Genomic DNA, 113,151 nt, shown 5'->3' on the forward strand with positions numbered 1-113,151 from the left:
CGGCCGGGCTGACGTCAGCCGTGCGCGCCCCGCCCGAGTAAGCGTCAGCCGGGCCAGCGCCCGCCGGGCGGACGTCGGCGCTCGGCTGCGCCTGCGTGGCGCCCGGGCGGGTGCGCTGCTCGGTGATCCGCGGGTCGGACTTCACGATCCCCGTCGGCTCCGCTCGCTTTGTCTCCGCCTGCGTCGGCTCTGCCTGTCCGGCCTTTGCGTGCGTCGGCTCGGCCCGAGTCGCCTGTGCTGACGGTGACTCTGCACGAGGGCTCGGGCTGCTCGGCGCACTGCGCCTCGCGGCGGGCCAAGGCGGCGGGGTGCGACCGGCTGCCGCCTGCGGGTCCGTGGTCGCGCTGGCCGAGGTCGGCTGCGTGGCCGGCCCGGTCGAGGGACGGACCGTCGGGTTGCTGACGCCCGAACTGGACGGCACCGGCTCGCGGTCCGGGTCGGCCGGCCGTGACGGACCGGGAACCGACGGGCGCGGGGTCGTGGGGCTGGTCGGCGGGACCGGGTTGGGATCTGTCGGTGTCGGCCGGGTCGGGGTCGGCGCGGTGTCCCGGGGGCCCGGCTGCGTCTGCGCCTGCGCGGCGGCCGGCTGAGATCCCGGGCTCGTCCGCCCGGCCGGTCCGCCGGATGCGGCAGGGGCAACGTGGTGCGGCTGCGGCGTGGTGACCGACGACGCCCGAGCCGAGCCGGTCGGCTGCGTCGGGGTAGTCGTCGAACCGCCCGGCGTGGCCGGATTGGCACTCGAGGCCGCGGGCTGGGCCGGAGCCTGGGTTCCGGGCTGGGTGACCGGGCGCGCTGCCGGAGCCTGCGGCCGGATCGGCTTGGCTGCCGTAGCTGCGGACTCCGGTGGAGTGGCCTTCGCCGACGGCGCCGCACTCCGGAGCTGGCCCGGCTCGGCCTTGACCGATCCCGCCGTGCCGCCAGACTGCCCCTGCTCGGCCTTGCCCGCTGCCGCCGGGCTGCCAGCCTGGCCCTGCTCGGCCCTGGCCGATGCCGCCGGGCTACCGGCCTGGCCCGGCTGGACCTTGCCCGCTGCCGCCAGGCTTCCGGCCTGGCCCGGCTCGGCCTTGCCCGCTGCCGCCAGGTTGCCAGCCTGGCCCTGCTCGACCTCGGCCGATCTCGCCAGGACGCCTGGCTGGCCCTGTTCGGCGCTGCCCGGTGCTACCAGACCGCCCGCCGGGCCCTGCTCAGCCTTGCCCGGTGCCGCCAAGCCGCCAGTCAGCCCCGGCTGGGCCTGGGCCGATGCCGCAAGGCTGCCAGGCCGGCCGTGCTCAGGTTTGGCCGGTGCCGCCGGGCCGCCCGGCTGGCCGGGCCTGAGGCCCGAGGCCGCACGCTCGTTCTGCTTCGCCGTCGAGGCGGGGACAGCGGGACGCGGCGTCACCGGGGTCTGGGCCTGCCGGGCGGGGTTCGGCTGCGATGTGGGTGCCGCCGTGGCCGGGCGGACCTTGTCGGGAGCCGATCCCTTCGCGGCCGGGCTCGCCGGGTTGGTGGTGGAGCCCGGAGCTGTTGCCGCGGCTGAACCGCCGGCCGGGGTGGCCGATGGCGCTGCGGGCTGGGCCGGACGGTTCGTCGGCTGGCCGGGGGCCGGCTTGTCCTCGGGGCGGCGGGGAGTGGTGGCTGCCTGGTCGCCGCTCTTCGGCTGGTTCCTGGTCAGGCCGACCCGGCCGGAGTCCGCGCGGGTCAGGCCGGTCGCCGCCCATCCCGGCGACGACGACCCACCGAACAGGGCATTGCGGGGCGTGGCGTCCGCCGGTCGCATGGCCTTAGCCGGACCGACCGCATCGGGGCCGGCGCCCGTCCCCGCAGCACCGGACTCGCGAGACGCACCACCTTCGGCGGCAGCCGCGTTTGCGACGGCTCCCTTCGGGCCGGCAGCGGAGCCGGCGGCACCCGCTGCAGGTGAGCTCGCACCCGCAGGAGGGGCAGCCACTTCAGCAGAGCTAGCGGCCCTCTTGGACGCGGCCACGTCAGCGGCGCCGGCACCTGCCTTGGACACGACCGCCTCAGCGGAGTCGGCCGTCCTGCCCTCTGCTCTTCCAGTCGAACCGACAACTGGCTTGGCTGCCGAAACTGCGGACGAAGCGCCGGCCGCCTGAGACGCGGCAGCCGGGGCCGAACCACTACCCACTCCAGGCGCGACAACCGAGGAAGATCCGGCAGCCGCCGGGGACACGGCAGCCGAGGAAGATCCGGCAGCCCTCTGGGGCACGGCAGCCGAAGACGAAACGCCAACCACCTTGGACGCGGCGGTCGTGGCAGGACCGGCGGTCGCCTGGGACGCGGCAGCCGAGGAAGAACCCACGGCCGTTTGCGGTCCGGCAGCGGGAGAAGAACCCGCGGCCGTCTGCGGCCCGGCAGCGGAGGAGGACCCGCCAACCGTGCTGGACCCGGCGGCCGTGGCAGAACCGGCAGCCGCCTGGGACGCAGCGGCTTCGGATGAGCCGACGGCCGCCTTCGCCGCAGACCCTTCCGAACCGACCGCAGCCGGGCGGACAGCCGCAGCACCGGCAGCGGTAGCTCGCATCGCGGCGCTGCTGGCCGCAGCCGCCTGAGACGTCGCACCGCCCTTGGCGTCGGCCGCAGCCGTCGTCGGCGGGGACACCCGGGTGGCTTCGCCCTCGGACGAGGAGGACGGGGAGGCCGAGGACGAGGACGCGACGTCGCCCCCGTCAGGCGTGGCCGGGTTGGGACCAGCCTGCGGCGTGTTCAAGCTCTCCGACGTAGCCGTCGGCTTGCGAGCGGCGTTGATCGCCGCCGCCGCGCGGACCTCGGTTTCCCGGGCCCGGGCGGCTGCCGTTTCCGCCACCCAGGCGCCCACCGCCGACGCCTCGAAGATCGGGAGGTTGGTCGGTTGCGGCTGCGGCGGCGGCGGGCGGCGGCGGCCCTGGCGGTCGGCTCCCTTGCCGAACAGCGGGTCGTTCAGCGGTGACGGGTCCGTCACCGAACCCGGCGCCGGACGGTTCGGGATGAGGTCCAGGGGCTCGCCGGGGGCCGGCTCGGCCTCGAGCGTCGCACCGGTCCGGGAACCGGGGACCGGGGAGCCGCCGGCAGAGGCGCCCACCTGGGCCGGGGCTGGTGAGGTCATTGTCGTGGCGCCCGACACCGGGGTGGCCGGCATCGGGATCGCCGAGCCGCGGCCGGACGGCGGCGTCGAGGACGAGGACGACGGTGGCCAGGACAGCGGCGGGCGGGACCGGGGCTGGGAGTCCGCCAGGGTTCGGGGGCGGTGGGTGCCCGCGTGCCGGCCTCCGCCCGTACGGCTCAGGGGCAGCGGGGCGCCGATCGCCTGCATCAGGTCCGGGACCTGGCTCGGTTCGACCACGTAGACGACCTCGCGGCGCCTCGACGGCCAGCCCAGGACGATCATGCCGATCATCACCAGCAGGCTGCCCAGGATCAGCAGGGCCCAGGTGGCCTGGTTGAGCCAGCCCGGCAGGATGCTCGCCGAGCTCTCCAGGCGTACGCCGGGCTGCGCCGCCGGGTTCATGATCACCAGGCTGTACCGGGTGTCGCGCAGTTCGTCCGGGTGCCAGTCGAGCGTGCCCGTGCCCGCCTTCAGCCAGAAGGCCTGCCGGCCCGGCAGCTGTTCCGGGGCGATGGTGCCCGGGCGCAGCTTGCCGGTCACCGGCAGCGCGCCGGTGCCCAGGTCGATCGAGGAGACCGCGATGTGCGGGACGTCGGCCAGGTAGCGGCTCACGTCCGCGGCCGGGGCGATGCCCAGGAACGCCGGTGCGCCGCTGGACTCCGCGGTGAGGCGCAGGCGGGTGTCGCCGAGGCGGACGAACGGGGCGTCCTCGCGGAGCAGCCCGTCGAAGTCGTCGACGACCAGGGCGTACCCGGATGTGGCCACTCGCTGCATGTCGCCGGTGAAGGCGCCGCCCGGGTCCCGGTGCTGCATGGCGGCCCAGAATGCGGACCCCACCAGCAGTGTCGGAAGTCCGGCTGTCAGCAACAGCATGCCGAGGATCGTGCGGAACACCCGCATCTCGATCTCCCCCTTCTCGGTGGTACTGCGCAGACCATACAGACCGAAATAACACCAAATTGGATAAACAGTTACTTAGGCCCCGAGACGTATGACAATGGCCCGGTCCGCGGGTGCGGACCGGGCCATCGGGAAGAGCGGGTATCAGGAGATCTTGGCGGTCATCGTCAGGGTGGACTGGTCGATGTCGCTGGTGCGTACGGTGAACTTGAACGTCCACTCCCCCGCCGCCGGCAGCGCGATGTCCCCGATCGCGTGGAAGTCGGTGATCCGCAGCAGCGGCACCTCGATCGGCTCGATCCCCTTGGCCGGCAGCGCCGCGGTGGCCGTCCACTCGACGACCGGCAGCGGCTTGTTGTCCGGCGTGTACGCGTACAAGTGCAGGGAATTGTTGCCCACGGTGGCCGGGAACACGTCCACCTGCAGCGACACCGACTTGTCGGTGATCGTCTGCGAGATGGTCGTCGACGTCGCGCCGCTCTCCGCCGCGCTGGCCGTCCGCGGCGGCGGGATCTGCACCAGCGCCGCTGTCACGCCCAGCACGACCGCGGTGACCGCCAGCTCGGCCAGCACGATCCGGCGCAGCGGACCCGGCCCGGTCTCGGCGGCCCGGCTGCGGACCAGCCGCCGGGAGACCGCCGCCATGGCGATCACCACCGCCGCCAGTCCGATCTTGACCAGGATCAGCTGCCCGTACGTGCTGGCGTAGAGGCCCTTGAACGAGGCGACCTCGATCAGCGCCTGCACCGAGCCCGCGATGATCAGCGCGGCCACCGCGGTCGCCGCCCAGCGGGACCAGATCGGCAGGATCGCGCCCAGCTCCCGCTCGTTGGCCCGGCGCAGCAGGAAGCCGACCAGCATGACCAGCCCGCCGAGCCAGACCGACACGGCGGCGAGGTGGATCGCGTCGACCACCACGGAGACGCCCGCCACCGGGGACGCCGCCGGGTGCCCGGTCAGCGGCCAGGTGGCCAGCGCGGCCACGCCCAGCACGCCGAGCAGGGCCAGGTCGGCCTTGGACTCGCCGCCCTCGCCGCGCAGCAGCGGGCGCAGCAGGAAACCGGCCGCCACGATGACTCCGAGCCGGACCAGCATCACCGCGCCGAACGTGCTGCCCAGCACGTCCTGCAGGTCGTCCCCGGAGACCCCGAACAGCCCGGTGCCCGTCGTGTACGGCGCTTGCAGCCACAGCGCCAGCACCGTGCTGCCGAGGACCAGGCCGACACCGGTCCACACCAGCCGGGACGCGCCGCGCCGGGACAGCCGGTGCGGCCAGAGCAGGGCGAGCACCAGCACCGGGCCGATGAGCAGCACCAGGCCGGCGTACCCCAGGTATTTCCCGACCGGGATCAGGGCCCGCACCACCGGGTCGACCGACTCCGTGCCGGCGGACTCGCTGGGCGGGGTGGAGGCCGCGCCGACCGAGAAGGTCAGGCTGCCCGCGACGGGGTGGCTGTCCGCCGAGACCACCCGGTAGCTCACCAGATACGTGCCCCGGCCGACGCCCGAACGCAGCGGCACGGTGACCGTGCCCGCCGCGGCCTGCGGCTCGCCCTGGTCGGCGCGGCTGCCGTCCGGGGCGATCACCTGGATCTTGCCGGAGACCAGCTGGACGGACTCGCTGAAGGTGAGCGTGACCTTGTTGGGCGCGTCCGGCACGATCGTGCCGTTCGACGGGTCGCTGGCCACCAGCGCGGCGTGCGCGCTGGCCGGCGTCACCGGTCCGAGCAGCACGCAGAACAGCCCGACCAGCAGCCCGGCCGCCGCCGCGAGCATTCGCCGACCCCGTCCGGCCCGGACCGCCGACCCCCGCCGGGCAGAAGAGCCGGCGGAAAAGGCAGCCGGAACGGCGGTCCGGCGCAGGGGCCCGCCGACAGCTGCGCAGGGTCGCCGGAGTGGGTCGGATGCGCCGGGTCGGTCAACGGTCATGCGGGCAATGCTCCCCGATGGCTCGGCGGCCCCCGCACCAAGGTCGCGGCACAGGCCCGCGGCGGGCGGAAACGTGAGGACAGGAGGTTGTCGTCGGCACGGTATCGATAGTTCCCGGAACCTCTGACATTTTTCTCCGGCGTACCATCTCCGGTTGTGACAGCGGCCGACCCCCTCACCGCCCTCGCCCTCGCCGCCGGGACGGGCGACGCGGACGCCCAGGCCGCGCTGGTGCGCGGCACCCAGGCGGAGGTGTGGCGGTTCACCGCCGCGCTGGTGGATCCCGGCGCCGCCGACGATCTCACCCAGGAGACCTACCTGCGCGCCTTCAAGGCGCTGCCGGCTTTCGAGGGCCGCGCCATGGTCCGCACCTGGCTGCTCGGCATCGCCCGGCGCACCTGCGCCGACCACCTGCGCGCCGTGGTGCGCCGGCGCCGGCTCGACGCCCGGCTCGCCGCGCAGGCGTGGACGGACGTGCCCCGCCAGAGCGATCCCGCGCACCGGCTCGGGGCCGCCGACCTGTTGAGCCGGCTGGGTGACGAGCGTCGCACGGCGTTCGTGCTGACCCAGGTGCTGGGCATGTCCTACGCCGAGGCCGCGGAGGTCGAGGAGGTCCCGGTGGGCACCATCCGGTCCCGGGTCGCCCGGGCCCGCGAGGAGCTGGTCGCGGCGGTCGCGGCCGCCCAGGCAAGCTGACCATTCAGGGACTTAAGACCCATCCCTCAGCAAACCCCCAGGCGGTAGAACGGAACCAGGCGGCGGCCCGCGCCGACTAAGGGGGCGTGAGCATGGAGACGGGGCAGTCCGCCCGCACGAGGATCGGCTGGCTGTGGGTCTCCACGGCGGCGCGTCTGGGGCTGGCCGCGGTGTGGCTGGTCGCCGGCGGGCTCAAGGTCGGTGACCTGGCCGCGTCCGGCCGGGCGGTGAACGCCTACCGGCTCTTCCCGTACGACGTGGCGAAGGTCATCGGGGCGGCCCAGCCGTTCCTGGAGATCGCCCTCGGCCTGCTGCTGCTGGCCGGGCTCGCGGTACGGCTCAGCGCCGGCATCTCCGCCGGCCTGCTGGTGATCTTCATCGCCGGCATCATCTCCGCCTGGGCGCGCGGCCTGCAGATCGACTGCGGCTGCTTCAGCACGGGCGGGGAACTGGGCGCGGGGCAGAGCCCGCAGTACGCGTGGGATCTCCTCCGCGACGCCGGCTTCCTCCTGCTCGCCGGGATCCTGCTGTGGCGACCGCGGACCCGCTACTCGATCGATGGTGTCCTGATGGGGGAACAGTGAGCGGCAACAACCGAGACCGGGCCAACCGAGACCGGGCCAGGGCCAAGCGGGTCGTGCAGGAGCAGTTGGCGAAGGAACGCCGACGCCGGGTCACCCTCTGGACCAGCCTCGGCGTCGTGGTCCTGCTGGTCGTGGTCGGCCTGATCGGCTGGGGCGTGGCGGCGAACCAGGAGAGCGACAAGACCGCGGGCCTGACCACGCCGAGCGTGGCGGTCGACGAGGGTACGGCCTTCGCGGTCGGCACCGGCCCGGTGAAGATCGACATCTACGAGGATTTCATCTGTCCCGCCTGCGGCCAGTTCGAGACCGGCGCGGCGAGCACCATCGACCAGCTCGTCGCCGCGAACAAGGTGACCGTGCAGTACCACCCGATCGCGATCCTGGACCGCGCCTCCAGCACCGAGTATTCGACCCGCTCGGCCGCCGCCGCAGCCGCCGCGGCGCAGGGCGGCAAGTTCGCCGAGTACCACAAGGCGCTCTTCGCCAACCAGCCCGAAGAGGGCGGCGCCGGCCTCGACGACGCCAAGCTCATCGAGCTGGGCAGGTCGGTCGGCCTCACCGACGCCGCGTTCGCCGACGCCGTCAACAACGGCACGTACAAGGCATGGGCGACCAAGGTGACCGACACCGCGGCCGCCCGCGGAGTCAACAGCACGCCGACCGTCCTGGTCGGCGGCAAGGCTCTGGAGTCGCCCACGCCGCAAGCCCTGATGGCCGCGGTGGGAGCGGCCGGCGCGTGAGGCGTACCACCCTGTTCCTCGCCGTGCTGGCCGGTGCGTTGCTCGTGCCGGCCGGCCCGGCCTCCGCGCACGGCGGTGAGGGCCCGGACGCGACCGCGTACCGCACGGAGGTCACCGGGCTCAGCTCCGCGCAGCCCGGGCTGACCGTCCGGGTCGTCGAGGCCGGCGCGCGGCTGGAGCTGGTCAACGGGACGGGCCGGACCATCGAGGTGCTCGGCTACCAGGGCGAGCCCTATCTGGAGGTGCGGCCCGACGGCACGTACGAGAACGTGAACTCGCCGGCCACGTACACGAACCAGACCCTCGACGGCGACACCCCGGTGCCCGCCGGCGCCTCCCCCACCGCGGCCCCGCAGTGGCGCCGCGTCTCCACCGGCACCACCGCGCGCTGGCACGACCAGCGCATCCGCTGGCTCGACGACGGGCTGCCGCCGCAGGCGCAGGCCGACCCCTCCCGCAGTCACCAGGTGCTCGAGTGGGTCGTCCCGCTGCGCGACGGTGTGCGCACGCTCGACGTCCGCGGCACCGTGACCTGGGAGCCGCCACCGCCCGCCTGGCTGTGGTGGGTGGGCGCGCTCGCGCTGGGTGCCGGGCTGACCGCCCTGGGCCGGCGGCGCGCCCGGCTGCTGGGACCGGTCGCGCTGGCCGCGGGCACGATCACCCTGGGGTACGCGGTGACGCGGATGAGCCTCGGCGCCGGCGGACAGTCCCCGGCGATCGTGGCGGCGGTGCTGGCGGTGGCCGCGGGCGTGCTGACCCTGCGCGGCCGTACGCCGTTCCTGCTCGCCCTGGCCGGCGCGCTCCTGACGGTCTTCGGCGGCCTCGCCGACGCGGGCGTCCTGGCCCAGGCGGTCGTCCCGTTCCCCGGCCCGTCGTGGCTCGCCCGGGCCGCCGTGCTGGTCGCGATCGGGGCCGGCGTGGCCATGGCGGCGACGGGTGTGCTGCGGCTGCGGGCAGCCCCGCTATCTTCGGTCCATGACTGAGCGCCTCGCCCCGGGAGACCCCGCCCCCGAGTTCACCCTGCCCACCGACAACGGCGACACCCTGACGCTGAAGGACCTCCGCGGCCGCAAGGTCATCCTGTACGTGTACCCGGCCGCGATGACCCCCGGCTGCACCAAGCAGGCCTGCGACTTCCGCGACTCGCTGGGCTCGTTGCAGGCGGCCGGCTACGAGGTCGTCGGCATCTCCCCCGACGTCCCGGCCAAGCTGGCCAAGTTCCGCGAGCGCGACGCGATCACGTTCCCGCTGGTCAGCGACCAGGACAAGAGCGTGCTGACCGCGTACGGCGCGTTCGGCGAGAAGCAGATGTACGGCAAGACGGTGACCGGCGTGATCCGCTCGACGTTCGTCATCGACCCCGACGGTGCCATCGAGCACGCCTTCTACAACGTCAAGGCCACCGGGCACGTCGCCAAGCTGCGCCGGGATCTCGGTATCGACTGACTGTTGCGGCAAACTTCGCGGATGCTGAGGGCCAGTGCCGATTAGAGCGGCACCTGTTGTCCATCCCCTCCGGAGACCGCTGATGCCGCTCGCCGCCAAGCCCCGCCGCCCCCGCACCCGGTCCTCCTCCGGCGAGAAGGGCCAGGGCGGCGGTCTGCTGCGGAACCTGCGGGTGTCGCAGAAACTGTTCGCCTCCTTCGGGGTGCTCAGCCTGCTCGTCATCGCGGTCGGGCTGACCGGCCTGGCCCAGCTGTACGCCTCGAACAACCGTCTCGAGACCATGTACCAGGAGAACGTGCAGGCCATCGCCCGGCTCGGCGAGGTCCGCGCCGACGTCCAGCAGGCCACGTCCCTGTCGGCCAAGCTGATCCTGCGCTCGCCGCTGGCCGACGTCAGCAACGTGCGGATGGCGATCGAACGGCTCGACAGCGACATCGACACGACCTGGGCGGCGTACACCGCGAACCCGGCCGAGAGCACCGAGGCCGACCGCGCCGCGTTCGCCGCCGGCCTGGCCGAGTACCGCAAGATCCGCGACCAGCAGCTGGTCCCGGCCGCGACGGCCAACAGCCTGGGCACCTACCTGGGCGTGCAGAACAACTACATCGACCCGCTCACCAGCAAGATCACCGTGGCGCTGAACAACCTGGCGGGTATCGAGGACAAAGCCGCCCAGCAGCAGATGGCGGACGCCCGCAGCACCGCCACCATGGCCCGCATCCTGATCCTGGCGCTCATCGCCGGCGCGATGGCCTTCGCCGCCGTCATCGCCGTCGTGGTCAGCCGGGCCATCGCCCGCCCGCTCGGCCAGACGGTCAAGGTCCTCGAAGCGCTCGCCGAGGGCCGGCTGGACCAGCGCCTCGAGGTCAGGGGCCGCGACGAGGTCGGCCGGATGGGCGAGGCGCTCAACACCGCCCTGGACCGGCTCACCGCGGCGCTGCGCGACATCGGCACCAACGTCACCACCCTGGCCTCCTCCTCCGAGGACCTCACCGGTGTGGCCAGCCGGATGAACGCCTCCGCGGCCCGTTCGGCCGGGCGCGCCCACGCGGTCTCCACGGCGTCCGAGGAGATCAGCGCCAACATCGCGACGGTCTCCGCCGGTGCCGACGAGATCGGCAGCTCGATCACCGAGATCGCCCGCAGCACCTCCAGCGCGGCCGACGTGGCCGGCCGGGCGGTCCGGATCTCCGGCGAGGCCGGCGCGATCCTGAACAAGCTGGGCGAGTCCTCGGCGGAGATCGTCTCGGTCATCAAGATCATCACCGGGATCGCGGCCCAGACCAACCTGCTGGCCCTGAACGCGACCATCGAGGCGGCCCGCGCCGGCGAGATGGGCAAGGGCTTCGCGGTCGTGGCCGGCGAGGTCAAGGAACTGGCCCAGGAGACCGCCCGGGCCACCGAGGACATCCGCACCCGCGTCGACGCGATCCAGACCGACTCCGCCGCGGCCGTCGCCGCGATCGCCGAGATCGGCGCGGTCATCGACCAGATCAACGCGACCCAGACCGCGATCGCGGCCGCGGTCGAGGAACAGACCGCGACGACCAACGAGATGGGCCGCAACGTGGGCGAGGTCGCCGCGGGCTCCACCGAGATCTCCTCGAACGTGGCCGAGGTCGCCGAAGCAGCGGCAGAAACGACGAGCGCGGCGGCGAACACGGCCGCAGCAGCGGACGAACTCGCCCGGGTGGCCCACGACCTGCAGCAGAGCCTGGCGATGTTCCGCTACTGATCCCTGCGGGGACCGCCATCCCACGGCGGCCGTCATGCGGCTCGATCCGCAAGGCGGCCGCCGTGCCGCGCGACGGGACGCGGCCCGGGGCCGCTTAACAGCTCGCCGGGGCGTCGGTCACAATGACCGTGGACGTCAACGCGTCCTGAGGGGCCGTAGCCCAATTGGCAGCAGGCGCATGGTTTAGGTCCATGACAGTGCGGGTTCGAGTCCCGTCGGCCCCACGTTGATCTCGACAGCGAACCACAGCACGGTGGTTCGCTGTCGTCGGTTGAGGCGGTCGTGGATTGCTACGACGAGCATGAGCAGCTCAGTGAGCTTTTCACCATGATCGAGAACAACCTGACGGTGCCGTTCGGCACCAAGGTTCTCGGTGCGCCGGTGGTGGTGGAGCCACTACGGCGAGGCGGTGACGCGCGAGGTCGAGCAGGGCTGTTCCGGCCGGCCGTCGCGCTCGCGAGTGAGGCCGCGAAGCAGGGGAGAAGGCCGTCTGCTGGCCGCCGGGAGATGGTTCACTCCTGGCCGGGACTCGCCGTGGGTAACCCTGCTGCCCTGGCGCTGTCGAGTAGTCGCCGGTCGTAGGTGACGAAGGCCAGCAACTCCGACCCGGACTCGTTGGTCAGGACGTGTGCGGTGGCGAGATGGATGGCGTCGAGGCTGCGCAGTGTCGGTTCGGTGAAGGCGGCCGCTGTCGCGCGGATCGTGTTGTCGATCTCCAGCCGGAACAGCCGCCCGACTGCGGCCGGCACGCCGACCAGTGCCTGTGGGGCTGACCGGCGCAACGCCCTGGGCACTTCGACCTCCACGAGAGCCGATGAGACGAGGGGTGCATCGCTGTGGGCGTTGAGCCAGGCGACGAGTTCGGCGCTGTGTGCCTCCTGGCGGACGAGTTTGACGACGGCGGCGGAGTCGAGATAGATCACCAGCGCTCCTCATCGCGCATCTCGGCGAGTGTCGCGGCGACGTCGATGTCATCGTCACCGAACTTCGGTGGCAGAGGAACCGGACCGCCACCGACAGGGGGAAGTGCCCGTCCTGCGGCTACCAGTTTTGCGAGGGCGGATCGGTCCTCGCCCACCGGCACGAGCCGGGCGACTGGATGCCCTCGGTCCGTGATTTCGAGGGTTTCACCGCCGCTGACTCGGGCCAGCACTTGACTGGTGTTCTGGTTCAACTCTCGGACACCGATGCGCTCCATGCGGCAATCGTAGAACACTATGTTCTACATCGCCAAGGCTTCGAGTGTCGGTGCGCGTGGCTCCTGACGGCCGCATCCGCCATGGCTTGGTTCACTGTCATCGGTGCAACCGTCAGAAAGGGCGCTGGGGTTGCTCCATACGGAGGCTCATTCGTAGTAGTACCGGCAGGAGACGATGGTGATCTCGTTGATCTCGACGGCGTAGACGTGGGCTGCCCGTAGCGCTCATGGGGCGCACGTCACTTCAGTCGTCGCGCGCGAGCTACGCCGGCGGCTGGTTCGGCACGATGAGCGGATGCCGCTGTCGTTCGTGCTTGATCCGCCGTTGACCGACGCCCTCCGCGCGGACATCGTCGCGCTCTGGACCGATGTCACCAATGCCGGCGGGGCCGTCGGTTTCGTTGCTCCCGTCATCCCGGATGACGTGCGGCCGGTTGCCGAGAAGGCCCTGGCCGGCGTGGCCGAGGGCGTCGACCGGCTGCTCATCGGCGTCGACGACGGCCGTCTCGTCGCCGTGCTCTTCATCGCCGACAACCGGTTCCCGCTCAAGGCGCACTGGCGCGTCCTCAAACGGGTCATGGTCCGGCCCGGCAGCCAGGGCCGCGGCTACGGCGCCGCCCTCATGCGGGAGGCCGCCGTCGTCGCGTCGGAGCTCGGCCTCGCCGGCCTTCAGGTCACCGTCCGGGACGGGCACGGGCTGGACGGTTTCTACCGCCGGCTCGGTTACCGCGAGGTCGGCCGTGTCCCGGGTGCGTTGCGTATCGCCCCCGGGGACGACCGGGACGAGCTGTTCATGTGGCTGGATCTGCGTCAGCCGCAGGATGCCGCTTTCACGGCCGGGTCCGCCGCGGCCAGCGCCACGTCGTCGCCGGCCTGATCGGGCGCGGCTTCCGTTGATTCCAGCACCGGGGCCGGCGCCGCGGACGACGTCGAGATGCTCGGGGACGGCGACGCCTTCTTCGGCTTCGGGGACGGCGACGCCTTCTTCTTGGCCGGCTTCGGGGCGGCTTCCGTGTTGGCGCTGGTGCCGTTGGCGAAGCGTACCGATGTGGTCTGCTTCTTCTGCGGGAGCAGTTTGATGTTCTTCGCCGTGATGGTCTTGCCGTAGACGTCGGTCATCTTGACCTGGAACGGGCCGTTGCCCATCCGGCCGTCGATGATCCAGACGTTGTAGTCCTCTTGCGCCGCGGCTTTGAAGCTGCCGCCCGGGCCCTTGGCCGACACGGACCTGATGGCGTTGGAGTGGTTGTCGATGCTGATCGCCCAGTAGTACTGCGAGGTGCCTTCGACGAAGGTGATGCTGAGCGGGCCGGGCGCCGGGGCGTTCGGCACGGTCTTGTAGGTGATCGGGATGATGCCGTCGATCTCCTTGCCGATCTTCTTGAACGCGGTGCGGCTCAGGTCGAGGTGGCCGACCGGGCATTCGGGGCACGAGTCGAAGACCTTGACGCGGACCTTGCCCTTGGGGCCGGTGACGTCGAGGTAGCTGCCGCACGCCGCGGCCCCCGAGTATTCGCCCTTGCCCAGCGCCACGTACAGGTCGTCGGCCGGGGTTCTGGTCGAGCAGTTGCCCTGGGTGCCGGCGAGGTCGTAGAACGTCGCCTTGCCGGAGTGTTCGGCACTGCTCGGCGGCGCCGCGCACGCGGGGTCGCTGTGCTGCAGCAGCAGGGCGACGCCGAGGACGCCGGCGAGCAGCACGGCGCCGCCGGTGGCGAGCCAGCGGGGGGCGAGGAGGCGGTGAGCAGTCACGTTGACGCATCCTTCGCGGCTGCGGCACCCGCGGGCAACTCTCCTAAGACAGAGCTAAGGAAGACTCCCCCACCCGGATGACTTCGGTCTCACCTGGTGCGATGTCCGGGATCAGGTTGATGCCGAAGAGCAGTCCGGCGTCGTAGCGGCGGTGCCGGCCGAGGGCGCGCAGCGGTTGCCGGCCCACCTCACCGGTCTCCTGATCGACGGTGGTGACTACGCAGCGGCTGCAGGACTTGGCGGCGCGGAAGGTGGTGCCGCCGAGCCGGATGCGGTGGCCGAGCCAGTCGTCCTCGGCCCAGGCCGGGGCGCCGGTGATGACGACGTTGGGCCGGAAGCGGGTCATCGGCACGGGTTCGTCGCCGGCTTCGAGCAGCCAGTCGTTGACGGCGTCGAGGGAGGCGGTGCTGGTGAGCAGCAGCGGGTAGCCGTCGGCGAAGCTGACCCGGTCGCCGGGCTGGGCGTGGGTGGCGATCGGGCGCACGCTGGTGTCGGCCAGCCAGGCGAGCCGGGCCGGGCGGCCGAGGAAGTCGGAGACGAAGGCGGTGGCGGCGGGCGCGAGCCGGGCGGTCAGCGGTGGCTTGGCGCTGAAGACGCGCAGGGTCTCCTTCGGGCCGTCCTCGGGTTCGGCGACGTCGAAGCCGTTGAGCACCAGGCCGCCGGGGCGCGGGACGGCGTGCAGCCCGGTGAGCACGGGGGCCTGGCGCTGGGTGATGCCGACCCCGTCGGGGTCGACGATCATCCAGCGGCGGTCGCCGGCGAGACCCCACGGTTCCACTCGCGCCGCGTCGTGGTCGAGGCGGTGACAACCCTTGACGGGGTACGTGTGCAGCGAGCTGATCCGCATCCGCCCAGCGTAGGCGTCGTCAGCGGCCACCGAGGCGGACGCGGACCGCACCCGCCGCGCAGAGCACCACGACGAGACCGCCGACGATCGTGGCCGCGGAGAGGTGTTCGCCCAGCAGCAGGCCGGCCCAGGCGATGCTCAGCACGGGCTGGACCAGCTGGACCTGGCTCACCTGGGCCATCGGTCCGACGGCCAGCCCGTGGTACCAGGCGAAGAACCCGAGGAACATGCTGACCACGGCCAGGTACGCGAACGCCGCCCACTGCACCGGTGCGGCCTGCGGGTCCTGCCGTGCGACGGAGATCAGGGCCAGGGCGAGCATCGGCGGTGCGCACACCACGAGGGCCCAGGACACGGTCTGCCAGGCGCCGAGTTCGCGGGCGAGCAGGCCGCCCTCGGCGTACCCGATGGCAGCGGAAACCACCGCGCCGAACAGCAGCAGGTCGCTCCAGTGCAGCCGGCCCAGGTCCCCGCCCTGCGCGGAGGCGAAGCCGAGCGCGGCGACCGCGCCGAGGCCGGCGGCGATCCAGAAGGCGCGCGGCGGACGTTCGTGGCCGCGGATGACGGCCAGCGCGGCGGTAGCGGCCGGCAGGAGGGCGATGACCACAGCGCCGTGGCCGGCCGGGGCGGTGGTCAGGGCGTACGAGCTCAGCAGGGGGAAGCCCACCACCACGCCGGCGCCGACCACGGCCAGCCGTCGCCACTGCGGGCCACGCGGCAGGCGCTGGCGGGTGACGATCAGCGCAACCGCCGCCAGGGCCGCCGCCACCACCGCGCGCCCGGCCCCGATGAACAGTGGGGACAGCCCACCGACGGCCACCCGGGTGAACGGGACGGTGAACGAGAAGGCCACCACGCCGAGCAGGCCCCAGCCGAGACCCGATAGCGGCAAGCGGAGAACTGCGGTAGCGCTACCATGCGGTGTCATGAATGACAGTAGCAGTGCGCGGATCGCCGACGACCTGCGGAAGTGGATCGCCACGGCGGCGCCCGGCGCCCGACTGCCCTCCACCCGGGCGCTGGTGGCCCGGCACCAGGCCGGGCCGGTGACGGTGCAGCGCGCCCTGCGCACCCTGCTCGACCAGGGGCTCATCGAGAGCCGGCCGGGCGCCGGCACGTTCGTCCGGGCGGTACGGACCGCCCGGCCGGCCGACTACGGCTGGCAGACCGCCGCGCTCGGCTCGCCCCGGGCCCGGATCCCGGCGATCCCCACCGCGCTGCGCAGCACCCCGCACGACGTCATCGCCCTGCACTCCGGCTACCCCGACCGCGAGCTGCTGCCGGAACGCCTGGTGCGGGCGGCGCTGACCCGGGCGGCACGATCCGACGCCGCCGTCTCCCGGCCTCCGGTCGCCGGCCGGCCGGAGCTGCAGTCGTGGTTCGCCCGGGAGCTCGCCGCGGCGACCCCGGCCGGTGTGACCCCGCCGGTGCCCAGCGACGTGATCGTGCTCCCCGGCAGCCAGGCGGGGCTCAGCTCGGTGTTCCGCGCCCTGGCGGGGACCGGGCAGCCGCTGCTGATGGAGTCGCCGACGTACTGGGGGGCCATCGTCGCGGCGCAGCAGGCCGGCGTACGGGTCGTGCCCGTGCCCAGCGGCCCGGCCGGGCCCGACCCCGGCGATCTCGCGCGGGCCTTCGCCGAGACCTCGGCCCGCCTCTTCTACGCGCAGCCCAACTACGCCAACCCCACCGGCGCGCAGTGGCCGGCGGCGCGGCACGACGAGGTGCTGGAGGTGGTACGCGGGCACGGCGCGTTCCTGGTCGAGGACGACTGGGCGCACGACTTCGCCATCACCGGCGACCCGGCCCCGGTGGCCGCCCGCGACGACGGCGGGCACGTGGTCTATCTGCGCTCGCTGACCAAGAGCGTGTCGCCGGCCGTACGGGTCGCCGCGGTCATCGCCCGGGGCCCGGCCCGCGACCGCATCCTGGCCGACCGGGGCGCCGAGTCGATGTACGTCAGCAGCCTGCTGCAGGCCGCGGCGCTCGACATCGTGGCGCAACCGGCCTGGCAGACCCACCTGCGGGGCCTGCGCCACCACCTGGGCGCCCGCCGTGACCAGCTGGTGGCGGCCGTCCGCGAGCACGTTCCCCAGGCGAATCTGGACCACGTGCCGGCCGGCGGGCTGAACCTGTGGTTACGCCTGCCCGACGGTACGGACCTCGCGCGGCTGGCGACCGACTGCGAGGCCGCCGGGCTGATCATCGCCCCCGGCACCGAGTGGTTCCCCGCGGAACCCACCGGCCCGTTCGTGCGGCTGAACTACGCGGGGCCCAACCCGGCCGCTTTCGACGAGGGGGCACGCATTCTCGGCCGGGCGCTGAACGTTCAGCTCTCCTGACCCGGGTCGGGAGTCCGAAGTCGACGGTCGGGAAAAGTGTCGGACCCGGTCGCTACGGTCTCTCGCATCGACGTACGGGGCGTGGCTCCGTACCCCCGCACCCGCACGCCGAGAGGTGGCCCTCATGCCTGCCGAGACGACGTATCTCGAGCTTTCCGAAGACAGCGGCAGCGCCCACAAGTTCTACGAGGTCACCGTCGACGACGCCGACCTGACGATCCGCTTCGGGCGCATCGGCGAGCGCGGCCAGGTGCGGCAGTCGTCGTTCACCAGCCGGGACAAGGCCAAGGCCGAGGCGGCCAAGAAGATCGGCGAGAAGGTCCGCAAGGGGTACGCCCCCGCGGTTCCCGGCGGTCGGGCCAAGCGGGCCGTCTCCCGGCGGCAGATCGTCAGCAGCCGGTCCACCGCCAGCCGGGCGCCGGTGCTGTGGCGCTACGCCTCGCACAGTCCGGCGTTCGGCATCTTCGTGGACGACGACGTGTGCATGGTCGGCAACGAGAGCGGCCTGATCACCACGCTCAGCCACGATGCCGAGGTCCTGAGCCAGTTCCGGCTGCCCGAGGGCGTGAAGTGCATCGTCGCCGACGACGGCTGGATCTACGCGGGCTGCGACGACGGCAACGTCTACGACCTGTCCGGCAAGGTGCCCCGCCTGGCGTACCGGATCGCCCCGGAGATCGACATCTACTGGCTGGACATCCACGACGGTGTCCTGGGTGTCTCCGACGCCGGCGGCGGCATCTCGGCGATCGACCACGAGGACGAGTTCCTCTGGCAGCGGCCCGGCCGCGGCTCGTCGGCCTGGATGGTGCGGTGCGATCCGATGGCGGTGCACCACGGCCATTCGGGCGGGGTGACCAGCTACGACTGGCGCACCGGCCGCGAGCTCTGGCACACCCCGACCGGCGCGGTGCTGTTCGGCTGGCAGGAGCGCGACACGCTCTATGCGGGCACCGCCACCCGGCAGGTGGTCGAGCTGGGCAAGGACGGGTCGGCCCGGCAGACGTACCGCTGTGACGCGGCGGTGTACTCGTGCGCCACGGCTGCCGACGGTCGTTACGTCTTCGCCGGTGACAGCGCTTCATCCATCTACTGCTTCGACGCCGCCGGGACCAGGCTGTGGAAGCTGGGCACGGGCTGCGGTTCGGCGTACTCGATGCAGTACCGCGACGAGCGCCTCTACATCGTGACCACCGACGGCTCCCTGGCCTGCATCGACGCCAGCGAGGAGGCGATCCGGTCGGCCGTCGGCGGCAGCGTCCCGCAGGTGGTCGACGTGAAGGCACCGCCACGCATGCCCGCTGTCGTCCCGTCGACGACGGTGGAGATCGTCCACGACGTGGCCGGTGGCGTGGTGGTCGAGTGTGTCGACGAGGGCGGCCGGCTGCGCATCCGCGTGGTGTCGTCGGGCTACCACCGTGACTGGCAGGTCCAGTTCCCCAAGGGCATCCGCGAGCACGGCAGCCGCTATGTGGTGACGGGGATCCGCGAGGCTAGCCGCGGCGGCTTCTACCGGGCGTACGGGGAGATCCGACGCCTGGTCTGAGGCTCAGCCGGCGGACGTGAGGCCGGACAGCATCGGGACGAGGCGAGCGGCTGCCGGGGTGTCCGTCCGCCGCAGTTCTTCGCCGGCCACGGTGATGGCGGCGATGAGCGCGCGTTGCAGTTCTCGCTTCGTCAGGTCCCGCACCAGGGTGGCTTGCAAGGGATCGGTCACTTCCGCGGGCAACAGGTGGGCGCCCTTGGCGTAGGCGGCCGGGTGGCCGAGGCGCAGGCAGATCCAGGCGTGATGCCAGACCAGACCGGTCAGCGTGTCGGGGTCGGGCCCGGGGAACGGCGCCAGGGTCACGGGCCGGCCGAAGACCGTGTGAAAGCGGCACCGACGACGGCGTCGTCCCGGTCCGCCTGTTCCAGCAGGCGGGCTAGCAGGTGGTCTCGTTCGGCAATGGTGAACATTCGAACCCTTCATGGATGTCAACCCTGACCATCGTCACGTTCGCAGGCTGCCGTTCGGCTCGGGTTTCCGGACGTCTCCACTTCTACGTTCCGTCCATGGAACGAAAACGGTTGTCGGCCGCAGTGGGGATCCTGAGTGTTGCGGCGGGGGTGATCGCCTGGCTTTCCCCGGGCGGGCTGGGCGAGGCCGGAGCGGTCGCGGTGACGAGCGGAATTTCGGCGTCCGGGTATCGGTCATCGACCGCAATGGTGGCGGACGCACCGTCGTGGCTGGGCCCGGTCCTGGAGGTGGCCGGCGAGAGCACTCTGGTCATGCTCGGGGTGCTGCTGGTGTGGAGGTGGTGGATCGCGATCCGTCGCCACGACGCCCGCGGAATAGCCGGAGCCGTACTGGTCGGGGTCGGCACCGTGGCGGCCTATGCCGTCAGTGAAGGGGTCAAGCTAGTGGTCGACGAGGAACGGCCGTGCCGGGCGCTGCGCGCGGCGGCCGGCGTGATCGCCGAATGCCCCGGCGCCGGGGACTGGTCGTTCCCGAGCAACCACGCCACCTTGGCTGCCGGATCGGCTGTCGGCCTGGCCGTGCTGTGGCCACGACTGGCTGTGGCCACGCTGCCGCTGGCCGGAGCGGCGGCGCTGTTGCGTGTCCTGGTAGGAGTGCATTACCCGCACGATGTGCTGGCCGGGGCCGTGCTCGGCGGCGCCATGGTGGTGGCGGTGCTGCTCGTCTTCATGCCGCTTGCCCGGCGTACGGTGTCACGCCTGGAGGGGCTCCGGCGGAGGAACGATTCCGGCCTCGTGCGCCATGACCGCGGCGGCCGCCCGGTTGTCCACGCCCAGGCGTCCCAGGATGGAACTCACGTGGGCCTTCACCGTTCCCTCCACCACATGCAGTCGCCGGGCGATCTGGCCGTTGGACAGCCCGCTGCCGAGGAGGGCCAGTACCTCGCGTTCCCGGGCGGTGAGCGCGTCGACCCGGTCCCGGGCGGCCGAGCGCCGGCCGGCCAGGACTCCCGCGCCCGTCGCGGCGAGGTGCGCGACGACTCTGGCGGCGACCTTCGGTGACAGGTACGCAGCGCCCTCGGCCACCGCACGAACCCCGGCGATGAGTTCCTCGGGCTCGCCCGACTTGATCAGGAAGCCGGTCGCACCACCGCCGAGGGCCTGCAGGATGTAGTCGTCCTCGCCGAAGGTCGTCAGGATGATGACGCTGGTGGCCGGCACTGCGCTGCGGATCTCCGCCGCCGCCTCGATGCCGCTGATCCCGGGCATCCGGATGTCGAGGACGGCCACTGCGGGACGGTGGCGACGAGCCAGTTCCACGGCGTCGTGCCCGTTGCCGGCCTCGGCGACGACGGCGATGTCCGGATCCGTGGCCAGCACGGCGCGCACCCCGGCGCGGATCATCGGCTCGTCGTCGGCGATCAGCACCCGGATCATCGAACGCTCACGGGGTGAGCGGGTCGAGGGACACCAGCGTGTCCTGCCGGAAACAGAGCCGGTAGGCGTCGCCGGACCGGTCGTCGAACCGGTCGGCCGTCATCGCGTAGTACTCGCAACGGATGTCGTCTCCTGTCGGCTCAGCGGTCAGCGGCCGGTGATTCGTCTGCCGGTCCGGCAGGAAGCGCGCCACCTCGGAACGATCCTGCCCCACGCGCAGGCGCGCATAATCGCCCGGATCCAGGACCGATCGCGACGCCGACAGCATCTCCCACTCCATGAGCGCCCCGCTCAGCAGTGCTCCGGTCACCAGGGGCACCATGACGGCGGCCGCCAGGACCCGGCCGACCCGGTGCCGAGCCTGCCGGTGTTCCGGCCGCAGTTCACCGCCCTGGGCCGGGGACGCGGCGGTGACGGGCGCGGGCAGCTGCGAGGGCGGGGCGTGGGGGATCGTGGCGACGACCTCGAAGCCCCCGTTGCCCGGGCCGTACCGGAAAGAGCCGCCGGCCAGCCGCACCCGTTCGGCGAGGCCGATGAGGCCCCGGCCTCCGCCCGGCGGGCGGACAGCCGTCGTGATCGACGGCGGGCCGTTCTCGACCACCACCGTGGTCGCTGACGGCGTATGTGTCACGCGGACGGTCGCTTTCGCGCCGGGCGCGTGCTTGGCCACGTTGGTCAGCGCCTCCTGCACCACACGCTGAGCAGCCCGTGCGGCCCTCGCGGAGAGACCGTCCGCCTCGCCGTCGATGTGCAGCTCGACCGCGAGCCCGGACGCGGACGCCTCAGCGGTCAGCTCGGCGATACCGGGCCCGGCCGGCCGGGTCGGTGCGTCTTCGCTCTCCTCACGCAGGACACCGATCACCTCGCCGAGACGCTCCACCGCAGCCGCCGCTCTGGCTCTGATGTCTCCCGCGGCCTGACGGTGCTGCTCTTCGAGCCCGGGCGCCAGCTTCAGAGCGCCGGCCGACAGCGCGATCAGGCTGAGGTCGTGACCGAGCACGTCATGCATGTCCATCGCGATGCGGGCCCGCTCGCGCAGCCGGGCCTGGTCGGCGACCAGCAGTTGCTCACGCTGCAACTGCGCGGCCCGTTCCCAGCCGGCCCGGGCGAGTTCCTGATACTGCCGCCAGAACCGGCCCGCGAACCAGGGAAGCATCGTGGCGAGCACCACGACCGCCACGAACCGGCTCCCCCAGGGCAGCCAGGCCGGCACCAGGGACAGCAGCAGCACACCGGCCGAGAGCAGGGCGACCAGAGCGAGCACCGTCGTACGGGTCCGTCCCGGTCGCCGTCCCGCCAGGAACGCGGCGACCGCGGCGGGGACGGCCCACCACAGGTTCGCCACGCTCAGCGCGGCCAGCAGTGCCGCGGCCACGGTGAGCAGGCTTCCCGGATCAGGAGCGCGCCGGGGCCCGGCCGGTCGTGGCTTCACGGAGGCGACGGTACGGACATCGCCGGCCGCTCGACACTGCCGAAAGACCAATATCGGCGACAGGACTAGCGCGCTGAAAGTTTTCATGCATAGTCTGCTGGGGTGAATGACGGAGCGGCCAGGACGGCTGAGCGGGTGGTGGATCTCTTCCAGGGCGCCCGGCTCACGCCGACGCAGCGGCGGATCGCGCACAGCCTCGTCCAGCATGCGCCGTCCGCGGCCTATCTTTCCGCCGCCGAGGTCGCCGAGCTCGCCGGGGTGAGCCAGCCGTCGGTCACCCGGTTCGCCATGGCGCTGGGCTACGCCGGCTATCCCGCCCTGCGGCGTGAGCTGCGCGCCCTGGTCGGGGTCGGCACCACGCCGGCCGACAGCGGGGACAACCCCGTGCAGCGCGCCCTGCGGGCCGAGACGCAGCATCTGGAACGCATGGCCGACCAGTTGAGCAGCCTCGACGCGGTCCGGCAGGGCGCGGGACTGCTGGCCGCCAGCCGTCCGCTGCCGGTGCTGGGGCTGCGCGCCGCGGGGCCGCTGGCGGCGTACTTCGGGTACTTCGCCGCCAAGGTGCATCCGGACGTCCGGGTGCTCGACGACGGCGGCACGCTGCTGCTGGATCGCCTCGATCAGGCCCGCGCGGCCGGCGCGACCGCGATGCTGGCAATTGTGCTGCCGCGCTATCCGCGGGAGACCCTGGAGGTGATCCGCGAGGCCGGTGCCGCCGGCCTGGCCGTCGTCGCGCTCACCGACTCGGCGGTGAGCCCGGCCGCCGCGCACGCCGACGTGGTGCTGCCCGCCCCGGTCGGCACCCAGCTGGTCTTCGACCTGCACACCGGGCCGATGGCGATGGCGATGGTGCTGCTGCAGGCGATGTGCGACGCCGCGCCCGAGCAGGCCCAGCGCCGCCTGGAGGAGTTCGAGGCGACCGCCTCCCGCCGCCACATCTTCGAAGCGTGAAGGAGTTCGGTATGTCAGTGCGAGCGCCGCGGGGCACCACCCGTACCGCCAAGGGGTGGCCGCAGGAGGCCGCCAAGCGGATGTTGCTGAACAACCTCGACCCCGACGTGGCCGAACGCCCCGACGACCTGGTCGTCTACGGCGGCACCGGGCGCGCCGCCCGGAACTGGCCGTCGTTGCACGCGATCGTCCGGGAGCTGGACGTGCTGGCCGACGACGAGACGCTGCTGGTGCAGTCGGGCAAGCCGGTCGGGGTGTTCCGCACCCACGAGTGGGCGCCGCGGGTGCTGCTGGCCAACTCCAACCTCGTCGGTGACTGGGCCACCTGGCCGGAGTTCCGCCGCCTGGAGCAGCTCGGCCTGACCATGTACGGCCAGATGACCGCCGGCTCCTGGATCTACATCGGCACCCAGGGCATCCTGCAGGGCACCTACGAGACGTTCGCGGCCGTGGCGGCGAAGCGGTTCGGCGGCGACCTCGCCGGCACCTTGACGTTGACCGCCGGGTGCGGCGGCATGGGTGGCGCCCAGCCGCTCGCGGTCACCATGAACGGCGGCGTCTGCCTGATCGTGGACGTCGACGAGTCGCGGCTGCGGCGCCGGGTCAAGGACCGCTACCTGGACACGGTGGCGGCCGACCTGGATGACGCCGTCCGGCAGGCCGAGGCGGCCAGACGGGACCGCCGGGCGGTCAGCATCGGGGTCGCCGGCAACGCCGCCGAGGTGTTCCCCGAGCTGCTGCGCCGGGGCCTGGCGATCGACATCGTCACCGATCAGACCAGCGCGCACGACCCGCTGAGCTACGTACCGGTCGGCACCGACCCCGGTGACGCCGCCGACTATGCGGCCGCCAAGCCGGAGGAGTTCACCGACCGGGCCCGGGAGAGCATGGCCCGGCACGTCGAGGCGATGGTCGGCTTCCTCGACGCCGGGGCCGAGGTGTTCGACTACGGCAACTCGATCCGCGGCGAGGCCCAGCTCGGCGGGTACGACCGGGCGTTCGCCTTCCCGGGGTTCGTGCCCGCGTACATCCGGCCGTTGTTCGCCGAGGGCAAGGGGCCGTTCCGCTGGGCCGCGCTGTCCGGTGACCCGGCCGACATCGCCGCCACCGACCGGGCCGTGCTGGAGCTGTTCCCGGAGAACGAACCGCTGGCCCGGTGGATCCGGCTGGCCGGCGAGCGGGTCGCCTTCCAGGGGCTGCCGGCGCGGATCTGCTGGCTCGGCTACGGCGAACGCGACCGGGCCGGGGTGCGGTTCAACGACATGGTGGCGCGCGGCGAGGTCTCCGCTCCGCTGGTGATCGGGCGCGACCATCTCGACGCGGGGTCGGTGGCGTCGCCGTACCGGGAGACCGAGGCCATGCTGGACGGCTCGGACGCGATCGCCGACTGGCCGCTGCTGAACGCGATGATCAACACGGCGAGCGGGGCGAGCTGGGTGTCCATCCACCACGGCGGTGGCGTCGGGATCGGCCGTTCGATCCACGCCGGGCAGGTCTGCGTGGCCGACGGCACCGCCCTGGCCGGGCAGAAGATCGAGCGGGTGCTGACCAACGACCCGGGCATGGGCGTGATCCGCCACGTCGACGCCGGCTACGAATCGGCGGCCGCGGCCTCCGTGCACATCCCCATGCGGAAAGAAGCAAAGGCATGACCGCCGCCTTCGCGCGGCTCTGGGCGGAGATCGCGCCGATCGGCCTCGACCCGGCCGGCGGTTACCGGCGGTACGCCCTGAGCGACCCCGAGCTGATCCTGCGCGACTGGTTCCGTAACCAGGCGGACCGCCGCGACATGACGGTCACCGACGACGGCAACGGCAACCTGTTCGCCTGGTGGGGCCGGCAGTGGGCGCCCGGGACCGTGCTGACCGGATCGCACTTCGACTCGGTGCCGCACGGCGGTGGCTACGACGGCCCGCTCGGCATCGTCAGCGCGTTCCTGGCCGTCGACCGGCTCCGGGCCGCGGGCGTGACCCCGGCGAAACCGATCGGCGTGGCCGCGTTCGTGGAGGAGGAGGGTGGCCGCTTCGGCGTGCCCTGTCTCGGTTCCCGGCTGCTGACCGGTGCGATCGACCCGGACACGGCCGCCGCGTTGTGCGACACCGACGGGGTGAGCTTCGGCGAGGCGCTGGGGGCCCGTCCGGCCGGCGCGCTGCCCGCGCTGGCGAGCCGGGTGGGTGCCGTCGTGGAGCTGCACATCGAGCAGGGCCGGGCGCTGGAGGTGCCGGTCGGTGTCGCGAGCGCGATCTGGCCGCACGGCCGCTGGCGGCTGGACTTCACCGGCCACGGTGACCACGCCGGCACCACCCGGATGGCCGACCGGCACGACCCGATGCTGACGTTCGCGTACACGGTGCTGGCCGCCGACGACGAGGCCCGGCAGGCCGGGGCGCTCGCCACGATCGCGCGGGTGTCGGTGCAGCCCAACGCCACCAACGCGATCCCGTCGCTGGTGCGGGCCTGGCTCGACGCCCGGGCCGCCGACCCGGCGACCATGGAACGGCTGGTGGAGGCCATCGTCAAGCGGGCGATGGACCGGGCGGCCCACGACCGTACGGAGCTCGTCGTCGAACCGGAGTCGGCCTCCCCGGAGGTCACCTTCGACACGGCGCTCGCCGACCGGCTGTCCACATTGCTGGGTGGCGTGCCGGTCCTGCCGACCGGGGCGGGCCACGACGCGGGCGTGCTGTCCGCGCACGTGCCGACCGCGATGCTGTTCGTCCGCAACCCGACCGGGGTCTCGCACTCCCCGGCCGAGCACGCCTCCGACGAGGACTGCGCGGCCGGTGTCGAGGCGCTGGCCACGGTGCTCGGGGAGCTGGCGGCATGACCTACTTCGCGCGGTACGCCTGGATCGGCGGGGCCGTCGTGCGCGATGTCCGCATCGAGATCGAGGACGGGCGCTTCACCGCCGTCACCCCGGGCGCCGCACCCACCGGGACCGTGCTGCCCGGGCTGGTGCTGCCCGGGCTGGCCAACGCGCACTCGCACGCGTTCCACCGGGCCCTGCGCGGACGCACCCACGGCGACCGCGGCAGCTTCTGGACCTGGCGCGAGCAGATGTACGCGGTGGCCGGCCGGCTCGACCCGGACAGCTACTTCACGCTGGCCCGGGCGGTCTACGGCGAGATGGCCCTGGCCGGGATCACCTGCGTGGGCGAGTTCCACTATCTGCACCACGGGCCGGACGGCACGCCCTACGCCGACCCGAACGCGATGGGTCACGCGCTGATCGGGGCAGCCCGCGAAGCCGGTATCCGGATCACCTTGCTGGACACGGTCTATCTGATGTCCGGTGTGGACGGCGAGCCGCTCGAAGGTGTGCAGCGCCGGTTCGGCGACGGCGACTACGACGGCTGGGCCGCGCGCTTCGACGGGCTGCGCGCGACCGCGGGCGCGAAGATCGGTGCGGCCCTGCACTCGGTACGCGCAGCGCCGGTCGACGGGATGGCCACCTTCGCCCACCGCACCGACGGCCTGCCGGTGCACGTCCACCTCTCGGAGCAGCGCGCCGAGAACGAGCAGTGCCAGGCTGTGCACGGCTGTTCGCCCACCGAACTGCTCGACAGCATGGGCGTCTGGCAGCCGCTGACCACCGCGGTGCACGCCACCCACCTGTCCCCCGCCGACCTGCGGATCCTCGGCGGGCAGCACGTCTGTCTGTGCCCGAGCACCGAACGTGATCTGGCCGACGGCATCGGGCCGGCCCGGTCGCTCGCCGACGCGGGTGCCCGGCTCAGCCTGGGCAGCGACAGCCAGGCGGTCATCGACCTGTTCGAGGAGGCCCGCGGGGTCGAGCTCGACGAGCGGCTCGCCACCGAGCAGCGCGGTCACTTCAGTGCCGCCGAGCTGCTGACCGCCGCGACGGACACCGGTCATGCGGCGCTGGGCTGGGACGACGCCGGCACGATCGCCGCCGGCCGGCGTGCCGACCTGGTCGCCGTGTCGCTGGAGAGCGTCCGCACGGCGGGCGTCGACCCGGCCGGCCTGGTCTTCGCGGCCACCGCGGCCGACGTCACGCACGTGGTCGCGGACGGCCGCCTCATCGTGGACGGCGGCCGGCACACCGCGTTCGACGTCCCGGCGGCGCTGCGGGAGGCCCTGACATGAGCCTGCTGGTCGGCGACATCGGTGAGCTGGTCACCAACGATCCCGAACTGGGCGTCCTGACCGACGCGGCGGTGGTCGTCGAGGGTGATCGGATCGCCTGGGTGGGTGCGATGCGCGACGCGCCCGCGGCGGACGAACGCCTGGACGCGGGCGGCGCCGCGGTGATCCCGGGCTTCGTGGACAGCCACGCCCATCTGGTCTTCGCCGGGGACCGGGCCGGTGAGTTCGCCGCCCGGATGAACGGCGAGCCGTACACCGGCGGCGGAATCCGCACCACGGTCGCCGCGACGCGCGCGGCGAACGACGACACGCTGCGGGCCGGGGCGCGCCGGCTGGTCGGTGAGGCCCGGCGGCAGGGCACGACGACCATCGAGATCAAGAGCGGGTACGGCCTGAGCGTCGAGGACGAGGCCCGTTGCCTGCGCATCGCCCGGGAGCTCTCGGACGAGACCACGTTCCTCGGCGCGCACGTCGTCCCGGCCGAGTTCGCCGGCGATCCGGACGGCTACGTGCGGCTGGTCTGCGGGCAGATGCTCGCGGCCGCCGCACCGTACGCGAAGTGGATCGACGTGTTCTGCGACCGCGGAGCCTTCGACGGTGACCAGGCCCGGGAGATCCTGACCGCCGGTGCCGCGGCCGGGCTGATCCCCCGGCTGCACGCCAATCAGCTCGGGCCCGGGCCGGGAGTGCGGCTGGCCGTCGAGCTCGGTGCGGCCAGCGCGGACCACTGCACCCACCTCAGCGACGCCGACGTGGACGCCCTGGCCGGCTCGCCGACGGTCGCGACGCTGCTGCCCGGGGCCGAGTTCTCGACCCGGTCGCCGTATCCGGACGCCCGCCGGCTGCTCGACGCCGGGGTGACCGTGGCGCTGGCGACCGACTGCAACCCCGGGTCGTCGTACACGTCGTCGATGGCCTTCTGCCTGGCGCTGGCCGTACGGGAAATGCGGATGACGCCGGCCGAGGCCCTCTGGGCCGCGACCGCGGGCGGCGCCCGGGCCCTGCGCCGCGACGACATCGGCGTGCTGCGCCCCGGCGCCCGCGCCGACCTGGCCGTCCTGGACGCGCCTTCGTATCTGCACCTGGCCTACCGGCCGGGTGTCCCCCTCGTCACCACAGTGCTGCACAACGGAGTGCCCCAATGACCGTCTCAGTCGAACCCACCGGCATCACCCCCGCCGACGTCCTCGCCGTCGCCCGGCACGACGCGCGGGTCGAGCTCTCCGAGGCCACCTACGCCGCCATGGCCCGCAGCCGGGCCATCGTCGACACCATCGAGGCCTCCGGCCGCCCGGTGTACGGCGTCTCGACCGGCTTCGGCGCGCTGGCCAACACCTCCATCGCCCCGGAGCGCCGGGCCGAGCTGCAGCACGCACTGATCCGCTCGCACGCCGCCGGCATCGGCGCGCCCATGCCCCGCGAGGTGGTGCGGGCGATGATGCTGCTGCGGGTGCGCTCGCTGGCCCTGGGCCTGTCCGGGGTACGGCCGGTGCTCGCCCAGGGACTCGTCGACCTGCTCAACAACGACATCACCCCCTGGGTCCCCGAACACGGCTCGCTGGGCGCCTCCGGTGACCTCGCGCCGCTGGCCCACTGCGCGCTGGTGCTGCTCGGGGAGGGCTGGGTGCTGGGCAAGGACGGCTCCCGGCTGGCCGCCGCCGACGCCCTGCACGGCTCCGGCCTCCAGCCGCTGGCGCTGGCCGCCAAGGAGGGCCTGGCGCTGATCAACGGCACCGACGGCATGCTCGGCATGCTGCTGCTGGCCATCGAGGACGCCCGGCACCTGTTCACCATGGCCGACGTGACCGCGGCGCTGGCCATCGAGGCGATGCTCGGCTCGGAGCGGCCGTTCCTGCCGGAGCTGCACGCGATCCGGCCGCACCCCGGGCAGTCCGACTCGGCGGCCAACATCCACCGGCTGCTGCAGGACTCGGCGATCATGGACTCGCACCGCGACGACCTGGCCCACGCCGTGCAGGACGCGTACTCGATGCGCTGCGCGCCGCAGGTCGCCGGGGCCGCCCGCGACACGCTGGAGTTCGTCCGGACCACCGCCGGCCGCGAGCTGCGGTCCGTGGTCGACAACCCGGTCGTGCTGCCGGACGGCCGGGTCGAGTCCACCGGCAACTTCCACGGCGCGCCGCTCGGCTTCGCCGCCGACTTCCTGGCCATCGCCGCCGCCGAGGTGGGGGCGATCGCCGAGCGCCGGGTCGACCGGCTGCTGGACGTGACCCGCAACCGCACGCTGCCGCCGTTCCTCGCCCCGGACGCCGGGGTCAACTCGGGCCTGATGATCGCCCAGTACACGGCGGCCGGCATCGTCGCCGAGAACCGCCGACTCGCGGCGCCCGCCTCGGTGGACTCGCTGCCCACCAGCGGGATGCAGGAGGACCACGTGTCGATGGGCTGGGCCGCGACGAAGAAGCTGCGCACGGTGCTGGACAACCTGACCAGCCTGCTCGCCGTCGAGCTGCTGGCCGCCACGCGCGGCCTGCAGCTGCGCGCGCCGCTGATTCCGTCACCGGCCGGGCGGGCGGCGGTCGCGGCGCTGGAGGGCTTCGCCGGGGAACCGGGCCCGGACGTCTTCCTGGCCCCGGTGATCGAGCAGACCCGCGCGGTCGTGGCCGGCCGGGCCCTGCGCGCCGGGATCGAGGACGCGATCGGGCCGCTGCTCTAGCTGTGACTTCCGGTGGTCTGCAGGCGTTCGTACAGGGCGCGTACCTCGGCGCCACCGGCCTGGCGGCGGGAACGGCCGAGCAGGACCCGGATGGTCTCCGCGGCCTCGGCCGACGTGCGCACGTGCTGCGGCGCGATCCGTTCCGCGGTGAGCAGCAGGCGGATCGCCTCGCGATCCTGCCCGCCGATGCGGGTCAGGGCCCGGGCGGTGTCGGCGTAGTAGAAGACCTGCCGCAGGCCGGCCGGGATCGCCGCCGGGTCGGTGCGCCGGGCGGTCTCCACCACCCGGAGCGGGTCGCCGGCGTCGTCGCCGATCTCGATGCTGATCCGCCAGATGTCCACGTTGGTGGGGCCGAAGAACATCCCCATCGTGTCGGTCTCGCCGGTGCGGCGGGCCAGCCGGGCCGCCTCGATCAGCCAGTCCCGGCTGTCGTCGGGGCGCTGCCGGCACCGGCTCGCCAGGGCGGCGACCAGATGCAGTGAGCCGAGCACCTCCGGGGCGCCGGGCCGGCCCAGGTGCCGGCTCAGCTCGTCCCCGGCCCGCTCGGCGAGCGTCTGGCCCCGCTGGTACGACCCGCAGGCGGTGGCCGCCCGGGCCAGCGCGTACGCCGCGTGCCCGCGCAGCACCGGGTCGCCGGTGGCGTCGGCCGCGTCCCGGCATCGTTCCGCGGCCAGCCAGGCGTCTGCCGGATAGCCGAGACCGCGCAGCACCGTGGAGGCGACGTGGGTCGCGTCGCAGAGCAGCCGCAGGGCGTCGAGCTGATCCGGGCCGGCCGTCTCGGTGTGCAGATCGCGCAGCAGATCCGGGAGCAGGCGGGTGGCACCGGCGTAGTCGCACGCCTGGTGCCGGGCGTCGGCCAGGGCGGCGCTGCGGCGGAGCTCCGGCACGGGCGGCGCGGGCCGGGCGGGCGGCTCGGTCAGGTCGATGTCGACCAGGGCCCGGCGCAGGTCGAGCACGCCGGCCCGGGCCGAGGCGGTCGCCCGGTCGCGGGCCGGTGCCCCGGTGCCGGCCAGATCGGCCGGTGCGCATTCCAGCGCGCCGGCGATGTCCGCCAGCATGAACCGGTTGTCGGCCGTCTGCCGCCCCCGTTCGATCCGGCTCCAGGTGGCGTGCGAGATGCCGGCCCGGCTGGCGGCGTACCGGACGCTCCAGCCCCGCAGCAGGCGGCGCGCGCGGATCTGCTCGCCGACCGCGGGGTCGGCGCTCCGTCGGAGGGTCATACGCCCGACCGTAGCCCCGCCGCTCCGCAGGGTGGTTCAGGGCTGTACCACCCGCGCCGGTTACCGCGGGATGGCCGTGCGGACCACCAGCACCCGATCGGTGTTCTCGTCGTCGGTGAACGCCCGGGCCAGGTACAGCCAGTCGCCGTGCACCGCGGCGGCGTCGGCGTGACCGGCCGCGGTGGCCAGCGACCCGTCCGGCCGGATCTGCAGCACCTCGGTCGTGTCGTTGCCGATGTCGCGCTGCTTGCGGGACTGCTGCAGCAGGTCACGCCGGCGGCCGGTGGCGTCGCCGGTCCAGTCGAACTCCTCGGGCAGCTCGTCGGCGCCGAGCCGCACGCTGGTCACGTACACGTTGCCGCGGTCGTCGGTCACCAGGCTCGCGTTGCTCTCGCCGCGCTTGCCGGTGCGGGTGCCCCGCAGCCAGACCGACGCCTGGGCCGCCCGGCCGCGGTCGGCGAACGGTTCCTCGGGATCGTCGACGGCACCGTCGAGACCGCCGCCGGCGACGTTGCCGATCAGCTCGTGCGCGGACCCGTCCGCGCGGACCGCGACGACGCTGCGCCGGCCGGGCCCGGCGTAGAGGGTGCCGTCGGCGCCGATCGCGATCGGGTCGTTCAGGCCGCCCTCCAGGGCGATCTGCGTGGCCGGGGTGCCGTCCGGGAAACCGCCCTCCCGGGTACGCGCCGAGCGGCATTCCCGTGCAGTGAGCCCGGCCAGGTCCCGCCCGAGCACCGTCCTGATCCGTCCGCCGTCGACCGTCCGGACGAGCTGGTGGGTCGTCGGGTCGTTGCGCTCCTCGGCGAAGTACATCCGGTTGTCCGGCCCCACCGCGACACCGTGCAGATGCCGCAGGTACGCGCCGTCCGCAACCGCACCGTCAGCCGGCGGCTTGCGGTCGCCCCGGTAGGTGTCCCGGTCGATGCCGAGGCGCCGGGTGGCCTGGCCCTGCGGGGTGATCTGCCAGACGCCGCCCTCGCCGTTCCACAGCGCGACGTAGACCGCGCCGTCCGGGCCCACGGTCATCTGGCTGACGTACTCCGCCTTCAGGCCCGGCACCGCGACGTGCGTGAGCTTGCCGTCCTGCACCGTCCACACGGTGGCGACCGCGTCGGTCTCGGTCAGCACCCGCAGCGTCCCGGCCCGGTCCACCGTCATGTCGACGAGCCGGCCGTCGATGAACGCGTCGGGCGCCGGACCGCCGTCGGCCTCGCCGCCCCCGGCCACCAGCTCGACCGTCTGCGCCGACGTGCTGCCCGGCGTGCACCCCGCGGCCGCCAGCACCAGCGCGGCCGCCACACCCCATCCCCGTTTGGTCACGGCGGCATAGTAGAACTAGCGGGGAAGCTCCTTGGCGATGACCTTGGCCAGTTCGCGGAGCGCCTTGCCGCGGTGGCTGATCGCGTCCTTCTCGGCCGGGCTCAGCTCCGCGTTGGTCAGGCTCTGGCCCTCACCCAGGAAGATCGGGTCGTAGCCGAAACCGCCGGTGCCGCGCCGCGCGCGCAGGATCTGGCCGCGCTGCTTGCCCTCGACCAGGTGCTCACGGCCGTTCGGCAGCACCAGCACGGCCGCGCAGACGAACGCGCCACCGCGATGCTCGTCCGGGACGTCGCCGATCTGGGCCAGTACCAGGTCCAGGTTGGCCTGGTCGTCGCCGTGGCCACCGGCCCAGCGGGCGCTGAACACACCCGGCATGCCGTTGAGCGCGTCCACGGCCAGTCCCGAGTCGTCCGCCACGGTCGGCAGGCCGGTGCGCGAGGCCCCCTCGCGGGCCTTGATCAACGCGTTCTCGCCGAAGGTCAGGCCGGTCTCGGGCACGTCCGGATAGTCCGGGAAGTCACCGAGCCCGACCAGGTCGACGCGGCCGGAGCCGAGCGCGTTGTCCAGGATGCGCTGCAGCTCAACCAGCTTCTTCGGATTCGCGGTGGCGAGCAGCAGGCGGGAGCTCACGACGCCAGCGCCTTCTGCTGGGCCGCAGCCAGCTCCGCGCAGCCGAGCACGCCGAGGTCCAGCAACGCGTCGAGCTGGTCGCGGCGGAACACGTTGGCCTCGCCGGTGCCCTGCACCTCCACGAAGTCGCCGTCACCGGTGCAGACCACGTTCATGTCCACCTCCGCGGCGACGTCCTCGAGATACATCAGGTCGAGGCGGGGCTCGCCGTCGATGACGCCGACGCTGACCGCCTGGATCGAGCGGTGCATCACCTTCTCGACCTTGCCGGCCAGCGACTTGCGGTCGGCCAGCCAGTTCACCGCGTCGTACAGCGCGACGTACGCGCCGGTGATGGCCGCCGTCCGGGTGCCGCCGTCGGCCTGCAGCACGTCACAGTCGAGCACGATGGAATTCTCGCCCAGGGCCTTGAGGTCGATGCAGGCCCGCAGGCTGCGCCCGATCAGCCGGGAGATCTCCTGGGTCCGGCCGCCCACCTTGCCCTTGACGCTCTCCCGGTCGCCCCGGGTGTTCGTCGCGCGGGGCAACATGGCGTACTCGGCCGTCACCCAGCCCAGGCCGGAGCCCTTGCGCCAGCGTGGCACGCCCTCGGTCACGCTGGCGGTGCAGAGCACTCGGGTGTCGCCGAATTCGACGAGCACCGATCCCTCCGGATGGATGCTCCACCGGCGGGTGAGGGTCACGGGTCGGAGTTGGCCGGGCTCTCGGCCGTCGGGTCGCGCCATGGCAAGAGCCTAGGCTGATCGCCGCTACAGCGCGTCGCCGGGTGCCGTCGCCCAGGCACTGGAGGCGACGGCGGCCACCGCCGGGACGGCCGGTCGCAGCGCCCGTTCCGGCACGGCCTGCCGGGCCACGACCGCTGAGCTGCGCGCCTGCGGCAGGGCGCCGTGGGCCCGCAGGAAGCCGTCGACGGCCTGGGGCCAGCCGAACAGCTCGGCGCGGGCCCGGGCAGCCGCCCGGCGTTCGTTCTCGGGACGGTCCATGAGGTTGCGCACACCCTCGGCGAAAGCCTCCGGCGTTCCCGGCACGGCCACCCCGGCGTCCCCGACGACCTCGGGCAGGGCGCTGGCGGCGTTGACCACCACGGGCGTGCCGCAGGCCAGCGCCTCCAGCGCGGCGAGCCCGAAGGTCTCCACCGGGCCGGGCGCCACGGCCACGTCCGCGCTGGCCAGCAGCGCGGCGACGTCATCGCGGTCGGAGATGTGCCCGGCGAAACGCACCGGCAGCCGGGCCGCCCGGTAGGCCAGCGCGGCCCGGCGGGAGCCGTCGCCGGCCAGGGCCAGCACGGCGGGGACCTTGGCGGCACGCAGCGCGGCGATGGTGTCGACGGCCAGCTCGGGGCGCTTGTCGGCGGAGAGCCGGCTGCAGTAGACGACCAGCAGCTCCTCCGGGCGGGCGTAGCGGGAGCGGACCGCGGCGTCGGCGCGGCTGGGGTGGAACTGGCGCAGGTTGACGCCCAGCGGCACCTCGACCAGGTTCGGCACGCCGAGGCGGCGGAACTCGGCCGCCGCGAAGGCCGTGGTGCAGACGATCTGGTCGAAGACCTCGGCGGTACGGCGGTTGAGCCGGTCGGCGAGCCGGTCGCGCTGCGGCATGCCCCAGACGCCCAGCAGGCCGGCCAGGGACTCGTGGGAGACCATCATCGAGCCGACCCCACGCTCGCGGGCCCAGCGGCCCGTCCAGCGCAGCGTGGCCCGGTCGGAGACCTCGATGCGGTCCGGCTGCAGCCCGTCCAGCAGCCCGGTCAGCTCGCGCCGGCCGGCCAGCACGCGGTAGCCGCCGGTGCGGGGCACCCGGTGGCCCGGCAGCGTGATGACCCGGCCCTGCGCGGTCATCTCGTCGGAGCGCTCACGCCCCGGCACGATCAGGATCGGCTCGTGGCCGGCCCGCAGGTAGCCCTCGCCGAGGTTGCGCAGCGCGGTGCGCAACCCGCCCGAACGAGGTGAGACGAAGTTCGCCAGTCGGACGATACGCAGCTTGCGTTCACCCACTGATCGACCGGTCATGCAAGGCACTCCAAGGTCACTTCGAGGTCGGTGGTCCGCTCGTGCCGTCCCCTCGGCAAGCTCAGAGATCGTAGCGGGAACCGGGTCGGACGACCTCCACCGGACCCACGAACGCGGCGGACGCGGCCTCCACAGTAGAGGCCTCACTCCCCCAGGCCGGAACGAGGTGCGTCAGCAGCAGTTTGCCGACGTCCGCCTTGGTGGCCGCCTCCCCCGCCTCACCGCCGGTCAGGTGCAGGTCAGGCGGGTTGGCGACACCGTCGAGGTAACTCGCCTCACACAGGAACAGGTCCGCGCCCTGGGCCAGGCGCAGCAGGGCGTCGCACGGCGCGGTGTCCGACGAGTACGCCAGCACCCGGCCGTTGTGCTCGACGCGGACCCCGTACGTCTCGATCGGATGGTTGACGCGGTCCGCGGTGACGGTGAACGGGCCGATCGGGAACGTGCCCGGCTGCAGACCGTAGAACGTGTACACGTCGTCGACCGGCTCGTTCTCGGCGCTGTAGGCAGCTGAGATGCGTTCCGCGGCGCCCATCGGGGCGTACACGGGCAGCGGGGGCAGCGGGCCGCCCGGCGCGTAGCGGCGCACCACGACGTAGGTGCACGCGTCCAGCATGTGGTCGCAGTGCAGGTGGGTCAGCATGATCGCGTCGACGGCGCCGATACCCGCGTACCGCTGCAGCGCCGACAACGATCCGGACCCGAAGTCGATCAGCAGCCGGAACCCCTCTGCCTCGACGAGGTAGGCGGAACACGCCGACTCGGGGCCGGGAAAACTGCCGGCGCAGCCGAGGACGGTCAGTCGCATACGGGTCCCTCTGGTTCACGCTCGGTCGTCCACTCGCCCAAGGCCCATGCTCCTCGAAAGTCCTTCGCCCCCAGGATCCGGCCCTTGGTCGAAACGGCAGACCAGTCAATCACGCTGCGCAGCCTACGCCGGGCCCAGCGGGTCGGCTAAACGTCTGATCGATTTGTCGCGAAATCGACAACGCAGGTCACACCGGTCGTGACCTGCACCATTATCCCATCCGTTACGCCACGTGAGTCGCATTCGTTGCACACCGTGAAGGGACCACCCGGGCTATCGGAGGAGTGCAGTGGCGACCACGGGCGTGCAAGAGCCGAGACGAACTCGTGTCCCGGTGCAGGACTCCCCCGCGCCGGACGTGGTCCCGTTCGGCTGGGAACCCGGCCCGGACGACGTGATGGACGACATCGACGGCGAGGTGTACTTCCGCTTCCCGGCCGCCGACGACCCGGCCCCGGGCACCCGGCGGCTGCTGGCCATGTCCCTCTACGCGTCGATGCTGGGCCTGGCCGGGGTCGGTATCGGCATCCGCGGCCTGGTCTCGCAGATCGGCGGCGGGGTGCCCGGCTGGTACGTGCCGGTGCTGGCCCTGCTCGGGATGGTCAGCGTGGCGCTGTCGGTCGGCGCGTTCCTGTCCATCCACCGGCGGGTGCTGCCGTGGATGCTGCTGCTGGGCGCGGCCGTACCGCTGATCGCGGACATCATGCTCGCCGTGGCCTACTGAGCCGGCGGGGCGGCAATGCCGCCCCGCCCCTTGCTCAAGCCCAGAGCTGGCCCTCGAGGGCGTCCTCGGCCTCGGCCAGCGTGCCGCCGTAGGCACCGGTGGAGAGGTATTTCCAGCCGCCGTCGCAGATCACGAAGGCCACGTCGGCGCGCTGACCGGCCTTGACCGCCTCGTGGGCCACGGCCAGCGCCGCGTGCAGGATCGCGCCGCTGGAGAAGCCGGCGAAGATGCCCTCGACCTCGACGAGCTGCCGGGTGCGCAGCACCGCGTCGCGGGTGCCGACCGAGAAACGCCGGCTCAGCACGGTGGCGTCGTACAGCTCGGGCACGTAGCCCTCGTCGATGTTGCGCAGGCCGTAGACGAGCTCGCCGTAGCGCGGCTCGGCGGCCACGATCTGGATGCCCTCGACCTTCTCCCGCAGATACCGCCCCGTGCCCATCAGCGTGCCCGTGGTGCCCAGGCCGGCCACGAAGTGCGTGATGGTCGGCAGGTCGTGCAGCAGCTCGGGCCCGGTCGTCTCGTAGTGGGCCCGGGCGTTGCCGGCGTTGCCGTACTGGAACAGCATCACCCAGTCGGGGTGCTCGGCCGCGATCTGCTTGGCCGTCGCGACCGCCTGGTTGGAGCCGCCGGCGGCCGGCGAGAAGATGATCTCGGCGCCGTACATCCGGAGCAGCTGGACCCGTTCGGAGGAGACGTTCTCCGGCATCACGCAGACCAGCCGGTAGCCCCGCAGCTTGGCCACCATGGCCAGGGAGATACCGGTGTTGCCGCTGGTCGGCTCGAGGATGGTGTCGCCGGGACGCAGGCGCCCGGACTCCTCCGCCTCGCGCACCATGTAGAGCGCCGGGCGGTCCTTGATGCTGCCGGTCGGGTTGCGGTCCTCGAGCTTGGCCCAGAGCCGCACCGGCGGCGCGCCCTCGGGCACCGTCGGCGACAGCCGGGGCAGGCCGACCAGCGGCGTGCCCCCGCAAGCATCCAGCAGGCTCTCGTAGCGAGCCATGAGCTTACTGGCCTTCAGTCCGATTAGGGGCGGCGGCGGGGCGGTTGGACGGGCGTCCGAGGAGGGCCGCTGCGGCGGCGAAGCCGAGCGCGCCGCCGGCCACGGCCGGCAGGATGGTGACGGAGTCGCCGTCGCTCAGCGGGGCGTCGAGCGCGCCGAGGAAGCGGACGTCCTCGTCGTTGACGTAGACGTTGACGAAGCGGTGCAGGCCACCCTCGGGCGTGAGCAGCCGGCCCTTGAGACCCGAGTGCTTGGTGTCCAGGTCGTCGATGAGGCCGGAGAGCGTCGCACCGGAGCCCTCGACGACCTTGGAGCCGCCGGTGTAGCTGCGCAGGATGGTGGGGACGCGAACTTCGATAGCCATGACTGTGATGCTCCTAGAAAAGAGAAGTCGAGAGAGTTCGGGGGCAGGGTCGTCTGAGGTCGCGTCAGCGACACTCGTAGTAGACCGACGCGGGGCTCTGCCCGAACATGTACGACTGGACGGCGTAGCCGTCCGCACTCCCACTCACGCGTCCACCGTCGCATCCACGATGTTGACCTCTTCTTCGGTCACCACACCGTCCACGATACGGAACGAGCGAATCTCCTCGGAATCCGGCTCGCGGGTCGAGACCAGCACGTAATGTGCGCCCGGCTCACCCGCCAAGGAGATGTCGGTGCGCGAGGGATACGCCTCGGTCGCAGTGTGCGAGTGGTAGATGACGACCGGTTCCTCGTCGTTGTCGTCCATCTCGCGCCACACCCGCAACTGCTCCATCGAGTCGAACTCGTAGAACGTCATGGACCGGGCCGCGTTGTCCATCGCGATGTGCCGCGTCGGCAGGTCGCTGCCGACGGGCCCGGCGACGACACCGCAGGCCTCGTCGGGGTGGTCCCGGCGGGCGTGGGCGACGATCGCGTCGACGATCGCGCTGTCGATGGTCAGCACGTCGTTCACATTACCGTGGCCCGGCGCCGGACCGGGCGTGGCAGTGCTCACGCGCGTACGGATCATCACGTGGGGTAGGGGTGGATGCATGAAGCAGCGTTCAATCGGAAACGTCCAGGTCGGCGCCATCGGGCTCGGCGGCATGCCGATGTCCATCGAGGGGCGACCCGACACCGACCGCTCGGTCCGCACCGTGCACGCCGCGCTCGAGGCCGGCGTGACCCTCATCGACACGGCCGACGCGTACCACCTGCACGCCGACGAGGTGGGCCACAACGAGAGCCTGATCGCCCAGGCGCTGGCCAGCTGGGGCGGCGACACCTCCGGCGTGCTGGTCGCCACCAAGGGCGGTCACCTGCGTCCCGGTGACGGCTCGTGGACCGTCGACGGCTCCCCCGCGCACCTGCGTGAGGCTGTCGAGGGTTCGCTCAAGCGCCTCGGCGTCGACGCCATCGGCCTCTACCAGTTCCACCGCCCCGACCCCGAGGTGCCGTACGCGGACTCCGTCGGCACCCTGCGCGAGCTGCTCGACGAGGGCAAGATCCGGCTGGCCGGCATCTCGAACGCGACCGTCGAGCAGATCCGGCAGGCCCAGGAGATCCTCGGCGGCCGGCTCGTCTCGGTGCAGAACCAGTTCTCGCCCGCGTTCCGCTCCTCGGAGGACGAGCTGCGTCTCTGCGACGAGTTGGGCATCGCCTTCCTGCCGTGGTCGCCGCTGGGCGGGATCGCCAAGGCCGGCGAGCTGGGCAGCCGGTTCGCCGAGTTCGCCCAGGTCGCCGAGGCGCACGGGGTCAGCCCGCAGCGGGTCACCCTGGCGTGGATGCTGGCCAAGAGCGAGCACGTGATCCCGATCCCCGGCGCCAGCCGCCCGGAATCGATCACCGACTCGGCCCAGGCCCCGGAACTGACCCTGACCGACGAGGAGTTCACCCGGCTGGACCGGGCGGCCTAGTGCCGTTCCTCGATCTCCGGTAGGGCGTTGAGCAGGGACTCCTGCAGGTAGCCCAGGTAGGCGTACACGGAGAGCTGGAAGACCCGGCTCGACGCGGGGTCGCGCACCACGGCCTCGTCCAGCTCGTCACCGAGGTCGGTGTCGCCCTGGATGTCGAGCCGGGTCCCCATCGCCAGCCGGGCGTCGTTGATCGCCCGCAGCCAGGCCTCGGCCTCCTCGCCGTCCAGGCGCACCTCACCGGGGCCGTCGTCGGGCAGCGCGGCGAGGATGGCCCCGGCCTGGTCGATCTTGCCCGTCTTGAGGTCACCCTCGGTGTAGAGGCGGAACTCGGCCGAGTCGTCGGGCCGGTCCGGGTAGATGTCCGGGAAGAGCCGGCCGACCACCGGATCGGTGTGGTCGAAACCGTCCATGAGCAGGCCGACGACCTCACCGGCGACCTTGCGCAGCACGCGCACCTCGTCGATGGCGAAGGTGGCCACGCACTGGTTCCCGTTGCGTCGGAACATCGTTCAGCTCACCCGCCCACTCAACCGCGGTCCACTGTCGCCCACAGACCGTAGCCGTGGAGTTGCGCAGCGTCCATTTCCATCCGTTCACGCGCGCCGCTGGACACGACCGCCTTGCCCTTGTTGTGCACGTCCATCATCAGCTGCTCGGCCTTGTCGTGGCTGTACCCGAAGATCTTCTGGAAGACCCAGGTCACGTACGACATGAGATTGACCGGATCGTCCCAGACGATGGTCACCCACGGCCGGTCATCAGCCGGTACCTCCTCGATCTGCGGCGTCTCTGCGGGAGCGACCTGAGGCAACGCCATGCCCCCCATCGTGCCACGCCGATTCCGGCGGAGGTCGAACCGAGCACGCCAGGCGCGCCGCCAGGGGTGGGATGGCGCAGCCCCGAGTCTGCGCCGCGCCCGCGGAGAACACCACTCACCGGCGGAAACAGCCGGACGGGCCGGCGGGGCGCCCGGACCCGCCCCGCCAGGCTGGGCCCGGGCAGTCACGCCGGCACCGCCGAACCGTATGGGACCGGACGGGGGCCGGACAGATGCCTGAATACTCACCGTTTCGTGCACTCTTACTCATTCTCGAACGTGGTACGTGCGGTGACGTGAATGTGACGGATCTCGATATGCTGACCCCGTGGAGCACTGGGGATTCGTCGGTCGCGCCGACGAGTTGACCCGGCTCATCACCGTCGCCACCCGGGACACCGACCGCGGCCTCATCCTCAGCGGCAGCGCCGGCATCGGCAAGAGCCGGCTGCTGCACGAGGCGGTCGCCGAGCTGCCGGCCGAGCACTACGCGGTCCACTGCGCCTCGGCGAACATAGCCAGCTCCGGGCTGCCGTTCGGCGGTCTGGCCCAGATCCTGCCCACCGACCCGCCCGCCGCGCTGTCCGCCGCCGGGCTGCTGCGCTGGGCGGTCGACGGGCTGCACGCGGAGTCCGGCAACCGGCCGATGGTGCTCGCCATCGACGACGCCCATCTGCTGGACCCGCCGTCCGCCGCGCTGGCCCACCTGCTCGTCCGGGAGGGCGCGACGCTGCTCGGCACGCTGCGTACGGCCGAGCCGGTGCCGCCGCCGATCAGCGCGCTGTGGACCGAGGGCCTGCTCAGCCACGCCGAGCTGGATCCGCTGACCGACGACGAGTCCCGCCGGCTGCTCACCGCGCTGGTGCGCGGGCCGGTCGAGCCGGGCTCCGCGCAGCGGCTCATCCGGCTGGGCGGTGGCAACCCGCTGCTGCTGCGCGAGCTGGTGCTCGCGGCGCTGAGCGGGGGCGAGCTGACGAAGACCTACGGTTTCTGGCGCTGGACCGGCCGGCTCACCCTGGCCCCCAGCCTGGCCGACCTGGTCGGGGCCCGGATCGGCGGGCTCACCCCGGGCGTGCGCGACGTGCTGGAGATGGTCGCGTTCGGCGAGCCGGTGGGGCTCACGCTGCTGATGCGGGCCGCCGCGGCCGCGGACGTGGAGGCCGCCGAGGAGCGCGGGCTGATCCGGATCGTCATCGACGAGCGCCGTCGCGACGTCCGGCTGGCCCACCCGCTCTACGGCGAGGTGGTCCGCCGCGGCTGCCCGGTGACCCGGTCCCGGCGGCTGCTCGCCACCCTGGCCGACCTGGTCGAGGGGGCCGGCGCCCGGCGCCGGGACGACCTGCTGCGGGTCGCGGTCTGGCGGCTCGACTCCGGTACGGCGCAGGACGGCGCGCTGTTGCTCGACGCGGCCCGGCAGGCTTTCAACCGGTTCGACATCGACCTCGCCCGGCGGCTCGCCGCGGCGGCCCGGGACGCCGGAGCCGGGTGGGCCGCCGCCGAGCTGCTGGCCACCGTACTGCTCTTCGCCGACTGCCCGGAGGAGGCGCTGAAGGTCCTGGGCGACGATCCCGACGACAGCGCCCGCCGGCTCACCGCGCGGGCCGCCGTGGAGTTCTTCGGGCTGGGCCGGGCCGAAGCGGCGGACACCCTGGCGGCGGCCCGGCTGCCGGACCCGGCGGAGATGGCCCGGGTCCGCGCGTTCGAGGCGTTCATCCGGCTCCAGCTCGACGAGTTGCCGACCGCCCGGCGCCTGGCCCGCAGCGTGCTGGACGAGCCGGCGGCCGGGGTCGCGACCCGGGCGCTGGCCCGCTGCATCCTGGCGTACCTGCTGGCGGCCGGCGGCGACCCGGACGGCAGCGCCGAGCTGGTCGCGGCGGTCGAGGCCGACACGGCGGCCTGGCGGCGCGACACCCCGACCCTGCAGTACGCCCTGCAGATGGCCGAGGGCACCCGGGTCAGCGTCGCCCTCGACCTGCCGGCCATCGACCGGATCCTGGCCGCCGAATTCGCCCACCTGGCCCAGGCCGGCGGCTTCGGCTTCGGCTCCGGCTGGGTATCGCTGCTACAGGCCCAGGCCAGCCTGCTGCGCGGGCAGACCGACGAGGCCCTGCACGCCACGGAGCAGGCCTGCGCGTCGCTGGCCCCGGCCCGGGTCTACGACGGGAGCGCCCACTTCGCCCGGGCCAACGTGGCCGCGCTGCGGGGCGAGAGCACGATCGCCACCGAGTCGCTGGCCACCGCCGAGGCCGCCGCGGGCACCGCCGTCAGCCTCTACTACCCGTGGCAGGAGCAGGCCCGGGCTTGGACGCTGGCGTGCCAGGGCGAGCCGGCCGCCGCCGTACGCGTCGTGCAACGCGCCGTGACCCGGCTGCGGGCCGACCACCTGTACGGCCACGAGCTGCTCGCCCTCTACGACCTGGTCCGGCTCGGGCAGCCGCAGCTCGCCGCGGCCCGGCTCGCGGAGCTGGCGCCGGTGGTGGGCGGCCCGGCCACGCCGCTGCTGATCCGGCACGCCGTGGCCGCCGCGGCCGAGGCCGGCGAGGACCTGTTCGCGGTGGCCCGGGAGTTCGCCGTGCTGGGCTATCAGCCCTTCGCCGCCGAGGCCGCGGCCGGAGCGGTACGGATCTTCCGCATCGCCCGGGACCCCCGCGCGCTGGCGGCGAGCACGCTGATGGCCGACGTGCTGAGCCGCTGCGGGCCGCTGCGGACGCCGGCGCTGCTGGCGGTCCAGCCGGCGCTGACGGTCCGCGAACGCCAGGTGGCCGAGCTGGCCGCCGAGGGGGTGCGGAGCCGGGAGATCGCCGACCGGCTCTATCTGTCGCCACGCACGGTGGAGAACCACCTCCAGCGCGTCTACACCAAGCTGGGTGTCAACGGCAGGTTGGAGCTCGCTCCGGCACTGCGCCTGCTCCCGCAATAAGGTAGGCCGGTGAATGACTTCGCGCCCGCGCTGCTGACCGACCAGTACGAGCTGACCATGGTCAGTGCCGCCCTCAAGGACGGGACGGCCAACCGCCGCAGCGTCTTCGAGGTGTTCGCCCGGCGGCTGCCGTCCGGGCGCCGCTACGGTGTCGCCGCCGGTCAGGGCCGCCTCATGGAGCTCATCCGCGACTTCTGCTTCACCGACGCGGACGTCGACTTCCTGCGCCGCTCCGGAGTCGTCGACGACGCCACCGCGGCGTGGCTGGCGGACTACCGCTTCACCGGCGACATCGACGGGTACGCCGAGGGCGAGCTGTTCTTCCCCGGCTCACCGATCCTGACCGTGTCCGGCACGTTCGCGGAATGCGTGGTGCTGGAGACGCTGATCCTGTCGGTGCTCAACCACGACTGCGCGATCGCGGCGGGAGCGGCCCGGATGGTCACCGCCGCCCGGGGCCGGCCGATCATCGAGATGGGCTCCCGCCGTACCCATGAGGAAGCCGCCGTGGCCGCGGCCCGGGCGGCCTATCTGGCCGGCTTCGCCTCGACCTCGAATCTCGCGGCCGGCGGCCGCTACGGCATCCCCACGACGGGTACGTCGGCCCACGCGTTCACCCTGCTGCACGACGACGAGCCGGCCGCCTTCGCCTCGCAGGTGGCGGCGCTGGGCAAGAACACGACGCTGCTGGTGGACACGTACGACATCGCCCAGGGCATCCGCAACGCGATCGCCGTGGCCGGTCCCGACCTGCGCGCGATCCGGATCGACTCGGGTGACCTGTCGGTGCTCGCCCAGCACTCCCGCGAGCTGCTCGACTCCCTCGGCGCCACGGAGACGAAGATCATCGTCTCCGGCGACATGGACGAATACTCGATCGCCACGCTCGCGGCCGAGCCGGTCGACATGTACGGCGCGGGCACGGCCGTGGTCACCGGCTCCGGCGCGCCGACGGCCGGCCTGGTCTACAAGCTGGTGGAGGTCGAAGGCCGGGCCGTGGTGAAACGCTCGGAGAACAAAGCGACGGTCGGCGGCCGCAAGACCGCCGTCCGGCGGCACAAGCCCACGGGTACGGCCACCGAGGAGATCATCGTGTCCCAGGGCGTGCCGGACCACAACACCAACGACCGGCTGCTGCAGCGCTCGTTCGTCGTGGGCGGCGAGGTGGCACCGCTGCCGAGCCTGGCCGAGTCCCGCGACCACCTGCGCCAGTGCCTGATCTCGATCCCGTGGGAGGGCCTGAAGCTCTCCGCCGGCGACCCGGCGATCCCGGTCACCGTCGTCCCCACCGCCTGAAAGGTGTGACCATGTCACGCGCACTGATCATCGTCGACGTCCAGAACGACTTCTGCGAGGGCGGCTCCCTGGCCGTACCGGGCGGAGCAGGCGTGGCCGCGGGCATCTCGGCGGCCCTCGCGTCGGGCACCTGGGACCACGTCGTGGCGACGAAGGACTACCACGTCGACCCGGGCGCCCACTTCAGCGACCACCCCGACTTCGTCGACTCCTGGCCGGCGCACTGCGTGGTCGGCACGGACGGCGCGTCCTTCCACCCGGCGCTGGAGACGGCGCGGGTGGAGGCGGTGTTCCACAAGGGCGAGCACGCGGCGGCGTACTCGGGCTTCGAGGGGCACACCCGCGAGGGCGAAGGGCTGGCGGACTGGCTGCGAGCCCGGTCGGTGACGGAGGTCGACGTGGTGGGCATCGCCACGGACCATTGCGTACGGGCGACCGCGCTCGACGCGCAGCAGGCCGGTTTCGCCACGACGGTGCTGCTGGACCTGACGGCCGGGGTGGCCGCGGCCACGACCACCGCGGCCTTGGCCCAGTTCGAGCAGGCTTCGGTCGCGACGACCGGAACGCCCGTGGTGACCTCCGTCTAATCGACTGGGAGTTGTCGTACCCCTGCTGTTGACTGTCCGGCGGAGGTTAGGACCGCCATGACACTCACGCCTTACCGGGAGACTCTCGCCCTGCGCGGGATCCGATCGCTGCTCATCGTGGCGACGCTGGCCCGCATCCCGATCACGGCCGGCACAGTCACGCTGACCCTGCACGTGACCCAGGACCTGCACCTGGGCTACGGCGCCGCCGGCCTGGTCGGAGCGGCCTTCACCGTCGGCAGCTCGGTGGGCGCGCCGGTGCTGGGCCGGGTCACCGACCGCAAGGGCCTGCGCCCGGTGCTGGTGCTGACCACGGTGGCCGAGGTGGCGTTCTGGACGACGGCGCAGGCGATGCCGTACTGGGCGCTCCTGATGGCGGCGCTGGTGGGCGGCTTCCTGACCCTGCCGGCGTTCGCGGTCGCCCGGCAGTCGATCGCCGCGCTGGCGCCGGAGTCCCACCGGCTGCCGGCCTTCGCCCTGGACTCGATCACGACGGAGCTGTCGTTCATGGCCGGCCCGGCGCTGGGCGTGCTGATCAGCACGACAGCGGGCGCCCGGGTGGCGATGCTGGCGGTCGGCGCCGGCATCCTGCTGTCCGGCATCGGGCTGTACGTGCTGAACCCACCGATCCGCGGCAAGGACGAAAAGCCGATCTCCGCCGGCGATCGGGTCCCCCGCAGCACCTGGCTGAAGCCCCGCCTGGTGGCGATCCTGGCCATCACGAGCGCGGCAACCATCGTCCTGAGCGGCACGGACGTGGCGGTGGTGGCGGTCCTGCAGAGCTCCGGCGAGGTGGAGTGGACCGGGGCGGTGCTGGGCCTGTGGGCGGCGTACTCGCTGGTGGGCGGGTTCGCGTACGGCACGGTGAAGCGGGGGCTGTCACCGCTGGCGCTGCTCGCGCCGATGGCCCTGCTGACGATCCCGGTCGGCCTCGCCGGTGGTCACTGGTGGCTGCTGGCGCTGCTGCTCCTGCCGGCGGGTGCACTGTGCGCCCCGACGATCACGGCGACGGCGGACGCGGTGAGCAGAATGACCCCGGCGTCGGCCCGGGGCGAGGCGATGGGTCTGCACAATTCGTCGCTGACGGTGGGGGTGGCGCTGGGGGCGCCGCTGGCTGGTGTGGTGATGGACACGTGGTCGCCGGCTTGGGGGTTCGCTGCGGTGGGTGGAGTTGGGGTGGTGGTGGCCGTGCTGGCGCTGCCGGCTGAGCTGCGCCGCCGTCGGGAGCTGCCGCCGGTGGTCGACGAGGGGGCGAACAGCTTGGACGGGCAGGCTGACTCTCTGGGGGCGGGTGGGGCTGGGCCGGCGGCTGAGTTCCCTGCTCCTGACGCGGCGGCGCCGAGTCGCTGAGGTCGGTTGTCGCTAGTCGTTCGGCGTCGGTTGTGATGCGGCTCGCTTGTCGGAGGTGGGTCCTCGGGGCCGGCTTGAACGAGGGAAGCCGGGTTGGGATTGACGTGGGTTCGGGGTGTGGGTTCGGGCCGGTAGGCCGACCGGGGCCTCAGGGGCGTGAGGTTCGGACCGCTGGGGCGGTCGGGCCGGTCGGGCCCGGGGCGGGTCGGTCGAGGCCGCGGGCCGTCAGGCCGGACAAGACCGCAGACCGTCAGGCCGGACAAGACCGCAGACCGTCAGGCCAGACAAGACCGCAGACCGTCAGGCCAGACAAGACCGCAGACCGTCAGGCCAGTCGAATCGGTGAGCCACAGGTCGGTCCGGGGCCGCTAGGCCGAGACGGTCAGGCCGGTCGGAGCCGTCAGTAGGAGCCGCCGGGGCGGTAAAGGCGCCAGGCCCAGCGGGTCGGTTGGGGGGTCGGGCCGCTGACGCGGCAGAGGCGGCAGGCCGGTAGAGGCTCGAGGCCGCCAGGCCGGGGCGCCAGGCCGAGACGCCAGGCCGAGACGCCAGGCCGGGATAGAGGTGCCAGGCCATCGGGCGGCGGGCCGGTCGAGGCGGCAGGCCGTCGGGCGGCGGACCGGTCGAGGCGGCAGGCCGTCGGGCCGATCGGGAGACCACGTCGGGGGACCAGGCCGGTCGGAGCCGCCGACAGAGGCCACCGAGGCGGTAGAGATGGGATGTCGGGGCGGAGCCGCCACGGGACCGCCCGGAGCGGTAGAGACCACCGGCCGGTCAAGCTGGTGGGAAGGTCAGGCCGCTGGCGCGATGAAGGTGACAGGACGGTCGAGGCGGTAGGCCGTCGGGCCAGTCAACAGGGATAGGCCGTCGGATGGATCGAGACGGGTAGGCCGCAGGCCCGGTCAGAGCGACCAGACAGGCCGCCAGGCCGGTCCGACCCGCCATGCCCGGGCGGCAGAGGTAGCAGGCCGGTCGAAGTCGCAGGCTGCAGGTAGGCCGTGCCGTAGACCGGTCCTGGACGACCGAGGCCGCGAACCGCACGACCGGCTGACGGGCCGGCGGGCCAGCGAACGCGCGGGCCAGCCAACGCGCGGGCCAGCCAACGCGCGGGCCAGCCAACGCGCGGGCCAGCCAACGCGCGGGCCAGCCAACGCGCGGTAAAGGGTAGGCCGATCAAGGCGGCAGATCATCGGGCCGGCAGCCCAGCCGCACCCCCGCGCATGAAACTCGAACTCTCGGCCAAGGCCGCCGGACCAAGCCAACCGTCCGAGCAAGGCCCCCGATGAAGAGCCAGGAAACGCAAACGGCCCGCCCCGGAAAGGGACGGGCCGCTTCATGCTCACAGGTCAGTGCTTACGGTCGCTGACGTCTTCCCGGTAGGTCGCGCCGCCGTCTGATTCGCTGGTCAGGGGGCGGGCGCCGCCTTCCGGCGGTCCGGCCACCGAGGTGCCGGCCGCCAGTTCCGGGAACTTCGCGTCGAAGGCCGGGCGCTCCGAGCGGATCCGGGGCATCTTGTCGAAGTTGCGCAGCGGCGGCGGGCTCGAGGTCGCCCATTCCAGGGAGTTGCCGGCGCCCCAGGGGTCGTCGACGGTTACCAGCTGGCCGACCTTGTACGACTTCCACACGTTGTAGATGAACGGGAGTGTGGAGGCGCCCAGGACGAAGGAGCCGACGGTGGAGAACGTGTTCAGGAAGGTGAAGCCGTCGCTCGGCAGGTAGTCCGCGTACCGGCGGGGCATGCCCTCCGCGCCCAGCCAGTGCTGGACCAGGAAGGTGGCGTGGAAGCCGAGGAACGTCAGCCAGAAGTGGATCTTGCCTAGCCGGTCGTCCAGCATGCGGCCGAACATCTTCGGGAACCAGAAGTAGATGCCCGAGAACACCGCGAACACGATCGTGCCGAACAGCACGTAGTGGAAGTGCGCGATGACGAAGTAGGAGTCCGAGACGTGGAAGTCGATCGGCGGGGCTGCCAGCAGCACACCGGACAGACCACCGAACAGGAACGTCACGAGGAAGCCGAGGGCGAACAGCATCGGCGTCTCGAAGCTGATCTGGCCGCGCCACATCGTGCCGATCCAGACGAAGAACTTCATGCCCGTCGGGACCGCGATGAGGAAGCTCAGGAAGCTGAAGAACGGCAGCAGCACCTGGCCGGTGACGAACATGTGGTGCGCCCACACGCTCATCGACAGCGCCGCGATCAGCAGGGTCGCGCCGACCAGGCCCTTGTAGCCGAAGACCGGCTTGCGGCTGAAGACCGGGATGACCTCGGTGATGATGCCGAAGAACGGCAGCGCCACGATGTACACCTCGGGGTGGCCGAAGAACCAGAAGAGGTGCTGCCAGAGCATCGGGCCGCCGGTGTCCACGTCGAAGACGTGCGCGCCGAGGATGCGGTCGGCGGCCAGGGCGAACAGCGCGGCGGCCAGAAACGGGAAGACCATGATCACCAGCAGGCTGGTGACCAGGATGTTCCACGTGAAGATCGGCATCCGGAACATCGTCATGCCGGGGGCGCGCAGCGTGATGATCGTCGTGATGATGTTGACGCCACCGAGGATCGTGCCGAGGCCGGAGAGCGCCAGGCCGACGACCCACATGTTGCCGCCGACGCCCGGCGAGTGCAGCGAGTCGCTGAGCGGGGTGTACGCGAACCAGCCGAAGTCGGCCGCCCCACCCGGGGTCAGGAAGCCGCTGATGGTGATCGTGCCGCCGAACAGGTAGAGCCAGTACGCGAAGGCGTTGAGCCGCGGGAACGACACGTCGGGCGCGCCGATCTGGATCGGCACCACGAAGTTCGCGAAGGCGAACACGATCGGCGTCGCGAAGAACAGCAGCATGATCGTGCCGTGCATCGTGAACAGCTGGTTGTACTGCTCCGGCGAGAGCACCTGCATGCCCGGGCGGGCCAGCTCGGTGCGCATGAGCAGAGCCATGAAGCCGCCGAGGATGTAGAACACGAAGGCGGTGATCATGTACATGATCCCGATCTGCTTCGCGTCCGTCGTCCGCAGGACCCGCGCGAGGGCTGAGCCCTTGACCTGCTGTCGCACCGGCCATGGCCGGGTCACGATCGGCTTAGGCGCAACGGTCGTCACGGATAGCCTCCGGTGTCTCGTTCGTCCCACTGCGTACACCCGAGTTCGAAGGCGTACCTCGCAGGCAGAATAGTCCCCCGCCGACCCCCGGCGGGCGCGGGGTGACCAAAGAGCATCCGGGTCTCAGAACGGCTCGACGAGTCCCCGGTACTGATCGGCGAAGATCCGTTGACCCCGCCTCCGCAGCATAGGGTCGCGCTCGGCCGGAGGAACGTCACGGGTCTGGTCACGCTCGCGGGTGTGCTCCCGGACCTGCGCGCAGCGGTCGCGTCTGCGCTGCTCGAAGGCCCGTAGCGCGGCCGGCACGTCGTGCGGGGTGGCCTTGAGCACTTCGCCGAGCACCACGGCGTCCTCGAGCGCCATCGCGGCGCCCTGGGCCAGGGTCGGGGCGGTCGCGTGGGCCGCGTCGCCGACCAGCAGCACCGGGCCCCTCGTCCAGCCGTCCAGCACGACCTCGTCGGTGCGGGCGACCTGGACCTTCTCCAGCGCGGCGAGGACAGCCGGGGCCGGCCCGCCGAAGTCGCCGAACAGCTCCCGGACGCGGGCGCGGGGGTCCTCGGGATTGGGCGTGCCCTCCGCGACGGTCTCGTCGGCGTGGACGTAGAGCCGCCGGCCGCCCATCGGCATCACGACGAACTGCGACTGCTCGCCGAGCAGGCAGGTCCAGTCGCTGAGCGACGGCCCGCCGCTGACCACGCTGCGGTAGACGATCTGGCCGGTCGGGACGGCGGCGCCGCCCAGCCCGGCCTTGGCCCGGATCATGGAGCGCCGCCCGTCGGCCGCGACGACCAGGTCGTACTCGGCGATGGCGCCGTTGCCGAATTCGACCTTGGCCGCGCCGTCGACGATCTCGAGGTCGCGGACGGCGGTCTCGTAGCGCACCTCGCCGCCGACGCTGGTGAGCAGCACCTGCTGCAGGTCGGCCCGGGAGAGCGCGCGGCTCTCCCCCACGCCGGCCCACAGCGCAGCCAGGTCGACCTCGAAGAGTTCGTCGCCGGCGGAGTCCTGGAACACCTGCCGGAAGATGAGGTCGCCGAGCGGGCGCAGCGGGGCGTCGAGGCCGAGCTGCCGCATCGCCCGGGACGCGTTACCGGGCAGGAAGATGCCGGCGCCGGGAACGGTGCTGGCCGGCAGTTCCTCGACCACGTCGGGCCGGAAGCCGGCGACCCTGAGCCCTCGGGCCGCCGCGAGGCCGCTGATGCCGGCGCCCACGACGAGGATGCGCAAGGTCATCGCTGCAACGCCTCCGAGGGGTGGTCGATACGCGTCGGAGCCAAGACACTACAGGCCGCCACTGGAGCGCGAAACCCACGATCATGCTTGTGTCCGTTTTGTGGGAGATGGCGGAGCGAGCCGGCCGGCACTTCAGACCACCAGCTCGCGCAGAGGGACACCCGCCAGCGCCTTGACGTCGCGCGAGAGGTGGGCCTGGTCGGCGTAGCCCGCAGTCGCGGAGACGTCGGCGAACGGACGGCCGGCGCGCGCCAGCGCCACCGCCGTCTGCAACCGCAGGATCCGGGCGAGCGTCTTGGGGCCGTACCCGAAGCTGCTCCGGCACCGTCGCTGCAGGTGGCGGGGGCTGAGGCCGCAGCGGTCGGCGATCGCGCCGACCGGGCGCCCGGCCCGGGCGCCGGCAGCCACGGCGACCATCGCCGGGTCCGGCTGCTGCCAACGCCGCAGCGCGAAGGCCTCCAGCGCGGCGATCGGGTCACCGGCCTCGGACAGCGCGCGCACCTCCGCGGCCGGGCACACCGCGTCGAGCGGCACCTGCTGGTCGGTGAACTCGTCGGCCGGGATGCCCAGCACGCCGGGCCCGGTGCCGGCGGCGAAGCGCAGGGCGAAGAACCGGCTGCCCGGCGTCGCCGTGCCGAGCTGGGCGGTGGTGTCCGGGCCCGCGATGAAGACGGCACCGTCGTGCCAGATCAGATCCATGCAGCCGTCCGGCAGGATCCGCGTCGGCGGACAGCCCGGCGGGACGGTGCTGCGCCAGGCGATCACATGCGGGAGGTTCGCGGCCCATTCCACGTACATGCCGGTGACCCTGGCACGGGGGTGCGACAAGTTCTCCGAATGACAACCGTGTAACTCCGGCGGACAATTGGGTGGTGACCGACCAGCTGGACGAATACCGGCGCAAGCGCGACGCCCGTCGTACGCCCGAGCCCGTGCCCCGCGGCCGGCCCCGGCCGACCAGCGGAAACCGGTTCGTGATCCAGCAGCACCACGCCCGCAGCCTGCACTGGGACGTGCGGCTGGAACGCGACGGCGTGCTGGTCTCCTTCGCCGTCCCGCGCGGCCTGCCGCGCGACCGCGGCCGCAACAACCTGGCCAAACACACCGAGGACCACCCGCTGGAATACCTCACCTTCGCCGGCGAGATCCCGGCCGGCGAGTACGGCGGCGGCCGGATGTCCATCCATGATCACGGCACCTACGAGACCGACAAGTGGCGCGCCGACGAGATAGGCGTCACTTTTCACGGCGAGCGCACCAGCGGCCGGTACGTCTTCTTCCAGACCGGCGGCCACGACTGGATGGTCCGGCGGATGGACCCGGCCGAGCCGGGCTGGCAGAGCATGCCCGAGGCCGTCGAGCCCATGCTCGCTGCCCGGGCCGCCGGGCTGCCACCCGACGACGAGGACTGGGGGTACGAGCTGAGCTGGGCCGGCCGCCGCACCCTGGTGTACGTCTCCGGTGGCCGGGTCCGGCTCGCCACCGCGGACGGCACGGACGTGACCTCGTGGTATCCCGAGTTGCGCCCGCTGGGCGAGGCGCTGGCCCCGCTGGAGGCCGTGCTCGACGGTGAGATCGTGGCCTTCGACGGCCCCCGGATCGCGCCGGAACTGCTGGAACGCCGCAAGGCACCGCGGGACTCGGCGGCCGCCCGCCGGGCCGCCGAGCGGACCCCGGTGCAGTTCCTGGCGTACGACCTGCTGTGGCTGGAAGGCCATTCCACGGTCGAACTGGTGCGGTACGCGGAGCGGCGCGAGTTGCTCGACGGGTTGACCGTGAGCGGCGACAACTGGCAGACCCCGCCGTTCTTCCCGGGTGGCGGCTCCTTCGCCCTCGACACCGCCCGGGCTCAGGGACTGGCCGGGGTCGTGGCGAAACGTCTCGACTCGCCGTACCTGCCGGGTCGCCGCAGCCGCCTGTGGCTGGCCATCGACGCGGACTGACGCGAAGCCGTTTTTCCTTGATCCGAGCCGGGCGGACCCGATGAGGGGTTTACCGGTCCCGGCGACGGAAAGGGCTATTACTGCAATGCGTCGCCCGAAGCACGAGCCGCCAACCGCTGTGAATTCGGATATGTCTGCAGATCTCTGGAACTCCGCCACGCACGTTCTCGACACCAATTGGTCGAACGACCACATGGTCCCGTCCCGGGGGCTCTATCCGCACCAGTGGAGCTGGGACGCCGCCTTCATCGCCGTGGGGCTCGCCTACGTCAACCCGACCCGCGCCTGGCGCGACCTGCGCAGCCTCTTCGAAGCGCAGTGGCCCGACGGCCGGGTGCCGCACATCGTCTTCGACCCGCGCACGGCGGAGGACGACTACTTCCCCGGACCCGGCTTCTGGGACGTTCCCGCGTACGGTGGCCGCCCCGCCCGCGGCAGCACCGGCATGGTGCAGCCTCCCCTGCACGCGCTCGCCGCGTGGGAGGTCTACCGCCGCGCCGCGTCGCACGGTGTGGCCTGCGCCCGCGCGGCCGGCGACCAGCTCGCCTGGCTCTATCCGCGGCTGGTCGCGCAGCAGGAGTACCTGACCGGGCGCCGCGACGCCGGCGGTGACGGGCTGGCCAGCATCGTGCACCCGTGGGAGTCGGGCCTGGACAACAGCCCGTCCTGGGACGCGGCCCTGGCGGCCGTGCCGGCCGACCCGGCGCTGCTGCAGCGCTTCCGGCGGCGCGACATCGACAAGGCGGACGCGGCGCACCGGCCGACCGACGTCGACTACGCCCGGTACGTCGGGCTGGCGGTCGACTACCGCGACGGCGAGTACGCGGACGTCGACCTGGCCCACCGGCACGCGTTCGTGGTCGAGTGCCCCTCGTTCAACACGATCCTGGCGGCGGCCGAGCTGGCCCTGGCCCACATCGCCGCGGTCGTCGGGGCGGACCCCGGGCAGCACCGGCAGCGCGCGAAGCGGATCACCCGGGCGATCTCCGAGCACCTGTTCGACCCGGCGACCCGCACGTTCTCCTCGCGCGACGTGCGTACCCGTACCCTCAGCCCGGCCCGGTGTGTCAACGGCCTGATGCCGCTGCTGCTGCCCGACCTGCCCACCGGGCAGGTCGAGGCCATCATGGCCGAGGCCGCCTCACCGCGCTTCGGCCTGCCGGCGCGGACCGGGCTGCCGCTGCCGAGCTACGACCGGACCGCGCCCGACTTCGACACGCTGCGCTACTGGCGCGGACCGGTCTGGATCAACGTCAACTGGCTGCTGCGGCGCGGCATGCTCGTGCACGGCTACCTCGACGAGGCCGAGGACCTGCGGCTGGCGCTGATCCGCCTGGTGCACACCGCCGGGCACTTCGAGTACTACCACCCGCGAACCGGGGCGGGGATCGGCGCCCCGACGTTCAGCTGGACCGCCGCCCTCGCCCTCGACCTGCTGGCCGACCGCAGCGTGCCCGCCTACGCCCGGGCCGCCTGAGCGCTCAGAACTCCTCCGCCCGCACGGTGGTGTCCCCGCCGTGGCCGGTGTGCACGACCGTGTCCGGCGGCAGGGTCAGCAGGCGCTCGCGGATCGAGCGCTCGATCGTCGGCCGGTCGCTGTGCGAGCGGCCGGTCGCGCCCGGGCCGCCCTGGAACAGGGTGTCGCCGGTGAAGACGCAGTCCAGTGCCGGGGCGTAGAGGCAGACGGCACCGGGGCTGTGGCCGGGCGTGTGCAGCACCCGCAGCACCTCGCCGGCGACGGCGATCTCGTCACCGTCGGCCAGCGGCGCCGGCATCGGCTCGCCCGGATGCACCAGCTTCCAGAGCACCTCGTCCGCCGGATGCAGCAGCAGCGGGGCGCCGGTCTGCCGGGCCAGCTCGGGCGCGACCCGGACGTGGTCGTCGTGCGCGTGGGTGAGCACGATCGCGACGATCCGCCGGCCCCCGGTCGTGTCGAGGATGGTCCGGACGTCGTGCGGGGCGTCGATCACCACGCACTCCTCGTCGTCGCCGACCACCCAGACGTTGTTGTCGACGTCGAACGTCTCGCCGTCCAGCGAGAACGTCCCGTGCGTCACCGCGTGGTCGACCCTCATGAGAAGAGCACCACCGAACGCAGCACGCCGCCCTGGTGCATCTTGGCGAACGCGTCCTCGACCTGGTCGAGGCGGATCTCCTCGGTCACGAAGGCGTCCAGGTCGAGCCGGCCCTGCAGGTAGAGCTCGGTCAGCATGGGGAAGTCGCGGGTCGGCAGGCAGTCGCCGTACCAGCTGCTCTTGAGCGCCCCACCCCGGCCGAAGATGTCCAGCAGCGGCAGCTCGACAGTCATGTCGGGGGTCGGCACGCCGACCAGGACCACGGTCCCGGCCAGGTCGCGGGCATAGAAGGCCTGCTTGTACGTCTCCGGCCGGCCCACCGCCTCGACCACGACGTCGGCCCCGTTGCCACCGGTCAGCTCCTGCACGGCGGTGACCACGTCCTGCTCCCGCGCGTTGACGGAGTGTGTCGCGCCGAACTTGCGGGCCCACTCCAGCTTCTGCGGGTCGGTGTCGACCGCGATGATCGTGGTCGCCCCGGCCAGCGCGGAACCGACGATCGCGCCGTCGCCCACTCCGCCGCAACCGATCACGGCCACCGAGTCGCCCCGGGTGACCCCGCCGGTGTTGATCGCCGCGCCGATGCCGGCCATCACGCCACACCCCAGCAGGCCGACGGCGGCGGGCCGGGCCCGCGGGTCGACCTTGGTGCACTGCCCGGCGTGCACCAGCGTCTTCTCCACGAACGCGCCGATACCCAGCGCCGGGGAGAGCTCGGTGCCGTCCTCGAGCGTCATCTTCTGCGTCGCGTTGTGGGTGTTGAAGCAGTACCACGGCTTGCCCTTGCGGCAGGCCCGGCAGTCACCGCAGACGGCACGCCAGTTCAGCACGACGAAGTCACCCGGGACGACGTCGGTGACCCCGGCGCCGACGGACTCCACGATCCCGGCGGCCTCGTGGCCGAGCAGGAACGGGAAGTCGTCGTTGATGCCGCCCTCGCGGTAGTGCAGGTCCGTGTGACAGACCCCGCAGGCCTGGATCTTGACCACGGCCTCACCGGGACCGGGATCCGGCACGATGATCATGGCCACCTCGACCGGCGCGCCCTTGGCCCGGGCGATGACTCCGTTGACTCGCTGACTCATGGTTCCCACCTTCTCACCTCCCGCTCGCCGCGCGGGTTGTCGGACCCAGGATCTAAGTTGAGGTGGTGACCTTCCTGCGTCGTACAGTGCTCGTCGTCCTGGCCCTGCTCCTGGTGCCCGCACCGGCCCGGGCGGACGCACCGATGCGGGTGCCCACCCAGGTGACCGACGAGGCCGGCGCGCTGGGCAGCCGCACGGCAGCGGTCGACACGGCGCTGGCCCGGCTGCAGTCCGACACCGGCATGCAGCTCTTCGTGGTGTTCGTGGAGTCGTTCGACGGCACCCCGGCCCAGACCTGGACCGACGAGACAGCCCGGCTGAGCGACCTGGGCGAGCGCGACGCGCTGCTCGCGGTGGCGACCCGCGACCGCTCGTACGCGTACTCGTTCCCGGACGACTCCCGCTTCTCGAACGCGGAACTCGCCGACGTGGCGACCGAAGACATCGAGCCGGCCCTGTCCCGCGGCGACTGGTCCGGCGCGGTGATCGCAGCCACCGAGGGCTACTCGCAGGCGGCCGCGGGATCGAGCGGCTCGCTGAGCTGGGTCCTGATCCTGCTGGCAGTGATCATCGGCGGCGCGCTGATCTGGGTGCTGCTGCGTCGCCGCCGCCGGGCCCAGCCGGCGCCGCCCGAGGTCACCGGCCCGCCGACCGAGGAACTGACGGCCACGGCCAACGCGCTGCTCATCGAGCTCGACGACGACCTGCGGGCCAGCGAGAGCGAGCTGGGCCTGGCGACCGCTCAGTACGGCCCGGAGGCAACGGCTCAGTTCCGGGCTGCGCTGGACGCGTCGCGCCAGGACGTGGCGGAGGCGTTCCGGCTGCGGATGACCCTGGAGGAGGAGCCCGCCCCGGACGAGGAGACCCGGCGGCGCACGCTCGGCGAGATCATCGCCAAGTGCCGGGCGGCCGACGAACGGCTGGACGCGGAGTCCGAGGCCTTCGACCGGCTGCGCGATCTGGAGGGCCGGGCGGAGCAGGTGGCGGACGAGGTGGACGGGCGCCGGGCGGCGGTCGAGGCCGCCCTGCCGGCGGCGACCGGGGCTCTGCAGGACCTGACCCAGCGGTACGCGGGCCCGACGGTCACCGGGATCTCGGCGAATCTGGATCAGGCGCGGGAGCGGGTTCGGTTTACTGCCGAGGCGGTCGGACGGGCTCGCGCAGCCCTGGCCGGCAATACGGCGTCGGCGGCTGGTGTCGGGCAAGGGGGATCGGGCGGAGTGCCCGGAGACGCCGGGTCGCCGGGCGGGGGTAGGGCTGAGGCGGCGCTGGCTCTGCGGGCCGCTGAGCAGGCTGTCGGGCAGGCCGAGCAGTTGGTCGCGGCTGTGCAGCGGGCCGGGGCCGACCTTGCCACCGCGCGTTCCGCCGCGGACGCTCTCATCACGGAGCTGGATGCGGAGATCGCGGCCGGGCGAGCGGCGCTGGCGGGAGGCAGTGCGGTGCCGGCCGGGCTCGGCGCGGCGGTGACCGGCGCCGAGCAGGCCGTGTCCGAGGTGCGCCGGCAGCTCTCCAGTGCGAAGACCGACCCCGTGACCGCGGTCGCGACGTTGCAGGCTGCCGACGCGGCGCTGGACCGGGCGCTTGCGGAGGCTCAGGACGCCGCCGAGCGTGCGGCGCGGGCGCGGAGCCTGCTGGCTCAGGCTTTGCCGGTAGCGCGGGCAGAGGTCGCAGCGGCGGGCGACTTCATCTCCACCCGGCGCGGAGCAATCGATGCGGGTGCGCGAGCGTCACTGTCGGAGGCTCAGCGGCACTTGGCGCTGGCCGAGGGCCTTGCCGGGTCCGATCCGGTGGCCGCTCTGGGCGAGGCTCAGCAGGCCCAGCAGCTGGCGGCGGGTGCCGGGCAGGCCGCGCGGGCGGACGTGCAGAGCTGGGGCGGCTACGGCGGCGGTGGGGGTTACGGCGGCCGGGGCGGCTTCGACGAGGCTTTCGCGGGCGCGGTGCTCGGCGGGATCCTGTCCGGCGGCGGAGGTGGCTTCGGCGGCGGGTTCGGCCGGGGTGGTGGGTTCGGTGGCAGCGCCAGCCGGGGACGGCGATCGGGCGGCGGTGGTGGCGGCGGGGGCCGCCGGGGCGGTGGCGGACGCTTCTGATCTGACTCACTGCACCGACATCGGCCCCGAGCTGGGCAGTGACCTGGACGACGGGTCACTCGGCGAGAGCGGGCCCTCCGCCGGGAGTCGGCCGCGCTCTCCGGGAGTGTCCCTGGCAGGACTACTCGGCGGGAGTGGGGTTTTCCAGGAGGGCGTCGCAGAGCTTGGCGAGCTGGCGGATCTGGGCCGGGCTCAGTCGGTCGAAGACCAGGTGCCGCACGGCGTCCACGTGGCCGGGCGCCGCCCCCGCGATCTTCGCGAAGCCCTGGTCGGTCAGCACCGCGATCTGGACGCGGCCGTCCTCGGGATCGCGTTCGCGGCGGACCAGGCCCTGGGCCTCCAGGCGGGCCACCACGTGCGACAGGCGGGACAGCGAAGCGCTGGCCTTACGGGCCAGGCGGCTCATCGCCAGGCGGCGGTCCTCACGCTCGGACAGGGTGGCCAGCACCAGATAGCCCATGTGGGTCAGGCCCGCGTCCCGCTGCAGCTGGCCTTCGAGCGCCGCCGGCAGCTTGACGAGCACCTCGATGAACCGGCGCCACGCCTGTTGTTCCTCGTCGCTCAACCACCGTGGCTCGTCCATGGCAGCAGATTAGTAACCCAGGTCCGCCGTGGGGTTGCCCGGGTGCCCGGGCTCGACCGCCCGGAACGCCTCAATCTTCGGGAAACGAAGCGAGAACATTCGGGCAGGTCGATCGACTTCATTGAAGCCTCAAGGGTAGAGTGCCCGAAGACTTTACCCTTCCGGCACAGCGCCGGGACCGGCTGGCTGGGGGGCCTCGGCCGGCCCCGGCGCTGTGTCGCTCCCACGACCGGGCCGCATGGCCCAACGCCGGGGACAGGCACCGCAGCCGGCATCCCACCGGCAGGCATGGCGAGAGACGGCACGCGCAGATAATCGGCGCGGCCGTCTCCCCCGAAGCGCGAAACGCAGGAAGCGCGAGGCTCAGGAAGCTAGCGGCTCAGGAAGCCGGCGGCTCGTCCTTGCCGGCCTCTTCCAGCGCATCCGCCTCTTCCTTGGTCTTGTGGACCGCGCCCTCAGCGTGCTCCGGCGGCCCGTAGACCGTGTAGAGCACGAGCGGGTTCGGGCCCGCGTTCGTGAAGTTGTGCTTCTTCCCGGCCGGCACCACCACCAGGTCGCCCTGGCTCACCTTGCGGGTCTGGCCGCTGATCTTGGCTTCGCCCACGCCGCTCACGAAGGTGAGGATCTGGTCCACCTCGTGGACCTCCTCACCGATCTCGCCGCCCGGCGGGATCGTCATGATCACGAGCTGGGTGTGCTTGCCCGTCCACAGCACGCGGCGGAAGTCCGGGTTTTCTTCGGCAACGGTGGCGATCGTGTAGTGCTCCATGCCACCCACGTACCCGGATCACTGCAAGTTTGAACGCCGCAGCCGGGTGGCCGGCCGTAGCTCCTCCACCGGCGCCGGCCGGCCGATCAGGTAACCCTGCACGAAGTCGACGCCCATCTCGCGCAGCATCCGCAGCGTCGCCTCGTCCTGCACGTACTCAGCCACCGTGTGGATGCCGTACGCCTGGCAGACCTGCACCAGCGCCCGGACCAGCACCTGGTCCTCCGGATTGCGCACCAGGTCGACCACGTACTCGCCGTCGATCTTGACCAGGTCGATCGGGAAGAGCCGCAGGTAGCGGAACGACGCGTAGCCCGAGCCGAAGTCGTCCAGCGCCAGCTGGCAGCCCAGGTCGCGGATCCGGTCGGCGAAGTGCCGCGCCTCGCTCAGGTTGCCGATCAGGGCGGTCTCGGTGATCTCGAACGTCAGCTGTTCCGGGTTCACCGCGTACCGCTCGATCAGGGTCTCCACCTCGGCGGTCAGCCGGGGATCGCCCACCGAACGACCGGAGAGGTTGATCTGCAGGCTGAGGTCGGCCCGCTCGGCCGCCAGCCGCATCGCCCGCTCGACCACCCACAGGTCGATGTCGTAGATCGTGTCGAGGCGCTCGGCGATCTGCAGCACCTGTTCGGGTGACTGCGGGTTGTCGCCCTCGTCGAGCACGCGCAGCAGCAGCTCGTGCCGGAGCACCCGGTTGGTCTGCAGTTCCAGGATCGGCTGGGCGAACAGTGTGAAACGGTCGGTGCCGAGCGCGTCGGCCACCTGGTCGCGGTAGGTGTCCTGCCGGTCGCGGGCCGGCACGGGGTCGGCGACCAGGGTCAGCGCCCGGTCGGCGTCGCGGGCCTGCCGCCAGGCCTGCTCGGCGTCGATCAGCAGGTCGTGACTGCCGGCCTCGCCCTCGGCGCGGAACCGCACCAGGCCGGCCCACACCCGGGCGCGCAGCCAGGCGTCCGGCAGCACGAACGGCTGCGAGCGCAGCGCTTCGACGAACAGGTCGGCCTGGCGGCGGGCCATCACCCAGGAGGCGCCGGGCAGCAGGACGGCGATCTCGTTCGGGCCGGCCCGGCCCAGCAGGTCGTCCGGGCGGGCCAGACCTTCGAGTACGCGCGCAGCCCGCTGCAGCAGATCGGCGTGCCGGTCGGCGCTGACCCCCTCGGCCCGGTCCGGCTCCACCCGGATGATCAGCACCGCCCCGCCACCGCGGCGCTGGGCCCGGTCCACCTCGTCGGCGAAACGGGCACGGGTCAGCAGCCCGGTGGCCGGGTCCTTCTCGATGACCGACGCCTGCACGGTCTCGCCGCGGCGGCTCAGCCGGGCCACTTCGCGGCGGGCGCGTTCGCGGGCGGAGACGTCACGCAGGGAGCCGTGCAGGCCCACCACGGCGTTGTCGGGTCCGATGATCGGTTCCAGCCGGCAGTCCACGTCGAACCAGCCGCCGTCGTCGCGCATCAGCCGTACCGTCGTGCGCACCGGCTCACGCGCCGTCCAGGCGCGGGTGATCGCGCCGAGGGCCTTGGCGTGGTCGTCGACGTGCACGTGCCGGGCGAGGATCTGCTGGCTGAGCTCCTTGTCGCCGGCCGGCCGGCCGAGCAGGCCGGCGAGCGCGTCCGACCAGACGATCTCCTCACCGGCGGCCAGGTACGTGAACCGGGCCTCGTCGTCGGGGGCCGTGCGGGGCTCGGGCAACGGCAGCTGGTGACCCTGGTTGGGGGCGAGCCGGGGGCGGCGGGAGAGGCGGTCGCGCAAAGCGCGGGGACGCGGAAAGCGTTCTTCGGGTGCCGTCATGCGCCGTCGCTACCTCCCTCCCAGGTGAACCGTTGCCCCTGACCTATTACGACCCGTCACGGGTCGATGTAACAGTGGGCACCCACGACAATGTTTTCGCAGCTGGCCCAACAAAACAACGAACTGCACGTTCTCCACCGTTCAGGGCCGTAATTTGGCCGATCGGTCGACCCTGCCGCCACGTCCGGCGCGAGCCCCGTGACCGGCGGATCCATGACAGACAGTTACTTGCTGTGCCGACTGTGGAACCTTGTGCGACCCCTACCCCCTCACCACGATCAACATGCACGCAAAGCCGCGACAGGCATGCGCCGCGTAACGAGATCCGGAGACGGTGGATATGGTGGCTGTTCGGACACGTGAGCGAGGACGACGACGCATGGGCATCATTCGGGACATGCAGCGGGCGCACGCGACCCAGACTGCCGCCGAGCACCGGGCACAGACGGCCGCCGAGCAGCAGCGCCAGCTGATCAGGCGCAACGCCGACCTGGCAGCCGCGGCCGCGCAGCGGGCCGCCACCGACGCGGAGCGGCAACGCGAGCACCGCCGGCTGTACGCGGAGGCCCGCACGGCCGAGGCGGCGGCGGCGAACGCCGACATCCGGGCCCGGCTGTCCGAGCTCGACTCCCTGCTGCTGTCCACCCTGGATGTCGACGACCACATCGACCTGGACATGTTCAAGAAGCCGGTGCGGGTGCCGCCGTTCGATCCGGGCAAGCTCGGGCGACCGCTGCCGGAGCCGGCCTGGGAGAGTTTCGCCCCGCCGGAGCCACGCGGCGTGGGCAAGATCCTCGGCGGGGAGCGCATCCACCAGCAGCAGGTGGAAGCCGCGAAACGGGCGTACCAGGACGCGCGGGGGCGCTGGATCGACGCGGAGACCCGGCGGCTGCGCCAGCTGGCCGCCCGGGAGCTGCAGTACGAGGAGAACCGCAGCCGGTACGAGGCCAAGCTGATCTCGTACAACGCCGAGGTGGACCGCTTCGCGGCGGCCGTGGCCGGGGCCGATCCGGCTTCCGTGGTCGAGTACTTCGCGATGGTGCTGGGCAACTCGGTGTATCCGGACGACTTCCCGCAGCACTTCCGGCTGGCGTACCAGGCCAAGCAGCGCCGGCTGCTGGTCGAGTACCACCTGCCGCCGGTCGAGGTGATCCCGGTGGTCAAGGAGTACCGCTACGACCGGGTCCGTGACGACCTGGTGGCGGCGCCGCGCGACGAGGGTGAGATCCGCCGCCGGTACACGGAGATCATCGCGATGGTGGCGCTGCGGACCATCCACGAGATCATCGAGGCCGACCGCGGTGCTCTGGTGGGTGAGGTGCTGTTCAACGGCATCGTCGACACGATCGACCGGCGCACCGGCCAGTTCGTACGGCCGTGCCTGGTGTCGGTGAGCGCCGAGCGGGAGACCTTCGCCGCCATCAAGCTGCGCCGGGTCGACCCGGTCGCCTGCGTCAAGCACCTGCCGGCCGGCCTGTCCGCGCAGCCGGACCAGCTCGACGGGGTCACCCCGATGATCGACTTCGACCGGGAAGCCGGCCAGGACTTCACCGGCGAGTTCAACGTGCTGGCCGACATCGACGAGCGGCCCAACCTCGTCACGCTGGCCGCCGCGGAGTACCAGCAGCTGCTCAGTGACCTGTTCGGCAACATGGGGCTGGAGATGGGCCCGGCGGCCGAGGGCCCGCGCTGGCTGGCCACCGATCCCCGGCCCCTGTTCGGGGGCGCGGTCGTGATCTATGCCGTACGCGGCAAGCCGGTCAGCGCGGCCACGGCCGCCGGCCTCGCCGAGGAGGTCGCGGCGGCCGGCGCGACCAAGGGGATCCTGGTCGCCATCGACGGGTACGAGGTCGAGGCGTACGAGGCGGTGGCGGGCCGCCCGGTCGAGCTGCTGGACGGCTCCGCCCTGCTCAACCTGCTCGCCGAGCACTCGGGGGTGAAGGCCCGGATCGAGCCGGTCTAACCGCCGAGCTGGTGGCCGGTGGTGGCGTCCACGTGGTCCGGGATCTCCTCGTGCCGGTCGCCGACGGTCGGCGTCCCGGTCGGTTCGAACATCAGGATCTGGGCGCCGCCGGGCGAGACCGGCTTGTGCTCGATGCCCCGCGGCACGGTGAAGACCTCACCCTTGCGCAGCACGACCGTGCGGTCCCGCAGGGTGATCTGGAGTTCGCCGTCCAGGACGAGGAAGAACTCGTCGGTGTGGTCGTGGGTGTGCCAGAGATGCTCGCCCTGGACCTTGGCCACGCGGACGTCGTAGTCGTTGACCCGGGTCACGATGCGCGGGCTCCACAGGGTGTCGAAGGAGGCCAGGGCCGCACTCAGGGAGATCGGTTCGTCGCTCATCAGCTCATCCTCGCCGCTGGCGGGCCGGGCCCGGGAGTGCTAGGAATCGCAGATGACGCAAGAATCCTCGCATCGGGTCGTGGTCGTCGTCGACGAGAACTCCAACCCGTTCGAGCTGGGCTGCGCGACCGAGATCTTCGGCCTGCGCCGCCCCGAGCTGGGCCGCGACCTGTACGACTTCCGCCTCTGCTCCCCCACCCCGCGCACGCTGATGCGCGACGGCTTCTACACGCTGACCGGCGTGGCCGGGCTGGAGGCGGCCGAGCAGGCGGACACCCTGATCGTCCCGAACCGCCCCGACGTCGAGGTGCCCCGGCGCCCGGCGGTCCTGGCCGCGATCCGCCGCGCCCATGAACGCGGCGCCCGCCTGATCGGCTTCTGCAGCGGGGCGTTCACGCTGGCGGAGGCGGGTGTGCTGGACGGGCGCCGGGCCACCGCGCACTGGCAGTGGGCGGACGACTTCCGCGCCCGCTTCCCGGCGGTGACCCTGGAGCCGGACGTGCTCTTCGTCGACGACGGCGACATCCTCACGGCCGCGGGCAGCGCAGCGGCGCTGGACCTGGGCCTGCACGTGGTCCGGCGCGACTTCGGCGCCGAGATAGCCAACGCGGTCAGCCGCCGCCTGGTCTTCGCCGCCCACCGCGACGGCGGCCAGCGCCAGTTCGTGGAACGCCCGGTGCCGGCGGTCCGCGACGAATCCCTGGCGCCGCTGCTGGCCTGGGTGCAGGAACACCTGGACCAGCCGCTGACCGTGGCCGACCTGGCGGAACACGCGGCCGTCAGTCAGGCGACGCTGCACCGCCGGTTCCGCGCCGAACTGGGCACGACGCCGCTGGCCTGGCTGACCGGCGAACGCGTCACCCTGGCCTGCCGGCTGATCGAACGCGGCGAATCCCGCCCGGAGGTGGTGGCCCGGCGCACGGGCCTGGGCACCGCGACTAACCTGCGGACTCTGCTGCGCCGGGAGACGGGCCTGACCCCGACCCAGTACCGCCGTCGCTTCGGAACGGCCCCTGGTCGAGGCTGATTCTCAGGTCGATCCGGACGCGGCTGTCGGCGGACCCGAGGCCGCATTTCTTGGGCGGTTGACACTGATCAGGACGTCTCTTTCGAGGTGCTGCTTGATCAGGAACGTCAGGTGCTGACCATCAACCAGTTGCATGCGGCCATGTTCGTGGGCCTTTTGCCATCCGCCCGCAGTGAACCAAGACGTTGTCACCAGAATCCCGCGACCTGCCCGCTTCTCCTCCATCGCGCCGGCGAGTTCGCGGATGTGGCTCACGCCCACGACGTTCTTGTAGTGCTTCGCCTGGACGATCGTCAGCCCACCGACAAACGGGTCGGGATTGACCACCACGGCGTCGACACCGTCATCGTTGCTCGACGTCGTCGTCCAGCCCTGCATACCCATCGCTTCAAAGATCTGCCGAACGAGGTGTTCGAACTCGCCGTGCCCCATCTCCATGAGATCTGGACGGTGGTCCAGCGTGGCGACGGCATCGAACCCCTTTATGAAGTTGAACTTCGAAAGGTCGAACCTCAGTACCGGTTGGATGGGGGTCAGGGCGAACGGATGCGGAGAGACGAGCGCATTGAGATGGCGCAGGCAGTCGGCCGGGCTGACCCGATCGAGAACCAGTTCCTCGAACCTGTCCCGCTCCACGTTCAGACTGACGAGGCAGGGATACTCTCGCTGCCCGGTCGCGCGGTTGATGGTGTCGACGTGACCGTTGAAGGCCACGGTACGGAGTAGCTCGTCCGCATCGAACAGATCTCTCACCGTCAGAAGTGCCACCTGCGCGATGACGTCTCGGTAGAGCTCCCTGAGCTCCTTCTCCGGCCGCCGAGTCTCTGGCATCGTGTCGGCGTTGGGACCGCTCTGGATGTACTTGACCGACTTGACTGCGGGTACGACATCCGTCCCGGGCAGCTGCAATTGCACCACAACTTGCTCGGCGTCAGGGTTGTACGCCACTTCAGCCCGCCGCGGGAAATCCTCGGGCAACGGCGTCCGAACCAGCACTTGGTCGAGATACCTCTCCACAGGCTCACGTCGCCGTTCCCTCAAACCAGTGATCTCCTGCTGGATCAATTGGTTTCGCTTGGCGCAGTCGGCAGTTTCGGTGGCGACGAGCCGATCATGTTCCGCCCGCGCAGCGGCGAGCCGCTCGAGGCGCTGGGTTTCTGACCGTTCCCACCTGGCCTGAGCTGAGTCGTATCGGCGGTGGGCGACTGTCATTGCTGTCTCGTATCGAGCCTTTCCACCGAACAGGCCACCTAATGCACCAGGCGGAGGCGGCTCGAAGTCACGCCACTCGGGATGTGGTTCAGGGTGCCTGAGCGGCCCTGGATCGAACTGCCGGGTTGGAGGATCGCGAAGGAATCCTTGAAGATCGATACGCGCTCGCCGGCGGAGCCCGACGATCAAGAGGTGGGTCAGCTCTTCGACGGCCTTCTCAAGCGACACGGTCCGCATCGTGGCTTCGTCCCGCCGGCTGGCCACGTATCGGTCCGCTTCAGCACGCCGTTGGAGTGCAGCCGCCTTCTCCGCAGCGCGCTGGTCGCGCTCCGCCTGCCGGATCTGCGCTTGCCGCCAGCGCGCCAGATCGCCGGCACTCGGTCGTTTGCTCGTCGCCATCAAGCCGCCAGTCTCGAGACGTCGCCGACGAATCGACGTATGGCTGTTCAGGCTAGCGAGAATCCCACCGCCGGTCGATACACAAGGCAATCATTCGAGCACGAGGAGTCACATCGATTCGGGTTCTGACTCGATGGTCGGCGGTCGCCACGGGCCGATGCCGACCTCCTCGATGCGCTGCCAGAGGGGGCGCAGGGCGGCTTCCGGCTCGCGGGCGAAGATGCTGCCGCGGATCCGGACGAAGACGCAGTTGCCCACCCGTTCCAGCACCGCCTGCCGGCGCATGTCGCTCTCCCACTGCTCCGGCCCGTGGTACGCGTCCCCGTCGCATTCGATGGCCAGGCGGCGCCCGTCCGGGGCGTTGAGCACGAAGTCGATGCGGTAGCCGCCGATCCGGAACTGCGGGGTCGGCCGGTAGCCGCGAACGACCAGCCGGCGCAGCACCTCCCGTTCGAAGTCGCTCTCGCAGACCACTTCGAGATCCGGTGCCGTCGTCTGCACCGGCAGGTTCAGCGCGTAGTTCAGCAGCAGCGCCCGTGCGTCGTCGGCCAGCAGGGACGACGGCCGGACCGAGTGGAAGATCCAGAGCTGGTCGCGGGCCCGGGAGGCGGCCACGTTGACCCGGCGGTGGTACTCGCGCTTGGTGAACGCCGCCGGCCGGCCGTCGTTGTCGGAGACCACCATCGACACCAGCACGACGTCGCGTTCGTCGCCCTGGAAGGTGTACGCGTCCCCGACCCGCAGCCGCCGGGCCTCCATCTCGTCCTCGCCGATCTCCTCGCGGATGCGCGACAGCAGGTAGGTGGCCTGCCCGCTGGTGCTGAGCAGGCTGATCACGCCGAGGGTCTTACCGGCGTAGGAGTCGTCCGCGACGATCCGCACGATCCGGGCGACGAGCGCGTCGGCCTCCGCCAGGTTCACGTCGCCGAATCCGGCGAGCGGCTGCCGTACGCCGTCGGGAATGAACACCGCCCGCACCGGCGACGACAGCGCCCGATCGGCGCGCAGCGGCTGGATCTTGCCGTCGTAGTAGTGCCGGGACGAGAACTCGATGATCTGCGGGACGCAGCGGAAGTGCTCGGTGAGCAGGATCCGTTCCGGCGAGCGCCGCACCGCGTGGTCGTAGAGGGAGGACTCCGGGTCGAAGTGCTCGGCCGACGGCACGTCGTCCAGGTGGCTGTGGATCAGCCCGGCGACCGAGCCGACGAAGCCGAGCTGCGGGCCGATCTGCTGGTCGTCGCCGACCACCACGGCCCGTTCGGCCAACGACAGCACCGGCAGCGCGAACAGGTCGGCCTGCGACGCCTCGTCCACGATGACCACGTCGAAGTGCGCGCCCCCGGCGAACTGCTCGATCGCCCGGTCCACCGACATCACCCAGACCGGCACGGCCTCCACCGCGGACTCCATGGCCCGCTGGGCGTGCGCCTGCCAGGCTGCGGCGCTGCGGCCCGTACCCTTGCCGATCTTGCGCAGGGCGGTGGTCCAGTCGGCCAGCGCGGCCCGCCGCCGGTCGTCGAGGGCGCGGGAGACCTCCAGCCACGCGGACGCGACGACGAGGTCCGCGGTGAGCCGCCGGATCTTGTCGCGGGCCAGCTCGACCCGGTGGTTCAGCACGGCCGGGTCGACGCTGCCGACGACCTGGTCGAACCACGTCTGCGCCTGCCGCCACTCCCAGGCCCGCAGGCAGAGCTGCCCGGACACGGCCGGCACCAGTCCGGCGTCGACCTGGGCGGCCCACTCCGGTGCCACCTCCGCCAGCCGGTCGCGCAGGTCCACGTACCGCTGCGCGTCAGGCCGCAGCGCGGTGAGCCGGCGCGCCTCGGCGACCAGGGCGTCCCATTCCTGCAGGCCGGGGTCGAACCAGGCCGCAGCCAGCGGCGGCCACGGCACCAGCGCGTCCGCAACCGCGCGGTCGGCGGCGTCCAGGTCGTCCAGCTCGAAGACGACCAGGAGGCCGCCTTCAGTCCGGTCAAGGGTGGTGGTGGGGTATTCGGACGGGGCGTCGAGCAGGGCCGAGATCTCGGCCAGCCGGGTCGCGTCGAGATCCAGCTCCTCCTGGGGTACGAGCACACGCAGCCGCGCGGACAGCTCGGGCCACTGCCGGGCGTCCCAGCCCAGCGACTGCGCGGCCTCGGCCAGCAGCGTCCCGGCCCACACCTCCGGGTCGCCCGGGCGTTGCGGGATGGCCAGCCGCTGGATCCACTCGCTCCAGTGCTCGCCGAGCCGCCGCCGGGCCTGCCCGCGCCGCACCCAGGCGGCGGCCAGGTCGGCGTCCTCCACCGTGCGCAGGGCCTCGCCGTCGACCCGGACCTCGTCGGCGACGCGCCACAGCCCGGCCTGCAGGATCCGGTTGACCCCGCGGCCCGCGGCGAACCGTTCGCGCAGCTCACCCAGGCCGGCCAGCAGCTTCTTCGGCTCCGCGGCCAGCGCGTCCGAGGCGGTGACCCGGTGACCGCCGAGGGCGCGGGCCAGCTCGGCCAGGGAACGCTGCAGCTCCTCGGTGGCGGTGACGTGGTCGGTCCACATGGTGGCCCAGTGCGGGTCGGACAGCAGCCGGCCGAGCCGGTCCGTCCAGGTGCCCTCGCGGCGGCGCAGCCACGCGACCGCGTCGCGCAGGCCGTCGAGCAGCTCCGCGACGGCGCTCGCGCCCTGGGTGCGTACCGCATCGGTGTCGACGCCCGCCGCCTCCAGGCGGGCCACGCGGTCGGCGGCCGACTCCCGGTCGGCTCGCGCCCGCCTCGCGGTCGGCGCGTCGGGCAGGTGGGTGAGCTCGGGCAGCGGGCGCAGCGCGGCCGCCCGGTCGGCGGGCGAGAGGCGTGCGGCCAGCTGCAGCAGGGCGGCGAACTCGTCCGCGGACAGCGGCGGCCGCTCGGCCGGCGAGACCGGGTCGGGGATGCCGCCGTGCGCGGCGGCCCGCTCCCGCAGCCAGGCGCCGACCTCGGCCGGCGAGAGCCGCACGTCGTCGATCCGGTACGTCGCAGCCTCGTTCTCCGCGATCGCCCGCAGCCCGCCCAGCGCAGCCGCCAGCTCCCGCTCGGCGTCCTCCAGCCGCCCGGTGAGCCGCTGCACCCGGCCCGCCTCGGCCTGCTGGTCCAGCGTGGCGGCCCGGTCGGACAGCTCGCGGGCGGCCAGCTGCAGCTGCACGAGCTGGTCCGTGGTGCGCCCGAGCACGGCCAGGCAGAGGGCCTGCACCTCGGCCGGCAGGCCGTCGCGCAGCACCCGCAGCGGGTCCTCCTTCTGCGCGACGACCAGCACGCGTTTGCCGTTGGCCATCAGGTGGCAGATCAGGTTGCGGATGGTGTGGGTCTTGCCGGTGCCGGGCGGTCCCTGCACGGCGACGTTGCGGTGCAGCGCGAGCCGGCGGGCGATCGACTCCTGGGCCTCGTTGGTCGGCAGCGGCATGAGCAGCCGCTCCCCCACCCGGTGCCAGTCCTCGGGCCGGTCGTCGGGCATCCGCAGCTTGCTGGGCTCGTGCGCGACGATCGCGGCCAGTGCGCCGATGCTGGTGGTGTCGCCGGCGAGCAGCCGGTCGCGCAGGCTCTCCAGGAAGCCGCGCAGCAGCCGCTGCCGCGGCCGCGCGAACAGGACGCCGGTGTCGACGATGTGCGGGCCGGACACGGCCTCGCCGGGCACGGCCACCCGCCGGTCGTAGCCCAGCCGGCCCAGGGCGCGCTCGAACAACTCCCGGCGTTCCAGGTCGTCCCAGAGGTCGACCTCGAGCGTGCCGGCCGGCCCGGCCAGGGCCAGGAGCTGGCCGAGATACCGCTCGTCCAGGCCGGCCAGCGCGTCGGTCTGCAGCCGGGACGGACCCTGCGGCGAGACGGTGATCATCGACCGGTCGGGGTCGTACTCGATCAGCACCGGCGTCGCGACCAGCGGATAGCGCACCCGGTTGCCGTTGACGACGGTGTCCAGGATGCCGTGGCCCCAGACCAGCTCGGTGGTGGCGGCGGCCATGTCGACCTGGTGCATGAGATCGAAGAGCTGCCGGTGCAGCACCCGGGCCCGCTCGGCCTCGGCGCTGGCGATCGACCAGGGCCGCCACACCTCGTCGCGCCAGGTCTCGAATCCCTCGCCGTCGGCCTTGGGCTCGTCGGTCGGGCTGATCTCGTTGAGCCGGCGGCGCAGCTCGGCGGGCACCGCGACCGGGGCCGGCGGGTCCGGCAGGCCGACCCGCAGCCAGCCGGTGCCGTCCGCGGCCGGCCCGAGCGAGCACGCCGGGTGCTCCGGCAGGGCCTCCATCCGGTACGCGTCAGCGGGCAGCGTCCGCGCGGGGCGTTCCATGTGCGCGCGGACGGCGAGCAGGTAATCCGCGACGGAGACGGCCCGGTCCCGGATGACGGTGGGCGACTCTGCGTGCGGCGCGGACATTCTTCGCAGGTTATCCGATGTGCGCAGCGGCAACGGGCGGCGCGGGAGGCGCCGGCACCGCTATGGTTTCGACGCCTGGAAGGGGGACACCATGTCGCAGGGTCAAGGACAGGACTGGAACGCCGCTCCACCGCCCCAGCCATACCCCTACCCCTACCCGCAGCAGCCCGGCTTCGACCCGGCCGACCCGCTGGTCAGCAACGACTTCAACGGGTGGTGGCACCGCAGCTTCCGGCTGGTGAAGGCGGCGTGGCGGCCGATGGCGGTGATCCAGCTGATCGTGGCTGTCCCGACGCTGGTGCTGCTGGTCCCGGCCATGCTCGCCTTCCAGGACGAGCAGCGGGTGGCTCAGGAGAGCGTGCAGGCCTCGATCGACGCCGGCACCCAGCCGGACTTCTCCCTGTTCTTCGCCGGGCTGACCGCCCTGGTGCCGGCTGCCCTCGTGGCGGGCCTGTTCTCCATGCTCGGGCAGCTGGCCTGCCAGCAGGTCGTGGTGTTCACCGCCACCGGCCGCACCGGCAGCCTGGTGGGCCCGGCGCTACTGGCCGCGGCGAAACGCCTCCCGGCCCTGATCGGCTGGTACCTGCTGGCCGTCCCGGTGCTGACCGTGGCGCTGGTGCTGTGCTTCTTCCCGGTGCTCTACGTGGGCGCGGCGCTGACCGTCCTGCCGGTGGTGGTCCTGCTGGAACGCGGCAACGGCATCGGCCGCTGCTTCAAGCTCTTCCACGCCAACGTGGGCGTCTCGGTGAGCCGCATCGCGACGATCATGGGCCTGAGCATCGGCGCGGGCCTGCTCCTGACCCTGCTGAACACCCTCGTCGACGTGACCATCGGCGGCAGCTACACCACCCCCAACAGCACCGCCACGGTGATCAACACAGTGGTCCAGGCCGGCTACTACGTGGTGTCCTACCTGGTGCTGGCGGCCCTGCTGGTGACCACGTACGCCGACATGCGCGCCCGCCGCGAGCCGTTCAGCACGGCGAGCCTGCAGCCCGGCCCGGCCTGATCCCGGCGCCCGGTCAGGCCTCTTCCGGGTCGCGCCCCTGAGCGGCCCGGCCCCCGTCGACCGGGAGTACCGCCCCGTTGACGAAGCTCGCCGCCGGGGACAGCAGGAACGCCACCGCGTCCGCGACCTCGCCGGCCCGGCCGAGCCGGCCGACCGGATGCAGCAGCCGGATCTCGCGCGCGAAGTGCTCGGCCCCGGCCGCGTCCAGCCCGGCCACGTGCTCGTCGGAGCGCTCGGTGGCGATCGACCCCAGCGCGACCGCGTTGACCCGGATGCCCCGCGGACCGTAGTCGACGGCCAGCGCCCGGGTCAGCCCCTCGATCGCCGCCTTGGCGGTGGCGTAGGCCAGCGCGCCGCGGACCGGGCGTTGGGCCTGGTGGGACGAGACGTTGACGATCGCGCCGGTGCCCCGCGGCAGGAAGTGCCGGACCGCGGCCGCGCTGCCGACCACCACCGGGTCGAGGTTGCGGCCGATCAGGCTGAGCAACTCGCCCGGTGGCACCTCGTGCAGCCACGCGTCGCGGAACACCGCCGCATTGTTGACCCAGCCGATCAGCGGTCCCGCCGCCCCGGCCACGGCCGCGGCCTGCTCGGCCACGGCCGGATCGGCGGCATCACCGATCACCGGCAGGATGCGTCCGGCGGCCGGGTGGTCACCGACCCAGTCCAGCGTCGCCGGATCGAACTCGAGCACGGCCACGGTGTCGTGCTCGCCGGCCAGCCGCTCGACCACGGCCCGGCCGACCCCGCGTCCACCGCCGGTCACCACGTAGGAAGCCATGCCCCTCAGCTTTCCAGCCGGGCGGCCGCCACGCCGCGCACACCGGCGTCCTCCATCGGGTCGTCGCGCAGGTAGCTCAGCCGCTCGCGGGTTTCGGCATCAAGCACCACGTGCTCGGCGGCCACGCGACGAACATCCTCTTCGCAGTCCCACAACCCTTCGACGAGCGAGCTTTCCGCCACCGCCGGGTCGGCGATCCGGTACGCCCGCAGATAGCTCGCGCGTTCGTAACTGTGCGGGGTCGGCCAGAGCCGGCGCAGGATCGCGGCGACCGGGCCACCGAGCCGCGCGAGACCCGTGACCAACTCGTCGTACCCGCAGAGCTGGTCCGGGGTGTCGTCGAGGCGGGCGACCTCGGCCAGCAGCACCGGCACGTCGGCCTCGTCACCGTGGGCAGCGAGCGTGGAGACGGCCGCTCCGCGCAACGGGCCGCCGGCCTCGGCCCAGCGCCGGGCCGCCGGCACCGCCGTAGCGCCGAGGGGAGCGGTCGCCCGGGCGACCGCGCCACCCAGCCCGGTGACGTCCATGGTGTCCAGTACGTCGAGCAGCTCCGGTTCGCCCGGACGCCGGGCCAGCTCGCGCAGCGCCGACCGGTGCAGTTGCTTGGGTGCGGGATCGCGCAGCACGGCCAGCAGTTCGCCGGTGGACACCGCCGGGAGCGGCGTTCTCCGCGGCGCCGGCGGCTGCCGGTCCGGACCCAGGTCCTCCCACCAGGGTCCGGGCCGGCAGGACACCACGTGCGCGAGCGCCTCCGAACCGCGCTGCCCATGCTTGATGTAGTCGCGGACACCGTCGACTGCTTCCTCGACACCGGCCGCGCCGAGACAGGCCAGCACGCCGAGAGCGACAGTGAACTCCGGCTCGGCGGCATGCAGGCGCGCGACGATCAGCCGGACCGGCATGCCGAGGTCGCGGACCAGCCGGGCCAGGTAGACGTCCCGCGAGTCGACCTGCCGGTCCCAGGCGTACTGCTGCCGCAGGCAGGTCTCCACCAGCACCGGGTCCCGGACCGCGCGGGCGCCCCGGCCGAGGCCCCGCTGCACCTGCCCGGCGACGATGTCCAGGGAGTCGTAGCCGATCACGGCGTCAGCCGCGCCGCCGCCGCGGCACGGACCTCGGGGGCCTCGATGGGATCGTCGCGCAGGTAGACCAGGCGCTCCCGGATCCACGAGGAGAGCTGCACCCGCTGGACGGCCAGCAGGCGAACGTCCCGCTCGCAGTCCCACAACCCTTCCCGCAGACCGCTCTCGGCGCCGTCCGGATCCAGCATGAGGTACGCCCGCAGATAGCTCGCGCGTTCGTAGCTGTGCGGGGTGAACCAGAGCCGGCGCAGCAACTTCGGGACGCCGGCCGTGCCCGGTCCACCGATGCGCGCCAGTCCGTCAACGAGGCGGTTGTAGCCGCAACGGTCGTCGCGGGCATCGAGCCACGCGATGCCGTCGAGGAGCAGCGGCACATCGGACTCATCGCCGTGGGCCGCGGCGAAGAGCAACCTGTTCCAGCGGTCCGGGCCGGCCGTCTCCCGCTCCTGATCGCCCGGTGGGACGGCCGGTTTCTGCGCGGCCGGGCCGTCCACCGGCGGCCGCCGCAGGTCCTCCCAGTGCTCGACGGGCCACTCCCGCGACACCACCTGCAGCACCTCCCGCCCGCGGGAGCCTTCGGCCACGTAGCGGCGCACCTCGTCCACCACGCCGTCCACACCGGCCCGGCCCAGAACTTCGAGAACCTCCAGCGTGTTGGTGAACTCGTTGTTCTCTTCGTCGGTATCCGCGGCGTGCAGCCGGTCGGTGAGAGGCTCGACGCCGAGCCCGAGGTCACGGATCAGCCGGGCCAGGTAGACAGCCCGCTCGTCGATGCTCCACCACCAGCGGAAGTCACTGCGGACGCAGGCGTACACGGTCCCGGCGTCGCGCACCTCGTGAGCGCCCCGGCCGAGGCCGCGCTGCACCTGCCCCGCGATGGTGCGGGACGGTTCATAGAAAGTCATCGCCAGGCAGTGTGCGGCCCGGCCCCGCCTGCCGTCCGCTCAATTTCAGACGATGGCGCTGTACGCGTTCAGCGCCGGCTGGCCGCCGAGGTGGGCGTACAGGACCGTCGCGTCCTTGCCGATCTCGCCGCGGGTGACCAGGTCGATCAGGCCGGCCATCGACTTGCCCTCGTACACCGGGTCGGTGATCATGCCCTCGGTCCGGGCCGCCAGCCGCATCGCTTCCAGGGTCGTCTCGTCCGGGATGCCGTAGATGCCGGCGTGGTAGCGGTCGTCCAGCAGGATCTCGTCGTCGCGCAGCTCGCGGCCCAGCCCGATCAGCTCGGCCGTGTTGCGGGCGATCCGGGCCACCTGGTCCCAGGTCTCGGCCGGCTTGGCCGAGCCGTCGATGCCCAGCACCCGCCGGGGCCGGTCGTCGCCGAGCGCCGCGAAGCCCGCGATCATCCCGGCCTGGGTGCTGCCGGTCACCGAGCAGACCACCACCGTGTCGAAGAAGACCCCGAGCTGGGCCTCCTGGTCGGCCACCTCACGCGCCCAGTTGGCGAAGCCGAGACCGCCGAGCCGGTGGTCCGAGGCGCCGGCCGGGATCGCGTACGGCTTCCCGCCGCGCGCCTCCACCTCCGCGATGGCCTGGTCCCAGCTCTCCTTGAAGCCGATCCCGAAGCCGGCCTTGACCAGCCGCACGTCGGCCCCGGCGAGCCGGCTGAGCAGGATGTTGCCGACCTTGTCGTAGACGCTGTCCGGCCAGTCGACCCAGCTCTCCTGGATCAGCACACACTTCAGCCCCGCGTACGCGGCCACGGCGGCCACCTGCCGGGTGTGGTTGGACTGCACGCCACCGATGGACACCAGCGTGTCGCAACCCTGGGCCAGCGCGTCGGCGACGAGGTATTCGAGCTTGCGGGTCTTGTTGCCGCCGTACGCGATGCCGGAGTTGCAGTCCTCGCGCTTGGCCCAGACGGCGGCGCCGCCGAGGTGCCGGGTGAGCCGGTCCAGGCGGTGCACGGGCGAGGGCCCGAACAGCAACGGGTACCGGTCGAAGTCGTCCAGCGGCATGGCAGCTCCTCAGTCGGGTCCTGCCGATCATCCTGCCAGGTCAGGACGGGTGAACCCGGCGAGTATGCCGGTGTAGTGCTTCGGCGGCGGCGACGCGTATTCGCCTGCCGGTCTCGCCGATCAGCGTGCGGATGGCCGATGTGGGCCCTGACCCTGTTCCGCCACGTTTATCGCCGTGTTGCGTCTGCTCCAGCAGGTACACAGACGTCCGCCGCCTGCGGGTCTGCAGGGCGGCGGACGGAGGGGGACGTGCTCTAGGGGAACTGCATCCGGCGCGGCCGGGGGATCACCGGGGGCGGCAGGGGCAGGTCCGCGAGGTGGCTCCAGTTGAGCGAGCCGTTGTCCGTCGACTTGATCTCACCGAGGCAGGCCCGCAGCAGGCCCAGATTCGGCGCACCGGCGAAGCCGGCGATGACCACCTCGGGGGTCGGGTCGAGCTGCGCGATCGCCGCGCAGATCTTCGACACCTCACGCTCGTCGACGGCGTCGAGCGGCAGGGGTGCCTCCGCCTGGGAGCGGCGCCACGGTGGCCCGAACCGGCGCAGCAGCTCGCGGGCCAGCCGGCCGAAGGAGCGGCCGACCTCGGCGTCCGCCATGGACATCCGCGCCGACTGGCCGTAGCACCACGGCACCACCACGTGGCCGTTGATGACCACGAGCTGGTAGACGGACCTGGGGACGCTGATGATTTCGGCCCCCGGCAGGGTGCCGAGGAAGAGGACCAGTTCCTCGTACGGCAGCGGCCACCGGGGGTTGGCGAGCACTCGTTCCGTGGTCGTCGTCATAGCGGGATGAGCATGGACCTCGCGGTCGATCGCCGTGCTCAAAGCTTCGGGAACTCGGGTCCACAGCTCTGCGGCAACCTTGTCGCCGAACTGCTCGACCACCCACTCACTGGGACCGACGAGAACGTCTGGGCGCATGCGGTACCACCACCGTCCGTGTCGCTGGCGCTACGTCTGGGTAGAACAGTTCCACTCACGGAGATCGACTGGAAGACCAATCATCGCCGATCTCAAAAACATCCATGAATGAAAACCGGCAGGACGGTCAAACCGTTGCGGCGACATTGGAGCAGCAGGTCCGCGACTCGCGAAACGTGCAACTTGCAGGGCGAACCGCCATGCAAGTTGCAGGTCGGCTCGCGAATCAGTCCTGTATCCGACAGTGAACTCCTCCCATATTTCGAGCCGATGACCACCTCGCGAACAGCAACCGACAGTGATCAAGGCTCGCGGTGAGAGATCCTGGCGTGGCTCAGGCCCGGCCCCGCCGGACCCCGACAACGAGCGCGACGACAGCACCGAGCAGAACGAGCAGACCGACCCCACCGATCGCCATGACGGGGAGACCATCGTCCTCTCTGTCGGTTCCGGAGTTCGGCACCGTGGCCGCTCGGCTGGCGGCCGGGCCCGGCGTCACGGCCGCGGCGGCGTCGAGCGCGGCAAGAACGTCGAGCTCGCCGAAACCGTAGGCGTCGTCCCGTCCGGCGGGACCCTTGTCGACGGCAGTCTTCTCGAGGACCTCGACGACCTGGGCGGCGGACAGTTCCGGATGCTCGGCCCGGATCAGCGCCGCCGCTCCGGACACGATCGCGGTCGAGATGCTCGTGCCCTGGACCCGCTCGTACTCCCGGTCCGGATCGCCGTTGGCCACCGCGACGTCCACACCCGGCGCGACGAGGTCGAGCTGTGGTCCCTGATGCGAGAAGGACGCGATCTTCCCCTTGCGGTCCACTGCCCCCACCGCGATCACCTCGGGATAGGCGGCCGGATACTCGCTGTCGCCACCGGCTTCACCGTCGTTGCCCGACCCGGCGACCAGCACCACATCGGCGTCGGCGGCCCGCTTCACCGCCGCGGCCAGTCCCTCGGTTCCGCCGGTGAGAAACGACATGTTGATGACCTTGGCGCCGTGCTCGACGGACCAGTCGATCGCCTTGGCGACCACCAGCGGACTTCCGGCCGGGGAGACCGGCAGGATCTCGGCGGCCGGCGCGACGCCCAGCACTCCGCGGCCCCCGGAGCGTCCCCGAGCCGCGATGATCCCGGCGATCCCGGTCCCGTGCCCCTCCAGATCGTTCCGTCCGTCGCCTTTGCCCAGCACGTTGAAACCGGGCAGGACCGCACCTGCTAGATCCGGGTGTCCATCCCAGACGCCGCTGTCGATGACGGCGACGGTGACTCCCTTGCCCTGAGTCGTCCGGTGGGCCTCCGCGATACGCAGACTCTTCAGATACCACTGCTGATCCCGTTGCTGATCCGCGCGCGCCGGCGTCGGCCACACCACAACGGTGGTCAGCAGAGCGAAAGTCGCGGCCAGCAGCCGCCGTCCCGGAACTGGCATCACTGCCGCCATCCGATGACGCCGGGACCCGGGTCGTGACGGTACTGCCGGCGCGATGGTTCGATCACCGGGGGAACCCCCTGCTCAGTGGCCCACGGGTTGTCGGGATCGAACGCCGGGCCCTGACCGCGTTCTCCACTCCGGCAACGGTTCGCCGGATGCTGCGGCGCGGGCATCATCGACGGCGATGCCTGGCTTGCCCGGCCCGCCGGGGATCCGGCTCCCCGGCCGGCCGGCTGTCCCGTCGCCGGTGGCAGCCAGGATGGCGTCGCGGGCTTGACTGCCCGAGCCCGGCCCTGGACAGGCGCACCGCCCTCGATGACGGACCCCGGCAGACCTCGTTGTCCGGCGCCGACGGAAGACCGACCGCCCGCGCCTCCGATGACCAGACCTGGTGTCGTGATCACGGCGGCGGACCCGGACACCGGCGGCGGTGCGGGTGAGGGCGAGCCGATCGGCGGCGGACTGATCACTCCCGCCAAGGACGGCCCGGACGGGCTCGCAGTGTCGATCGCCTCCCCAGCCCCGGAGCCTGAGGAGGCTGCGCCCGGCAGCGGCGGTGGCGGATCGTGCGGCACCGAGATCCCGCTGGTGACGCCCGCGGAGAGCGGAGTCGCCCGGCTGTCGGAGCCGTCGCCGCCGGGTCGGCCGAGTGGAGCGTCAGCGAACATCCGCGGCTCGAACTCGTAGACATCGGGGGCCACGATGGCGTTCCCCGGGTCGGCCACGATGCTCTCGGCGTTGCGCATCTGCCGGCGGGCCTGCTCATCGATCTCGTCCTCGGCGTTGTCCCACCACCCGGGCACCCAGTCGTCGCTCTTGGCCAGATACGACCGGTACAGGGGCTCGACCTTCACCTTCGCCTGCCGCAACGCTTCGAGCACCTGCGCCAGCGCACCGGCGTTCGCGTCGGCGACCTTCTTGTTCTCGGCCATGTTGAACAGCAGATCGTCGATCAGATCGACGAAGGCCGCAGCGGCTTTGTTCTTCTCCGGCGGCCAAGCCCCCATCAGGGTTTCCTTGGCCAGCTCCAGCCGGCGGCGCTGATCATGCAGCAATCCCGCCAGCGAACCCAGGGCCGAGACCTGCCGCCACGCCTCCGGATCGTCCTCCTTCTCGACCATGGCCCAGATCCGCGGCGTGTTGTAGGCGGACCACGGAGTAACCCCGCTGGGAAGAAAGGTGCCGTCGCTCACGACACCTCCACGTCATATCGGACGTCGCTCGCCGCCTGCGTCCTGCCGGCGGCGATCGACAGCATGCGATTGATGGTGTTGATGCTCCGCTCGGACTGGTCGTCAACGGCGCGGAAGTCCTTCGCCACCTGCTCGGCGGCATCGGCGAGGATCCTCGCCGCCTCGACGAACCGGGTCAGATTGGTCAGCGAGTGGTCGAGCGCCTTGGCGTAGTTCTCCTTGGCCCGCAGCACGGCCTCACTGGCGTTCGTGGTGCCGAAGGTGATGCCCGCGGAGAACGACTGCCGGGACCGCGCCACGTCGACCGGATCGACCCGCTCGGCGTAGAACCGCACGTCACCGGCGAAGTCCGCGAGGCCGGTCGTTTCCACGTGTATCGAGCTGTCGCCCATCGCTGCCTCCCGTGCCGTCCCGGCCGCAGACCCGCCGAGGATATCGACGCCGGCCGACGATCCGTCACCCCGCGCTCACCATCCCCACCCGACAGCAACACGTCCGCGGACCCGATCCGGTTCAGCGGCGGACCTCACTCCTCCCGATACGTCCCCAGCAGACTCTGCCGGCGGCTCTCGTCGGTCGCCCGGTACGACTCCGCGGTCGTGCGCAGGCGCGCGCCGGTGTCGTCCAGCGCGTCGGCCGCCGCTCTCATCCCGTCGACCACGACGTCCTGCAGGGCGCCCAGCATCACCGGGACCATCACGCACAACTTCCCGTACGCGTCGGGCCCCGGCCGGACCGCCGCTCCCGCCCCGGCCGCCGTCGTCACCTGGGCGGCGATCGCCTCCACGTGGCCGGCGTGCACCACCAGGTCCTGGGGGCGTACCCCGAAGTGGTCCGTCATGGCGCCCGCCGGGTGAGCGAGGCGATCACGGCTTTGCCCGTCTCCGAGTCGGCGCCGACCGTCTCGTCGGTGACCACCGTTGCCTTCGCGGTCAGGTCGGCCTGCGCCGCGGCCAGGGTCGCGAGGATCTGCCGGGCGGTCTCGGCCGCCGGCTACCGGCGCACCCCCTCGTCGAGCTCCAGGCCGGTCAGCGCACCGCCGGCACCGACGGTCACCGTGACCAGGCCGTCGTCGCTGCGGGCGGCGCCGCTGAGCTGGGCGAGGCGGCCGGCGAGCTCGCGGGCCTGCGCGGCCCGCTGCTCGAAGCCGGCCTGCCAGTCGTCGACGCGGCGCTCGGCCGCGTCCAGATCCGGTCCCTCGAACATGGACCCCACCGTAGTTCCGGCGCTCTAGTCTCGGCCGGGTGACCACGTCGTCGATCCAGGAGCTGACCGCTCGCGTGCGTGCCTTCGCGGACGAGCGTGACTGGCAGCAGTTCCACACTCCGAAGAACCTGGCCATGGCCCTGACCGGGGAGGTCGGCGAGCTGGTCGCCGAGTTCCAGTGGCTCACGGCCGATCAGTCCGCCGCCGTCATGGCGGACCCCGAGCTCGGTCCCCGGGTACGCGCCGAGATCGGCGACGTCACCATCTATCTCGTCCGGCTCGCCGACGTGCTGGGCATCGACCTGGTGGCCGCCGCCCTGGACAAGCTCGCCGACTCGGCCCGCCGCTACCCCGTCGAGCAGGCCCGCGGCTCAGCAGCCAGAGCCCGCGACGCCGCCCGACCACGCGAGGCCGCCCCACCACGCGACACGGCCAGCTCGCGCGACACGGCCGGCTAGGGAGTCAGGCCGGCGAGGTGGGCCAGCATGGACTGGTTCGCCTCCCAGCCGTCCGGGAACTTCACCGGAACGCCCAGATGGACCGGTTCCGTCGACGGGTGGGCGTCCAGCAGCTCCGCGATCCCCGCCCGGGCCACCACCACGCACGCGTGCCGGTGGCGGGACGTCAGCACGCACAACCGGCCCGACTCCAGGTGGAATGCCGTCGCGTCGCGGCGGCCCGACAGCGGGTGCAGGACCACCGTCAGGTCGTACTCCCGGCCCTGCAGGCGGTTGGCCGTGTCCACCGTGATCTCGCGGGCGTGCGCCGGCAGGAACGACCGGATCGCCGCCACCTGGTCGCGGTGGGCCGCGCCGATGGCGATGCGGTCCGCCGTCAGCGGCGTCTCTCCGGTCTCCGACTGCGCCGTTGCGCCGCGGGCCAGGGCCCGGGCCGCGATCAGGGCGCAGGCCGCCGCCGCCTCGGCGTCCGTGCGGACCGTGAAGCGGGCCGGGAGTTCGTGCAGACCCCAGCCGGTCGCCGCGGCCACGTCGAGGACCCGGTCCACGTCGGTCGACGCCGGTTCGGTGAACGTCAAGCGGCGGTCCGCCGGGCCCGTGCCCGAGCGGAAGCCGGTGAACGGGTAGAACGCGGCCGCGACCACCGGCGCCGCCGAGGCCGGCAGCCGCCAGGACACCGGGAGGCGGTGGACCGGCAGCGTCGGGTTGTGGCGCAACAGGACGGCCACCGCGCTCTGCATGGGATCCCAGCTCAGGCCGGTCCAGCGGTCGACCTCGACCGTCGAGAACGGATCGAGCTGGCCGGGGTCGCCGACGAACAGAGCGCGTTCGAAGCGGGGGGCCACGCGCAGCAGGGCGTCCGAGCGCATCTGGTACGCCTCGTCGACGATCGCCCAGGGCCACGTTCCCTCGGTGACCGTCGCCCACTTCGCCGCTGTGCCGATCGTCACGGGTGGGCCGCCCAGGTCGGGGACCTTCGCGCCGACGCGGCACGACGGGTGGTTGCGGACCCGTTCCGAGGCGGCGTAGTCCACCGCGGAGAGCCGGCCCACCGGCAGCTCGGGATGCTTCGTGCCGAGGCGCTCGATCAGGTCGTCCACCTGCTCGTTGGTCTGCGCCACGATCATCAGGGACGCACCGGTGGCGGCGAGCACGCCGGCCGCGCGTACCACCAGGGTGCTCTTGCCCGCGCCGGGCGGCGAGTCGACCACCACGCCGCGCTGCTCGGAGGTCGCGAGGTCCCGCAGCACGGCGTCGACGACGTGGGCCGCCGCCGCGGCCGGGGACTCCAGGGACATGGTCACCGGGGCACCGTATCCCGTGACGCCGCAGCCGGGATCTTCCCCCGAGGTGCGGAATTCTCTCCACATTGTCACTCGTCGGATATCTGACGCTACTTTGAGTGAATGACCGATGGGGTATACCGTCCGATCCTGCGGCCCCGGCGCGGTGAACTCGCCGCCCTGCACCACCTGGACGCCGCCACCGCCGCGCGCGTCATGCCGATCATCGAGCTGTCCCCCGGCGATCGCCTGCCGCAGCTCGTCCGGCAGATGCCACCACGCACCGGCGCCCTGGCCGTCGACCTGAGCGCGATCGACGAGCCCGAGGACCCCCTCGACTCACCACCACTGGAGCTCGCCGAGGACCTGGCCGAGGTCGGTGTGGCCATGCTGCCGGTGCTGCGCGCGTACGACAGCCGTCGCCGGCTGGTGGAGCACGGCCTGGCCGCCCGCATGCACCTCGGGCGGGCCGTGCTGCGGCTGCAGCCGCACCGCGACGCCCGCAATCCCGCCACCGCGACCGCGACCGCCGACCGGCTGCTCGCCGGGGCCGGCCTCGAGGCCGAGCGGGTCGACCTGGTCATCGACCTGGCCGAGACGGCCTGCGCCGCACACGCCGACCGGTTCGAGGAGCGGGCCCGGCACGTGCTGCGCTGGGCGCGGTCGTCGCCGTGGCGGTCGGTCACCGTCGCCGCCGGCGCGATGCCGCCCAACCTGGACGATCTGCCCACCGACGAGGCGGTCCCGGTCGGGCGCCTCGACGCCCAGGTGTGGGCCCGGCTGTCGGAGCCGGGCATCGGCTATGCCGACTACGGCGTGACCTCACCGGTACGGCGTCTCGGCGTCAACCACCGCCAACTGCCCACCCTGCGCTACACCGCCGAAAGCGACTGGTGGATCTACCGGTGGGCCCGGCGCGGCGCCCGCAGCGACGACCGCTGCCACGACCTGTGCCGGACCCTGGTCGGCTCGGCGCAGTGGCCGGCCGCCGGGGCCCGCTTCTCGTGGGGCGACGCGCAGATAGCCCGCCAGGCCCGCAGCGCCCGCGGCGGCGGCAGCTCGGCCAACTGGATCGCCTGGAGCACGTCCCACCACATCGCCCACGTCCTGCGCGCCCTCCCTCAGCAAAGCGGCTAGCGGACCTGCCAGGTCGCGATGACGTCGATCGTCGGCCACACGAAGACGATGTCGCCCTTGGTGTTCGGCACGTCGAAGACGATGGTCGTCTTGTAGGTGCGGCCCGCGACGAGCCGGCGTACGAACGCGCCGTAGTTCTTCTCGCAGTTGCTGCCGTACGCCGAGTTCAGCCAGGTGCCGTCGCGCTGCTGGAAGCGGAACGCGTAGTCGGTCACGTCCGGCTCACCGGCGAGCACCTTCACCCGCAGCTCGGTGGGCAGGTAGCCGCCGTTCTCCGGCTTGCGCGCGTACGCGTCGCAGCCGGTCTTGCGGAACTTGCCGGCACGGACCGTGACCTCGAACTTCACCCCGCGCTCGCCCTCGACGACGAACTTCTCGCCGGCGCCCAGCCGCTGCGGTCCGATGCGTTCCAGCAGCGGCCCGGACGGCTCGATCAGCCCCGGCGCGGTCACCCGCCCGGAGGCACGGGGAACCGGCGACGCCGCGTTGATCTCGGTCGCGGCCCGGTCGTAGATGCCGGCCGCCAGGTAGACCACGGCGGCGGTGCCGGCCAGCAGCAACACCACACCGACGGCGAAGTAGGCAGTGACGAGCCGCCGGGACAGCGCCCCACGCTTGCGCGGGCGCCCGATCACGACCGGCTTCATCTGCGCCGGCACGGTGTCGTCAGCCGGTGGCGGCGGCTGCTCGACCGGCGCCATCTCCGCGGGCGCGGGCTCGGCGGGCGGCTCCTTCGTCACGGCGGTGGATCTCCTCGAACGGTGGTGAGTGGTGCGAGCGCAGCATAGAGGCAGTGGCAGACTGCCGCAGTACCGGCTTTCTTCGTACACTTGTGCCAATGTTGCTCGACGCCGCTCTCGCGTACGCCCGGCACGGCATCCCCGTCCTGCCGGTGCACTCGCCTGCGGCGGACGGGTCCTGCTCCTGCGAGCGGCCCGGTTGCGAGCGGCCGGGCAAGCATCCGCGGCTGCGTCACGGCCTGACCGATGCCAGCCTCGATCCGCGCCGGATCGAGATGTGGTGGACGCGCTGGCCGGCGGCCAACGTCGGGCTGCGCACCGGCGTTGTGATGGACGTCGCCGACGTGGACTCGCCGGGCGGCTGGCACGGCCTGCGTCATCTGCTCGGCGACGAGCTGCCGGCGGGGCCCCAGGTCCGCACGGGCGGCGGCGGCTGGCACTTCTGGTTCCGGCCGCTGGGGTACGGCAACCGCGTCCACCTGCTGCCCGGCGTCGACTGGCGCGGCGCGGGCGGGTACGTGGTCGCACCCCCGTCCCGGCACGCCGACCGCACCACCTACTACTGGGTCACCGGCCCGGGCGCGGAGCCGCCGGAGGCCCCGCCCGCCCTGCGCGAGCTGGTCGCCGGCCCCGAGCCACCGTTGCGGCGCGGCGGTGCCGGCCGGGAGCGCATCGCCCACCCGGATCGTTACGCATCCGTGGCGCTGGCGGCCGAGGCCGACCGGGTGGCCCGCGCCCCGGTCGGCACCCGCAACGACACCCTCAACCGGGCGGCGTTCGCGCTGGGCCGGCTGGTCGGCGCGGGCCTGCTGGAGCCGGCTCTGGTGACCGAGGAGTTGTCCGCGGCGGCCCGCTGGGCCGGGCTCGGCCGGACGGAGACGATCCGCACGATCCGCTCGGGCCTGAGCGCCGGCCGGCGTCAGCCCCTCGACCCGGGACGGCGCAACGTGGCGTGATCAAGCGGTGACGGCGCCGCCCTGGCAACGCGGCCGGTGCCGGGTAGCCTGGCTTGTCGGATCGCCGGCGGGCGACAGTTGGAGGACGCATGGCCGAGGACGTGGAGGCTGCCCCGGCACCTGCGGGCGGTCTGGCCGATCCCGCGCGCCTGCGGTCCCTGCAGCGCGTCTGTGTCGGCGCCGAGCCCGACCAGGCTTTCGACCGTTTCGCGAGCCTGGTCAAGCGACTGCTCGACGTTCCGGTGGCGCTCGTCTCGCTGGTCGACGATCAGCGCCAGTTCTTCCCCGGCCAGGTCGGACTGGCCGAGCCGTGGCTCACCAAGCGGGAGACCCCGCTGACCCACTCGTTCTGTCAGCACGTGGTCATCGAGGGTGAGGCCAAGGTGTTCCCGGACGCGCGGATCTACGCGCAGGTCCGCGACAACCTGGCCATCCCGGACCTGGGCGTGGTCGCCTATGCGGGCATGCCGCTGACCGACGCGGACGGCCGCACCCTGGGCTCGCTCTGCGCGATCGACACCAAGCCGCGGGCCTGGACCAGGGCGGAGCTGGAGATCCTGCGCGACCTGTCCGAGGCCTGCTCCTCGGAGCTGCGGCTGCGCATCTCCCGGGAGCTCGCCGATGAGGCCCGCCGGCACGCCGAGACCGCGCACGACCAGCTCGCGATGCTGGCCGAGCTGACCGAGACGCTCGCCACGACCACCGACATCGACGAGGCGCTGGGCTCGCTGGGCACGGCGCTGACCCCGCGGCTCGCCGACTGGTGCCTCATCTCGCTGATCGGCCCGGACGGCATGCCCCGGCAGGTCTCCACCGCCCACCGCGATCCGGAGCGCGCGGCCGACGTGGTCCGGTTCGCCGAGCTGATGGCCACCGGCCTGAACGCCAAGTCCATCGTGCTGGCGGTCCAGGGCACCGGCCGGCCGATCCGCCGCGACGGCGAGAGCGCGTCGAACATCCTGGAGCGCACCACCGACACCGAGCTGGCGACCATCGCGGAACGGCTGGGTTACGCCTCCTTCCTGGTCGTGCCGATCACCGAGCCGGTGAGCCACCGCGTGCTGGGCACGATCACGCTGGTCAACGGGCCGTCCCGGGCGGCGTTCAGCGACGCCGACGAGCGCACCGGCACGGACATCGGCCGCCGGGCCGGGCTGGCCATCGACAACAGCCGGCTCTACCGCCAGCAGCGGCACGTCGCCGAGGTGCTGCAGCAGAGCATGCTCACCGAGCTGCCCACGATCGACGGCATCGAGCTGCACGCCCGTTACCTGCCGGCCCAGGACGGCGCGGCGGTCGGCGGCGACTGGTACGACGCCTTCGCCCAGCCGGACGGCTCGGTGATGCTGGCGGTCGGCGACGTCTCCGGCCACGACATCGAGGCCGCCGCCACCATGGGCCAGCTGCGCAATCTGGTCCGCGGCGACGCGTTCGGCCGCGACGACGAGGCCGGGCCGCTGCTCAGCCAGCTCGACAAGGCGCTGCGTGGGCTGCGGGTCCCGGCGGCCGCAACGGTCGTGCTGGCCCGGCTGCGCCGCGAGAACGAGATCTACACGCTGTCGTACTCCAACGCCGGTCACCCGCCGCCGTTGCTGCTGCTCCCGGACGGCACGGTCGAGGTGTGGTGGACCACGCCGGAGCCGCTGCTGGGCCTCGTCTCGCGTCACGAGCGCGCGACCCACCAGCGCACGGTTCCGCCCGGCGCCACTCTGGTGCTCTACACCGACGGGCTGGTGGAGACGCCGGGCCGGCTGCTCGACGACGGCATCGCCCTGGTCGAGCGGGCGCTGCGGGACAACGCGGGCCTGCAGGGCGAGGAGCTGTGCACGCGGCTGATCGAGGCGGCCAGCCGCGGCGCCGACGACATCGCCCTACTGCTGATCCGCCTGCTCTGAGCCGGCTTCGGAGGGCTCGAAAGCAACGGGCGGGCCGCCGTGGGTCCAGGGCGTCCGGTCCGGCTCCGGGAAGGCGCCGCCCGGCCGGTACGCCTCGCTCAGCGTGGTCAGCAGCAGCCGTTCGCCCACCTCGGGCACGCTGCCGGGTTCGGCCACCAGCTTGCGGCCCATGCCGCCGGAGAGCTCCAGCAGCACCTCGGTCTTCTCGTCGACCGCCGTCACCGAGATCACCAGCGCCTTCTGGCCGGGCCGCTGCGGCGAGGACAGGGTGGCGCCCGGCTCGACCCGGACCGTCTCGGTGGTCACCACCATGATCCGCGGGCGCAGCACCGGGCGCTTGCCGCTGTCGTCGATCCGGTCGGCCTTGGCCAGGGTCACGTCGCCGACGAAGGCCGCGCCGGTGAGCCGGTACTCGGCCATCACCAGCGGGTCGTCGAAAGCGCGCTGGACCGCGTACCGGGTGGCCGCGTTCTCCAGGCGGTGCAGGCGGGCGGCGGCGGCCACCGCACCGTCGCGGCGGGGCTGCGGCGGGCCCCCCTCGGCGAGGTGCTGCACGAAGCCGGAGTAGGTGTCGCGGTCGCTGTCCCACCGGCCGGCCACCCGGGCGCCCGGCGGCAGCTCCCGCAGCAGGTCGAGGGTGCGCCACATCAGCTCCCAGGTCGGCAGCAACTGCGCGTGCAGCACCTCGGTGAGCGCGGCGACGTCCGGGTCGGCCGTGGACATCAGCGGCGCCAGCACGTGGTTGTCGAACACCGGGTCGGTGGCCGGTCCGGCCGGCGGGAACAGCTGCGGGTCCTCGGCCATCAGCGCCGCCTCGGCGCCGGTGCGGCCCGGCGGTGGGGAGATCCAGCCGAGCAGGGCGGCGAGCTGGGCGTCCTCCGCGCTGCTCTGCCCGCTCGCCCAGTGCAGACCCAGCGCCTGTACGGCGTTGAGCAGCAAGGACGACCCGGCCACCTCAGCGGCGTTGGCGAAGAACGTCAGCCAGCGCCCGAGCAGCGGCACCGACGGCGGCACCGCGTACTCGCCCTCGGTGCTGCGGAAACGCGTCGAGCGGCCGAACAGGCGCAGGAAGTCGACGCCGCCGGTGTTGGGCACCCACAGCTGCGGTGCGTCGGTGAACCTGTGCCGCACGTCGCGGCCCCGGTCCACCGCGACCGCCTCGGTCTCGGCGGTGAAGCTGTCCACGTAGGGCACGAGGAGCTCGGCCAGCTCGGCGGCGAAGGCGAAGCGGTGGCTGCGGTTGCGGGGCTGGGCGACCACCAGCAGCCGGGGCGCCGAGCGGTCGGTGCCGGCCATCGCCGCCAGCGGGGCGTTGGCCTCACCGGCCATGGCGAGCGGGATGAGCACCAGGGGCCGGGGGTGGACGTGCAGGTGGCGGACGGTGGCGATGGGCTGGGCCCGGCCTGCGACGACGGCCTGCGCCCGGGCGAGGGCGGTGAGCGTACTCATAGGATCTCGGCCCGCAGCCGGGCCGCGGCCTGCAGCAGCGCCGCGGCTTCGGCCTGCTCCTCGCTCGGCGTGGCGGTGCCCGCGGCCAGGGCGAGCGCCTCGGCCACCGTGTCGACCCCGCCCAGCGCGTCGCGGACCGGCCGGCCCAGTGCGGCGGTGCTGCCGGCGGCCTCGTGCCGGCAGTAGACCGCCAGCTCGCAGGTCGACAGGCATTCGGGGGCGTAGCGGGCTTCGACGTGGGCGAGCGCGGCGATCAGGTCCGCGGGCGGCAGCGCCACGTCGAAGCTGACCTGCTCCGGCAGCTCGGCGGCCAGCGACGACACCGAGGCCAGGCGGGTCAGCTGGCGTTCGAGGGTGGAGAGCTGCTTGCGCACGTCGAGGACCACCGCGACCGGCTGCAGCGAGAAGTTCTCGGTGCAGACCAGCACGACGTCGTGGCTGACCAGCGCGGGATCGTGGCCCAGCTCGGCCAGCAGCCGGCGCAGTGCCAGTGCGTAGACGGCCGCCTGCACGGCCGCGGCGGACACCTTGGCGCTGTCGGCCTGGCCGTCCACGATCGCGAACGACTTGATCTCGACGACGTGCAGGCGGCCCTCGGCCTGGAACGCGATCAGGTCCGGCTCGAGGAAGACCCGCTGGCCGGCGACGTCGAGGGTGAGCAGCGGGTGGTCGATGAGGGCGGCACCGGCCGCCTCCGCGAGCAGCTCCCGGGTCCGCCCGTGCCGGGCCGCCAGGGTGTCGTCGGCGTCCTCGCCGAGATCGTCGTACGCGCCGGAGACGTCCAGCCGCAGGCACCCGGCGAGCACCTCCCGCAGCAGTGCGCAGTCGTCCGCCTTGAGCATCGCCTCGAAGCCGTTGCCCCGGGCCAGCGCGAACCGGGACTGCCCGAAGCTGCCCGGGAAGCCGATCCGCTGGGCCAGCCTGGGCTTGTCGACGCCGGCCGCGTCCAGCACGGCGCGGCGGGTACAGCCGGGATTGCCGGTCAGCGCGGCGATCGTCCGGGCGTTGTGCCGCTTCGGCGGGGTGCCGCCGCGCAGCCGGTCGAGTCCCGCGGTCACGCGCGGCCCCGCTGCTGCGGCACCCGCGGCAGGCCGAAGAGCCGCTGCTGCTCGTCGAGGCCCTCCCAGCGCTGGACCGTCTCCGCCGGCAGGGGTGCGACCGGGACGGCGGCCAGGGCCGAGCGGGCCGCGTCGGCCAGGGCGGTGGGGTGCTGTACCGAGTACGCCTCCGGGCCGCCGGGCACCTCGTCGGCCAGGCGGCGCAGCAGCGCGGCGGCGGCTGCTCCGGCGGTCTCGCGCATAGCGACGAACTCCGCGATCCGGACGATCGCCGCGAGCAGGTCGGCCCGCGGGGTGACGATCCGGCCCTTGAGCGGCCAGGTGGAGAGCGTGAGGAGGCCGCCGGCGGCCGTCAGGTCGCTCAGCAGGGCCGGACAGATGCGGTACGCGGACGAGTCGCCACCCGGTCGCCCGCGCTCCTCCTCGCGCAGCAGCGCCACCAGGGCAGGCATGGTGAGATCGCCGTCGAACAGCGCGCCGTGCACGTCGACGAGGAGCCGGGACGGTGCCGGTGCGCCGATCAGCAGCAGGGCACGACGGGCCTGCTCGCGGGTGCTCGGCAGCGTGATCGAGCGGGTCATGGGGCCGCTTCCGTCGGGGGGAACTGGCGGATCGACTCTAGATCTTCGTACAGCACGCGGGCAATGTGCGGACGACTCACCACGTTTCACCCACGGGAGGTGAATAAGCCGCGCGTATCGGACAGTCCCCCGGAGGCGCGCTACGTTCGGGGTATGCCGAAGGCCATCTGGAACGACGAGATCATCGCCGAGAGCGACGACACCGTGGTAGTCGAGGGCGTCTACTACTTCCCGCGCTCCTCGGTGCGCGAGGACGTGCTGCGCCCCTCGGACACGCACACCGTCTGCCCTTGGAAGGGCAAGGCGTCGTACTACACGCTCGAGTCAGGTGAGCACGTCACGCCGGACGCGGTCTGGTTCTACCCGGAGCCCAAGCCCGACGCGAAGGCCGTCCGGGACCGCGTCGCGTTCTGGAAGGGCGTCAAGGTCGAGGTCTGAGGATCACCCACCGGCGCGGGCTCCCCAGGGGTCCGCGCCGTCTATCCGGTCCGGGCCCGCTATCCGATCCGCGGGTGCGCGTCCTCGATCGCCGAGACCTCCAGATAATCCAGCATGTCGCGCTGCTCGGCCTCGCCGAGGGCGTAGAACGCCTCGTAAGCAGAGGACCGCGAGTGCGGCGTCTCCGCCGCCAGCAGCGCGATGATCGCCGACCAGGCCAGCGAGACCCGGTCGAAGAGCCGCGCGGTCCGCAACGAGGTCAGCCGGCTCAGCATCGCCACCTTGGTCGCCGCGTCGTCGTCGGCCGCGATCCGGTCCGAGAGCTCGAACAGCGCCTTGCCCCGGTACGGATGCTCGGCCTCGACCAGCCGGGCCAGCTCGGCGTTGTCCATCCGGTCGACGGGCGGCGCGGGGCCCCGGCGCGGCAGCTGCGGCCGCGAGTCCTCAGCGGGCACGGCTGTCGCGCCCGCTCTCGAAACCCACGCCCGGCACCTGGTGCGGCAGCGTGGGACGGTTGGAGAAGGTGGGGAACGGCGGCGCCGGCATCACCGGGGCATCCGGCCGCTCGGGGCCGCCCTCGGCGTCTGCGGTCTCCTCGACCGTGGCGTCGATCTGATCGTGCACCTCGTCCTCCGAGCTCGTCGCGCCCTCCACGTTCCGTCCCAGCACAGTTTGTCCTCCGTTGCCGACTTTTGCTGTGTTGGCGTCCTATGAGATCACGCCGCGTCAACCCCGGCGAGCGCAGCGTCCGGGAACGCCCGGACATCACCCGACCCGGCGACCGCCGTAATGTGGCGGCAATACATTGATCGTCGCCGGTCGGCCCGCAGCGCCGGCCCCGAGGTGAGGGTAGGTGCCCGTGGACGGGGGTACGAGCACCACCGGTGCGACACCCGAGTGGCGGTCCGCCATGGTGGACGTGTCCGGGCTGTCCCTGGCGGAGCTCGCCGCGGCGGGTGCGCCCGCGCCGGACGACGACTCGGTGCTGGCGCACTGCCTACGCCGGCTGGCCGACGATCTGGCCCGGCCGGGCGAGCCGATCGCCGGCTTCAACTCGGCCCTCTGAGACCGTGGGTCCGACCGCCACCCTGCCGGTGCACCGGCTCAGCGACCCGGCGTTCGCGGCGCTCGCAGCCGGCCGCCCCGCTGCCGCCACCCTCGGCGAGCTGCGCCGATCCCAGCTCAGCAAGCATCTGCTCCTGCTCCGAGAGCTGGTCGCGGCCGGCGAAGTCCCGGGGTACGCCGCGCTGGTCGCCGCCGAGCGCGCGGACCCGGCCGGGATCCGCGCCCTGCTGTCCCGCCCGCTGGTCGGCGTGTGGGCCACCCGCCGCCTGAGTGCCCTGCGGACCGGCGCACCGGCGCCGGAAGCGCCGCCGGACTACCTGGCCTCGCTGGTGTCCGGCACGGCCGGGCGGCGGCTCACCGCCACCCACGACGGCCTGTCGATCACGGTACGGATCGAGGACAGCGACCCCCTGCGCGCCGGCCTGGGGCTCCCGCCCACCCCCACGCTGACCGCCGCGGAGCTGGACCGGTGGCAGCAGTTGCTGACCGGCGCCTGGCGCCTGCTCGTGGCGCAGCTGCGCCCGGACGCCGAGGTGCTGGCCACCGTGCTCGACTGCATCGTGCCGGTCGAGCCGGACCCGGCCGCCCGCGGGATCAGCGCCACCTCCGCCGACGCGTTCGGCGCCGTGGCGATGTCCGAGCCCGCCGACGCCACCGCGCTCGCCGTCGGCCTCCTGCATGAGACCCAGCACAGCCTGCTGAACGCGGTGCAGTACCTCTTCGATCTGCACGACCGGCCGGACGCTCTGGGCTACTCGCCGTGGCGTGACGACCCCCGTCCCGCCGCCGGCATCCTGCACGGCGCCTACGCCTACCTGACCGTGACCCGCTTCTGGCGGACCCGGCGGGCGGACCCGCTGGCGGCGTTCGAGTTCGCCCGCTGGCGTGCGGCCGTGCTGACCGCGGCGGACGGCCTGCTGGCCGGGGGCACGCTGACCGCCGCCGGTGCCCGCTTCGTCACCGCGCTGCGCGCCGAGGTGCGGTCGTGGCTCGCCGACGACGTCCCGGCGACCGTGGCCAGGCTCGCCACCGGCGCCAACGCCGACCATCACCTGCGCTGGCGGCTGCGCAACCACGAGGTGCGGCCCGGTGACGCCCGCCTGCTCGCGGACGCCTGGTCCCAGGGCCGGGCAGCGCCACGGATCGGGTCGCGGCTGCGCCCGGCGCCGCGCCGGGCGCTGGAGGCCAGCAGCCGGCTCGACCTCATCCACGCCACGCTGCGCGGCGGCCCGGCCCCGGCGGGTACGGCCGACGGTGACCTCGCCTACGTGCAGGGTGATGAGGCGGCGGCGCTGCGGGCGTACCGGAAAAGGGTCGTCGCGGACCCCGGGGACGACACGGCCTGGACCGGGCTCGCGCTCACCGCCGCCGGGAGCGCCCTGCGCGACGCGCCGGAGGTGGTCGCCGCCGTCCACCGCGCGCTGGGCGACCCTTCCGTCGATCCGCTGGCCCTGGCCAGCTGGCTTTCTTCCTGAGGTTCGCTCAGGTACGCCGCTGTCGCACCGATCATGGCTCCTGTCGGAGGTGAGTCATGGGTCGGACCGGGAAGACCATGGATCGTGTACGCCGGGCTGTCGACGGCGCCATGATCTTCACGTCACTGCTGCTGCTCGCCTGGCCCGCGATGGCCGGCGACGCGCGTGGTGCCGCCGCGCTGTCCATCGGCACCGGCACGGTCGTGCTCCTCAGCGTGGGCGTGCTCGCGCTGACCCGGCGCTGGCCGCTGGTGCAGTACACCCCGGTCGCCGCCGCCCTGCTGACGGCCGCCTTCGAGCTGGCCCGGCACGGCACCGTCAGCCGCGGGCTGGCCTGGCTGGTCCTGGCCGTCGCGGCGATCATCCTGGTCCGGCAGTTCCTCGGCGCCCGCACCAACGAGGGCCTGGTCCGTGACCTCACCCGCCAGCGGGCCCAGCTCGCCCGGCAGGCGTTCCGCGACCCGCTGACCGAGCTCGGCAACCGCAAGCTCTTCATGGACCACGCCACCGACGCCCTCGCGGACGCCGACGACACGATGACCGCCGTGATCCTGTTCGACCTGGACGGGTTCAAGGAGGTCAACGACACGTACGGGCACGCCACCGGCGACGAGCTGCTGCGCACCGCGGCGGAACGGCTCACCGCGAACGTGCGGACCAACGACACCGTGTCCCGCCTCGGCGGCGACGAGTTCGTGGTGCTGCTGCCGCGCCTGGTCGACGACCGGATCGCCGACACCGTCGCTCACCGGATCCTGCGGGACCTGAGCCAGCCGCTGGTCGTCGGCGACACCGTGCTGACCATCCCGGCCAGCGCCGGCATCGCCCTGACCCGGGGCAGCGGCATGGCCGTCGACGACGTGATGCGTGAGGCCGACCTGGCGCTCTACCAGGCCAAGGCCGACGGCAAGGGCGTCGCCCGGCGCTTCGACCCGGCCCAGTTCGCGGTGGCCGAGAAGCGCCGGCAGGAGGAGGCGGACCTGCGCCGCGCCCTCGACGCCGGTGAGTTCGAGGTGCACTATCAGCCGATCGTCGACCTGGACGGCGAGCGTACGGTCGGCGTCGAGGCCCTGGTCCGCTGGAACCATCCCGAGCGTGGCCTGCTGCCCCCGGTGGCGTTCCTGGACCTGGCCGAGACGCTGGGCCTGCTCCCGCGGCTGGGTGGCTGGGTGCTCGAGGAGGCGTGCCGGCAGGCCGCGGTGTGGCAGGTCCAGGAGCCGGGCTTCGAGCTCAACGTCAACCTGTCGGCCAGCCAGCTCGGCAACCCCGCGCTGGTCGACGAGGTCCGCGCCGTACTGGAGCGCACCGGCCTGCCGCCCGCGCTGCTGGTGCTGGAGCTGACCGAGTCGGTCGCGCTGGTCGACCTGATCGAGTCGGCCCGGGTGCTGAGCGCGCTCAAGAGCCTCGGCGTCCGGATCGCGCTGGACGACTTCGGCACCGGCTTCTCGTCGCTGAGCCACCTGGGCACCCTGCCGGTCGACGTCGTGAAGATCGACAAGTCGTTCGTGCAGGCCATGCAGGAGGGCAACGGCGCGTCGGTGGCCGAGGCCGTGCTGCAGATCGCCCGGACCTTCAACCTGGCGCCGGTCGCCGAGGGCGTCGAGGACGCCGCCCAGGCCAGCCGGCTGCGCGAGCTCGACTGCGCCCAGGCCCAGGGCTACCACTTCGCCCGGCCGATGCCGGCGGCCGACCTGACCTCGCTGCTGAGCAGGCAGTCCGCCCTGTCCGCGTAGGGCCTACAGCGGGGGCGGCTCGATCTCGGTCTCCAGGCGGATCCCGGCCAGCGCGCGGACCGGCACCGGGTGGCCCTCGCCGTACGCCTTCTGCAGCTCCTCGACGGCGGCGTCCATCGACGGCTCGTCGCCGGCGTCCAGCGCCACGTTGAACGCGCTGGCCAGGGTGTCCGGATGCGAGGGCCCCCGCACCGTCCGCGAACGGGAGACCGTGTCCAGCGCGATCTCGCGGGCCTGCTGCGCCTCGCCGGTGGCCAGCAGATCCGCGGCGAGGCCGTTCGCGCAGCTCAACGTGAACGGGTGGTCCGCGCCCACGCTGCGCCGCAGCCCGCCCAGCGCCTCGGTGTCGATCGTGCGGGCCTCCGCGAACCGGCCGATGGCCCGCACCACCCCGGCCAGGTCCGCCGCCGCGGCCAGCGTGAACGGGTGCTCGTCGCCCAGCACCGCGTGGTACCGGACCACCGCGCGTTCCAGCAGCCGGTGCGCCTCCTGCAGGTCACCGTCCTCGCGGGCACAGTTGGCCAGCGACACCAGCGCCCCGAGCGTCTCCACGTTCAGGTCACCGAACTTCTGCCGGTACAGCTCCGCGTTGGTCGCGGCCAGCTCACGGGCCTGGGGCAGCCCGCGCCGCCGGGCCGCGACGGCCGCGAACCGCCCGGCCCACAACGCCATCGGATGGTCGGCGCCGAGGGCTTCGCCGTGCCCGTTGGCCAGCAGCGCGCTGGCGCCCGCGTAGTCGCCCAGGCCGATCAGGTCGAACGCCAGCCCGGCCCGGGAGGACAGGGTCTCGGGATGGCCCTCGACGAAGATCATCTGCCGGTGCCGCAGCACCTGCTCGTCCAGCGCCCGGGCGCCGCGGAAGTCGCCGAGCAGCCGCAGGTCGACCGCCAGGTTGTTGGCGCAGCGCAACGCGGTCGGGAAGCTCTCGCCGAACAGCCGGCGGTAGCGGACCAGGTTGTCCGCGTCGAGCTGGCGGGCCTGGCCGAAGTGGCCCTGCATCCGCAGGTCGGCGCCCACGCTGTTGGCCGTGGCGAGGGTCGTCTCGTCGTCACCGCCGAGCGCCTCCCGCTGCGAGCGCAGGGTCTGCGCGTTCAGGACCCGGGCGTCCGCCGTGCGCCCGACCGCCCGCAACGCGTTGGCCAGGTGGAACGACGCCAGCAGGGTCTGCTCGTCGGTCTCGCCGAGACTGTCGCGCCAGCGCGCCACCGCCTGGCTCGCGAGATCCCGGCTGGAGTCCCAGTCGCCGCGGGCGTACAGGAAGCGGATGCAGTTGATCACCAGCTGGCGGATCTCCTCGGCGTCGCCGCCGAGCACGTCGGAGTGGACCAGGTGGGGGACGATGGCCGCGTACCGGGTCCAGTGGGCGGGGTTGTCCGGGTCGCCGGGGTCGGCGGCGGCGAGCATGGCCCGCACCGTGCGGAGCAGGGCGGCGTGCCGCTCCGAGCTGAGCTGCTGGCCCAGCATGCCCCGGACCAGCGGATGCACCAGCACGCTGTCGCCGGGCGGGTCGAGCTCGGCCAGCCCGTGCCGGCCGATCAGGCGCAGCGCGGCCTTGAGCCGGCGCTCGATGCGCACCGTACGGGCCAGCTCGGGCGGCACCAGGCCCCGGGCCGCCCAGAGCAGCTCCCACGACACGGGCGCGCTGGCCAGGAAGGCACAGAGCTCGAGCAGCTCCACGGCGGCCGGTGAGGCGTCCCGCAGCGCGTCGGCGGCCAGCCCCCACGCCACCCGGATCGGCGTCGGGAACGCCAGCTCGGCGGCCCGCTCGTCGTAGTGCCGCAGATAGTCGCCGACACTCCAGCCGGTGGCCGCACGGACCGCGGCGGCCAGGTCCAGCGCCATGGGCACGTCGTCGAGGCGCTCGGCGAGCCGCTCGGCGTCGCCGGTGGACAGCTCCGCGGTACGCCGGCGCAGGAAGTCGACGCTGTCCGTACGGTCGAACACCGGCACGGGCACCGCCTGCGCCACCTCGGAGGTCCACCGCGGGTTGCGCGAGGTGACCAGCACGTGGCCGGCGCCGCTGGGCAGGTACGGCTTGATGTCCTCGGGCCGGTTCGCGTTCTCGAAGACGACCAGCCAGTTGCGGTACGGCTCACCGCGGCTCAGCGCGTCCCGGACCGCGCCCAGCGTACGGTTGATGTCGCGGGCCTCGGGCAGCTTGAGCTCGCTGGCCAGCCCGACCAGCGCGGCGCGCATGCCGGCGGTCTGCTCGGCCGGGATCCACCAGACCAGGTCGTAGGTGTCGGCGTAGCGGTAGGCGTACTCGACCGCGAGCTGGGTGCGCCCGGTGCCGCCGAGCTGATGCTCGGCCGCGGGCAGCAGCACCACCGGGCCGTTGCCGAGCAGCCCGCGCACGTCGGCGAGCAGGCTCTCCCGGCCGACGAAACGCGGATTACGCGGCGGCAGCCCACCCCGGATCGGCACGCCGCCCTCCCCACTGGTGACTCGGCCATCTACTGTCGTTGTGCCGATTACCGTACGTGGAATCGTCACCACAGCGAAAGCTTGCGCCGAACGGAAAGGCCCCGGTGTCCGAGGAACTCGTAACCAGTCTCGACCGCGACGCCGACGTGGTCACCGTGCGCCTGCACGGAGAGGTCGACGTCCTGAACGTCGACCGGGTGCGTGTCTGTCTGGTGGAGGCGCTGGAGAGCCGGCCCGGCACCGTCGTGGTCGACCTCGCGGAGCTGTCCTTCATCGACTCGACCGGACTGGGAGCGATCATCTTCGGCTTCCAGCGGGCCCGGGACCAGGGGGTGGAGTTCCGGCTGGCCCGTCCCAGCCGCGGGGTCCGGCAGATCCTGGTGCTCAGCGGGGTGCTGGAAGTCATCACCCTGACCGAGTGAGGACGATCAAGAGCTTCATGTCGTAGGTCCGTGCGGATAACTGACCGTCGCTCCCGCCGATTGCCGGCTGCGTGCGCCAAGACGCCGATCGGGCGCGGGCCTGCGGCCCGCGCCCGATGAGAGCAGGGTCAGCCGACCCAGACGAATTCGCGGGCCGGGATCGACGCCGCGACGGCCGCCGAGCGGAAGTTGTTGTTCACCGTGTTCGCTTCGGTGGCGTTCGGGTTGGGGTTGCGGCAGGACACCGGGGCGCTGCTGCCGGACATCAGGTCGTTGCACAGGCCGGTACGGCGGTCCGGCAGGCCGAGGAGGTGGCCGAACTCGTGCGCCGCGATCCGGGGCTGGTAGTAACCGTCGTTGACCGCCTCGCGGCCCATGTACCACCGGCCGTTGCCCAGGGAGGTCGTGTAGGCGCGGGGCCAGCCGTTGTCGGCGTACACCCGGATGTTCGGGGTCCGGCCGGCCGGTACCGGCTGAAGCTGGACGTTGGTGACCCGGCTGTTCCAGATCTGGGCGCCCTGGTTGACGACCGCGATGAATTCCTGGGCCTGGCTGGCGTCGTAGTAAAGGATGCGGGGTGCCGCGGCCGCCGGCCCGGCGGTGGTGACCTGCAGACCGGCCAGCATCGCGACGGCCGCCAGCGCGGCGGACAGTCTCTTGCGCAGCATTTCGGGGGACCTCCCTGGGGTGGTGGGACGGGTGTCCACACCGTAGCCAGAGAAAGACCCTTATCGATGCCTTGCGGTCATACCGGTTGCCGCCTCATCGCCGTGTGATGATGCCCGCCGGCGCTCAGGAGGCCGGCGCCGCCGACGTGGTAGCGGCCGGGAAGGCCAGGCCGATTCCCGGGCCGGCCGGGCCGACGTCCTTGCGGCGCTTGCCCAGCAGCAGCATCAGGGAGAGCAGCGAGGCCAGCAGGGCCAGCGCGCCGGCGCCGTACCAGGCCGCGTCGTAGGTGCCGAGCTGGTCGCGGACCAGACCGGCCGAGGTGGCCGCGATCGCCGCGCCGAACTGGTGCGAGGCGAACACCCAGCCGAAGACCACCGCGCCGCCGGCCCCGAAGTACTCCCGGCACAGCGCGACCGTCGGCGGCACCGTGGCGACCCAGTCCAGCCCGTAGAACAGGATGAACACCACCATGGAGGGGTGCGCGGTCGCCGCGAACAGCGACGGCAGCACCAGCAGGGACAGTCCGCGCAGCGCGTAATAGCCGGCGAGCAGCCAGCGGCTGTCCACCCGGTCGGTGAGCCAGCCGGAGGCGATGGTGCCGATGATGTCGAACAGGCCGACCAGCGCGAGCAGGCTCGCCGCGGTCGTCTGGGTCATCCCGTGGTCGTGCGCGGCCGGGATGAAGTGCGTGCCGACCAGTCCGTTGGTGGTCGCGCCACAGATCGCGAAACCGCCCGCGAGCAGCCAGAACGGCCGGGTCCGGGCGGCCTGGCCCAGGGAACGCAACGCGACGCGCACCGCGCCGCCGGGTGCCGCGGCGGGCAGCGAGGCCACGTCGTCGGGTCCGGCGCCGTACGCGGTCATCCCCAGATCCGCGGGCCGGTCCCGCAGCCGCCACCAGACCAGCGGCACCACCGAGAGCGCGACCGCCGCCACCGTGAGCGCGGCGACCCGCCAGCCGTGGGCGCCGGTGAGCCGGGCCAGCAGCGGCAGGAAGACCAGCTGCCCGGCCGCGCCACCCGCGGTCAGCACGCCCACGACCAGTCCGCGGCGGGCCACGAACCAGCGGTTGGCCACGACCGCGACGAAGCCCAGCGCCATCGAGCCGGTGCCCAGCCCGACCAGCACGCCCCAGCAGAGGATCAGCTGCCAGCTCTGCTCCATGAAGACGGTCAGCCCGCTGCCGGCCGAGACCAGCACCAGGGCACCGGCCACCACCCGGCGGATGCCGAGCTTCTCCATCAGCGCCGCCGCGAACGGGGCGGTGAGGCCGTACAGCAGGAGGTTGACCGAGACCGCCGCGGAGATCGTGCCCAGCGACCAGCCGAACTCGTCGTGCAGCGGTTGCAGCATGACCGACGGGGTGGCACGGAAGCCGGCGGCACCGACCAGCGCGATGAACGCGACGGCGGCGACGAGCCAGGCGGGATGCAGACGGCGAAGGGTCACCCGGTCATTCTGCGGAGGTGGAGACGGACGGACGAGTGGCCGAGAGGCCATCATGCGCAAGAATCGGGCCATGGTGCATTCCGTGGCGATGCTGGCCCTCGACGGCGTGGTCGGCTTCGACCTCGGCGTCCCCCCGCAGGTCTTCGGCGCGGCCCGGGACGCCGGCAACGGCTTCCTCTACTCGGTGACCACCTGCGGCGACGGCCCCGGCCCGGTACGCCCGGAGCGCGGCGGCTTCCTGGTCGTCCCGGACCACGACCTGAGCCCGCTGGCCACCGCCGACACCGTGCTCGTGCCCGGGGTCAGCGGTGGCACCACGATGACCGACGGCAAGGTCTCCCCGGCCGTCACCGAGGCCCTGCGCGCCGCCCACGCGCGCGGCGCCCGGATCATCTCCATCTGCACCGGCGCCTCGGTGCTGGCCGCGGCCGGCCTGCTCGACGGGCGCACCGCCGCCAGCCACTGGGCCTGGGCCAAGCGGCTGACCCGGCTGTACCCGCAGGTCCACTGGGACTTCGACGTGCTGTTCGTGGACGACGGCGACGTGCTCACCTCGGCCGGGGTGGCCGCCGGCGTGGACCTGTGCCTGCACGTGATCCGGCAGGACCACGGCTCGCTGGTGGCGAACCAGGCGGCCCGGCGCTGCGTGGTGGCCCCGTGGCGCGACGGCGGCCAGGCGCAGTACATCGAGCAGCCGGTACCGGCGGTGGCGGGCTCCGGCACCGAGCCGGCCCGGGCCTGGGCGCTGAGCCGGCTGGCCGAGCAGGTGAGCCTGGAGGACCTGGCCGGGCACGCCCGGATGAGCGTGCGCACGTTCACCCGCCGGTTCCGCGACGAGACCGGGCTCAGCCCGCTGCAGTGGCTGCTGCAGCAGCGGGTCGCGCACGCCCGGCTGCTGCTGGAGTCGACCGACCTGAGCGTCGACGTGGTGGCCCGGCGTGCGGGGCTGGGCAGCGCGACAGCCCTGCGCCAGCACCTGCGGGCGACGATCGGCGTCGCACCGTCGGCCTACCGGCGGGCGTTTCGTCAGACGTAACCAGGGCCTCAGGAAAAGTCGGAAGTGTCCGATGGGACGGACGTACCGGTGTACGTACCGTTCCCGAAGGATGTCATGGACCAGACCTTCCGCCCGCTGCTCGACGCGCTGAAGCAGATCGGTATCGACCCGGTCGCGGTGGACGCCGCGGCCGACGAGGCCCAGCGCAGCGGCCGGTCGGTGCGGGCGGTCCTGATCAACGACCAGGTCGTCACCGAGGAGCAGCTGACCTCGGCCGCCGCGGCCGCGTTCGGCATCAACACCCTCGACCTGGTCGGTTACTCGCCGGACCCGGCCGCGCTCAAGCGCATCCCCCTCCCCGTCGTGCTCCGTCACCGGGTCCTCGGGCTGTCGATCAACGACGGCGAACTGGTCGTCGGGGTGACCGACCCCGGCGACGTGGTCGCGCTCGACGACATCCGCGCCTCCACCGGCATGACCATCCGCCCGGTCGTGGTGGCCCGCAGCGAGGTTCGCCGGATCATCGAGCGACTGCAGCGCGAGTCCAGCGACCTGGGCGACCTGGCCGACAGCTCGCTCGACGAGCAGCCGATGGCGGCCCAGGCGACCAGCGCGGACGACGCGCCGATCGTGCGGTACGTCAACAACCTGATCGAGCAGGCCGTCCAGAACCGCGCGTCGGACCTGCACCTGGAGCCCACCGAGGACGAGATGCGGGTGCGCTACCGCATCGACGGCGTGCTGCACGAGCTGGACACGGTGCCGCGTGGCGTGATGGCGGCGCTGACCTCCCGCCTGAAGATCATGTCCGGCGTCGACATCACCGAGCGGCGCATCCCGCAGAACGGCCGGATCACCGTCACGATCCGGGATCGCCAGGTGGACCTGCGGACGGCGACGCTGCCGACGGTCTGGGGCGAGAAGATCGTTCTGCGGGTGCTCGACACCGGCGGCATCGACCTGGACCTCGCCAAGCTGGGCTTCACCCAGCACAACCTCAACCGCTTCTCCGAGTCCTTCAGCAAGCCGCACGGCATGCTCCTGGTCACCGGCCCGACCGGCTCCGGAAAGTCCACCACCCTGTACGCGACCCTGGGCCGGATCAGCAAGCCGGAGATCAACGTCATCACCGTCGAGGACCCGGTCGAGTACCGCCTGCGCGGCGTGAACCAGGTGCAGGTCAACGCCAAGGCCGGCCTGACGTTCGCGGCCGTGCTGCCGGCGATCCTGCGCTCCGACCCCGACGTCGTGCTGATCGGTGAGATCCGCGACGGCAACACCGCCCAGATCGCCGTCGAGGCGTCGCTCACCGGCCACCTCGTTCTCTCCACTCTGCATACCAACGACGCACCCGGCGCGGTCACCCGGCTCACCGAGATGGGCATCGAGCCGTTCCTGGTTGGTTCGTCACTGGACTGTGTGCTGGCCCAGCGGCTGGCCCGGCGGCTCTGCGACTGGTGCAAGGAGGCGTACCTGCCGACCGACGAGGAGCTCGAGGGCGCCCGCTGGCCGCTGCAGGACCTCAAGATCCCCGAAGCGCTCTACCGGCCGGTGGGCTGCCGCAACTGCGCCAACACGGGCTACCGCGGCCGGGTCGCACTGCACGAGGTCATGCCGATCTCGCCGGAGATCGAAACGCTGACCATCCGCCGCGCGTCCTCCAACGAGATCCGCGAAGTGGCCCTCGACCAGGGCATGTACGAGCTGCGCGCGGACGGTCTGGCCAAGGCCGCCGGCGGCTTGACCTCCCTACGGGAGGTGTCGCGTGTCGCCGTCTGAACCCGGCCGGCGACAGGCTACTCCACCGCCCCGGGGCACGGGTGTTTCCGCCCGAACAGGTCCTAAACCAACCCGCCGCCATGCCGAATTAGGGGGCGTCAGACTTCACGACGAGATTGTCGGTGCAGCTCATGTACACGCTCGACCATGAGATACCGCTCCAGGCGGCATCGGTGGACCCGACCGCACCGGGCCCGGACGACCTGGCCGTGCTGGACCAGATGCTGATCTCGCTCGTCGAGTCGCGCGGCTCCGACCTGCACCTGACCGTCGGCTCCCCGCCGATGATCCGGGTGGACGGAAGCCTGCGCCCGCTGCCCGGCTACGGCAAGCTCAACTCCGCCGACACCGCAATGCTCGCCCGCGCCGCCGTGTCGACCCAGCAGTGGGCGACATTCCAGCGCGAGCAGGAGATGGACTTCGCGCACAGCATCACGGGTGTCTCCCGGTTCCGCGGCAACCTGTACATCCAGCGCAACTCCTGTGGCGCGGTCTTCCGCGCCATTCCGCACACGATCAAGCCGCTGGACGAGCTCGGCATGCCGGAATCGGTGACCCGCTTCGCCCACCTGCCGCGCGGCCTGGTGCTGGTGACCGGCCCGACCGGTTCCGGCAAGACCACCACCCTCGCCTCGGTGCTGGACCTGGCCAACCGCAGCCGTTCGGCGCACATCATCACCATCGAGGACCCGATCGAGTTCCTGCACCCGCACAAGCGCAGCCTGGTCAATCAGCGCGAGGTCGGCTCGGACACCGAGACCTTCCCGCAGGCACTCAAGCACGCGCTGCGCCAGGACCCCGACATCATCCTGGTCGGCGAGCTGCGTGACCTCGAGACGACCGCGACGGCGCTGACCGCCGCGGAGACCGGTCACCTCGTGCTGGCGACCCTGCACACGCAGAGCGCGACCCAGACGATCGACCGGGTCATCGACATCTTCCCGCCGCACCAGCAGCTGCAGATTCGCGCCCAGCTCGCGGCCAGCCTGCAGGGTGTCGTCACGCAGGCCCTGGCACCCCGGGCCGATGGCAAGGGCCGGACGGTGATCTGCGAGATCCTCACCGCGACACCGGCCATCCGCAGCCTGATCCGCGAGGGTAAGTCGCACCAGATCCCGTCCTTCATGCAGGCCGGCGGCAACGACGGCATGTTGGCGTTCGACCAGCACCTGGCTGAACGCGTCCGCGAGGGCGTGGTCTCCATGCAGGCGGCGCTGGAGATCTGCCACTCCCAGGAAGAGCTCAAGCGCCTGATCGGACGGATGTGACATGCCGGCCACCAAGACCTTCCACTACAACAGCATCGACGCCCACGGCCGCAAGCTGAAGGGCACCGTGGAGGCAGCGAACGAGACCGCGGCCACCCAGATGCTGCGGTCCCGCGGCGAGGTGCCGCTGGAGCTGAGCCAGGCCGGCCAGGGCATGAACCGGGATCTCAAGATTCCCGGCCTGGGCAACCGAACCAAGCTGAAGGACCTGGCGGTCTTCGCCCGGCAGTTCGCCACGATGACGGCGTCGGGCATGTCGCTGCTGCGTTCACTGGCGATCCTGGAGGAGCAGACCACTGCGGTTTCGCTCAAGAAGGCGACCAGCGAGATGCGGTCGGATGTCTCCGGTGGCGTGTCGCTGTCGACCGCCATGGGCAAGCACGACAAGGTCTTCCCCCGCCTGATGGTCGCCATGGTTCGCGCCGGTGAGGCGGGCGGCATGATCGACAGCGCGCTCGAGCAGGTCGCCGCCAGCCTGGAGAAGGACACCGCGCTGCGCGGCAAGATCAAGGGCGCGCTGACCTACCCGGCGATCGTGCTGGGGTTCACCGTCGTGATGATCGCAGCCGTACTGATCTTCATCGTGCCGATCTTCGAGCAGATGTTCCAGAATCTGGGCGGCGAGATGCCGGCGATCACCCAGTTCCTCGTTGATGCGAGCCACAACATGTGGTGGATCGGGCCGCTGTTGCTCACCCTGGGCATCGGCGGGTCGGTGGCCTACAAACGGCAGCTGCGGCAGAGCGAGGACTTCCGGCTGAAGGTCGACCGGCTCAAGCTGGCCCTGCCGGTCTTCGGCCCCCTCTTCCGCAAGCTGGCGATGAGCCGGTTCTCGCGCAACCTGGGGCTGTTGCTCAACGTCGGCGTGCCCGTCATGCAGGCGCTGGCCGTGGTCGGCGAGACGACGGGCAACGAGGTCATCGCCATGGCCATGCGCGACGTCCAGTCGGCGGTACGCGACGGCCAGCCGATGTCCTCGGCCCTGCGCCACCACAAGGTCTTCCCCGAGATGGTCACCCAGATGATCGAGGTGGGAGAGGAAAGCGGCCAGATCAGTCAGATGCTCGACAAGGTTGCCGATTTCTACGACAGGGAAGTCGACAGCGCCGCCGAGTCCCTGACCGCCTCGATCGAACCGATCATGGTGCTCTTCATGGGAACCGTGGTCGGCGGAATGGTGATCTGTCTCTACCTTCCGATGTTCACCATTTACCAGAACATCCAGGGCTGACGCCTTGGAGCACCAGCCGACCGGTCCTCCGGTCACCCAGTCGGGCGCCCGAGCCCGGAGCACCTCATCCCCGACCCACCTTGACGCCCCACTGGAGGCACCCCCAATGCAGGACATCATCAGCCGGATGCGCGCGAAGAAGCAGGACGAGGGCTTCACCCTCATCGAGCTCCTGGTCGTCGTCGTGATCATCGGCGTGCTCGTCGCGATCGCCGTTCCGGTCTACCTCAACTACCGCCAGGGCGCCGCCGACAAGTCGGCCCAGTCCGACGTCCGCGGCGCGATCAGCGCGGTGGAGCAGTACTACACCGAGAACGGCAACGCGTACCCCAACGCCGCGGTCAACGTCGACAACAAGGACGGCGAGACCTCGAGCAAGGAACTCGCGACCGGTTCCTCGCAGAAGTTCACAGTGTCGGACAAGACCGAGCTGCAGTACGTCCCGGGCGCCAACGGCGCGTACAAGATCTGTGCCACCAACGACGGTGGCAGCGGGAAGTTCTACCTCTACGACAGCACCCAGGGCGGCTCGGTGACGGAGTCGGACGACCTCTCGACCACCAACTTCGGCACCTGCGGTGGCACCGCCCCCACCACTCCCTGATCCAGGCGAGTGTCCGGATCCCACCGCGAGACCTGAGGAGGACTCATGTCGCAGCTGCTCCCGCTGCTGCTCGGCATCGTCGGCCTGCTCGGTCTCGCGGTGGGATCGTTCCTGAACGTCGTGATCCACCGCGTACCCCGCGACGAATCACTGGTCCACCCGGGTTCGCACTGCCCGCACTGCGGTAATGCCGTCCGCAACCGGCACAACATCCCGGTCGTCGGCTGGCTGCTGCTGCGCGGTCGATGCGCGGATTGCCGGGCGCCCATCAGCGCCCGGTACCCCCTCGTCGAGGCCGGTACCGCCGTTCTGTTCATCGCGGTGGCGGCGAAGTTCGGCTGGTCGTGGGAGCTGCCGGCATACCTGTATCTCGCGGCGATCGCCGTGGCGCTCGCCGCCATCGACCTCGACGTGCTGCGACTGCCCGACCAGATCGTGCTGCCCTCGTACGGCATCGCACTCGTGCTCATGGCGCCCGCGATCATCGCCGGGCACAACTGGGACGCCGCGGTGCGCGGTCTGCTGGCGGCCGGCGCCCTCTACGCGTTCTACCGCCTCCTGGCGCTGGTCCCCCGCAGCATGGGCCGTGGCGACGTGAAACTGGCCCCCCTGCTCGGCCTATACCTCGGCTGGCTGGGCTGGAGCTCGGTCGTGATCGGCACGTTCGCCGGATTCCTCTTCGGCGGGGTGGTCGGGGCCGCGTTGCTGCTCCTGAGGATCGCGAAGGGCAAGAGCCGGATTCCTTTCGGTCCGTCCATGCTCGCCGGCACGCTCCTGGCCGTCTTCGCGGCGGCTCCGATCGCGGACTGGTACCTGGCCCTGCTCGTTCCGACCGCCTGAAGAGGAAAGGAAACCGATGGCTGCCATCACTCCGATCGGGCTGGACATCGGCTCGTCGTCCATCCGCGCCGTCGAGGTACGGCGCGCCAAGGACGAATACACCCTCAACAACTTCGGCCAGGTGCCGCTGCCGCGCGGCACGGTGCAGGGCGGCGTGCTCGAGGATCCGGTCGCCCTGACCTCGGCGCTCAAGCAGCTCTGGGCCGCCTGCAAGTTCACCACCAAGAAGGTCAGGCTCGGGGTCACCAACCCGCAGCTCGTGGTCCGGGAGACCGCCGTCTCGAACCTGCCCGCCAAGGAGATGCGCAAGTCGTTGCCGTTCCAGGTACGCGACCTGCTGCCCCTGGCCGTCGAGCGCTCGTTGCTGGACTTCCGGCCGCTGGAGGAGCCGGGTAACAACCCGACCATCCGAGGGCTGCTCATCGCGATGCCGAAGGACGCCGTGAAGGCGCTCGTGCAGGCGGTCGAGAAGGCCGGCCTGCACGTCGTGAACGTGGACCTCTCTTCTTTCGCGCTGCTGCGCGCGGCGTCCCGGCTCGATGCGCAGGTGGAGGCAATCGTCGACATCGGTGCCGAGGTCACCAGCGTGGTCGTGCACGTCGACGGCGAGCCGCTGATCGTCCGCACGGTCCCGCGCGGCGGCATCGAGATCACCGAGAGCATCGCCGCCCGGCTGGGCATCCCGGCGGCCGAGGCCGAGGCCCTCAAGTGCCGCTTCGGCCTGCACGGCGACGGGCGCCCGGACACCGCCGCCGCGGCCGCCGACGCCATCCGGCCGTTGATCAGCGAACTGCGCAGCTCCTTCACGTACCTCGCCTCGGGCGAGCGGCAGAAGCAGGTCACCCGGGTGTCACTGTGCGGCGGCAGCGCGCTCATGCCCGGCCTGGCCGGGCACATCCAGCAGCAGCTCGGCGTCTCCGTCGTGTACGCCGACAGCGCCAGCCGCCTGCACGACACGCGCCGGTACCGCCAGCGCAGCTTCGACAGTTTCCTGCCCTCGGCGGCAGTGTCGATCGGCCTCACCCTGGGAGCAGCGGCCTGATGGCTACCACTCTGATGCCGGTCGACCCGGCGATGTCCCCGCAGCGCATCACCCGGCTGCTGACGATCTCGGCGAATCTGCTGCCCGACGAGATCATTGCGGCCCGCCAGGCCCGGCGTACCCGCGCCTGGGTGCTGATCGTGGTGTTCCTCGTCGCCTGCCTGTGCGCCGCGTGGGTGGTGCTGGCGAACCGGGAGAAGCAGGCAGCCGACCGTGAGTTGACCGTGGCGACCACCGAGGTCTTCGGGCTGCAACGCGACCAGCGCCAGTTCGCCTCCGTGGTCAAGGTGCGCAACGACACCGACCTGCTGAAGAAGCAACTCGGCACGGTCATGGCGAACGACCTCGACTGGGCCGCGCTGCTGACCCTGCTGCGCACCACGGGCGAGCCGTCAGACGTCATCGTGGCCGGCATCACCGGCAGTCTGGCGCAAGCCGGTGACAGCGGTAAGTCGGGCACCCTGCCGAGCACGAGCAAGTCCAGCTCGATCGGCTCGGTCGTCGTCACCGGGACCGCCCCCGACAAGGAGGCCGTCGCCGCGTACGTCGACCGGCTCGCCAAGCACAGCACGATCGCCAACCCGTACGTCACGAGCGTGACCTCCACCGCGGAAACCGGCGACGTCTCGTTCAGCCTCAACGTCGACATCACCCAGGCCGCGCTCTGTGGCCGCTTCGGGGAGCCCTGCCCCGGCACCGGGGGTAAATGATGGGAAGCCACGCCAACCGACTCTGGCTGCTCGCCGGCGTCCTCATCACCGCCCTGCTCGTCGCCGTGACGTACTTCCTCATGGTTGCTCCCACGTTCGCCGAGGCGGACGAGTTGGCCGAGCAGACCAGGACGGCTCGCACACAGGCGATCGGGCTCCGCGAGCGGCTCGTCGACCTGCAGGACAAAAAGAAGAACGAGAAGAAGCTCACGGCGACCCGGGACGCCTACCGCGACGCGTTGCCCTCCGGTTCGGGGGTTCCCGCCTTCCTGCGCCAGTTGCAGGCTGACGGCAGCGCGGTCGGCGTGAACGTCAGCGGGATCACCGTCGGCACCCCGGAGCCGATCGAGTCCGTCGGGGGCGTCTGGTCCATCCAGATCCAGTTGGTCGCCGACGGCACGGCTGCCGAGCTGAACAAGTTCCTCCAGCAGTTGCAGGGCAGCGCGCAGAAGCGGGCTGTCCTCATCGAGGCCACGACGCTGGAGGCCGACGCCAGCAGCACGACTAAGGACCAGCGGATCAACCTCACGGTACGGGCGTTCGTGGCCCCGCCGCTCGGCTCCGGCGCCCCGGCCGTCACGACCGACTGAGCGCTGCGGCAGGCCGGCAATCCTCAACTCCGACCGTCACCGACCGAAAGGACGGGCATGCCGACCGACGACCGAGCCAGCTCCCCCGTCCCGCCCGCGTCGTCCCGGCGCGCCGCGGGTGAGGGCGGCTTCTCGTTGGTCGAGGTCCTGGTCTCGCTGGCGATCATCGGCACGGTGATGGCCGCTTCCGTGCCGTTCCTGACCCGGTCCATGGCCGCCGGCGACCAGCAGGCCGATCAACAGGTCGCGATTCAGCTGGCCACCGACGGCCTCGAGCGGGTCCGCGCCCTCGATCCCACGGCGCTGCTCACGGGCCGCGGCCTGCCGGCGGTCACGCACCAGTGGAACACCGCCGCGCCGGCGGTGCAGCGGCACCTCGCCACGATGCAGATGGCCGCGGATCCCATGCTGCCGGAGGATTCCGCCGGTGGGTACTCGGCCCCGCTGCCGACCACACCCGCGCAGGTGACGATCGACAACACGAAGTACGACACCTGGTGGTATGTCGGCCGCTGCTGGCAGGCCAAGGTCCAGCCCGGCCAGTCCACCGTCGGCGTCTGCGGCAAGGTCGCGGAGGCGGACAAGGCGCCGTTTCTGCGGGTGATGGTGGCGGTCACCTGGAAGCAGCGCTCCTGCGAACCCGGGTTCTGTGCCTACCTCGCCTCGATGCTGGCCAGCGTCGCCGACGACCCGGTGTTCGACACCAAGCGGGCGGCACCCACGATCAAGGACCCGTCCGCACAGACCAGCCTCGTGGGTGACTCCGTCAACCTGCAGGTGCTGTCGACCGGCGGCCGGCTGCCGCTGAGCTGGTCGGTGACCGGGCTGCCCCCGGGCCTCACCCTGGCCACCGGCACCGGCCTGATCACCGGTACGCCGACCACAGCCGGCAGCTACACCGTCAAGCTCACGCTGACCGACCGGGACAAGCGAACGGACCTGTCGACCGTCACCTGGACGGTACGGCCCGTGCTGACCAGTCCCGGCGATCAGACCAGCCGCACGGGGACGGCGGTCGCCCTCCAGTTGCTCGGCGACGGCGGCCAGACGCCCATGACCTGGACGGCCACCGGTCTCCCGGCCGGTCTCAAGGTCAACTCGACGACCGGGCTGATCACCGGCACGCCGACCGCCGCGCAGCCGACCCCGACAACCCCGACCACGATCACGGTCAGCGGCGGTAACCCCGCGGCTGCCTCGTCCGCCACGTTCTTCTGGCGGGTGCTCACGCCGGTGACGTTGACCAACCCGGGCCCGCAGCAGGCCGTGAACGGCACCAACATCGGTGCGTTCACCACCGCCGCATCGGGTGGGCTGCGCCCGTACACCTGGACGGCACAGAATCTGCCGGACGGGCTGGCGATCGAGGCGTCGACCGGGAGGGTGACCGGCGTGATCCAGCACGGCACCCGGTACATCGCGACGGCCACGATCACCGACAGCGCCGGCGGCACCGCGACGATGAACGTCGTCGTCAGGGTCACGCCCAGCTCCGCCGGCGACCTGCAGGTGACCTACCCTGCACCGGCCGGTCCTGACCGCACGTCGGCCGTCAACACGCCGGCGAGCTTCACTGCGACGGCATCCGGCGCCACCCCCAGCGCATACACGTGGTCGGCTGTCGGTATGCCGCCCGGGGTGACGATGAACAGCGCCGGAGTGGTCGGTGGCACTCCCACGACCCGCGGCACCTACCCGGTCAAGCTGACCGTGCGGAGCACCGGCACAACCGCCGCTCACCTCATGTTCAGCTGGAGCGTGACGTGATGTGGTCCGGGTCCCGCATGCCTCGGCGTCGTCGCGACGACGACGGGTTCTCGCTCGTGGAGCTGGTCGTGACGATGGGCATCATGGCCGTGGCGATGGTGCTGGCCACGACCGCGATCGTGCAGGTCTACCGGACGGTTTCGGCCACGGAGACGCGCAGCGACACCCAGGCCGAACTCGGCCGCGCGTTCCAGCGTTTCGACCGGGAACTGCGCTACGCCTCCTGGATCGCCACTCCGAGCAGTCAAGGCTCCGAAACGGCCGGTCCCTGGTACATCGAGTTCGCCGGGCCCGACCCGGTGGACTGCTTCCAGCTGCGGCTCGTGGCCGGGGCGAAGGCCGATCAGGGCGTGCTGCGGCTCTACTCCTGGAAGAGAGGATCGCCGCCGGCGGCCGGGGCGACGGGGCAGAGCATCGCCTCACAGATCGTCACGACGGACCCGGCCCAGCCGAAGCCGGGCGAGGAGTCGGTCCGGCCGTTCTTCCGCAAGCAGAAGGTCGGCGACCCCAATCCCACCCCGGTGGTCCTGCCGAGCGCCGGAGCCGTCGGGGGCAACTTCAAGCCCGTCTTCCAGCGGCTCCAGATCCGCCTGACCACGCGCACGGGCACGGGCTACGCGCGTATCGACACCACGTTCACTGCCCTCAACACCACGGATGCCACACCAGCCACGAACGCCTGCAGCGAAGGGAGGCCGACCCCATGAAGAACCCGTTCCGGTTGCGCGGACCGCACGACGAGGGCTCGATGCCGCTCGCGATGCTGGTCACGCTCGTGGCCATGGGAGTCAGCGCGACGATCGTCCCTGTCGTGGTGCAGCAGTACACCACCACCCGGACGGCCGACGCCCGAACCGTGGCACTCAGCGCGGCGCAGGCCGGCATCGACGTGGCAGTGGGCCAGCTCCGCGCGGCCGGCACGACTGTGCCCGGCAAGGACACGCCGGTCGGCTCGCTGGAAGGCCTGCCGCCGTGCGACATCAGCGGGAGCCAGGACAGCGGAGGCCAGCGGGACACCGCTGCCCAGCAAGGTTTGATGTGGTATCGCATCAAGATCGCGTACTACGGCCTGCCCGACGATGCCACCGACACCACGCCGTCGCCCATGCCCTGCCCGCCGGTTGACGTACCGTCGACGGCAGTCCTGACCGTCACCGGAGGCGGTATCGCCCCCGCAGCCGGCAAGAAGCTCGAGGCGGGGGATCCCAGCACGCGCACCCTCGAGGCCACCTACACGTTCAAGGTCAACAACGAGAACATCACCGGTGGCGCGATCCAGCTCGCCACACCGACCACGCCCAATTCACTGTGCATGGACGGTGGCACAGACGCCTCACCAGCGAAGAACACCCCGGTCGCCATGCAGTGGTGCACGGCGGGGGGCAGCAGCGACCAGCGGTTCGCCTACACCACCGACCTCAATATCAAGTTGATCGGCTCGGAGCGGGGGGACGCGCCGGCCGGCATGTGCCTGGACGCACCGTTGCCCCACAAGACCGGCGACGCGGTGACGTTCCAGCCCTGCCTCGGCCGCTCGGCCCGGCAGCAGTGGAGCCTCAACAACAACGGCAACTTCCAGGGCACCTCGGATGGAGTGAACCTGGACAACTTCTGCGTCAACCTGGTCAACACCACGGGCCAGCCGGGCGCGCTCGTCATCGGTGGTTGCGGTGGCGTCAGCAACCGGAACGTGTTCCGGCCGCAGTCCGGGGTCGGCGCCGGCATGGCGTCGGGGGCCACTCGGCAGGTGGTCAACTACAAGCAGTTCAGCCGGTGCCTCGACGTCACGAACCACGACGCTGAGCGGAGCACGTACGAGATCGTGTGGTTCTGCAAGCAGGCGCCGGACGGCAACGTGTCCTGGAACCAGCAGTGGTCGCTGCCCCCGGTCTCGGTCGACCTGGCGACCGCGATCACGGAACGCATCCGCTCGTTCGGCTCTGGCAATCCGGGATACTGCCTGCGGACTCCGGACTCCATCTCGGGTTACGTGACCATGAGGCCCTGCCCGGTGGTCGGCGCCGGACCCATTCCGGAGCAGAACATGAAGTGGAAGGTCTTCGGCAACACCGGTGACTACACCACCAGCTACCGGATCGTGGACGTGAACGGCTACTGCCTCACCCCGACCGATCTGACGGTGACGAAGCCGGACACTCACGGCGACGGCACCGCCAAGGTGAAGGTCGCTCCCTGCACCTCCTCCGAGCTGCAGAAATGGAACGCGCCGCCGAACTTCAACAAGCCGCTGGTGCTCACCAACACCAAGGAACTTGCGATCAGCGCCATCAAGGTGAAGTGAGCTAGGGGATCTGCCAGACCGTCGTCGGGCCGGCCGAGGTGGGGCAGGCCAGGTACGGGCGGCGGACCGTGCAGCCGTACGGCGCCGCGGTCTGCATCGAGCCGACGGTGTGCACCGTGCCGTCGGCGGGGTCCGTGACCGCCACCCAGGTCCGGCCGAGGATCTTGTTGTCCGCGCGCAGCTCCAGCCCGCCGACCGCGAGCGTGTGGCCGAGCTTGCGCCGCACCGCCCCGGTACGCGCGTCGAGGATCGCCGACTCGGGGTCCTCCTGGCGGTCGTAGGCGAGCAGCACCCCCTCGCCCAGCCGGAACGCGTTGCTCCAGGCCGGGTCGGACCAGCGCACCGAACCGTCGCTGGGATCGAGCCCGCTCAGCCCGCGGCTGTCCGCGATGCACAGCACCGGCCCGCAGTCGTGCACGTACCCGGTCGGGCCGTTCTCGGTGCGCCACCGCCGGGCCAGGTCCGGCAACCGGTACGCGGTCAGCGAGGGCCGCCCCCGCTCGCGCCGCGACAGGTACAACTGGTCCCCGGACACCGTGACACCGACGAAGCCGGCCTGCAGTGTGTCGTCCAGCTCCGCCGGCAGCCGCACGCCCAGCTCGCCCGCGCCGAGCACCGACCCGTCGGCGAACTGCAGCGTGGTGACCCGGCCGTCGACCCCGAGCACCACGATCCGGTCGGGGTCGTCGGAGAACAGGTCGTCGTCGAGGATCCCGCCGACCCCGTCGACGGTCCGGCTCCAGATCGTCGCGCCGGTCCGCGCGGAGGCGAGCCGGAGCTCCGTACCCCCGCTCCCGCTGTCGATGCGCAGCAGCGCCCGGCCGCCGCTGAG

100 protein-coding genes, 1 tRNA gene and 2 pseudogenes (1 of these 103 only partly in view) are annotated in these 113,151 nt (G+C 72.2%); 50 read left to right on the plus strand and 53 right to left on the minus strand.

What is annotated here, in order from left to right:
- Positions 1–3,982: hypothetical protein (locus tag Aau02nite_RS32560; protein ID WP_212992439.1), on the minus strand; the 3,982-nt coding region annotated here is incomplete at its 3' end.
- Positions 3,983–4,126: 144 nt separating this feature from the next.
- On the minus strand, positions 4,127–5,758 hold the full coding sequence (locus Aau02nite_RS32565; protein WP_212992440.1) for a copper resistance CopC/CopD family protein: 1,632 nt from the start codon (positions 5,756–5,758) through the stop codon (positions 4,127–4,129).
- Between the two features lie 309 nt (positions 5,759–6,067).
- On the opposite strand from Aau02nite_RS32565, the gene Aau02nite_RS32570 reads away from it, so the two are divergent.
- The 7 genes from Aau02nite_RS32570 (at position 6,068) to Aau02nite_RS32600 (ending at position 11,336) form a co-directional block, all read left to right on the plus strand.
- Positions 6,068–6,607 carry a sigma-70 family RNA polymerase sigma factor gene (locus Aau02nite_RS32570; protein WP_212992441.1) on the plus strand — a complete coding sequence of 180 codons (540 nt, stop codon included), beginning with the start codon at positions 6,068–6,070 and terminating at the stop codon, positions 6,605–6,607.
- A gap of 92 nt (positions 6,608–6,699) precedes the next feature.
- Complete coding sequence (locus Aau02nite_RS32575; RefSeq protein ID WP_212992542.1) at positions 6,700–7,191, plus strand: MauE/DoxX family redox-associated membrane protein; 492 nt, start codon at positions 6,700–6,702, stop codon at positions 7,189–7,191.
- Positions 7,188–7,931: a DsbA family protein gene (locus tag Aau02nite_RS32580; protein ID WP_212992442.1), complete on the plus strand. Its 744-nt coding sequence runs from the start codon at positions 7,188–7,190 to the stop codon at positions 7,929–7,931. Before Aau02nite_RS32575 ends, Aau02nite_RS32580 begins: the two co-directional genes overlap by 4 nt.
- On the plus strand, positions 7,928–8,914 hold the full coding sequence (locus Aau02nite_RS32585; protein ID WP_246595609.1) for a hypothetical protein: 987 nt from the start codon (positions 7,928–7,930) through the stop codon (positions 8,912–8,914). The genes Aau02nite_RS32580 and Aau02nite_RS32585 overlap by 4 nt, the downstream gene beginning before the upstream one ends.
- Positions 8,907–9,377, plus strand: a complete 471-nt coding sequence (gene bcp, locus Aau02nite_RS32590; RefSeq protein WP_212992443.1) for a thioredoxin-dependent thiol peroxidase — start codon at positions 8,907–8,909, stop codon at positions 9,375–9,377. The genes Aau02nite_RS32585 and bcp overlap by 8 nt, the downstream gene beginning before the upstream one ends.
- An 82-nt stretch (positions 9,378–9,459) precedes the next feature.
- Positions 9,460–11,112, plus strand: coding sequence for a methyl-accepting chemotaxis protein (locus Aau02nite_RS32595; RefSeq protein ID WP_212992444.1), 1,653 nt, complete (start codon positions 9,460–9,462; stop codon positions 11,110–11,112).
- A 149-nt stretch (positions 11,113–11,261) separates the two neighbouring features.
- A tRNA-Leu gene (locus tag Aau02nite_RS32600) sits at positions 11,262–11,336 on the plus strand.
- A 288-nt stretch (positions 11,337–11,624) separates the two neighbouring features.
- On the opposite strand, the gene Aau02nite_RS32605 is transcribed toward Aau02nite_RS32600, so the two are convergent.
- Positions 11,625–12,035 carry a type II toxin-antitoxin system VapC family toxin gene (locus Aau02nite_RS32605; RefSeq protein WP_212992445.1) on the minus strand — a complete coding sequence of 137 codons (411 nt, stop codon included), beginning with the start codon at positions 12,033–12,035 and terminating at the stop codon, positions 11,625–11,627.
- Positions 12,032–12,310, minus strand: coding sequence for a type II toxin-antitoxin system Phd/YefM family antitoxin (locus Aau02nite_RS32610; protein ID WP_212992446.1), 279 nt, complete (start codon positions 12,308–12,310; stop codon positions 12,032–12,034). The genes Aau02nite_RS32605 and Aau02nite_RS32610 overlap by 4 nt, the downstream gene beginning before the upstream one ends.
- Before the next feature lie 295 nt (positions 12,311–12,605).
- Between Aau02nite_RS32610 and Aau02nite_RS32615 the strand changes: the two genes are divergently transcribed.
- Positions 12,606–13,187, plus strand: coding sequence for a GNAT family N-acetyltransferase (locus Aau02nite_RS32615; RefSeq protein WP_212992447.1), 582 nt, complete (start codon positions 12,606–12,608; stop codon positions 13,185–13,187).
- On the opposite strand, the gene Aau02nite_RS32620 is transcribed toward Aau02nite_RS32615, so the two are convergent.
- From Aau02nite_RS32620 to Aau02nite_RS32630, 3 genes are read right to left on the minus strand one after another with little or no spacing between them, the layout of a single operon-like run.
- Positions 13,121–14,059 (minus strand): expansin EXLX1 family cellulose-binding protein, encoded by a 939-nt coding sequence (locus Aau02nite_RS32620; RefSeq protein WP_212992448.1) that lies wholly within the window; start codon positions 14,057–14,059, stop codon positions 13,121–13,123. The two genes, Aau02nite_RS32615 and Aau02nite_RS32620, sit on opposite strands and share 67 nt — an antisense overlap.
- Before the next feature lie 43 nt (positions 14,060–14,102).
- Positions 14,103–14,906, minus strand: a complete 804-nt coding sequence (locus tag Aau02nite_RS32625; RefSeq protein WP_212992449.1) for an MOSC domain-containing protein — start codon at positions 14,904–14,906, stop codon at positions 14,103–14,105.
- A gap of 19 nt (positions 14,907–14,925) precedes the next feature.
- Positions 14,926–15,798 carry a DMT family transporter gene (locus Aau02nite_RS32630; RefSeq protein ID WP_246595610.1) on the minus strand — a complete coding sequence of 291 codons (873 nt, stop codon included), beginning with the start codon at positions 15,796–15,798 and terminating at the stop codon, positions 14,926–14,928.
- Positions 15,799–15,832: 34 nt separating this feature from the next.
- Between Aau02nite_RS32630 and Aau02nite_RS32635 the strand changes: the two genes are divergently transcribed.
- Together Aau02nite_RS32635 and Aau02nite_RS32640 are read left to right on the plus strand one after the other, a co-directional pair.
- Positions 15,833–17,245, plus strand: coding sequence for an aminotransferase-like domain-containing protein (locus Aau02nite_RS32635; RefSeq protein WP_212992451.1), 1,413 nt, complete (start codon positions 15,833–15,835; stop codon positions 17,243–17,245).
- A 124-nt stretch (positions 17,246–17,369) separates the two neighbouring features.
- The gene (locus Aau02nite_RS32640; RefSeq protein WP_212992452.1) at positions 17,370–18,791 is read left to right on the plus strand and encodes a WGR domain-containing protein; all 1,422 of its coding nucleotides are present in this window, start codon (positions 17,370–17,372) and stop codon (positions 18,789–18,791) included.
- Positions 18,792–18,794: 3 nt separating this feature from the next.
- On the opposite strand, the gene Aau02nite_RS32645 is transcribed toward Aau02nite_RS32640, so the two are convergent.
- Entirely contained in the window at positions 18,795–19,094 is a 300-nt protein-coding gene (locus Aau02nite_RS32645; protein ID WP_212992453.1) for a hypothetical protein, read from the minus strand.
- Between the two features lie 419 nt (positions 19,095–19,513).
- Here Aau02nite_RS32645 and Aau02nite_RS46820 point away from each other — a divergent pair.
- Positions 19,514–19,918 (plus strand): annotated as a pseudogene (locus tag Aau02nite_RS46820) (phosphatase PAP2 family protein); the annotation flags it as partial.
- Positions 19,919–19,954: 36 nt separating this feature from the next.
- On the opposite strand, the gene Aau02nite_RS32655 reads toward Aau02nite_RS46820, so the two are convergent.
- On the minus strand, positions 19,955–20,638 hold the full coding sequence (locus Aau02nite_RS32655; protein WP_212992454.1) for a response regulator: 684 nt from the start codon (positions 20,636–20,638) through the stop codon (positions 19,955–19,957).
- 7 nt (positions 20,639–20,645) lie between these two features.
- Positions 20,646–22,070, minus strand: a complete 1,425-nt coding sequence (locus Aau02nite_RS32660) for a sensor histidine kinase (protein ID WP_246595611.1) — start codon at positions 22,068–22,070, stop codon at positions 20,646–20,648.
- 102 nt (positions 22,071–22,172) lie between these two features.
- Here Aau02nite_RS32660 and Aau02nite_RS32665 point away from each other — a divergent pair, with 102 nt between their 5' ends.
- The 6 genes from Aau02nite_RS32665 to hutH are packed head-to-tail and all read left to right on the plus strand — an operon-like array spanning position 22,173 to position 29,805.
- The gene (locus Aau02nite_RS32665; protein ID WP_212992456.1) at positions 22,173–23,021 is read left to right on the plus strand and encodes a MurR/RpiR family transcriptional regulator; all 849 of its coding nucleotides are present in this window, start codon (positions 22,173–22,175) and stop codon (positions 23,019–23,021) included.
- An 11-nt stretch (positions 23,022–23,032) separates the two neighbouring features.
- Positions 23,033–24,673 carry a urocanate hydratase gene (gene hutU / locus Aau02nite_RS32670; protein ID WP_212992457.1) on the plus strand — a complete coding sequence of 547 codons (1,641 nt, stop codon included), beginning with the start codon at positions 23,033–23,035 and terminating at the stop codon, positions 24,671–24,673.
- Positions 24,670–25,848 carry an allantoate amidohydrolase gene (locus Aau02nite_RS32675; protein WP_212992458.1) on the plus strand — a complete coding sequence of 393 codons (1,179 nt, stop codon included), beginning with the start codon at positions 24,670–24,672 and terminating at the stop codon, positions 25,846–25,848. Before hutU ends, Aau02nite_RS32675 begins: the two co-directional genes overlap by 4 nt.
- The gene (locus Aau02nite_RS32680) at positions 25,845–27,128 is read left to right on the plus strand and encodes a formimidoylglutamate deiminase (RefSeq protein ID WP_212992459.1); all 1,284 of its coding nucleotides are present in this window, start codon (positions 25,845–25,847) and stop codon (positions 27,126–27,128) included. Before Aau02nite_RS32675 ends, Aau02nite_RS32680 begins: the two co-directional genes overlap by 4 nt.
- A complete protein-coding gene (hutI, locus tag Aau02nite_RS32685; RefSeq protein ID WP_212992460.1) occupies positions 27,125–28,273 on the plus strand; it encodes an imidazolonepropionase in 1,149 nt (382 codons plus the stop codon). Before Aau02nite_RS32680 ends, hutI begins: the two co-directional genes overlap by 4 nt.
- Complete coding sequence (gene hutH, locus Aau02nite_RS32690) at positions 28,270–29,805, plus strand: histidine ammonia-lyase (protein WP_212992461.1); 1,536 nt, start codon at positions 28,270–28,272, stop codon at positions 29,803–29,805. The genes hutI and hutH overlap by 4 nt, the downstream gene beginning before the upstream one ends.
- On the opposite strand, the gene Aau02nite_RS32695 is transcribed toward hutH, so the two are convergent.
- The 6 genes from Aau02nite_RS32695 to Aau02nite_RS32720 all read right to left on the minus strand — a co-directional run bounded on the left by Aau02nite_RS32695 (position 29,802) and on the right by Aau02nite_RS32720 (position 35,789).
- Entirely contained in the window at positions 29,802–31,025 is a 1,224-nt protein-coding gene (locus Aau02nite_RS32695) for a helix-turn-helix domain-containing protein (RefSeq protein ID WP_212992462.1), read from the minus strand. The two genes, hutH and Aau02nite_RS32695, sit on opposite strands and share 4 nt — an antisense overlap.
- A gap of 60 nt (positions 31,026–31,085) precedes the next feature.
- A complete protein-coding gene (locus Aau02nite_RS32700) occupies positions 31,086–32,345 on the minus strand; it encodes an NHL repeat-containing protein (protein WP_212992463.1) in 1,260 nt (419 codons plus the stop codon).
- Between the two features lie 15 nt (positions 32,346–32,360).
- Positions 32,361–32,975, minus strand: coding sequence for an RdgB/HAM1 family non-canonical purine NTP pyrophosphatase (rdgB, locus tag Aau02nite_RS32705; RefSeq protein ID WP_212992464.1), 615 nt, complete (start codon positions 32,973–32,975; stop codon positions 32,361–32,363).
- Positions 32,972–33,700 carry a ribonuclease PH gene (rph, locus tag Aau02nite_RS32710; RefSeq protein WP_212992465.1) on the minus strand — a complete coding sequence of 243 codons (729 nt, stop codon included), beginning with the start codon at positions 33,698–33,700 and terminating at the stop codon, positions 32,972–32,974. The genes rdgB and rph overlap by 4 nt, the downstream gene beginning before the upstream one ends.
- Positions 33,701–33,724: 24 nt before the next feature.
- The gene (locus Aau02nite_RS32715; protein WP_246595612.1) at positions 33,725–34,981 is read right to left on the minus strand and encodes a glycosyltransferase; all 1,257 of its coding nucleotides are present in this window, start codon (positions 34,979–34,981) and stop codon (positions 33,725–33,727) included.
- Between the two features lie 61 nt (positions 34,982–35,042).
- Positions 35,043–35,789: an MBL fold metallo-hydrolase gene (locus Aau02nite_RS32720; RefSeq protein WP_212992466.1), complete on the minus strand. Its 747-nt coding sequence runs from the start codon at positions 35,787–35,789 to the stop codon at positions 35,043–35,045.
- Positions 35,790–36,123: 334 nt separating this feature from the next.
- Here Aau02nite_RS32720 and Aau02nite_RS32725 point away from each other — a divergent pair, with 334 nt between their 5' ends.
- Positions 36,124–36,513, plus strand: a complete 390-nt coding sequence (locus Aau02nite_RS32725) for a hypothetical protein (protein WP_212992467.1) — start codon at positions 36,124–36,126, stop codon at positions 36,511–36,513.
- A gap of 34 nt (positions 36,514–36,547) precedes the next feature.
- On the opposite strand, the gene Aau02nite_RS32730 is transcribed toward Aau02nite_RS32725, so the two are convergent.
- The 3 genes and pseudogenes from Aau02nite_RS32730 to Aau02nite_RS32740 all read right to left on the minus strand — a co-directional run bounded on the left by Aau02nite_RS32730 (position 36,548) and on the right by Aau02nite_RS32740 (position 38,444).
- Positions 36,548–37,513: a PLP-dependent cysteine synthase family protein gene (locus Aau02nite_RS32730; RefSeq protein WP_212992468.1), complete on the minus strand. Its 966-nt coding sequence runs from the start codon at positions 37,511–37,513 to the stop codon at positions 36,548–36,550.
- Positions 37,514–37,517: 4 nt separating this feature from the next.
- A complete protein-coding gene (locus tag Aau02nite_RS32735) occupies positions 37,518–37,877 on the minus strand; it encodes a MoaD/ThiS family protein (protein WP_212992469.1) in 360 nt (119 codons plus the stop codon).
- Between the two features lie 64 nt (positions 37,878–37,941).
- Positions 37,942–38,444: pseudogene (locus tag Aau02nite_RS32740) on the minus strand (M67 family metallopeptidase).
- An 88-nt stretch (positions 38,445–38,532) separates the two neighbouring features.
- Here Aau02nite_RS32740 and Aau02nite_RS32745 point away from each other — a divergent pair.
- On the plus strand, positions 38,533–39,396 hold the full coding sequence (locus Aau02nite_RS32745; protein ID WP_212992471.1) for an aldo/keto reductase: 864 nt from the start codon (positions 38,533–38,535) through the stop codon (positions 39,394–39,396).
- On the opposite strand, the gene Aau02nite_RS32750 is transcribed toward Aau02nite_RS32745, so the two are convergent.
- Positions 39,393–39,902 carry a DUF2017 domain-containing protein gene (locus Aau02nite_RS32750; RefSeq protein ID WP_212992472.1) on the minus strand — a complete coding sequence of 170 codons (510 nt, stop codon included), beginning with the start codon at positions 39,900–39,902 and terminating at the stop codon, positions 39,393–39,395. The genes Aau02nite_RS32745 and Aau02nite_RS32750 overlap by 4 nt on opposite strands.
- A gap of 20 nt (positions 39,903–39,922) precedes the next feature.
- Positions 39,923–40,213 carry an ATP-dependent Clp protease adapter ClpS gene (clpS, locus tag Aau02nite_RS32755; RefSeq protein WP_212992473.1) on the minus strand — a complete coding sequence of 97 codons (291 nt, stop codon included), beginning with the start codon at positions 40,211–40,213 and terminating at the stop codon, positions 39,923–39,925.
- A 328-nt stretch (positions 40,214–40,541) separates the two neighbouring features.
- Between clpS and Aau02nite_RS32760 the strand changes: the two genes are divergently transcribed.
- The 4 genes from Aau02nite_RS32760 to Aau02nite_RS32775 are packed head-to-tail and all read left to right on the plus strand — an operon-like array spanning position 40,542 to position 46,366.
- Entirely contained in the window at positions 40,542–43,133 is a 2,592-nt protein-coding gene (locus tag Aau02nite_RS32760) for a helix-turn-helix transcriptional regulator (RefSeq protein ID WP_212992474.1), read from the plus strand.
- A 9-nt stretch (positions 43,134–43,142) separates the two neighbouring features.
- Entirely contained in the window at positions 43,143–44,429 is a 1,287-nt protein-coding gene (locus Aau02nite_RS32765; protein WP_212992475.1) for a nicotinate phosphoribosyltransferase, read from the plus strand.
- Positions 44,430–44,440: 11 nt separating this feature from the next.
- Positions 44,441–45,016 carry an isochorismatase family protein gene (locus Aau02nite_RS32770; RefSeq protein WP_212992476.1) on the plus strand — a complete coding sequence of 192 codons (576 nt, stop codon included), beginning with the start codon at positions 44,441–44,443 and terminating at the stop codon, positions 45,014–45,016.
- 57 nt (positions 45,017–45,073) lie between these two features.
- Complete coding sequence (locus tag Aau02nite_RS32775; RefSeq protein WP_212992477.1) at positions 45,074–46,366, plus strand: MFS transporter; 1,293 nt, start codon at positions 45,074–45,076, stop codon at positions 46,364–46,366.
- Positions 46,367–47,709: 1,343 nt separating this feature from the next.
- Here Aau02nite_RS32775 and ctaD read toward each other — a convergent pair.
- From ctaD to Aau02nite_RS32790, 3 genes are all read right to left on the minus strand, one after another.
- Positions 47,710–49,461, minus strand: coding sequence for an aa3-type cytochrome oxidase subunit I (gene ctaD, locus Aau02nite_RS32780; RefSeq protein ID WP_212992478.1), 1,752 nt, complete (start codon positions 49,459–49,461; stop codon positions 47,710–47,712).
- Positions 49,462–49,584: 123 nt separating this feature from the next.
- Positions 49,585–50,694 carry an FAD-dependent monooxygenase gene (locus Aau02nite_RS32785; RefSeq protein WP_212992479.1) on the minus strand — a complete coding sequence of 370 codons (1,110 nt, stop codon included), beginning with the start codon at positions 50,692–50,694 and terminating at the stop codon, positions 49,585–49,587.
- 132 nt (positions 50,695–50,826) lie between these two features.
- A complete protein-coding gene (locus Aau02nite_RS32790; RefSeq protein WP_212992480.1) occupies positions 50,827–51,492 on the minus strand; it encodes a helix-turn-helix transcriptional regulator in 666 nt (221 codons plus the stop codon).
- Between the two features lie 74 nt (positions 51,493–51,566).
- On the opposite strand from Aau02nite_RS32790, the gene Aau02nite_RS32795 reads away from it, so the two are divergent.
- Positions 51,567–52,637 carry a DNA polymerase ligase N-terminal domain-containing protein gene (locus Aau02nite_RS32795; protein WP_212992481.1) on the plus strand — a complete coding sequence of 357 codons (1,071 nt, stop codon included), beginning with the start codon at positions 51,567–51,569 and terminating at the stop codon, positions 52,635–52,637.
- A 130-nt stretch (positions 52,638–52,767) separates the two neighbouring features.
- On the plus strand, positions 52,768–54,114 hold the full coding sequence (locus tag Aau02nite_RS32800; RefSeq protein WP_212992482.1) for an MGH1-like glycoside hydrolase domain-containing protein: 1,347 nt from the start codon (positions 52,768–52,770) through the stop codon (positions 54,112–54,114).
- Between the two features lie 4 nt (positions 54,115–54,118).
- On the opposite strand, the gene Aau02nite_RS32805 is transcribed toward Aau02nite_RS32800, so the two are convergent.
- Entirely contained in the window at positions 54,119–54,712 is a 594-nt protein-coding gene (locus Aau02nite_RS32805) for an MBL fold metallo-hydrolase (RefSeq protein ID WP_212992483.1), read from the minus strand.
- A complete protein-coding gene (locus Aau02nite_RS32810) occupies positions 54,709–55,797 on the minus strand; it encodes an S-(hydroxymethyl)mycothiol dehydrogenase (RefSeq protein ID WP_212992484.1) in 1,089 nt (362 codons plus the stop codon). Before Aau02nite_RS32810 ends, Aau02nite_RS32805 begins: the two co-directional genes overlap by 4 nt.
- Positions 55,798–55,862: 65 nt before the next feature.
- Between Aau02nite_RS32810 and Aau02nite_RS47520 the strand changes: the two genes are divergently transcribed.
- Positions 55,863–57,884: a TPM domain-containing protein gene (locus Aau02nite_RS47520; RefSeq protein WP_281421082.1), complete on the plus strand. Its 2,022-nt coding sequence runs from the start codon at positions 55,863–55,865 to the stop codon at positions 57,882–57,884.
- A 121-nt stretch (positions 57,885–58,005) separates the two neighbouring features.
- Here Aau02nite_RS47520 and Aau02nite_RS32820 read toward each other — a convergent pair whose 3' ends face one another.
- From Aau02nite_RS32820 to Aau02nite_RS32830, 3 genes are all read right to left on the minus strand, one after another.
- Complete coding sequence (locus Aau02nite_RS32820) at positions 58,006–58,467, minus strand: MarR family winged helix-turn-helix transcriptional regulator (protein ID WP_212992485.1); 462 nt, start codon at positions 58,465–58,467, stop codon at positions 58,006–58,008.
- 379 nt (positions 58,468–58,846) lie between these two features.
- Complete coding sequence (locus tag Aau02nite_RS32825; RefSeq protein ID WP_212992486.1) at positions 58,847–59,236, minus strand: cupin domain-containing protein; 390 nt, start codon at positions 59,234–59,236, stop codon at positions 58,847–58,849.
- Positions 59,237–59,254: 18 nt separating this feature from the next.
- The gene (locus Aau02nite_RS32830; protein WP_212992487.1) at positions 59,255–61,021 is read right to left on the minus strand and encodes a GGDEF domain-containing phosphodiesterase; all 1,767 of its coding nucleotides are present in this window, start codon (positions 61,019–61,021) and stop codon (positions 59,255–59,257) included.
- A gap of 379 nt (positions 61,022–61,400) precedes the next feature.
- On the opposite strand from Aau02nite_RS32830, the gene Aau02nite_RS32835 reads away from it, so the two are divergent.
- The gene (locus tag Aau02nite_RS32835; RefSeq protein WP_212992488.1) at positions 61,401–62,984 is read left to right on the plus strand and encodes a restriction endonuclease; all 1,584 of its coding nucleotides are present in this window, start codon (positions 61,401–61,403) and stop codon (positions 62,982–62,984) included.
- Here the strand turns inward: Aau02nite_RS32835 and Aau02nite_RS32840 are convergent.
- Positions 62,981–63,364: a cupin domain-containing protein gene (locus Aau02nite_RS32840; protein ID WP_212992489.1), complete on the minus strand. Its 384-nt coding sequence runs from the start codon at positions 63,362–63,364 to the stop codon at positions 62,981–62,983. The genes Aau02nite_RS32835 and Aau02nite_RS32840 overlap by 4 nt on opposite strands.
- A 52-nt stretch (positions 63,365–63,416) precedes the next feature.
- On the opposite strand from Aau02nite_RS32840, the gene Aau02nite_RS32845 reads away from it, so the two are divergent.
- The gene (locus Aau02nite_RS32845) at positions 63,417–64,391 is read left to right on the plus strand and encodes a GlxA family transcriptional regulator (RefSeq protein ID WP_212992490.1); all 975 of its coding nucleotides are present in this window, start codon (positions 63,417–63,419) and stop codon (positions 64,389–64,391) included.
- A gap of 3 nt (positions 64,392–64,394) precedes the next feature.
- Here the strand turns inward: Aau02nite_RS32845 and Aau02nite_RS32850 are convergent, their stop codons facing one another.
- Both Aau02nite_RS32850 and Aau02nite_RS32855 read right to left on the minus strand, forming a co-directional pair.
- Positions 64,395–66,002, minus strand: coding sequence for a restriction endonuclease (locus Aau02nite_RS32850; protein WP_246595620.1), 1,608 nt, complete (start codon positions 66,000–66,002; stop codon positions 64,395–64,397).
- 108 nt (positions 66,003–66,110) lie between these two features.
- On the minus strand, positions 66,111–70,376 hold the full coding sequence (locus Aau02nite_RS32855) for a PDDEXK-like endonuclease domain-containing protein (RefSeq protein WP_212992492.1): 4,266 nt from the start codon (positions 70,374–70,376) through the stop codon (positions 66,111–66,113).
- Between the two features lie 91 nt (positions 70,377–70,467).
- Between Aau02nite_RS32855 and Aau02nite_RS32860 the strand changes: the two genes are divergently transcribed.
- Entirely contained in the window at positions 70,468–71,385 is a 918-nt protein-coding gene (locus Aau02nite_RS32860; protein WP_212992493.1) for a hypothetical protein, read from the plus strand.
- A 13-nt stretch (positions 71,386–71,398) separates the two neighbouring features.
- On the opposite strand, the gene Aau02nite_RS32865 is transcribed toward Aau02nite_RS32860, so the two are convergent.
- The 10 genes from Aau02nite_RS32865 to Aau02nite_RS32910 all read right to left on the minus strand — a co-directional run bounded on the left by Aau02nite_RS32865 (position 71,399) and on the right by Aau02nite_RS32910 (position 79,957).
- Positions 71,399–72,166 carry an SDR family NAD(P)-dependent oxidoreductase gene (locus Aau02nite_RS32865; protein WP_212992494.1) on the minus strand — a complete coding sequence of 256 codons (768 nt, stop codon included), beginning with the start codon at positions 72,164–72,166 and terminating at the stop codon, positions 71,399–71,401.
- A 5-nt stretch (positions 72,167–72,171) separates the two neighbouring features.
- On the minus strand, positions 72,172–73,248 hold the full coding sequence (locus tag Aau02nite_RS32870; protein WP_212992495.1) for a hypothetical protein: 1,077 nt from the start codon (positions 73,246–73,248) through the stop codon (positions 72,172–72,174).
- Positions 73,245–74,153: a hypothetical protein gene (locus tag Aau02nite_RS32875; protein ID WP_212992496.1), complete on the minus strand. Its 909-nt coding sequence runs from the start codon at positions 74,151–74,153 to the stop codon at positions 73,245–73,247. The genes Aau02nite_RS32870 and Aau02nite_RS32875 overlap by 4 nt, the downstream gene beginning before the upstream one ends.
- A gap of 45 nt (positions 74,154–74,198) precedes the next feature.
- Entirely contained in the window at positions 74,199–75,209 is a 1,011-nt protein-coding gene (locus Aau02nite_RS32880; protein ID WP_212992497.1) for a 1-aminocyclopropane-1-carboxylate deaminase, read from the minus strand.
- A 254-nt stretch (positions 75,210–75,463) separates the two neighbouring features.
- On the minus strand, positions 75,464–76,132 hold the full coding sequence (locus Aau02nite_RS32885; protein WP_212992498.1) for a hypothetical protein: 669 nt from the start codon (positions 76,130–76,132) through the stop codon (positions 75,464–75,466).
- A gap of 334 nt (positions 76,133–76,466) precedes the next feature.
- The gene (locus Aau02nite_RS32890) at positions 76,467–77,555 is read right to left on the minus strand and encodes a S8 family serine peptidase (RefSeq protein ID WP_212992499.1); all 1,089 of its coding nucleotides are present in this window, start codon (positions 77,553–77,555) and stop codon (positions 76,467–76,469) included.
- Entirely contained in the window at positions 77,555–78,751 is a 1,197-nt protein-coding gene (locus Aau02nite_RS32895) for a hypothetical protein (protein WP_212992500.1), read from the minus strand. Before Aau02nite_RS32895 ends, Aau02nite_RS32890 begins: the two co-directional genes overlap by 1 nt.
- The gene (locus Aau02nite_RS32900; protein WP_212992501.1) at positions 78,748–79,143 is read right to left on the minus strand and encodes a hypothetical protein; all 396 of its coding nucleotides are present in this window, start codon (positions 79,141–79,143) and stop codon (positions 78,748–78,750) included. The genes Aau02nite_RS32895 and Aau02nite_RS32900 overlap by 4 nt, the downstream gene beginning before the upstream one ends.
- A 134-nt stretch (positions 79,144–79,277) precedes the next feature.
- On the minus strand, positions 79,278–79,592 hold the full coding sequence (locus Aau02nite_RS32905) for a type VII secretion target (protein WP_212992502.1): 315 nt from the start codon (positions 79,590–79,592) through the stop codon (positions 79,278–79,280).
- A gap of 152 nt (positions 79,593–79,744) precedes the next feature.
- Complete coding sequence (locus Aau02nite_RS32910) at positions 79,745–79,957, minus strand: YbaB/EbfC family nucleoid-associated protein (RefSeq protein ID WP_212992503.1); 213 nt, start codon at positions 79,955–79,957, stop codon at positions 79,745–79,747.
- A 38-nt stretch (positions 79,958–79,995) separates the two neighbouring features.
- Between Aau02nite_RS32910 and Aau02nite_RS32915 the strand changes: the two genes are divergently transcribed.
- Entirely contained in the window at positions 79,996–80,415 is a 420-nt protein-coding gene (locus Aau02nite_RS32915; RefSeq protein WP_307857969.1) for a nucleotide pyrophosphohydrolase, read from the plus strand.
- On the opposite strand, the gene Aau02nite_RS32920 is transcribed toward Aau02nite_RS32915, so the two are convergent.
- Complete coding sequence (locus tag Aau02nite_RS32920) at positions 80,412–81,713, minus strand: AAA family ATPase (RefSeq protein WP_212992547.1); 1,302 nt, start codon at positions 81,711–81,713, stop codon at positions 80,412–80,414. The two genes, Aau02nite_RS32915 and Aau02nite_RS32920, sit on opposite strands and share 4 nt — an antisense overlap.
- 108 nt (positions 81,714–81,821) lie before the next feature.
- Between Aau02nite_RS32920 and Aau02nite_RS32925 the strand changes: the two genes are divergently transcribed.
- Positions 81,822–82,835, plus strand: coding sequence for a beta family protein (locus Aau02nite_RS32925; protein WP_212992504.1), 1,014 nt, complete (start codon positions 81,822–81,824; stop codon positions 82,833–82,835).
- Here the strand turns inward: Aau02nite_RS32925 and Aau02nite_RS32930 are convergent.
- Positions 82,832–83,575: a hypothetical protein gene (locus Aau02nite_RS32930; protein WP_212992505.1), complete on the minus strand. Its 744-nt coding sequence runs from the start codon at positions 83,573–83,575 to the stop codon at positions 82,832–82,834. The genes Aau02nite_RS32925 and Aau02nite_RS32930 overlap by 4 nt on opposite strands.
- 98 nt (positions 83,576–83,673) lie before the next feature.
- Between Aau02nite_RS32930 and Aau02nite_RS32935 the strand changes: the two genes are divergently transcribed.
- On the plus strand, positions 83,674–84,531 hold the full coding sequence (locus Aau02nite_RS32935) for a bifunctional DNA primase/polymerase (protein ID WP_212992506.1): 858 nt from the start codon (positions 83,674–83,676) through the stop codon (positions 84,529–84,531).
- 89 nt (positions 84,532–84,620) lie between these two features.
- Positions 84,621–86,426 (plus strand): SpoIIE family protein phosphatase, encoded by a 1,806-nt coding sequence (locus tag Aau02nite_RS32940; protein ID WP_212992507.1) that lies wholly within the window; start codon positions 84,621–84,623, stop codon positions 86,424–86,426.
- Here the strand turns inward: Aau02nite_RS32940 and Aau02nite_RS32945 are convergent.
- From Aau02nite_RS32945 to Aau02nite_RS32955, 3 genes are read right to left on the minus strand one after another with little or no spacing between them, the layout of a single operon-like run.
- On the minus strand, positions 86,403–87,875 hold the full coding sequence (locus Aau02nite_RS32945) for a hypothetical protein (protein WP_212992508.1): 1,473 nt from the start codon (positions 87,873–87,875) through the stop codon (positions 86,403–86,405). The two genes, Aau02nite_RS32940 and Aau02nite_RS32945, sit on opposite strands and share 24 nt — an antisense overlap.
- Positions 87,872–88,933, minus strand: a complete 1,062-nt coding sequence (locus Aau02nite_RS32950) for a hypothetical protein (RefSeq protein ID WP_212992509.1) — start codon at positions 88,931–88,933, stop codon at positions 87,872–87,874. Before Aau02nite_RS32950 ends, Aau02nite_RS32945 begins: the two co-directional genes overlap by 4 nt.
- Entirely contained in the window at positions 88,930–89,514 is a 585-nt protein-coding gene (locus Aau02nite_RS32955) for a hypothetical protein (RefSeq protein WP_212992510.1), read from the minus strand. The genes Aau02nite_RS32950 and Aau02nite_RS32955 overlap by 4 nt, the downstream gene beginning before the upstream one ends.
- A gap of 153 nt (positions 89,515–89,667) precedes the next feature.
- On the opposite strand from Aau02nite_RS32955, the gene Aau02nite_RS32960 reads away from it, so the two are divergent.
- Entirely contained in the window at positions 89,668–89,952 is a 285-nt protein-coding gene (locus tag Aau02nite_RS32960; RefSeq protein WP_212992511.1) for a DUF427 domain-containing protein, read from the plus strand.
- A 59-nt stretch (positions 89,953–90,011) separates the two neighbouring features.
- Here the strand turns inward: Aau02nite_RS32960 and Aau02nite_RS32965 are convergent, their stop codons facing one another.
- Positions 90,012–90,407 (minus strand): hypothetical protein, encoded by a 396-nt coding sequence (locus Aau02nite_RS32965; protein ID WP_246595613.1) that lies wholly within the window; start codon positions 90,405–90,407, stop codon positions 90,012–90,014.
- A complete protein-coding gene (locus tag Aau02nite_RS32970) occupies positions 90,397–90,621 on the minus strand; it encodes a hypothetical protein (protein ID WP_212992512.1) in 225 nt (74 codons plus the stop codon). The genes Aau02nite_RS32965 and Aau02nite_RS32970 overlap by 11 nt, the downstream gene beginning before the upstream one ends.
- A 184-nt stretch (positions 90,622–90,805) precedes the next feature.
- On the opposite strand from Aau02nite_RS32970, the gene fxsA reads away from it, so the two are divergent.
- The 3 genes from fxsA to Aau02nite_RS32985 all read left to right on the plus strand — a co-directional run bounded on the left by fxsA (position 90,806) and on the right by Aau02nite_RS32985 (position 94,225).
- Positions 90,806–91,018, plus strand: coding sequence for an FxSxx-COOH cyclophane-containing RiPP peptide (gene fxsA, locus Aau02nite_RS32975; RefSeq protein ID WP_246595614.1), 213 nt, complete (start codon positions 90,806–90,808; stop codon positions 91,016–91,018).
- Positions 91,019–91,022: 4 nt separating this feature from the next.
- Positions 91,023–92,492 (plus strand): aKG-HExxH-type peptide beta-hydroxylase, encoded by a 1,470-nt coding sequence (locus tag Aau02nite_RS32980; protein WP_246595615.1) that lies wholly within the window; start codon positions 91,023–91,025, stop codon positions 92,490–92,492.
- A gap of 77 nt (positions 92,493–92,569) precedes the next feature.
- Entirely contained in the window at positions 92,570–94,225 is a 1,656-nt protein-coding gene (locus Aau02nite_RS32985) for a putative bifunctional diguanylate cyclase/phosphodiesterase (protein ID WP_212992513.1), read from the plus strand.
- A 3-nt stretch (positions 94,226–94,228) separates the two neighbouring features.
- Here Aau02nite_RS32985 and fxsT read toward each other — a convergent pair whose 3' ends face one another.
- Positions 94,229–96,649 carry an FxSxx-COOH system tetratricopeptide repeat protein gene (gene fxsT, locus Aau02nite_RS32990; protein ID WP_212992514.1) on the minus strand — a complete coding sequence of 807 codons (2,421 nt, stop codon included), beginning with the start codon at positions 96,647–96,649 and terminating at the stop codon, positions 94,229–94,231.
- 104 nt (positions 96,650–96,753) lie between these two features.
- Between fxsT and Aau02nite_RS32995 the strand changes: the two genes are divergently transcribed.
- The gene (locus Aau02nite_RS32995) at positions 96,754–97,071 is read left to right on the plus strand and encodes an STAS domain-containing protein (protein ID WP_212992515.1); all 318 of its coding nucleotides are present in this window, start codon (positions 96,754–96,756) and stop codon (positions 97,069–97,071) included.
- Positions 97,072–97,199: 128 nt separating this feature from the next.
- Here the strand turns inward: Aau02nite_RS32995 and Aau02nite_RS33000 are convergent, their stop codons facing one another.
- On the minus strand, positions 97,200–97,739 hold the full coding sequence (locus Aau02nite_RS33000) for a snapalysin family zinc-dependent metalloprotease (RefSeq protein ID WP_212992516.1): 540 nt from the start codon (positions 97,737–97,739) through the stop codon (positions 97,200–97,202).
- 124 nt (positions 97,740–97,863) lie between these two features.
- The gene (locus Aau02nite_RS33005) at positions 97,864–99,189 is read right to left on the minus strand and encodes an MFS transporter (RefSeq protein ID WP_246595616.1); all 1,326 of its coding nucleotides are present in this window, start codon (positions 99,187–99,189) and stop codon (positions 97,864–97,866) included.
- A gap of 70 nt (positions 99,190–99,259) precedes the next feature.
- Between Aau02nite_RS33005 and Aau02nite_RS33010 the strand changes: the two genes are divergently transcribed.
- The 12 genes from Aau02nite_RS33010 (at position 99,260) to Aau02nite_RS33065 (ending at position 112,319) form a co-directional block, all read left to right on the plus strand.
- Positions 99,260–100,225: a GlxA family transcriptional regulator gene (locus Aau02nite_RS33010; RefSeq protein WP_246595617.1), complete on the plus strand. Its 966-nt coding sequence runs from the start codon at positions 99,260–99,262 to the stop codon at positions 100,223–100,225.
- 75 nt (positions 100,226–100,300) lie between these two features.
- Positions 100,301–101,965 carry a GspE/PulE family protein gene (locus Aau02nite_RS33015; RefSeq protein ID WP_212992518.1) on the plus strand — a complete coding sequence of 555 codons (1,665 nt, stop codon included), beginning with the start codon at positions 100,301–100,303 and terminating at the stop codon, positions 101,963–101,965.
- Between the two features lie 131 nt (positions 101,966–102,096).
- Entirely contained in the window at positions 102,097–103,233 is a 1,137-nt protein-coding gene (locus Aau02nite_RS33020; RefSeq protein WP_212992552.1) for a type IV pilus twitching motility protein PilT, read from the plus strand.
- A gap of 1 nt (position 103,234) precedes the next feature.
- A complete protein-coding gene (locus Aau02nite_RS33025; protein ID WP_212992519.1) occupies positions 103,235–104,464 on the plus strand; it encodes a type II secretion system F family protein in 1,230 nt (409 codons plus the stop codon).
- Between the two features lie 106 nt (positions 104,465–104,570).
- Positions 104,571–105,068, plus strand: a complete 498-nt coding sequence (locus tag Aau02nite_RS33030; RefSeq protein WP_212992520.1) for a type IV pilin protein — start codon at positions 104,571–104,573, stop codon at positions 105,066–105,068.
- Positions 105,069–105,113: 45 nt separating this feature from the next.
- Positions 105,114–105,908, plus strand: a complete 795-nt coding sequence (locus Aau02nite_RS33035; protein ID WP_212992521.1) for a prepilin peptidase — start codon at positions 105,114–105,116, stop codon at positions 105,906–105,908.
- 16 nt (positions 105,909–105,924) lie between these two features.
- Positions 105,925–106,950: a type IV pilus assembly protein PilM gene (pilM, locus tag Aau02nite_RS33040; RefSeq protein ID WP_212992522.1), complete on the plus strand. Its 1,026-nt coding sequence runs from the start codon at positions 105,925–105,927 to the stop codon at positions 106,948–106,950.
- Entirely contained in the window at positions 106,950–107,660 is a 711-nt protein-coding gene (locus Aau02nite_RS33045; protein ID WP_212992523.1) for a PilN family protein, read from the plus strand. The genes pilM and Aau02nite_RS33045 overlap by 1 nt, the downstream gene beginning before the upstream one ends.
- A complete protein-coding gene (locus Aau02nite_RS33050; protein WP_212992524.1) occupies positions 107,657–108,250 on the plus strand; it encodes a hypothetical protein in 594 nt (197 codons plus the stop codon). The genes Aau02nite_RS33045 and Aau02nite_RS33050 overlap by 4 nt, the downstream gene beginning before the upstream one ends.
- Positions 108,251–108,307: 57 nt before the next feature.
- Positions 108,308–110,017, plus strand: a complete 1,710-nt coding sequence (locus tag Aau02nite_RS33055) for a PulJ/GspJ family protein (RefSeq protein WP_212992525.1) — start codon at positions 108,308–108,310, stop codon at positions 110,015–110,017.
- Between the two features lie 17 nt (positions 110,018–110,034).
- On the plus strand, positions 110,035–110,724 hold the full coding sequence (locus tag Aau02nite_RS33060) for a PulJ/GspJ family protein (protein WP_212992526.1): 690 nt from the start codon (positions 110,035–110,037) through the stop codon (positions 110,722–110,724).
- A complete protein-coding gene (locus Aau02nite_RS33065; RefSeq protein WP_212992527.1) occupies positions 110,721–112,319 on the plus strand; it encodes an RICIN domain-containing protein in 1,599 nt (532 codons plus the stop codon). Before Aau02nite_RS33060 ends, Aau02nite_RS33065 begins: the two co-directional genes overlap by 4 nt.
- 1 nt (position 112,320) lies before the next feature.
- Here Aau02nite_RS33065 and Aau02nite_RS33070 read toward each other — a convergent pair whose 3' ends face one another.
- Positions 112,321–113,151: the 3' portion of an outer membrane protein assembly factor BamB family protein gene (locus tag Aau02nite_RS33070; protein ID WP_212992528.1), read on the minus strand. It continues 465 nt past the right edge of the window; only the last 831 of its 1,296 coding nucleotides appear in the window; its start codon lies off the right edge, out of view; its stop codon occupies positions 112,321–112,323.

Source organism: Actinoplanes auranticolor (assembly GCF_018332655.1).
GTDB classification, from domain to species: domain Bacteria; phylum Actinomycetota; class Actinomycetes; order Mycobacteriales; family Micromonosporaceae; genus Actinoplanes; species Actinoplanes auranticolor.

What these genes read in the sequence shown, in the direction of transcription:
- Aau02nite_RS32565 (WP_212992440.1), bottom strand. Translation starts at nt 5,758, where the DNA reads ATGCTCGCGGCGGCGGCCGGGCTGCTGGTCGGGCTGTTCTGCGTGCTG.
- Aau02nite_RS32575 (WP_212992542.1), top strand. Translation starts at nt 6,700, where the DNA reads ATGGAGACGGGGCAGTCCGCCCGCACGAGGATCGGCTGGCTGTGGGTC.
- bcp (WP_212992443.1), top strand. Translation starts at nt 8,907, where the DNA reads ATGACTGAGCGCCTCGCCCCGGGAGACCCCGCCCCCGAGTTCACCCTG.
- Aau02nite_RS32595 (WP_212992444.1), top strand. Translation starts at nt 9,460, where the DNA reads ATGCCGCTCGCCGCCAAGCCCCGCCGCCCCCGCACCCGGTCCTCCTCC.
- Aau02nite_RS32610 (WP_212992446.1), bottom strand. Translation starts at nt 12,310, where the DNA reads ATGGAGCGCATCGGTGTCCGAGAGTTGAACCAGAACACCAGTCAAGTG.
- Aau02nite_RS32615 (WP_212992447.1), top strand. Translation starts at nt 12,606, where the DNA reads ATGCCGCTGTCGTTCGTGCTTGATCCGCCGTTGACCGACGCCCTCCGC.
- Aau02nite_RS32625 (WP_212992449.1), bottom strand. Translation starts at nt 14,906, where the DNA reads ATGCGGATCAGCTCGCTGCACACGTACCCCGTCAAGGGTTGTCACCGC.
- Aau02nite_RS32635 (WP_212992451.1), top strand. Translation starts at nt 15,833, where the DNA reads ATGAATGACAGTAGCAGTGCGCGGATCGCCGACGACCTGCGGAAGTGG.
- Aau02nite_RS32640 (WP_212992452.1), top strand. Translation starts at nt 17,370, where the DNA reads ATGCCTGCCGAGACGACGTATCTCGAGCTTTCCGAAGACAGCGGCAGC.
- Aau02nite_RS32655 (WP_212992454.1), bottom strand. Translation starts at nt 20,638, where the DNA reads ATGATCCGGGTGCTGATCGCCGACGACGAGCCGATGATCCGCGCCGGG.
- hutU (WP_212992457.1), top strand. Translation starts at nt 23,033, where the DNA reads ATGTCAGTGCGAGCGCCGCGGGGCACCACCCGTACCGCCAAGGGGTGG.
- Aau02nite_RS32675 (WP_212992458.1), top strand. Translation starts at nt 24,670, where the DNA reads ATGACCGCCGCCTTCGCGCGGCTCTGGGCGGAGATCGCGCCGATCGGC.
- Aau02nite_RS32680 (WP_212992459.1), top strand. Translation starts at nt 25,845, where the DNA reads ATGACCTACTTCGCGCGGTACGCCTGGATCGGCGGGGCCGTCGTGCGC.
- hutI (WP_212992460.1), top strand. Translation starts at nt 27,125, where the DNA reads ATGAGCCTGCTGGTCGGCGACATCGGTGAGCTGGTCACCAACGATCCC.
- hutH (WP_212992461.1), top strand. Translation starts at nt 28,270, where the DNA reads ATGACCGTCTCAGTCGAACCCACCGGCATCACCCCCGCCGACGTCCTC.
- Aau02nite_RS32695 (WP_212992462.1), bottom strand. Translation starts at nt 31,025, where the DNA reads ATGACCCTCCGACGGAGCGCCGACCCCGCGGTCGGCGAGCAGATCCGC.
- rph (WP_212992465.1), bottom strand. Translation starts at nt 33,700, where the DNA reads ATGGCGCGACCCGACGGCCGAGAGCCCGGCCAACTCCGACCCGTGACC.
- Aau02nite_RS32715 (WP_246595612.1), bottom strand. Translation starts at nt 34,981, where the DNA reads ATGACCGGTCGATCAGTGGGTGAACGCAAGCTGCGTATCGTCCGACTG.
- Aau02nite_RS32720 (WP_212992466.1), bottom strand. Translation starts at nt 35,789, where the DNA reads ATGCGACTGACCGTCCTCGGCTGCGCCGGCAGTTTTCCCGGCCCCGAG.
- Aau02nite_RS32730 (WP_212992468.1), bottom strand. Translation starts at nt 37,513, where the DNA reads ATGGCTCGCTACGAGAGCCTGCTGGATGCTTGCGGGGGCACGCCGCTG.
- Aau02nite_RS32735 (WP_212992469.1), bottom strand. Translation starts at nt 37,877, where the DNA reads ATGGCTATCGAAGTTCGCGTCCCCACCATCCTGCGCAGCTACACCGGC.
- Aau02nite_RS32745 (WP_212992471.1), top strand. Translation starts at nt 38,533, where the DNA reads ATGAAGCAGCGTTCAATCGGAAACGTCCAGGTCGGCGCCATCGGGCTC.
- Aau02nite_RS32750 (WP_212992472.1), bottom strand. Translation starts at nt 39,902, where the DNA reads ATGTTCCGACGCAACGGGAACCAGTGCGTGGCCACCTTCGCCATCGAC.
- clpS (WP_212992473.1), bottom strand. Translation starts at nt 40,213, where the DNA reads ATGGCGTTGCCTCAGGTCGCTCCCGCAGAGACGCCGCAGATCGAGGAG.
- Aau02nite_RS32770 (WP_212992476.1), top strand. Translation starts at nt 44,441, where the DNA reads ATGTCACGCGCACTGATCATCGTCGACGTCCAGAACGACTTCTGCGAG.
- Aau02nite_RS32775 (WP_212992477.1), top strand. Translation starts at nt 45,074, where the DNA reads ATGACACTCACGCCTTACCGGGAGACTCTCGCCCTGCGCGGGATCCGA.
- Aau02nite_RS32785 (WP_212992479.1), bottom strand. Translation starts at nt 50,694, where the DNA reads ATGACCTTGCGCATCCTCGTCGTGGGCGCCGGCATCAGCGGCCTCGCG.
- Aau02nite_RS32790 (WP_212992480.1), bottom strand. Translation starts at nt 51,492, where the DNA reads ATGTACGTGGAATGGGCCGCGAACCTCCCGCATGTGATCGCCTGGCGC.
- Aau02nite_RS32800 (WP_212992482.1), top strand. Translation starts at nt 52,768, where the DNA reads ATGTCTGCAGATCTCTGGAACTCCGCCACGCACGTTCTCGACACCAAT.
- Aau02nite_RS32805 (WP_212992483.1), bottom strand. Translation starts at nt 54,712, where the DNA reads ATGAGGGTCGACCACGCGGTGACGCACGGGACGTTCTCGCTGGACGGC.
- Aau02nite_RS32810 (WP_212992484.1), bottom strand. Translation starts at nt 55,797, where the DNA reads ATGAGTCAGCGAGTCAACGGAGTCATCGCCCGGGCCAAGGGCGCGCCG.
- Aau02nite_RS32820 (WP_212992485.1), bottom strand. Translation starts at nt 58,467, where the DNA reads ATGGACGAGCCACGGTGGTTGAGCGACGAGGAACAACAGGCGTGGCGC.
- Aau02nite_RS32825 (WP_212992486.1), bottom strand. Translation starts at nt 59,236, where the DNA reads ATGGAGCACTACACGATCGCCACCGTTGCCGAAGAAAACCCGGACTTC.
- Aau02nite_RS32830 (WP_212992487.1), bottom strand. Translation starts at nt 61,021, where the DNA reads ATGACGGCACCCGAAGAACGCTTTCCGCGTCCCCGCGCTTTGCGCGAC.
- Aau02nite_RS32835 (WP_212992488.1), top strand. Translation starts at nt 61,401, where the DNA reads ATGGGCATCATTCGGGACATGCAGCGGGCGCACGCGACCCAGACTGCC.
- Aau02nite_RS32840 (WP_212992489.1), bottom strand. Translation starts at nt 63,364, where the DNA reads ATGAGCGACGAACCGATCTCCCTGAGTGCGGCCCTGGCCTCCTTCGAC.
- Aau02nite_RS32845 (WP_212992490.1), top strand. Translation starts at nt 63,417, where the DNA reads ATGACGCAAGAATCCTCGCATCGGGTCGTGGTCGTCGTCGACGAGAAC.
- Aau02nite_RS32850 (WP_246595620.1), bottom strand. Translation starts at nt 66,002, where the DNA reads ATGGCGACGAGCAAACGACCGAGTGCCGGCGATCTGGCGCGCTGGCGG.
- Aau02nite_RS32855 (WP_212992492.1), bottom strand. Translation starts at nt 70,376, where the DNA reads ATGTCCGCGCCGCACGCAGAGTCGCCCACCGTCATCCGGGACCGGGCC.
- Aau02nite_RS32860 (WP_212992493.1), top strand. Translation starts at nt 70,468, where the DNA reads ATGTCGCAGGGTCAAGGACAGGACTGGAACGCCGCTCCACCGCCCCAG.
- Aau02nite_RS32865 (WP_212992494.1), bottom strand. Translation starts at nt 72,166, where the DNA reads ATGGCTTCCTACGTGGTGACCGGCGGTGGACGCGGGGTCGGCCGGGCC.
- Aau02nite_RS32875 (WP_212992496.1), bottom strand. Translation starts at nt 74,153, where the DNA reads ATGACTTTCTATGAACCGTCCCGCACCATCGCGGGGCAGGTGCAGCGC.
- Aau02nite_RS32880 (WP_212992497.1), bottom strand. Translation starts at nt 75,209, where the DNA reads ATGCCGCTGGACGACTTCGACCGGTACCCGTTGCTGTTCGGGCCCTCG.
- Aau02nite_RS32885 (WP_212992498.1), bottom strand. Translation starts at nt 76,132, where the DNA reads ATGCGCCCAGACGTTCTCGTCGGTCCCAGTGAGTGGGTGGTCGAGCAG.
- Aau02nite_RS32890 (WP_212992499.1), bottom strand. Translation starts at nt 77,555, where the DNA reads ATGCCAGTTCCGGGACGGCGGCTGCTGGCCGCGACTTTCGCTCTGCTG.
- Aau02nite_RS32900 (WP_212992501.1), bottom strand. Translation starts at nt 79,143, where the DNA reads ATGGGCGACAGCTCGATACACGTGGAAACGACCGGCCTCGCGGACTTC.
- Aau02nite_RS32905 (WP_212992502.1), bottom strand. Translation starts at nt 79,592, where the DNA reads ATGACGGACCACTTCGGGGTACGCCCCCAGGACCTGGTGGTGCACGCC.
- Aau02nite_RS32910 (WP_212992503.1), bottom strand. Translation starts at nt 79,957, where the DNA reads ATGTTCGAGGGACCGGATCTGGACGCGGCCGAGCGCCGCGTCGACGAC.
- Aau02nite_RS32920 (WP_212992547.1), bottom strand. Translation starts at nt 81,713, where the DNA reads ATGTCCCTGGAGTCCCCGGCCGCGGCGGCGGCCCACGTCGTCGACGCC.
- Aau02nite_RS32925 (WP_212992504.1), top strand. Translation starts at nt 81,822, where the DNA reads ATGACCGATGGGGTATACCGTCCGATCCTGCGGCCCCGGCGCGGTGAA.
- Aau02nite_RS32935 (WP_212992506.1), top strand. Translation starts at nt 83,674, where the DNA reads ATGTTGCTCGACGCCGCTCTCGCGTACGCCCGGCACGGCATCCCCGTC.
- Aau02nite_RS32940 (WP_212992507.1), top strand. Translation starts at nt 84,621, where the DNA reads ATGGCCGAGGACGTGGAGGCTGCCCCGGCACCTGCGGGCGGTCTGGCC.
- Aau02nite_RS32945 (WP_212992508.1), bottom strand. Translation starts at nt 87,875, where the DNA reads ATGAGTACGCTCACCGCCCTCGCCCGGGCGCAGGCCGTCGTCGCAGGC.
- Aau02nite_RS32955 (WP_212992510.1), bottom strand. Translation starts at nt 89,514, where the DNA reads ATGACCCGCTCGATCACGCTGCCGAGCACCCGCGAGCAGGCCCGTCGT.
- Aau02nite_RS32960 (WP_212992511.1), top strand. Translation starts at nt 89,668, where the DNA reads ATGCCGAAGGCCATCTGGAACGACGAGATCATCGCCGAGAGCGACGAC.
- Aau02nite_RS32985 (WP_212992513.1), top strand. Translation starts at nt 92,570, where the DNA reads ATGGATCGTGTACGCCGGGCTGTCGACGGCGCCATGATCTTCACGTCA.
- Aau02nite_RS33000 (WP_212992516.1), bottom strand. Translation starts at nt 97,739, where the DNA reads ATGCTGCGCAAGAGACTGTCCGCCGCGCTGGCGGCCGTCGCGATGCTG.
- Aau02nite_RS33010 (WP_246595617.1), top strand. Translation starts at nt 99,260, where the DNA reads ATGGTGCATTCCGTGGCGATGCTGGCCCTCGACGGCGTGGTCGGCTTC.
- Aau02nite_RS33015 (WP_212992518.1), top strand. Translation starts at nt 100,301, where the DNA reads ATGGACCAGACCTTCCGCCCGCTGCTCGACGCGCTGAAGCAGATCGGT.
- Aau02nite_RS33020 (WP_212992552.1), top strand. Translation starts at nt 102,097, where the DNA reads ATGTACACGCTCGACCATGAGATACCGCTCCAGGCGGCATCGGTGGAC.
- Aau02nite_RS33025 (WP_212992519.1), top strand. Translation starts at nt 103,235, where the DNA reads ATGCCGGCCACCAAGACCTTCCACTACAACAGCATCGACGCCCACGGC.
- Aau02nite_RS33030 (WP_212992520.1), top strand. Translation starts at nt 104,571, where the DNA reads ATGCAGGACATCATCAGCCGGATGCGCGCGAAGAAGCAGGACGAGGGC.
- Aau02nite_RS33035 (WP_212992521.1), top strand. Translation starts at nt 105,114, where the DNA reads ATGTCGCAGCTGCTCCCGCTGCTGCTCGGCATCGTCGGCCTGCTCGGT.
- pilM (WP_212992522.1), top strand. Translation starts at nt 105,925, where the DNA reads ATGGCTGCCATCACTCCGATCGGGCTGGACATCGGCTCGTCGTCCATC.
- Aau02nite_RS33045 (WP_212992523.1), top strand. Translation starts at nt 106,950, where the DNA reads ATGGCTACCACTCTGATGCCGGTCGACCCGGCGATGTCCCCGCAGCGC.
- Aau02nite_RS33050 (WP_212992524.1), top strand. Translation starts at nt 107,657, where the DNA reads ATGATGGGAAGCCACGCCAACCGACTCTGGCTGCTCGCCGGCGTCCTC.
- Aau02nite_RS33055 (WP_212992525.1), top strand. Translation starts at nt 108,308, where the DNA reads ATGCCGACCGACGACCGAGCCAGCTCCCCCGTCCCGCCCGCGTCGTCC.
- Aau02nite_RS33060 (WP_212992526.1), top strand. Translation starts at nt 110,035, where the DNA reads ATGCCTCGGCGTCGTCGCGACGACGACGGGTTCTCGCTCGTGGAGCTG.
- Aau02nite_RS33065 (WP_212992527.1), top strand. Translation starts at nt 110,721, where the DNA reads ATGAAGAACCCGTTCCGGTTGCGCGGACCGCACGACGAGGGCTCGATG.